The sequence below is a fragment of the Vibrio sp. A11 genome (genome assembly GCF_013048705.1).
Taxonomy (GTDB): domain Bacteria; phylum Pseudomonadota; class Gammaproteobacteria; order Enterobacterales; family Vibrionaceae; genus Vibrio; species Vibrio metschnikovii.
This window is the reverse complement of the sequence record NZ_VHSI01000001.1, coordinates 57,672-173,014: the sequence shown is the minus strand read 5'-3', so window position 1 is coordinate 173,014 and position 115,343 is coordinate 57,672. Positions and strand designations below refer to the sequence as shown.

Annotated in this window: 92 protein-coding genes and 1 riboswitch (2 of these 93 cut by a window edge); of the genes, 37 read left to right on the top strand and 55 right to left on the bottom strand. The window is 43.7% G+C overall.

Annotated features, from left to right (window positions below; translation table 11 throughout):
* Positions 1–1,142 carry the 3' portion of an ATP-binding protein gene (locus FKQ60_RS00710; RefSeq protein WP_170905965.1) on the top strand. Its footprint begins 604 nt before the window's first position, so only the last 1,142 of its 1,746 coding nucleotides appear in the window; its start codon lies beyond the left edge, outside the window; its stop codon occupies positions 1,140–1,142.
* 298 nt (positions 1,143–1,440) lie between these two features.
* Here the strand turns inward: FKQ60_RS00710 and FKQ60_RS00705 are convergent, their stop codons facing one another.
* On the bottom strand, positions 1,441–1,758 hold the full coding sequence (locus FKQ60_RS00705; RefSeq protein WP_158138443.1) for a DUF3634 family protein: 318 nt from the start codon (positions 1,756–1,758) through the stop codon (positions 1,441–1,443).
* Between the two features lie 5 nt (positions 1,759–1,763).
* On the bottom strand, positions 1,764–2,219 hold the full coding sequence (gene matP / locus FKQ60_RS00700) for a macrodomain Ter protein MatP (protein WP_154168209.1): 456 nt from the start codon (positions 2,217–2,219) through the stop codon (positions 1,764–1,766).
* 165 nt (positions 2,220–2,384) lie between these two features.
* On the opposite strand from matP, the gene FKQ60_RS00695 reads away from it, so the two are divergent.
* Both FKQ60_RS00695 and fabA read left to right on the top strand, forming a co-directional pair.
* The gene (locus tag FKQ60_RS00695) at positions 2,385–4,025 is read left to right on the top strand and encodes a Lon protease family protein (protein WP_004395284.1); all 1,641 of its coding nucleotides are present in this window, start codon (positions 2,385–2,387) and stop codon (positions 4,023–4,025) included.
* Between the two features lie 69 nt (positions 4,026–4,094).
* A complete protein-coding gene (fabA, locus tag FKQ60_RS00690) occupies positions 4,095–4,613 on the top strand; it encodes a bifunctional 3-hydroxydecanoyl-ACP dehydratase/trans-2-decenoyl-ACP isomerase (protein ID WP_170905849.1) in 519 nt (172 codons plus the stop codon).
* Positions 4,614–4,781: 168 nt separating this feature from the next.
* Here the strand turns inward: fabA and rmf are convergent, their stop codons facing one another.
* The 13 genes from rmf to FKQ60_RS00625 form a co-directional block, all read right to left on the bottom strand.
* Positions 4,782–4,955 (bottom strand): ribosome modulation factor, encoded by a 174-nt coding sequence (rmf, locus tag FKQ60_RS00685; protein WP_040904313.1) that lies wholly within the window; start codon positions 4,953–4,955, stop codon positions 4,782–4,784.
* 166 nt (positions 4,956–5,121) lie between these two features.
* A complete protein-coding gene (locus FKQ60_RS00680) occupies positions 5,122–6,792 on the bottom strand; it encodes a DUF3466 family protein (protein ID WP_170905964.1) in 1,671 nt (556 codons plus the stop codon).
* Positions 6,793–6,800: 8 nt separating this feature from the next.
* Positions 6,801–8,720: an ABC transporter ATP-binding protein gene (locus tag FKQ60_RS00675; RefSeq protein WP_170905848.1), complete on the bottom strand. Its 1,920-nt coding sequence runs from the start codon at positions 8,718–8,720 to the stop codon at positions 6,801–6,803.
* 100 nt (positions 8,721–8,820) lie between these two features.
* Positions 8,821–10,968 (bottom strand): bifunctional 23S rRNA (guanine(2069)-N(7))-methyltransferase RlmK/23S rRNA (guanine(2445)-N(2))-methyltransferase RlmL, encoded by a 2,148-nt coding sequence (gene rlmKL, locus FKQ60_RS00670; RefSeq protein WP_040904314.1) that lies wholly within the window; start codon positions 10,966–10,968, stop codon positions 8,821–8,823.
* A gap of 657 nt (positions 10,969–11,625) precedes the next feature.
* On the bottom strand, positions 11,626–12,171 hold the full coding sequence (locus tag FKQ60_RS00665) for a cell division protein ZapC (RefSeq protein ID WP_170905847.1): 546 nt from the start codon (positions 12,169–12,171) through the stop codon (positions 11,626–11,628).
* A 166-nt stretch (positions 12,172–12,337) separates the two neighbouring features.
* Positions 12,338–13,348, bottom strand: a complete 1,011-nt coding sequence (gene pyrD, locus FKQ60_RS00660; protein WP_004395290.1) for a quinone-dependent dihydroorotate dehydrogenase — start codon at positions 13,346–13,348, stop codon at positions 12,338–12,340.
* A 71-nt stretch (positions 13,349–13,419) separates the two neighbouring features.
* Positions 13,420–18,261: an NAD-glutamate dehydrogenase gene (locus FKQ60_RS00655; protein ID WP_170905846.1), complete on the bottom strand. Its 4,842-nt coding sequence runs from the start codon at positions 18,259–18,261 to the stop codon at positions 13,420–13,422.
* 184 nt (positions 18,262–18,445) lie between these two features.
* Positions 18,446–18,667 (bottom strand): DUF2835 domain-containing protein, encoded by a 222-nt coding sequence (locus tag FKQ60_RS00650; RefSeq protein ID WP_040904316.1) that lies wholly within the window; start codon positions 18,665–18,667, stop codon positions 18,446–18,448.
* 72 nt (positions 18,668–18,739) lie between these two features.
* Positions 18,740–21,349: an aminopeptidase N gene (gene pepN, locus FKQ60_RS00645; RefSeq protein WP_170905845.1), complete on the bottom strand. Its 2,610-nt coding sequence runs from the start codon at positions 21,347–21,349 to the stop codon at positions 18,740–18,742.
* Between the two features lie 282 nt (positions 21,350–21,631).
* Positions 21,632–22,306 carry a hypothetical protein gene (locus FKQ60_RS00640; RefSeq protein WP_170905844.1) on the bottom strand — a complete coding sequence of 225 codons (675 nt, stop codon included), beginning with the start codon at positions 22,304–22,306 and terminating at the stop codon, positions 21,632–21,634.
* Positions 22,307–22,489: 183 nt separating this feature from the next.
* The gene (prc, locus tag FKQ60_RS00635) at positions 22,490–24,487 is read right to left on the bottom strand and encodes a carboxy terminal-processing peptidase (protein ID WP_158138434.1); all 1,998 of its coding nucleotides are present in this window, start codon (positions 24,485–24,487) and stop codon (positions 22,490–22,492) included.
* Between the two features lie 17 nt (positions 24,488–24,504).
* On the bottom strand, positions 24,505–25,137 hold the full coding sequence (proQ, locus tag FKQ60_RS00630) for an RNA chaperone ProQ (RefSeq protein WP_154168225.1): 633 nt from the start codon (positions 25,135–25,137) through the stop codon (positions 24,505–24,507).
* A gap of 101 nt (positions 25,138–25,238) precedes the next feature.
* A complete protein-coding gene (locus FKQ60_RS00625) occupies positions 25,239–25,712 on the bottom strand; it encodes a GAF domain-containing protein (RefSeq protein WP_154170647.1) in 474 nt (157 codons plus the stop codon).
* 83 nt (positions 25,713–25,795) lie between these two features.
* Between FKQ60_RS00625 and FKQ60_RS00620 the strand changes: the two genes are divergently transcribed.
* The 4 genes from FKQ60_RS00620 (at position 25,796) to rsmF (ending at position 33,054) form a co-directional block, all read left to right on the top strand.
* The gene (locus tag FKQ60_RS00620) at positions 25,796–27,586 is read left to right on the top strand and encodes an ABC transporter ATP-binding protein (RefSeq protein ID WP_158143895.1); all 1,791 of its coding nucleotides are present in this window, start codon (positions 25,796–25,798) and stop codon (positions 27,584–27,586) included.
* Between the two features lie 83 nt (positions 27,587–27,669).
* Positions 27,670–28,929 carry a paraquat-inducible protein A gene (locus FKQ60_RS00615; protein WP_170905963.1) on the top strand — a complete coding sequence of 420 codons (1,260 nt, stop codon included), beginning with the start codon at positions 27,670–27,672 and terminating at the stop codon, positions 28,927–28,929.
* Complete coding sequence (locus tag FKQ60_RS00610; RefSeq protein WP_170905843.1) at positions 28,922–31,561, top strand: MlaD family protein; 2,640 nt, start codon at positions 28,922–28,924, stop codon at positions 31,559–31,561. The genes FKQ60_RS00615 and FKQ60_RS00610 overlap by 8 nt, the downstream gene beginning before the upstream one ends.
* 68 nt (positions 31,562–31,629) lie before the next feature.
* Positions 31,630–33,054 (top strand): 16S rRNA (cytosine(1407)-C(5))-methyltransferase RsmF, encoded by a 1,425-nt coding sequence (gene rsmF, locus FKQ60_RS00605; protein ID WP_154168231.1) that lies wholly within the window; start codon positions 31,630–31,632, stop codon positions 33,052–33,054.
* 242 nt (positions 33,055–33,296) lie between these two features.
* On the opposite strand, the gene FKQ60_RS00600 is transcribed toward rsmF, so the two are convergent.
* The gene (locus tag FKQ60_RS00600) at positions 33,297–34,130 is read right to left on the bottom strand and encodes a S1-like domain-containing RNA-binding protein (RefSeq protein ID WP_154168233.1); all 834 of its coding nucleotides are present in this window, start codon (positions 34,128–34,130) and stop codon (positions 33,297–33,299) included.
* A gap of 103 nt (positions 34,131–34,233) precedes the next feature.
* Here FKQ60_RS00600 and FKQ60_RS00595 point away from each other — a divergent pair, with 103 nt between their 5' ends.
* Positions 34,234–35,583 (top strand): hypothetical protein, encoded by a 1,350-nt coding sequence (locus FKQ60_RS00595; protein ID WP_040904829.1) that lies wholly within the window; start codon positions 34,234–34,236, stop codon positions 35,581–35,583.
* A gap of 19 nt (positions 35,584–35,602) precedes the next feature.
* Here the strand turns inward: FKQ60_RS00595 and FKQ60_RS00590 are convergent, their stop codons facing one another.
* The gene (locus FKQ60_RS00590; protein ID WP_040904318.1) at positions 35,603–36,085 is read right to left on the bottom strand and encodes a DUF4442 domain-containing protein; all 483 of its coding nucleotides are present in this window, start codon (positions 36,083–36,085) and stop codon (positions 35,603–35,605) included.
* A gap of 120 nt (positions 36,086–36,205) precedes the next feature.
* A complete protein-coding gene (locus FKQ60_RS00585; RefSeq protein ID WP_170905842.1) occupies positions 36,206–37,096 on the bottom strand; it encodes a putative PEP-binding protein in 891 nt (296 codons plus the stop codon).
* A 206-nt stretch (positions 37,097–37,302) separates the two neighbouring features.
* Here FKQ60_RS00585 and FKQ60_RS00580 point away from each other — a divergent pair, with 206 nt between their 5' ends.
* Positions 37,303–38,361, top strand: a complete 1,059-nt coding sequence (locus tag FKQ60_RS00580; RefSeq protein WP_154170651.1) for a 3-deoxy-7-phosphoheptulonate synthase — start codon at positions 37,303–37,305, stop codon at positions 38,359–38,361.
* Positions 38,362–38,378: 17 nt separating this feature from the next.
* The gene (locus FKQ60_RS00575) at positions 38,379–38,861 is read left to right on the top strand and encodes a YajQ family cyclic di-GMP-binding protein (protein ID WP_154168237.1); all 483 of its coding nucleotides are present in this window, start codon (positions 38,379–38,381) and stop codon (positions 38,859–38,861) included.
* 60 nt (positions 38,862–38,921) lie between these two features.
* On the opposite strand, the gene FKQ60_RS00570 is transcribed toward FKQ60_RS00575, so the two are convergent.
* Positions 38,922–39,653 carry a chromosome partitioning protein ParA gene (locus tag FKQ60_RS00570; protein ID WP_170904793.1) on the bottom strand — a complete coding sequence of 244 codons (732 nt, stop codon included), beginning with the start codon at positions 39,651–39,653 and terminating at the stop codon, positions 38,922–38,924.
* A 19-nt stretch (positions 39,654–39,672) separates the two neighbouring features.
* Entirely contained in the window at positions 39,673–39,831 is a 159-nt protein-coding gene (locus FKQ60_RS00565; RefSeq protein WP_167363644.1) for a hypothetical protein, read from the bottom strand.
* 448 nt (positions 39,832–40,279) lie between these two features.
* Positions 40,280–40,384: riboswitch (glycine riboswitch) on the top strand.
* 184 nt (positions 40,385–40,568) lie between these two features.
* Between FKQ60_RS00565 and FKQ60_RS00560 the strand changes: the two genes are divergently transcribed.
* A complete protein-coding gene (locus FKQ60_RS00560; protein WP_154168241.1) occupies positions 40,569–41,942 on the top strand; it encodes a sodium:alanine symporter family protein in 1,374 nt (457 codons plus the stop codon).
* 92 nt (positions 41,943–42,034) lie between these two features.
* On the opposite strand, the gene FKQ60_RS00555 is transcribed toward FKQ60_RS00560, so the two are convergent.
* From FKQ60_RS00555 to FKQ60_RS00540, 4 genes are all read right to left on the bottom strand, one after another.
* Positions 42,035–42,670, bottom strand: coding sequence for a LysE family translocator (locus tag FKQ60_RS00555; RefSeq protein ID WP_158138428.1), 636 nt, complete (start codon positions 42,668–42,670; stop codon positions 42,035–42,037).
* Positions 42,671–42,868: 198 nt separating this feature from the next.
* A complete protein-coding gene (locus tag FKQ60_RS00550) occupies positions 42,869–43,879 on the bottom strand; it encodes an ArsA family ATPase (RefSeq protein ID WP_158138427.1) in 1,011 nt (336 codons plus the stop codon).
* Between the two features lie 39 nt (positions 43,880–43,918).
* The gene (locus tag FKQ60_RS00545) at positions 43,919–44,191 is read right to left on the bottom strand and encodes a cory-CC-star protein (RefSeq protein ID WP_040904321.1); all 273 of its coding nucleotides are present in this window, start codon (positions 44,189–44,191) and stop codon (positions 43,919–43,921) included.
* On the bottom strand, positions 44,178–45,863 hold the full coding sequence (locus FKQ60_RS00540) for a carbon starvation protein A (protein ID WP_040904322.1): 1,686 nt from the start codon (positions 45,861–45,863) through the stop codon (positions 44,178–44,180). Before FKQ60_RS00540 ends, FKQ60_RS00545 begins: the two co-directional genes overlap by 14 nt.
* A gap of 555 nt (positions 45,864–46,418) precedes the next feature.
* Here FKQ60_RS00540 and FKQ60_RS00535 point away from each other — a divergent pair.
* Positions 46,419–47,900: a carboxypeptidase M32 gene (locus tag FKQ60_RS00535; RefSeq protein WP_170904794.1), complete on the top strand. Its 1,482-nt coding sequence runs from the start codon at positions 46,419–46,421 to the stop codon at positions 47,898–47,900.
* Between the two features lie 81 nt (positions 47,901–47,981).
* Here FKQ60_RS00535 and FKQ60_RS00530 read toward each other — a convergent pair whose 3' ends face one another.
* Positions 47,982–48,539, bottom strand: a complete 558-nt coding sequence (locus FKQ60_RS00530) for a sugar O-acetyltransferase (protein WP_170904795.1) — start codon at positions 48,537–48,539, stop codon at positions 47,982–47,984.
* A gap of 510 nt (positions 48,540–49,049) precedes the next feature.
* Here FKQ60_RS00530 and FKQ60_RS00525 point away from each other — a divergent pair.
* Positions 49,050–50,369, top strand: coding sequence for an alpha/beta fold hydrolase (locus FKQ60_RS00525; protein ID WP_170904796.1), 1,320 nt, complete (start codon positions 49,050–49,052; stop codon positions 50,367–50,369).
* Positions 50,370–50,470: 101 nt separating this feature from the next.
* Here the strand turns inward: FKQ60_RS00525 and FKQ60_RS00520 are convergent, their stop codons facing one another.
* The gene (locus FKQ60_RS00520) at positions 50,471–51,505 is read right to left on the bottom strand and encodes a cytosolic protein (protein WP_158143905.1); all 1,035 of its coding nucleotides are present in this window, start codon (positions 51,503–51,505) and stop codon (positions 50,471–50,473) included.
* Between the two features lie 60 nt (positions 51,506–51,565).
* Positions 51,566–52,348: a cytosolic protein gene (locus tag FKQ60_RS00515; RefSeq protein ID WP_170904797.1), complete on the bottom strand. Its 783-nt coding sequence runs from the start codon at positions 52,346–52,348 to the stop codon at positions 51,566–51,568.
* A gap of 212 nt (positions 52,349–52,560) precedes the next feature.
* Here FKQ60_RS00515 and FKQ60_RS00510 point away from each other — a divergent pair, with 212 nt between their 5' ends.
* Together FKQ60_RS00510 and FKQ60_RS00505 are read left to right on the top strand one after the other, a co-directional pair.
* A complete protein-coding gene (locus tag FKQ60_RS00510; RefSeq protein ID WP_170904798.1) occupies positions 52,561–52,938 on the top strand; it encodes a hypothetical protein in 378 nt (125 codons plus the stop codon).
* A 52-nt stretch (positions 52,939–52,990) separates the two neighbouring features.
* Positions 52,991–53,674: a DedA family protein gene (locus tag FKQ60_RS00505; protein WP_170904799.1), complete on the top strand. Its 684-nt coding sequence runs from the start codon at positions 52,991–52,993 to the stop codon at positions 53,672–53,674.
* An 86-nt stretch (positions 53,675–53,760) separates the two neighbouring features.
* Here FKQ60_RS00505 and FKQ60_RS00500 read toward each other — a convergent pair whose 3' ends face one another.
* From FKQ60_RS00500 to FKQ60_RS00475, 6 genes are all read right to left on the bottom strand, one after another.
* On the bottom strand, positions 53,761–55,623 hold the full coding sequence (locus tag FKQ60_RS00500) for a potassium transporter Kup (protein ID WP_170904800.1): 1,863 nt from the start codon (positions 55,621–55,623) through the stop codon (positions 53,761–53,763).
* Positions 55,624–55,881: 258 nt separating this feature from the next.
* The gene (gene prpF / locus FKQ60_RS00495) at positions 55,882–57,063 is read right to left on the bottom strand and encodes a 2-methylaconitate cis-trans isomerase PrpF (RefSeq protein ID WP_040904831.1); all 1,182 of its coding nucleotides are present in this window, start codon (positions 57,061–57,063) and stop codon (positions 55,882–55,884) included.
* 50 nt (positions 57,064–57,113) lie between these two features.
* A complete protein-coding gene (acnD, locus tag FKQ60_RS00490) occupies positions 57,114–59,711 on the bottom strand; it encodes a Fe/S-dependent 2-methylisocitrate dehydratase AcnD (RefSeq protein ID WP_004395320.1) in 2,598 nt (865 codons plus the stop codon).
* 51 nt (positions 59,712–59,762) lie between these two features.
* Positions 59,763–60,893: a 2-methylcitrate synthase gene (gene prpC, locus FKQ60_RS00485; RefSeq protein ID WP_004395321.1), complete on the bottom strand. Its 1,131-nt coding sequence runs from the start codon at positions 60,891–60,893 to the stop codon at positions 59,763–59,765.
* Between the two features lie 116 nt (positions 60,894–61,009).
* Positions 61,010–61,909 (bottom strand): methylisocitrate lyase, encoded by a 900-nt coding sequence (prpB, locus tag FKQ60_RS00480; RefSeq protein ID WP_004395322.1) that lies wholly within the window; start codon positions 61,907–61,909, stop codon positions 61,010–61,012.
* Entirely contained in the window at positions 61,906–62,601 is a 696-nt protein-coding gene (locus FKQ60_RS00475) for a GntR family transcriptional regulator (RefSeq protein WP_004395323.1), read from the bottom strand. The genes prpB and FKQ60_RS00475 overlap by 4 nt, the downstream gene beginning before the upstream one ends.
* 414 nt (positions 62,602–63,015) lie before the next feature.
* Here FKQ60_RS00475 and FKQ60_RS00470 point away from each other — a divergent pair, with 414 nt between their 5' ends.
* Together FKQ60_RS00470 and nqrM are read left to right on the top strand one after the other, a co-directional pair.
* Positions 63,016–63,474: a NifB/NifX family molybdenum-iron cluster-binding protein gene (locus tag FKQ60_RS00470; protein WP_040904326.1), complete on the top strand. Its 459-nt coding sequence runs from the start codon at positions 63,016–63,018 to the stop codon at positions 63,472–63,474.
* 30 nt (positions 63,475–63,504) lie between these two features.
* The gene (gene nqrM / locus FKQ60_RS00465) at positions 63,505–63,696 is read left to right on the top strand and encodes a (Na+)-NQR maturation NqrM (RefSeq protein WP_170905841.1); all 192 of its coding nucleotides are present in this window, start codon (positions 63,505–63,507) and stop codon (positions 63,694–63,696) included.
* A 62-nt stretch (positions 63,697–63,758) separates the two neighbouring features.
* On the opposite strand, the gene FKQ60_RS00460 is transcribed toward nqrM, so the two are convergent.
* From FKQ60_RS00460 to FKQ60_RS00450, 3 genes are read right to left on the bottom strand one after another with little or no spacing between them, the layout of a single operon-like run.
* On the bottom strand, positions 63,759–64,232 hold the full coding sequence (locus FKQ60_RS00460) for a response regulator (protein WP_004395326.1): 474 nt from the start codon (positions 64,230–64,232) through the stop codon (positions 63,759–63,761).
* Positions 64,219–65,565 (bottom strand): ATP-binding protein, encoded by a 1,347-nt coding sequence (locus FKQ60_RS00455; protein ID WP_233268206.1) that lies wholly within the window; start codon positions 65,563–65,565, stop codon positions 64,219–64,221. Before FKQ60_RS00455 ends, FKQ60_RS00460 begins: the two co-directional genes overlap by 14 nt.
* Before the next feature lie 6 nt (positions 65,566–65,571).
* Positions 65,572–66,990 (bottom strand): SLC13 family permease, encoded by a 1,419-nt coding sequence (locus FKQ60_RS00450; protein WP_170905962.1) that lies wholly within the window; start codon positions 66,988–66,990, stop codon positions 65,572–65,574.
* Between the two features lie 471 nt (positions 66,991–67,461).
* On the opposite strand from FKQ60_RS00450, the gene FKQ60_RS00445 reads away from it, so the two are divergent.
* The 3 genes from FKQ60_RS00445 to FKQ60_RS00435 all read left to right on the top strand — a co-directional run bounded on the left by FKQ60_RS00445 (position 67,462) and on the right by FKQ60_RS00435 (position 71,792).
* The gene (locus tag FKQ60_RS00445; RefSeq protein WP_170905840.1) at positions 67,462–69,093 is read left to right on the top strand and encodes a methyl-accepting chemotaxis protein; all 1,632 of its coding nucleotides are present in this window, start codon (positions 67,462–67,464) and stop codon (positions 69,091–69,093) included.
* A gap of 259 nt (positions 69,094–69,352) precedes the next feature.
* Complete coding sequence (gene alr, locus FKQ60_RS00440) at positions 69,353–70,576, top strand: alanine racemase (protein WP_004395330.1); 1,224 nt, start codon at positions 69,353–69,355, stop codon at positions 70,574–70,576.
* Between the two features lie 346 nt (positions 70,577–70,922).
* On the top strand, positions 70,923–71,792 hold the full coding sequence (locus FKQ60_RS00435) for a DMT family transporter (protein ID WP_004395331.1): 870 nt from the start codon (positions 70,923–70,925) through the stop codon (positions 71,790–71,792).
* 81 nt (positions 71,793–71,873) lie between these two features.
* Here FKQ60_RS00435 and FKQ60_RS00430 read toward each other — a convergent pair whose 3' ends face one another.
* The 7 genes from FKQ60_RS00430 to FKQ60_RS00400 form a co-directional block, all read right to left on the bottom strand.
* Positions 71,874–72,347 (bottom strand): DUF2947 domain-containing protein, encoded by a 474-nt coding sequence (locus FKQ60_RS00430; protein WP_040904328.1) that lies wholly within the window; start codon positions 72,345–72,347, stop codon positions 71,874–71,876.
* An 82-nt stretch (positions 72,348–72,429) separates the two neighbouring features.
* A complete protein-coding gene (rimJ, locus tag FKQ60_RS00425) occupies positions 72,430–73,017 on the bottom strand; it encodes a ribosomal protein S5-alanine N-acetyltransferase (protein ID WP_040904330.1) in 588 nt (195 codons plus the stop codon).
* Positions 73,017–74,561, bottom strand: a complete 1,545-nt coding sequence (tyrR, locus tag FKQ60_RS00420; protein WP_004395334.1) for a transcriptional regulator TyrR — start codon at positions 74,559–74,561, stop codon at positions 73,017–73,019. The genes rimJ and tyrR overlap by 1 nt, the downstream gene beginning before the upstream one ends.
* Before the next feature lie 147 nt (positions 74,562–74,708).
* Positions 74,709–75,731, bottom strand: a complete 1,023-nt coding sequence (locus FKQ60_RS00415) for a TIGR01620 family protein (RefSeq protein WP_004395335.1) — start codon at positions 75,729–75,731, stop codon at positions 74,709–74,711.
* The gene (locus FKQ60_RS00410; protein WP_161438836.1) at positions 75,728–77,107 is read right to left on the bottom strand and encodes a YcjX family protein; all 1,380 of its coding nucleotides are present in this window, start codon (positions 77,105–77,107) and stop codon (positions 75,728–75,730) included. The genes FKQ60_RS00415 and FKQ60_RS00410 overlap by 4 nt, the downstream gene beginning before the upstream one ends.
* Positions 77,108–77,154: 47 nt before the next feature.
* On the bottom strand, positions 77,155–77,340 hold the full coding sequence (locus tag FKQ60_RS00405; RefSeq protein ID WP_040904331.1) for a hypothetical protein: 186 nt from the start codon (positions 77,338–77,340) through the stop codon (positions 77,155–77,157).
* 207 nt (positions 77,341–77,547) lie between these two features.
* Positions 77,548–79,071, bottom strand: a complete 1,524-nt coding sequence (locus FKQ60_RS00400; protein WP_170905839.1) for a fumarate hydratase — start codon at positions 79,069–79,071, stop codon at positions 77,548–77,550.
* A 194-nt stretch (positions 79,072–79,265) separates the two neighbouring features.
* On the opposite strand from FKQ60_RS00400, the gene pabB reads away from it, so the two are divergent.
* A complete protein-coding gene (gene pabB / locus FKQ60_RS00395; RefSeq protein ID WP_170905961.1) occupies positions 79,266–80,633 on the top strand; it encodes an aminodeoxychorismate synthase component 1 in 1,368 nt (455 codons plus the stop codon).
* 40 nt (positions 80,634–80,673) lie between these two features.
* Here pabB and FKQ60_RS17725 read toward each other — a convergent pair whose 3' ends face one another.
* The gene (locus FKQ60_RS17725) at positions 80,674–80,802 is read right to left on the bottom strand and encodes a hypothetical protein (RefSeq protein ID WP_272870375.1); all 129 of its coding nucleotides are present in this window, start codon (positions 80,800–80,802) and stop codon (positions 80,674–80,676) included.
* Positions 80,803–80,832: 30 nt separating this feature from the next.
* Here FKQ60_RS17725 and FKQ60_RS00390 point away from each other — a divergent pair, with 30 nt between their 5' ends.
* The 6 genes from FKQ60_RS00390 to FKQ60_RS00365 all read left to right on the top strand — a co-directional run bounded on the left by FKQ60_RS00390 (position 80,833) and on the right by FKQ60_RS00365 (position 89,202).
* Entirely contained in the window at positions 80,833–81,432 is a 600-nt protein-coding gene (locus FKQ60_RS00390; RefSeq protein WP_040904333.1) for a CoA pyrophosphatase, read from the top strand.
* A 295-nt stretch (positions 81,433–81,727) separates the two neighbouring features.
* Positions 81,728–82,981, top strand: a complete 1,254-nt coding sequence (locus tag FKQ60_RS00385; protein WP_170905838.1) for an aromatic amino acid transport family protein — start codon at positions 81,728–81,730, stop codon at positions 82,979–82,981.
* A 145-nt stretch (positions 82,982–83,126) separates the two neighbouring features.
* Positions 83,127–84,488 (top strand): L-serine ammonia-lyase, encoded by a 1,362-nt coding sequence (locus FKQ60_RS00380; RefSeq protein ID WP_040904335.1) that lies wholly within the window; start codon positions 83,127–83,129, stop codon positions 84,486–84,488.
* A gap of 177 nt (positions 84,489–84,665) precedes the next feature.
* Positions 84,666–85,853, top strand: a complete 1,188-nt coding sequence (locus tag FKQ60_RS00375; RefSeq protein WP_170905837.1) for an efflux RND transporter periplasmic adaptor subunit — start codon at positions 84,666–84,668, stop codon at positions 85,851–85,853.
* A complete protein-coding gene (locus FKQ60_RS00370; protein ID WP_170905836.1) occupies positions 85,853–87,817 on the top strand; it encodes a MacB family efflux pump subunit in 1,965 nt (654 codons plus the stop codon). Before FKQ60_RS00375 ends, FKQ60_RS00370 begins: the two co-directional genes overlap by 1 nt.
* Positions 87,818–87,819: 2 nt before the next feature.
* Positions 87,820–89,202, top strand: coding sequence for an efflux transporter outer membrane subunit (locus FKQ60_RS00365; RefSeq protein ID WP_170905835.1), 1,383 nt, complete (start codon positions 87,820–87,822; stop codon positions 89,200–89,202).
* 38 nt (positions 89,203–89,240) lie between these two features.
* Here the strand turns inward: FKQ60_RS00365 and queD are convergent, their stop codons facing one another.
* The gene (queD, locus tag FKQ60_RS00360; protein ID WP_004395344.1) at positions 89,241–89,600 is read right to left on the bottom strand and encodes a 6-carboxytetrahydropterin synthase QueD; all 360 of its coding nucleotides are present in this window, start codon (positions 89,598–89,600) and stop codon (positions 89,241–89,243) included.
* Positions 89,601–90,030: 430 nt separating this feature from the next.
* Here queD and asnS point away from each other — a divergent pair, with 430 nt between their 5' ends.
* Together asnS and FKQ60_RS00350 are read left to right on the top strand one after the other, a co-directional pair.
* A complete protein-coding gene (gene asnS / locus FKQ60_RS00355) occupies positions 90,031–91,431 on the top strand; it encodes an asparagine--tRNA ligase (RefSeq protein ID WP_154168294.1) in 1,401 nt (466 codons plus the stop codon).
* Positions 91,432–91,643: 212 nt separating this feature from the next.
* Positions 91,644–92,843: an amino acid aminotransferase gene (locus tag FKQ60_RS00350; RefSeq protein WP_272870374.1), complete on the top strand. Its 1,200-nt coding sequence runs from the start codon at positions 91,644–91,646 to the stop codon at positions 92,841–92,843.
* A gap of 101 nt (positions 92,844–92,944) precedes the next feature.
* Here the strand turns inward: FKQ60_RS00350 and FKQ60_RS00345 are convergent, their stop codons facing one another.
* Positions 92,945–93,565, bottom strand: coding sequence for an Ail and OmpX (locus FKQ60_RS00345; RefSeq protein WP_170905190.1), 621 nt, complete (start codon positions 93,563–93,565; stop codon positions 92,945–92,947).
* 237 nt (positions 93,566–93,802) lie between these two features.
* Here FKQ60_RS00345 and FKQ60_RS00340 point away from each other — a divergent pair, with 237 nt between their 5' ends.
* Positions 93,803–95,692 (top strand): DUF294 nucleotidyltransferase-like domain-containing protein, encoded by a 1,890-nt coding sequence (locus tag FKQ60_RS00340; RefSeq protein ID WP_158138402.1) that lies wholly within the window; start codon positions 93,803–93,805, stop codon positions 95,690–95,692.
* Positions 95,693–95,699: 7 nt separating this feature from the next.
* Positions 95,700–96,416, top strand: a complete 717-nt coding sequence (locus tag FKQ60_RS00335) for a 3'-5' exonuclease (RefSeq protein WP_170905189.1) — start codon at positions 95,700–95,702, stop codon at positions 96,414–96,416.
* Between the two features lie 128 nt (positions 96,417–96,544).
* On the opposite strand, the gene FKQ60_RS00330 is transcribed toward FKQ60_RS00335, so the two are convergent.
* Entirely contained in the window at positions 96,545–98,428 is a 1,884-nt protein-coding gene (locus tag FKQ60_RS00330; RefSeq protein WP_170905188.1) for a methyl-accepting chemotaxis protein, read from the bottom strand.
* 224 nt (positions 98,429–98,652) lie between these two features.
* Entirely contained in the window at positions 98,653–100,227 is a 1,575-nt protein-coding gene (locus FKQ60_RS00325) for a BCCT family transporter (protein ID WP_004395350.1), read from the bottom strand.
* 629 nt (positions 100,228–100,856) lie between these two features.
* Here FKQ60_RS00325 and FKQ60_RS00320 point away from each other — a divergent pair.
* Positions 100,857–101,333, top strand: coding sequence for a MarR family transcriptional regulator (locus tag FKQ60_RS00320; protein WP_004395351.1), 477 nt, complete (start codon positions 100,857–100,859; stop codon positions 101,331–101,333).
* 69 nt (positions 101,334–101,402) lie between these two features.
* On the opposite strand, the gene FKQ60_RS00315 is transcribed toward FKQ60_RS00320, so the two are convergent.
* Positions 101,403–101,789, bottom strand: a complete 387-nt coding sequence (locus FKQ60_RS00315) for a MarR family transcriptional regulator (protein WP_158138399.1) — start codon at positions 101,787–101,789, stop codon at positions 101,403–101,405.
* A 247-nt stretch (positions 101,790–102,036) separates the two neighbouring features.
* Between FKQ60_RS00315 and FKQ60_RS00310 the strand changes: the two genes are divergently transcribed.
* Positions 102,037–102,702 carry a DUF2982 domain-containing protein gene (locus tag FKQ60_RS00310; RefSeq protein WP_170905187.1) on the top strand — a complete coding sequence of 222 codons (666 nt, stop codon included), beginning with the start codon at positions 102,037–102,039 and terminating at the stop codon, positions 102,700–102,702.
* Positions 102,703–102,768: 66 nt separating this feature from the next.
* Here FKQ60_RS00310 and FKQ60_RS00305 read toward each other — a convergent pair whose 3' ends face one another.
* The 5 genes from FKQ60_RS00305 to gyrA form a co-directional block, all read right to left on the bottom strand.
* Positions 102,769–103,425 carry an MBL fold metallo-hydrolase gene (locus FKQ60_RS00305; protein WP_161438151.1) on the bottom strand — a complete coding sequence of 219 codons (657 nt, stop codon included), beginning with the start codon at positions 103,423–103,425 and terminating at the stop codon, positions 102,769–102,771.
* A 109-nt stretch (positions 103,426–103,534) separates the two neighbouring features.
* Positions 103,535–105,073 carry a L,D-transpeptidase family protein gene (locus FKQ60_RS00300; RefSeq protein ID WP_170905186.1) on the bottom strand — a complete coding sequence of 513 codons (1,539 nt, stop codon included), beginning with the start codon at positions 105,071–105,073 and terminating at the stop codon, positions 103,535–103,537.
* 390 nt (positions 105,074–105,463) lie between these two features.
* Positions 105,464–106,111, bottom strand: a complete 648-nt coding sequence (ribA, locus tag FKQ60_RS00295) for a GTP cyclohydrolase II (protein WP_154168307.1) — start codon at positions 106,109–106,111, stop codon at positions 105,464–105,466.
* Between the two features lie 482 nt (positions 106,112–106,593).
* A complete protein-coding gene (locus FKQ60_RS17440) occupies positions 106,594–106,773 on the bottom strand; it encodes a hypothetical protein (protein WP_040904340.1) in 180 nt (59 codons plus the stop codon).
* A 374-nt stretch (positions 106,774–107,147) separates the two neighbouring features.
* A complete protein-coding gene (gene gyrA / locus FKQ60_RS00285; RefSeq protein ID WP_158138395.1) occupies positions 107,148–109,823 on the bottom strand; it encodes a DNA topoisomerase (ATP-hydrolyzing) subunit A in 2,676 nt (891 codons plus the stop codon).
* Between the two features lie 350 nt (positions 109,824–110,173).
* Here gyrA and ubiG point away from each other — a divergent pair, with 350 nt between their 5' ends.
* The 4 genes from ubiG to yfaE all read left to right on the top strand — a co-directional run bounded on the left by ubiG (position 110,174) and on the right by yfaE (position 115,152).
* Positions 110,174–110,881 carry a bifunctional 2-polyprenyl-6-hydroxyphenol methylase/3-demethylubiquinol 3-O-methyltransferase UbiG gene (gene ubiG, locus FKQ60_RS00280; RefSeq protein ID WP_158138394.1) on the top strand — a complete coding sequence of 236 codons (708 nt, stop codon included), beginning with the start codon at positions 110,174–110,176 and terminating at the stop codon, positions 110,879–110,881.
* Positions 110,882–111,381: 500 nt separating this feature from the next.
* Positions 111,382–113,664 (top strand): class 1a ribonucleoside-diphosphate reductase subunit alpha, encoded by a 2,283-nt coding sequence (nrdA, locus tag FKQ60_RS00275; protein WP_170905185.1) that lies wholly within the window; start codon positions 111,382–111,384, stop codon positions 113,662–113,664.
* Positions 113,665–113,740: 76 nt separating this feature from the next.
* The gene (gene nrdB, locus FKQ60_RS00270) at positions 113,741–114,874 is read left to right on the top strand and encodes a class Ia ribonucleoside-diphosphate reductase subunit beta (protein ID WP_004395360.1); all 1,134 of its coding nucleotides are present in this window, start codon (positions 113,741–113,743) and stop codon (positions 114,872–114,874) included.
* Positions 114,874–115,152: a class I ribonucleotide reductase maintenance protein YfaE gene (gene yfaE, locus FKQ60_RS00265; RefSeq protein WP_110167010.1), complete on the top strand. Its 279-nt coding sequence runs from the start codon at positions 114,874–114,876 to the stop codon at positions 115,150–115,152. Before nrdB ends, yfaE begins: the two co-directional genes overlap by 1 nt.
* A gap of 26 nt (positions 115,153–115,178) precedes the next feature.
* Here the strand turns inward: yfaE and FKQ60_RS00260 are convergent, their stop codons facing one another.
* On the bottom strand, positions 115,179–115,343 hold the 3' portion of the coding sequence (locus tag FKQ60_RS00260) for a hypothetical protein (protein ID WP_040904342.1). It continues 102 nt past the right edge of the window; only the last 165 of its 267 coding nucleotides appear in the window; its start codon lies beyond the right edge, outside the window; its stop codon occupies positions 115,179–115,181.

Sequence of the window (115,343 nt, the reverse complement as noted above, 5' to 3'; positions counted from 1 at the left end):
AAGCAGAACATGCTAACCAAGCTAAGTCGCAATTTTTAGCGATGATGAGTCATGAGCTGAGAACGCCGCTCAATGCTGTTTTAGGGTTAATTGATATTTTGCGAGAAGACTCTAATCACTCTCAACTTGAGTTATTAGAACAAATGGAAAATTCAGCAGAACTTCTGTTAGTGATCATCAATGATATTCTTGATTTAAGTCGCATAGAATCAGGGCACTTTAAGTTACATCGTCACTGGGTTCATTTGCACAAGAAGCTTGTTCATGCTTTGTCTTATCATCATAAAGCGTGTGTTGCTAAAGGGATCCGCTTTAATGTTCGAACATCAATTTGTGATCATTATGAATATTGGGTTGATCCTGTACGTTTAATGCAAATACTGTTCAACGTGATTGGTAATGCGATCAAATTCACCGAAGCAGGCTCTGTTGATGTCCGGTTAAGTACCGCAAGAAATGAGTTGGTCATCCATGTCGAAGACACCGGAATTGGAATTGAGCCTGAGCGAATAGAACACTTGTTTTCTCCATTCATTCAAGCCGATAGCTCTATTACTCGTCATTATGGTGGCACAGGGCTTGGCTTAGCGATTACTAAACACCTTGTAGAATTGATGAAAGGAACGATTTCAGTCAGCAGTTCTTTAGGACAAGGCAGCCATTTTACCATCCGTCTTCCCGTCAATTCACGACAAACAAATAGCATTAAGATTGATCCCCTTGAACCTATTTTAAAACAAGCCTCCAGTAGTCAGAGTAGCCAAGGACATATCTTAGTTGTTGAAGATACCAAAACTAACCAAATGGTCATCCAGTTAATCTTATCGCGCATGGGTTACAACGTCACCATGGTGAGTGATGGACAACAAGCCGTATCATTAACAGAAACAGAAACAGAAACTAGCCATGCATTTGATTTGATTCTTATGGATATCTCGATGCCAGTGATGGATGGAATTGAAGCGACGAAAATCTTGCGTAGTAAGAATATCCAGACACCGATCATCGCGCTTACGGCCCATGCAATGCAAGATGATCACGCGACATTTCGACAAGCGGGCATGAATGATGTGGTTTTAAAACCCATTCGTAGCCAAGAATTACAACGCATTATTAAACAGTATTTAAATCCTCAAGAATAATTACCATATTGTTCAATGTGCAAACATGAACCAATATGGTAATTATATACTTTATGGTAAATAGACTTATGTTTAATACAATAAGCAAAAGGAAGAATAGGAGCGCTGTAAGGATAAGTCTCGTGTATCTGCATGTATGTTATTTAACATAATATACATAATGCGCACTTAAGGGTGAGTGTTAAAAGGGAACATTCAATCGTGGATTGACCCTGAACACCCAATTTTCGACTCAGCTTTTTCTCCATTAGCTACTCCTGTGTATTGCCCCGTATTTCGTTATTTCGTGCGTAAAAAGCTATCGACCTTTTTTGGCTTTTGGTCCTGATATCTTAAAGCCTTGATGAGGAAATACATTACGAATCCGTTGTTGAACTTTTTTAGGTACTTGTTTGGAGAAGATAAGTTTCATGCCGGTTCTTTGATGGTAAACCTTCATCTGACCATCAAATGGCGTTGTCTCTGCTATCTCACAGACATTATGTTTAAAAGTAGCTGGGAAATGCCCCTTGCTTGCTACTATGTGCCCTGATTTGAAGGTAACTTTTAAAATTGGTCTATCGACCGCGACTAACCAAAAAATGACGATTGCCGCAATAACAATAACATACAGCATTTCATTTACTCCTCATTGGACAACAACTTATTAAGATCTTCTTTTAAACTGCTCACCGCGCGGCTTGCTTTTTCACTACGTGATGCTTCACTGAGTAGATACTCAATCGCATCTGATAAAGTGCAACCGAGTTCGTTAGCTCTTGAGGATAATTTTTCCCATACGCGATAATCGAGATCAATCGACTTTTTACGAGTGTGCAACTGTTCAGCATTAAAATGCCTTTTGCGCTTAGCACGAATGGCTTGTTTTAACTTGTTTTCTAGCTCGGGAGCCATATGTTGTGCGATCCAATCGAGTACTAAGGTGGGTTCATACTCAATAGATTTGAGCTTTACTATCGCGTTTTCCACTTCACTACGATCAATATGGCAAGTAATTTGCTCACCATCTTTCCATTTTTTTATTAAATACTGCCATTTCCAACCACATTCCAGATTTTCGAGTTGTTGATATTTCATAGTCGGCAAAGTCCATATAAAAGCATAGTGACAGGGTAACCCAACCTTTGCTGAGTTTCAATCATAGCAATAAAAATGCTCTAATGAGTATTCCTGATAACAAAGCTATTCGTAGTCAGGGTTTTTCTATATAATTTCAATCCTTTTAATCACTTCGATGACTCAATGACACAAGATATCTGGCGTTTAGTAACGCCCCAGTATGACGATTTTAATGAACCGCTGGCTCAGTTTGCGCAATTAACGGCGGTGCCGTTTTTCGACACTCAACCAAGACTGTTACAAGCGATTGAACGTTTCATACATATACAGGGTTTTAGCCGAGTTCTGCTGATCAATGCGCCAGATAACTCCATTTATCGTTGTTTGATTCAAGAGCATCTTGAAAATACTCATCGTGTACCAGTAGTCAGAACTGAAACGCTCGACATGACCATGTTATTTGGGCAAGTCACCGCTAAAAATGGTCAAGTTATTGATCAAACTCATGGGTTATTAGCACAAGCGGATAATGGTTATTTGATTATTTCAGCGAATCTCTTGCTTGCTAACCCACTCTGCTGGCCAATGTTAAAAGCGGCGGTACTCGGTGAACCCGTATCCCCTATTAACGTGAGTAAAAAATCGCTGCTGCAGACCCCTATCAATCAATCTTATAACATTAAATTGATTGTTGTCGGTGATCGTCATCAACTCGGTGATATCGATTTTCTCGATTCAGACATTCATGCTGGATTATGTCTGTTTAGTGAAATGGAACTCGACATTAAAATTGAAAATGATCGCATGCTGACCTATTTAGGTTATCTACGTTGGTTAATTCAACGCTATGATTTACCTTTACTTACCGCAGAGGCGATTAAAACAGTGATGACTGCGGGGGCTCGTTATACAGAGGATCAGCATTATGCGCCACTCTGTGTCATGTGGCATCGCTCACTACTCGAAGAGTCTGCTATTGAGTCTCAAGGGCAAACGATTGAACAGCAGCACGTGGAACAGGCTATCCATCAACGTTACTATCGTGCCTCTTATCTTCCAGAACGAGCATTAGATGACATTCTTGATGGGCAAGTGATTATTGAAACACAAGGTGAACATGTTGGACAAGTCAACGGACTTACGGTTATTGATGTTGCTGGCCATCCGACATCTTACGGCGAGCCAGCGCGAATTTCATGTGTGATTCATTTTGGCGATGGTGATATTGCTGATGTTGAACGTAAAGTTGAACTGGGCGGTAATTTACACGCTAAAGGAATGATGATTATGCAAGCCTTTGTCAGCAGTGCTCTTCATCTTGATGTGCCATTACCTTTCTCTGCTTCCGTGGTCTTTGAGCAATCATACAGTGAGGTGGATGGCGATAGTGCTTCGCTGGCCGAATTGTGTTCTTTAGTCAGTGCGTTATCAGAATATCCGATTGATCAACAAATTGCTGTCACTGGCGCGGTTGACCAATTTGGCCGAGTTCAAGCCGTGGGAGGTTTGAATGAAAAAATTGAAGGCTTTTACCGAGTTTGTCAGCATCATGGTTTTACGGGGCAGCAAGGGGTTATCCTTCCTAAAAGTAACTTAAAACATCTCGCCCTGCACTCTCAAGTCGTAGAAAGTATTAAGAACGGTGAGTTTAATATCTGGCCTGTCTCTACGGTGGATGAAGCTATCCCTATTTTGATGAACAAGCCATTTAGAGGCGATGATCAAGAAAGCGTGATCAGCAAAATTGCCGAACGTATTGAATTTTTTGAAAAACATATTCAAACACCCGGAATAGTCGAAAGAATAAAAAATTGGTTTATCTAACACTGATCGGAGTTGTTTAGCGTACATGCGTTCACTAACATGCTTCCTATCTGAAATTGGAGTAGTACTATGCACAATAAACGTGACTCATATAATCGTGAAGATCTTCTAGCCTCAAGCCGTGGTGAACTATTTGGTGAAGGTTATCCTCAACTGCCCGCCCCTAATATGTTGATGATGGATCGTGTGAGTAAAATGTCAGAAACAGAAGGCGATTTTGGAAAAGGACTCATTCTCGCTGAATTGGATATCTCTCCTGATCTTTGGTTTTTTGATTGTCATTTCCCGGGTGACCCGGTTATGCCCGGCTGTTTAGGTCTAGATGCTATGTGGCAATTGGTTGGTTTCTTTCTCGGCTGGGTTGGCGGAAAAGGCAGAGGAAGAGCGTTGGGCGTTGGTGAAGTCAAATTTACCGGACAAATCTTACCAACGGCAAAGAAAGTGACCTATGAGATCCACATGAAGCGAGTCGTCAATCGTAAGTTAGTCATGGGCCTCGCTGATGGTAAAGTCTTCGTTGATGGCAAAGAAATTTACGTTGCCAAAGACTTAAAAGTAGGTCTTTTCCAAGATACGTCAGCTTTTTAAAGCCACTTTTATCTAGGTAGTTTAAGAATGAAGCAGCTCTTATGGCTGTTTTATTCTTAATAAATAAATTAAGTTATAGTGCATTAGATGGATGGTTTATTGTATGGCGTTTATGCAAGATAATAAAAAGCCCCTTTCGGGGCTTAGAACCATGTTGTATGTGGCAAATTATTTGTAGAGACCTGAGTGTTTATCATCTCTGGCGTCACGCCAACCACCTAGCCAATATGAGCGAGCATCTGTTTGTTGATAAGGGCACTCCTCAGGAGAACGTCCGTTCAATCCTGCTTTGTATCCTTGAGATTGCGCTCTTTCCAGGCGATCACGCTTTTGTCTCTTCATAGTGCAGTCCTCATACAGTAACTTGTTTCTAACGTACAACTATTAAAATGATGTGGTGTTTTTATGACCACATCATTAAGAATCGACCAAAAGCGCCCCTTTCTCAAGCAATAAAAAAGGCATAAGTCCAAAATTGTGAACCTATGCCTCGTTTGACAAATTTTAACTATTTACTACGGAACCAAAGTAAGCCGCCAAGAATCAAAGACCACAATCCCAGTCCAGCGCCATTACGCTCTACCACTAGATCATCCATACCTCGAGGAGAGATGTCCTCATGGGTCTTGCCTGCAATTGGCACCAATTTAACCGCGACCGTTTTCTCTTGTCCTTTCCCTGCGCCACATTGGGCATTATGCGCAGTCGAGTCATAACCACCCGTACATTTTAGTGCAGTGGCCGCGATTACACCGGCATCATTAATATCGTTAGCCGCAATAATTCGATATTGGTTATTATTAGAAAACTCACTACCATTGGTTAAATCATCCAATAACCACGCCCGATTGTTGAAAATGGCTTGACGCTCAGGAACACTACCTTGCTCTAAAGTGCCATAAGGATAGATAAACCCTCGCTTACGACGCGGTTTTCCGCCCACTTCACGAGTTTCTTCGGTATCAATCTGACCGACGATTTCATTAAAGTTATTAATGGCCCCCGCTTTGCCTCCTGCTCCAGCAAAAAAGAGACTGCCATTTAAGAAATTGGCTTTAGGATCGTTAATATCTGGAACAACAAATAAGCGATTTGCGTAAGCTCCACTTTCAGCGCGAGATAATTTAGCCTCACCAATCGCAATACCATGCTCATTGACTGCCGTTAATAGCGAATGAGAGTGAATAAAATCACCGCCAGTACCGTTTTCTCGTACGGTTGCTCCAGTAACCGGCTTAGTAATCCAATTGCTTTCTCCCACTTTTACCGAAGAAACGCTGGCTTGCATAAAATTACGGTCATCATAGAAGGTGTTATAACCTACCGCGTAAATATTACCGTCTTTGATCGTAACATCTCGCAGACTACCTTGAGCTAAACGATTATCTCGTTCTGGATTTGTCGTTTGCCAAGGGATTTCCGTTATTGTACCTGAGCTGTCCCAAATTGCGCCTTTGGAGGTATAAAAGTTACCTTGGTTATTTGTTTTTTCGTGAGCGATACTTCCGACCGTGTAAGTTCCATCGGTTTTCCAAGCGCGAGTTTGCAAGCCAGCATCGATATTAATACTAGTATTGGCAACTAATGCTTTCACCGAGTTACGTCGTGAACCAGTAACATAACCGGCCGCAATTTTAATTCCGATAGGCTTTGCATCTGAAGTTAAACTATTGACGACGACATTCTTAGTTTCATCAATGGGGGTCGCTTGACCTTCAACAAAAGCGATAGCGTTTGGCGTTTGATCGCCATTGATTTCTTTCTTCCAAATATTCCAACGAATGTCTGCCCAAGTTTCGCAAATCGCATAGCGTAGTTCCGAACGGCAATAACGCTCAAAATCTCTTGCATCATCTTGTACATAGATAAATCCGTTATCTATCCCAAATGGTGCTTCTTCACGGTAACTGAGACCGTCGATAGCTTGTCCAGCATGGGTGGCGACAAGGCGAGTTTCACCGGCAAGTTTAAACGATGATTCACAATTATTATCGGCAAAACAACCTAATGGCTTATCATCGGCAACATTACCCGGTTGAATCGCGACTCCATAAACACTTTCAAAAGCAAAAGTAGTTTGAGGTTTAACCTCAATCACTTGATACAGTGCCGCTGAGGCTGATGTGGTTGACAGAATCATCGCGCTGATCGCTGTCAGCTTAAACATGTTACTACTTATTGGTTTCATTAACTTTCCTGTTGCATCGCTTCAAGCTCTTCCCAACGCTCAAAAGCTACTTCGAGCGCCTGCTCAGTGGCCGCTAGCTTATCTAATATCGGTTGTGTGTGCTCTACAGGCTGGCTGAAAAAATCAGCGTCATTGATTTGCAGCTGTAGCGTCTCAATCTCAGTTTCAAACTGTTCAAGTTTGGCAGGCAGTTCTTCTAACTCACGCTGCAACTTATAAGATAACTTTTTAAGTTTCGGTTTTACTTCGCTGGCTTTATCTGGTTTATCAACAGCTTTAACTGATTTTATCGGCTCAACATCCGCAAGGCGAGCCTGTAAGACCTGCTGTCGCTGCTGCTGCGCATCATGATATCCGCCAACGAACTCTTCAATAACGCCATTACCCTCAAAAATCCAACTGGTGGTCACGGTATTGTCGACAAACTCACGATCGTGGCTCACCAATAATAATGTACCCTGGTAATTGGCAAGCAAATCTTCTAAAAGTTCCAATGTTTCGATATCTAAATCGTTGGTTGGTTCATCGAGCACCAATAAGTTATTGGGTTTTAGGAAAATCCGCGCCAGTAGTAAGCGGTTTTTCTCACCACCAGATAAGGCTTTCACCGGCGTTCGAGCCCGTTTAGGCGCGAAGAGAAAATCTTGCAGGTAACTTAACGCATGACGTGGTCGCCCTGCAACCATCACCTCTTGTTTACCATCAGCAAGGTTATCAATCACCGATTTCTCAGGATCGAGCAGCTCTCGATATTGATCAAAGTAAGCGACTTCAAGTTTGGTACCACAATGCAAACGGCCACTGTCAGCGGTCAGCTCACCGAGCAACAGCTTTAATAAGGTACTTTTACCACAGCCATTTGGACCAATGAGGGCGATTCTATCGCCACGCATGATATTAAAGCTGAAATCGTTAACAATCGATTTGCCATCAATCGAATAACACAGATTTTCCGCTTCGAAGACAATTTTGCCTGAGCGAGAACCATCATCAATCTTAAGGTTAACCTTGCCCTGCACTTCACGTCGCTGACTGCGTTCTTCACGAAGTTTTTTCAAGGCTCGCACTCGTCCTTCATTACGAGTACGACGTGCTTTAATACCTTGGCGGATCCATACTTCTTCTTGAGCCAATTTTTTATCAAATTCAGCATTTTGCATTTCTTCAACGCGTAATTGATCTTCTTTTTCAACTAAATATTGATCATAGTTACCGGGGAAAGAATTCAACTTGCCGCGATCTAAATCGACAATGCGCGTTGCCATCGATTTGATAAAGGTTCGGTCATGAGAAATAAAAATAATCGAACCACGAAAATCTTTCAAAAAGCCTTCTAACCATTCGATGGTCGTCACATCCAAATGGTTAGTGGGTTCATCAAGCAATAACACATCCGGCTCGCACACTAAGGCGCGAGCTAAAGCGGCTTTACGCTGCCATCCACCGGATAAATCGGTAAGCTTAGTTTGCCCATCCAATTTCAGAGCGGTCAGCACATTATTGATTCTATCTTCAAAGCGCCACGCACCGGTGTGATCCAGTTGCTCTTGAACCGCCGATAATTTTTTAATATTGGCGTCGGTGGGTGAATGCGTGACAAGATCCAAAAGATCTTGGTAGATCCTAAGCTGTTCTCCTGCTTCAGCTAAACCACCGGCAACATAATCATACACTGTGCCTTGTTGATCACGAGGAGGATCTTGCTCTAAACGTGAGACTACCACATCTTGCATGATCTGCATCTTACCGTCATCGAGTAAGATTTCTTTTGCCAACACTTTCATTAATGTTGATTTACCCGCCCCATTACGCCCTACAAGACACACACGTTCGTTTTCCTGCAGTGCAAAATCAGCCTGATCAAGTAAAGGATGATCACCGAACGCCAGCAACCCATTATGAATGGTAATTAATGCCATGTTTTTTCAAACCATTGAGTTAATTGATTAAAACAACAAGGTGAAGTGATGTCTCCACCTTGGTAAGTAAGCTGAACTTTAGTTACATTGTCACTTAAAGTCACACTAAACCTGGTTGTTGCGGTTGATGAGTGATTAACCAACAGTTATGGATTTGCTTATTACGCTCAAAATCCATTGGCAGTGTTTGAGCCGAAATATTTTGCGCCAATAGGCCAAGTTCTTGCAGCGAGTCCATGTCCATTTTGAAATGACGCTTATTATTTGAGAAAACCACCGTGCCACCTGGGCGCAAAATACGCTTAAGATTCTTCATCAACAAGATGTGGTCTCTTTGTACATCAAACGACTGCTCCATTCGTTTCGAATTAGAAAAAGTCGGCGGATCAATAAAGATAAGATCATACTGGCCGTTGGCATTATCTAGCCACTTCAGACAGTCGGCTTGTTCAAATTGGTGCTGTCTTCCCACTTGACCGTTGAGTTTCATGTTCTCTTTTGCCCATTCTAGGTAGGTATTGGACATATCAACGGTGGTTGTCGACTTCGCCCCACCACACGCAGCGTGCACGGTTGCCGAGCCGGTATAAGCAAAGAGATTTAAGAAATCACATCCTTTCGCCATTTGACCTAAACGACGGCGCGTCAGTTTATGATCGAGGAATAAGCCAGTATCGAGGTAATCATGCAGATTGACCAACAATTTGACACCATACTCGTTAACCGCAAAGGTTTGAGATTGTTGAGCCATCTTTTGATATTGAGCACTGCCTTTTTGACGTTCACGGACTTTTAATACGACCTTATTGGCATCAACGCCCGTTACCTGAATCGCAGCTCGAATAATATCCGTCAGACGACGTTTAGCCGTTTCTTCAGGGATGGTTTTCGGTGGCGCGTACTCTTGGATGACCAATTGATCAACATAAACGTCAATCGCAACGTTATATTCAGGTAGATCGGCATCGTAAATACGATAACAATCTAAGCCTTCACGCTTCGCCCATTTAGCAATTTTCGCGAGATTTTTTTTCAAACGATTGGAAAAATCAGGGGCAATCTGCTGCGTCGGAGCTTGCTGCATCCCCTCTAATTGAGCCTGTTCGCGCTCCGCAATCAGATAATTCTTTTGGTGACACGGTAACGCACCGTTATTTAATTTGAACTGTTTTTCTGCTCGCATGCGTAAACAGCTTAATAGCTCATCCGATCCAGAGAAAATGGACGCTTGGCAGCCGCCAAACTCGGTTTTTAATTGAGCGCCGAAAGCGGTATATAAAGCAATAAGACCGGGATGAGTACCTAAACGTTCGCCGTAAGGTGGATTACAAATAATCACCCCCTGAGTAAACTCTGCAGGACGAGTCAACTTCGCAGCATCACCAACGTCAAATTGAATTAAGCTCTCTACACCGGCTCGACGTGCGTTGTCTTTAGCCATTTGTAAAACACGGCTGTCATTATCAAAGCCAAAAAACCTTGCGTCAGTTTTCTTGACGCCCTTTCTCGCTTGCACTGTTGCTTCAGCTTTCACTTCTGCCCACAGCTCTGGTTGAAAATCTTCTAATGCTTCAAAACACCATTTGGCTCTTTTTAAACCTGGGGCAATATTCGCCGCCATCATCGCAGCTTCAATCAATAAGGTACCAGAACCGCACATTGGATCGAGTAAAGGCTTGGTACTTTCCCAGCCACTACGTAATACAATCGCTGCAGCCAATGTTTCTCGCAATGGAGCTCGGCCCGATTCCGGGCGATAACCACGAATATGTAAACCCGCTCCGACCATATCAATACCAAGCAGCGCTTTATCTTTATGTAAACGAACGTGAATTCTTACATCCGGTTGCTCTTTATTGATCGAAGGGCGTGGTAAGTTTTTCTTAGTAAAGCAATCAACAACGGCATCTTTAACCTTCATCGCACCATATTGGCTATTACGAATTTCGCGGTTAGTACCATTAAAATCGACCACAAATTGCTTCGAACTATGGAAATGATTGACCCAGTTAATTGCGCTAGCCGAAAGATATAAGTCCATATCATTTTGGCAAGCAAACTCAGCAACAACACGAACAAATCGAGAAGCTAATCGACTCCATAAACAGCAACGGTAAATCTGTTCATTGGAAGCGGTAAATTTCACCCCGGCCTGAACGGGTTTTACATTGGTGATGCCTAATTGTGTGAGTTCTTCGGCTAATAGATTTTCAAGGCCATTTGAGGTTACTGCTAGATATTGATTCATAGGGTTCTTTAACTGGTAAAAATGGCCTCAGATTATAACTGACATTAAAGGCCATTCCTAAAGTTAAACCGACCATTTTTACAAAAAATCATCGTTATAACTCCCCTAGCACTTTATCGATACCCAAACAACGTGGCGCTGCAGCTTGGCGACAAGCCTCTCATCCAATGAGCATCTTTAAACAATGAGATACGAACACAGCCAACACGATTGCAGCTTAGAAGCCTAAATCGAATAGCTAATTAACCCTTTGGATAGGACGATGGATTGGCTCCAAAACCGGTACAAACTTACTACAAAACTATTGTCGCTGTCTGTTAACACTTCTTATTAGTCTCCTTAATCAAGGTGCAATTCCCTGCGCTAACAAAGAAGTGAGTATTTATTCACAGCAAAACTGGACTATACCAAAGGAAAATAAAAGTTGTAATAAAACACCATTTAACGGTAAAACGGGAATTTTTGACACTCCTAACCTCCGTTTTCAAGGCTTTGCTGTGTCACGTTTCTGGAAATTAATCTCTAAATTTTGCGCAGAATATCGCGCTCTTTCAGTTGATTAACAATGTTCGCTGGGAGTTTTGGCAACATAGAGACAAAAAAAATCGGCAGAACGCCGATAGGAAATAAAACAAAGGAACGAAATGATGAGGGAAACTAACTAACCAAAGCAACTCGCTCTGGCTGAAGGATGTGGTTGGCTATGGACATTCGGTCATGCATCACTTTAATCACTTGACCGAACTCTAACTGTTTCGTCGTACTTAATATAAACGGTTCTAGCTCAATTAATGCACACAAACTCGCACTCTCTCCAACCTCAAGTACGATAAAAAAACCTTGATTGAAGCCATTTACTAAACCCACAATATCACCCTCTTCAGGTTTAGTATTCGTGACTGATTGATAATCAAAAAACCAGCTCTTTGGCTGCACAGGCTTATGGAAACGCTTCGCAGCCACGCAATACAGTGCCAATTCAACCTGACGTGGCTCGGTGAGTTGAAGGCCGCTGATCCGTTCTTTGTACGTTTGGTAATCGGAAGCATCATCGACCGTAAATGAAGGATTCGAGAAAGCGGAATCAACCAACAGATTGCGACTCAGATTAGTGCGAAAGACCATCTCTTGTCCAAGGTCCAGCATCAAATAGCCTTCACTATCTGAATAGTACCAACTCCATTTATCACTGGGCTTTAGCATTATTCCGGCTCTCTATTTGCTGATGATCAAACCAATCAGATAAAAATTTCTTACCTATTAGTGCCATTCTAGGAAGCATGGAATAAAAAAAAAGAGGAAATGAGTTACTCACTTCCTCTTCATGTCACCTTGTCACTTTTTAAAAATCAGAATTTAATTCAATACGTTATAAATTCTTCACAATATCGCTGACCAATTTAGGGCCATGATAAATAAAGCCACTGTACACTTGGACTAACTTAGCACCGGCGAGTAATTTTTCTTTCGCTGCCACATAGCTATCCACTCCTCCAACACCAATGATTGGAATTTGTTCACCGAGCTGTTGATATAATAGTTTTACGACTTCAGTGCTGCGTGATTGCAGTGGACGACCACTCAGTCCCCCTGCCTCATTAGCAAATTTCATTCCTTCCACTAAAGTACGATCTAAAGTGGTATTGGTAGCAATCACCCCGTCGATATTGTGCTTGAGTAAAGATTGGCAAATTTGCTGCAACTCATCATCCGTTAGGTCTGGTGCAATTTTTAAGGTTAGAGGTACGTATTTATTGTGTTGCTCAGCGAGCGCGGTCTGCTTCTGTTTTAAGACGCAGAGTAACTCATCTAAAGCTTCACCATATTGTAACGTTCGTAACCCAGGGGTATTGGGTGAAGAAATATTCACCGCAATATAACCAGCATAGGGATACACCTTCTCCATACAAATTAAATAATCTTCAGCACCCTTTTCAATTGGCGTGTCTTTATTCTTACCAATATTGATCCCAATGATGCCATCATAATTCGCTTGCTTTACCTTCTCCACTAAGTGATCAACACCTAGGTTATTAAACCCCATTCGATTAATGATCCCTTCAGCATGCACTAAACGAAATAAACGAGGTTTATCATTACCTGATTGCGGTCGAGGTGTCACTGTGCCCACTTCAATAAATCCAAAGCCCATCGCGGCAAACGCATCAATGCATTCGCCATTTTTATCAAGGCCAGCGGCTAAACCAACAGGATTTTTAAACGTGAGTCCCATGCATTCGACAGGACGATGAGGAAGGTGTTGACGATAGAAGAGATCAAGCGGTGTACCGGTAAAGCGTTTGAAATTTTGAATGGCGAGATCATGCGCCCTTTCAGCATCCAATTGAAAAAAGCCAGCTCTGGCTAAGCGGTAAAGCATTGTGCCTCCGAAAAAAAAGCCCCGTATAAACGGGGCGTTATTATTGACCTATTTGTCGCACAATTCAATGCTTATTCGGTCGCCACACAATTTAAGTTGAGCAACATCAATTCACGCATCGCAACGGAAAACTTAGCAAACTCATGTACCGAGCCCACTTTAAATTCATTAAGAATGTTTTCCCAACGCTGTAGTGAAACGCTGTTATTGTCCATCCAACGTTGCAGAGCATGAATCACATCCGTAGTCTCTGACCCATTGATCGCATTAAGCACTTGTGCGGTTAATTGGCGTTGCTGCCAGTCGAGATCTTCTCTAAATGCCGCTCTTGCCAATGCCTGCCAGTTATTTTCAACCGCTTGATTATTTATCTGTTTCAAGAACCAATGAATCGATAAACGATCGCCCAGATTAAAATATAATTTAGCGACATGCTCAACTGGAATCGCCTTCTCATGAGAGACAGTAGAGATATCCAGTACTGAGTAAAGGCTGGATAGACGAGCGACATAATGCGCTAAGTCCGAATTGATGCCTTGTTCTATCCAGCTATTCGCCAGCAAATCATGTTCAGCAACTTCATCAGCCACCAGCAAACTATCTAACTGACGAGTAATACTGCGTACGTCCGATTGGTACTGATCAATGAGCGTTTGCACAGACTGTTTTCCAGTGCGATTACGCAGCAACCAACGAGATAGACGACGCAACGTTCGACGAACTTGGAACATCACTTGATATTGAGCACTCGCTGTCGCTTGATTATCCAGTGAACGAACTTGCTGCAATACGCTACCGAGCTCGAAAATTTCACGGGCAGCCGCGTAAGAATGAGCAATATCCGTTACGCTAGCTCCAGTCTCTTCTTGCAAACGCGTCACAAAATTGCAGCCCATTTCATTAACCATTTGGTTAGCTAATGCAGTGGCAATGATTTCTTTACGCAGTGGATGGTTGTGCATCTGTTGCGAATAGTCACCGCGTAACTTTGATGGAAAGTACTGAATCAATTGCTGCGCATGGAACTGATCATTAGCTATCTCATCACAAGCCAACTCCTCTTTTAAGGCCATTTTTCCATAGGCCACCAGCACGGCAAGCTCTGGTCGAGTTAATGCAAAACCTTGCTTCTCTCTTTCTAACAACGTTTCGTCATCAGGAATATGCTCTAAGGCGCGGTCAAGATAACCCGTTTTCTCCATGTGATGAATGAAACGAATTTGCTCTTTAACCACCTCAACGCCCAATTGCTCGGTCACCGAAATAGACTCTGACTGAGTGTAAGCATCTTCAATAACAATTTCACCGACTTCCTCTTCCATGGATTCTAGAATGTGGTTGCGCTGTTTTACGGTTAGATCGCCATTGGCGACTAAACCATTCAAGAAGATCTTAATATTGACTTCATTATCCGAGCAATCTACTCCGCCTACGTTGTCAACGAAATCGGTATTCACTCGACCACCGGTGAGCGCGTACTCTACTCGCCCTTGCTGAGTCATACCTAAGTTACCGCCTTCACCAATAATTTTGGCTTTGACTTCACGACCGTCAATACGCAGTGCGTCATTCGCTCTATCACCGACATCGGCATGCGATTCTTTCGATGATTTGATGTAAGTGCCGATCCCACCATTCCACAAAAGATCAACCTGCATCTTCAGGATCATCTTGATCAGTTCATTCGGGGCGGCTGACGCTTTCTTAGTACCAAGCATTTTTTGAATTTCTGGACTAAGCGCGATTGATTTCGCTTTGCGAGAGAAAATGCCACCACCTTGCGAGATCAAGCTTGGATTGTAATCTTCCCAGCTAGAGCGTGGTAATTGGAACAGACGTTGCCGCTCTTGCCAGCTTGTTTGAGCATCTGGACTTGGATCAATAAAGATATGCAGATGGTTAAAAGCGGCTTGTAAACGAATATGTTGCGATAACAACATACCATTACCAAACACATCGCCCGCCATATCACCGATACCGACCGCGGTAAAATCCGTCGTTTGACAGTTAATACCGAGTTCTCGGAAATGACGTTTAACCGATTCCCAACCACCACGAGCAGTAATACCCATGGCTTTATGGTCATAACCGTTAGAGCCACCAGAGGCAAACGCGTCCCCTAACCAGAATTGGTACTCCGCCGATACCGAGTTTGCTAAATCAGAGAAGGTCGCTGTCCCTTTGTCCGCAGCGACAACCAAATAAGGATCATCTTCATCATGACGAACCACATTACGTGGCGGGACAATTTCACCTTCAATAATGTTATCCGTGACATCTAATAATGCTTGGATAAAGCGCTTGTAACAACGTTGTCCTTCGGCAAAGATTTCATCTCGTCCCGTCAGTAAATGCTGTTTCTTACAAACAAAACCGCCTTTCGCTCCAACGGGAACAATCACGGTATTTTTTACTTGTTGAGCTTTTACTAAGCCTAAAATCTCGGTTCGGAAATCTTCTTGGCGATCAGACCAACGTAAACCACCGCGGGCAACTTTACCACCACGCAGGTGGACCCCTTCCATATCCGGTGCATAGACAAAAATTTCAAAGGCCGGTACGGGAGCTGGGATATCTGGAATTTCCCGTGGTTTTAGCTTAAGAGCCAGCCAAGGTTTCGGTTGTTTCTCTTCATCCATTTGGAAATAGTTCGTACGTAGCGTTGCGCAGATCATTTCCATATAACGGCGAAGAATACGGTCATCATCGAGACTTTCGACATGATCCAATTGCTCGGTTAACTGAGCAATCAGCTCCGCTTGGCCTTTTTGCGAACCTTTAAATTTAGGATCAAAACGACGTACAAACAGATCAACCAACCCTTTCGCTAGGTCGGGATAATGACTTAAGGTATCTTCAATATAGTGTTGGCTGAATGGGAAACCGACTTGACGCATGTAACGTGCATAAGCGCGTAAAATAGAAATCTCACGTCCAGTTAAAGAAGCACCAAGCACTAAGCGGTTAAAACCATCACTCTCTAATTCGCCATGCCAAATGGCTGAAAATGCTTGTTGGAAACGATCGCGTGCTTCACGCAAATCAACTTGCTTCTCGCTCTTATGCAGCATAGAGAAATCTAGAATCCAATAGACTTGGCCATTGGTCTTCGTCACTTCGTATGGCGATTCACCGATGACACGTAAGCCAAGGTTTTCTAACATCGGCATCACATCGGACAGATGAATCGGCTCATCACGATGATACAGTTTTAAGCGCACCGCCTTAGAATCTTTCGCCTCTTCTTGAGGACGATAAAACAGCATGCCGAGTTTGTTATCTTCATTCAGGGCTTCTAATCGTTCAATATCCGCAACCGCTGAGCCTGGCATGACATCTTCTTTATAAGAGCGAGGAAAAGCGCGTTGATACTCTTTGGCTAATGATAAACCTGAACTTTCGCCAAAATTGGCAATAATTGCTTCGGATAAACGATCATCCCAGCTGGTGGATGCTTCCATTAAATTTTGCTCTATCTTCTTAACATCAATATTGGCACTGTTATTTTCTACCCGCACAATATAATGCGTTCTCGCTAGCGGGCTTTCAGAAAAATAGGTGGTGAATTCCACTTCTTGTTCACAACCAAAATACTGCTTTAATAAGCGCTGTGTTTGACGGCGTAGTTCGGTGTTGTAACGCTCTTTAGTAACATAAACCATGCAACTAAAGAAACGGCCAAAGGGGTCTTTGCGAACAAACAGACGGATCAGGTCACGGTCTTGCATCTGCACAACCCCCATCCCCACTTCAAGAAGCTCTTCTTCTTTCGCTTGCAAAAGCTCATCGCGAGGATAGTTCTCTAAAATATTGTGTAATGCTTTATAGGCATAAGAGCCCTCACGATAGCCACTTGCTTTAAGAATACGTTGTACTTTCTCGCGAACCAGTGGAATGCTTTCGACCGTTTGGTTATAAACGGCTGAGGTGTATAAACCCGTGAAACGATGCTCACCAATCACTTTACCATTGGCATCAAATTTCTTAATACCAATGTAATCGGTATACGCAGGGCGATGAATGCGCGACTGTTTGTTGCCTTTAGTCAGGATCAGTAAGAAAGGCTTCTTCGCTTCTAAACGAGCAGAGTCGGAAAACTGTGATAATTTAACACCACGAACCCGTTTCGGATCCGAAAATAAGCCTAATCCTGCATCTGGCGTAGGTCGAAGCTCAGTGTCATCATCATGATTAACCAGATCAAATTCTTTATAACCCATGAAAGTGAAATTATGCGCGCCAAGCCAGCGTAAGAAAACGAGAGTTTCTTGATAATGTTCAGCATCAACCGGAATATGGTTTTTATGCGACTCTAACTCCTCAATCACTTGCTCAAGCTTACTCGCCATTGGCTTCCAATCTTGAACCACCAGAGCCGTATCACTGAGGATTTCCAATAGCTCCTCTTTTAGCGCCGTCATCTCTTCTTTGCTGCTGAGTCTATCCACTTCAATATGAAAGAGTGATTGCAACGCGCCAGCGCCTTGACCAATGCTAAGCACCGCACCGTTATTGTCTCGTTCGATGTGCGTTGGGCCGTTTAGCATTAAGTGCGATGTTAAATCGAGACGACTTAAGGTCATTTTGATTGAATCAACAAGGAAAGGAGTATCGGGTACGACAATTTCAACGATCGTATGAGTCGATTGCCAACCATGTTTACTGACGGTTGGGTTAAATACACGTACCGAACGTTGGTCGGCTTTCTTTTCATTAATATGATGCCAAAGACTGACTACGGCACCGTATAAGTCAGATTCATTACGTTTACTAAGATCGTCTTGCGCAACATTACTAAATAGGTGTTGGCCGAGTTGAGTAACAAGAGGTTGGTGAGCAAGCTCAAGTTTGTCTTGAATTAGCTGGTATACTTTTTCAAGTAGAACCGGCATCAAACTTTCACGCGCGGTCATATGCGACTCCAAATATTAGAATTATAGGCTGGTAGGGTATGCGCTAAGCATAGTTGTAACTTACGGTAATGCGAGGCCTATTGTAGTGCTTTGCTAACCATTCGTTAACGCATTTGGACGCAATTGATAGTGAAATGTTTAATAATGTGACAGGCGTAGCGATTCAAATCACCACAAATTTACCTCAGGACAGCATATCTAACTTTATAAACTTATTGTTTTGGTCAGTTGTTAGACGAAATCGACCTTTTACTCCAATTTGGCTAAGAAATGGGCGAAATTTTGCAGCCGGTAATTGTAAACGTAAGCCATGTTCGGTAGTGACTAGAATGTGGCTGGCTAGCCCAGAATAATGAGCAAGGAAAGTTTGATAAGAGATGTTAAGAGAGAAAAAATAGTAGTTCATAATTGTGCTTTAAATGGTGCTGGAAACGAGGTTCCCTTCCAGCACCCGATCAATGAGTAAATATCGAACAAGTTAGGCTTGTTCAAGCGCTTTGCTGACTTTTTCAAATAAGTCACGCGCAAGATCATCCAGTGACTGTAACGCTTCTAACTGCTGTTTCATTAATGCTTGTCGCTGCTCGTCATAACGTCGAAACTTGAGTAATGGATCAATTAAACGAGAAGCTACTTGAGGATTACTGCTGTTTAACTCACGCAATATCTGCCCCGCAAAGCGATAACCTTCACCACTAAGTGCATGGAAATTAACTGGGTTCATGGTAAAGAATGAACCAATTAAGCTACGAATGCGGTTAGGATTCTTCAAGCTAAAAGCGGTATGTTGCATCGTAGCCTGGATGACACTCAAGGCATCTTCAGCAGGATTCGAACCTTGCAAAGCAAACCACTTATCCATCACCAACCCATCGTGTTGCCATTTCAGACTATAATCAGCCATCAGCGTTTCTCGACAAGCCAATTGAGCACTATTCGCCGCGCTCATTGCGGCAATCGTGTCGGTCATATTATTGGCTTGCTGATACTGACGTTGGACCAAACGGTTGCCTTGCTCAGTGAAAGCCAATAAAGCTAAACAGGTATTGCGTAAAGTACGCTGACCAATCGCCGCATGCTCAATCGAATATTCAGCCTGAGTTAATGAATGATAAGTGGCACTGAGTTCATCTTCTAGCTCAGTGGCTAACATCACTTTCAGTTCATGTAACACTTTGGCAATCGCATCGACATCCACCTGCTTATACCAACCCGATACTTCATTATGATTCGGCAAAGCCAGCATTTCTGCCACAAAGGCTGGCTCTAGCTTATCACTGAGCAACACACCACGAAATGCATCGACAACCGCTTCAGGTAAGGTGGCCTTTTGTTGTTGCTGAACGGATTCGACATTCGCTCGAATGTATTTTGCCAACAGCATCTGCCCAGCATCCCATTGTGCAAAAGCGTTAGTCGCATACCTCATTAAAAAGCTTAACTCTTGATCACGGTAGTCATACTCAAGTTTTACCGGAGCAGAAAACTCACGTAATAAAGATGGGATCGGTTGGCTGGTCACCTTCTCAAAGACAAACGTCTGCTTGGCTTGAGTCACATTGAGTACATTAGAAACGGCCTTTCCATTACACTGTAACGGAATGATTTCACCATTTTCACGATACAGTTCTATATCAAACGGAATGTGCAATGGTAATTTTTCTGGCTGATCATGCGTTGGCTCTGTACTTTGTTCAACCGTTAATGCGTACGTTTGCGCTTGGTCATCATAATGACTCGTCACTTTAAGTAATGGTGTACCCGATTGGCTATACCATAAACGGAATTGAGTTAAATCAATACCGCTTGCCTCTTCCATTGCTAAAACAAAATCTTCACAGGTTGCTGCGGTGCCATCATGGCGTTCAAAATAAAGCTTCATCCCTTGCTGGAACGCTGCTTCACCTAATAAGGTATGCATCATCCGAATCACTTCACTGCCCTTTTCATAGACGGTCAAGGTGTAGAAGTTATTCATTTCTATCACTTTATCCGGACGGATAGGATGAGACATTGGGCTAGCATCTTCCGCAAATTGAGGGCCACGAATAATCCGGACATTATGAATGCGATTCACCGCTCGCGAACCAAGATCAGAAGAGAATTCTTGATCGCGAAATACCGTTAAGCCTTCTTTTAAGCTTAATTGAAACCAGTCACGACAAGTAACTCGGTTACCCGTCCAGTTATGGAAATATTCATGGCCAATCACCGCTTCAATACCAAGATAATCGGTATCGGTCGCCGTCTTCTCATTGGCTAACACAAATTTTGAGTTGAAAATATTTAACCCTTTGTTTTCCATCGCTCCCATATTGAAAAAGTCGACAGCCACGATCATATAAATATCCAGATCGTATTCCAGACCAAACCGCTGCTCATCCCATTTCATCGAATTTTTTAGTGACGTCATCGCATGGCCTGCGCGATCTAAATTGCCTTTATCAACGAAAATTTCCAAATCAACATGACGACCAGAACGAGTGATAAACTGGTCACGCAAGACGTCAAAATCTCCCGCGACCAAAGCAAATAAATACGCTGGTTTAGGATGGGGATCGTGCCACTTGACCCAATGACGACCATTGTCAGCCTCACCTTGAGCAATTTTATTGCCATTACTTAGCAAGTATGGATATAAGGCTTTGTCGGCAATCACGGTACTGGTGTATTTGGCTAAGACATCTGGACGGTCAAGGAAATAAGTAATGCGACGAAACCCTTCCGCTTCACATTGAGTACAGAAAGCGCCACCGGACTTATAGAGTCCCTCTAATGCAGTATTACTTTGAGGATCGATTTCCGTCACAATGGTTAACTCAAACTGCTGAGGTAGTTGAGTTATTTCTAAATGAGCCTCTGACTTGGTAAAGTGTTGCCACTCTTCACCATTAATTTTTAATGATGTTAATACTAGCCCTTCACCATCCAGCAATAGTGTTGAACTGTCAGCCTGTTGCTCAACGTGAGAAACCGCCGTAACGACAGTCGCGTGATCGTGCAAATCAAAGGTTAGATCAATACGATCAATATAATGAGAGGGAGCCTGATAATCTTTACGATACTTGGCTAATGGGCTTGTCGCCATGGTCGGAATCCTTTTTGACGTAAACAGATGAAGAGCAAGGTTGAGAAACCTTGATGTTAATCAACTGATCTTAATCTTGTTTTCACCAATAACAACCCCTAGACCGAAAAAATGAGAGATTTTCGCCCGATGTATCCCAGATACGCGATATGGGATTTTAACGATAAGGTCAAAAATAAAGGTATTAAAACGATAAAGCGTCACGCTGACAGCGCTAAAGAAGCTAAAGAACAAAGAAAATCGTCAATCTGCAATATGATGGAATGATGAAGAAAAAAGCGACTAGCGAATTCGCTTTAATTCGGCATAAAGCATGCCCTGCTCAATGTCTAACGTTAAGCGATTTTGGTTGAGTTGAAAGCGCGTATTATGTTCACCATGGGGGTACAACAGGACCAATTGTTCATCTTCGGTATAAAACACCCCTTGTTGTACGGTTTGATTACCATTTTGGCCCGTTGCACGAAAAAAGAAGATGAAATCGGGTTGTAAAATTAAATCGAGACTTTGTAAATTAAGCAATGATTGATCGCTGCCAGCCAATGAGTCCCCTGACCAAGTCCCCGCTAACGGACTGGTTAGCATCTTGGTAAAAATAACGCCATTAAGCATTAACTGATTATGATTCGCTTGATAAAAATAGTGCTGTGGTGTGTTGCTATCAATACCAAGGATCAAGCTATCTTGATTGAGCGAATATTGCCCTTGCCAGTGATCAATACTGTAGTCTTTCTTTTGTATATCGATTAAAAATGAATAATCCGACTTGAGGGTTAAGCGAACGACGAGAAAGTTTTCTTTCGATGCCTCTGGTGCAGAGTTAAACAAAAACCAATCGCCAAGCAAGAAAGGCACGTCAAACTGAGTCAGATCTTGTCTTGAGTGATAACGCGCTTCTAACTGTGGGCTCGTTGCCGTTAAGCTGAAGCAAGCAATAAATAGTGCAATCCATTTCATCGTGCCCCCTAATGCTTTTATTTTAAGCTTAGGCGGTTTCAATTTATAATGCGAAATTTCGATGAAAATCACATTATAAATTTTTCTTATCTGCACACTTATTTCAAATTAACAACGATAAAACAAACAGTTATAAAAAAGCGAGCCCATTGGCTCGCTTTCACTCTTCAAGATAGATAAAGCTCAAATCTTGAGCATGTCCACCATGATTGATACCGATTCATTCAAATAAGCATCAGGAGTTTCATAGTCTTTGGGAACCTCACTCAAGGCCGCAAAAGGTTCTTTACCAAGGGATGCTTGGCGAAGATTAATTCTATCCAATCGCTGTTTATCCGCTTGTTCCATCTCTTGCTTGCGTTGCTTTTCATTTAAAGACAATAAGTTATCATCTTTTTCTGCTTGATATTTTTCAATATCCTGCAAGATAAAGCCAAACTCTTGATCCGCTAGGATCCGAGTTTGATGACGCTGATCGAGCTTAGCAATCGTCGCACTAAAGTCATGCAATACTTGGTATTTAACCGGATCAATCCGGTCCCAAGGTAGTGCGTTCTCTTCAACACTTTCCCCTGTTTCACTCGCATCAATAGCACTCGGGAAAACGATATCAGGGATCACACCGCGATTTTGGGTACTGCCACCATCAATTCGATAAAACTTCTGAATCGTGTATTGCACATAACCAAGCTCTTGTTCAAATAAATCATAGATATGATTTAAAGAGCGATGCTGCTGAACCGTACCTTTACCAAATGAGTTTTCACCAAGAATAATCGCTCGACCATAGTCTTGCATGGCCGCGGCAAAAATCTCTGACGCAGAAGCACTAAATCGATTAATCAAAACCGTCATTGGACCTTGATAACTGATTTTGCCGTCAGTATCGCTATTAACATTCACTCGGCCATAACTATCGCGTACCTGAACAATAGGACCACTGGTAATAAATAAACCAGAAAGTGCCGTGGCTTCCGTTAATGCGCCACCACCATTATTACGTAAATCGATGATGATACCGTCGACTCCGCTGGCTTTTAGCTCCGTCAGTAACTTATCGGTATCTTGTGCTAAGCCTACATAAAAACTAGGCACTTCAAGGACACCGATTTTTTTGCCGTCTTGTTCAATGACCTTAGACTTCACCGCTCGGTCTTCAAGACGAATTTTATCTCGGACAATAGTGACAATGTGACTTTTTGCGTCATTACCTTCCGGTAATACCTGCAGTTGCACTTTAGTGCCTTTCGGCCCTTTAATTAACTGCACGACATCATCGAGACGCCAGCCAATCACATCAACAATATCGCCTTTCTCTTGACCGACACCGATAATGCGATCCCCTTCACTCAACTGTCGACTGGTCGCCGCAGGGCCACCAACGACTAATGAGCGAATCACCGTATAATCGTCCGTCATCTGTAATACCGCGCCAATCCCTTCAAGAGATAAATTCATCTCCGATTGAAATTGAGCAGCATTGCGAGGAGATAAATAGCTGGTGTGAGGGTCGATCTGCCGAGCAAAGGCATTCATATAGACTTGAAAAACATCTTCGCTATTGGTCTGAGTTAAACGTTTGATCGCATTGTTATAACGTTTAGCCAGCGTTTCTTGAATTTCTGGCCATGTTTTACCCGTTAATTTCAAGTTTAATGCATCAAATTTAACACGCTGACGCCATAGCTCATCGACTTCCGCTTGATCTTTCGGCCATGCGGCTTTGGAGCGATCGCGTTCAATAAACTCGTCGTTATCAAAGGTCATTTCATGGTCAAGGAGCGACAACGCGTATTGGAAACGCTCAAAACGTTTACGCATTGAAAGATTATACAATTCAAATGCTATCTGATTATTGCCTGCTTTTAACTGATCATCTAACTGGGTTGACCAGGGTTTAAAAGCGTCAATATCGGCCTGAGTAAAGAGATTACGATTGTAATCCAACATGCCAACATAACGATCAAAAATAGCTTGAGAAAACGCATCATCTAAAGAGAAGTGTTTATAGTGAGAACGAGTAAAACGTGACGTTACTCGTTTACTGGCGGTTTCATGTTGAGCTTGTGGAGTAAGAAGAGGAAGATCCTCTATCTTGAGATTGGCTTCTATCGCCTGAACAGAAAAAGCTGCCAGCCATAGGCCAGCAGCAATTGATGTTAATTTTGAACGGCATTTCATGCTTAGGAATATCTCCTTTAAGCGCGCAAGTGCTCCGTCTTCACAACCATTTGCAGGCCGTTACCGAGTTGAACACGCACATCTTCCTTATTAATTTCAACGATGGTCGCAGCCATGTTGCCTTTGCCCATGTTCACATTGACTTCTTTGCCAACTTTCATTTCGTCAGCTTGTAACACGCGCGTTTCAACTGGTTTTTTCTCTGTTTTTGCTGTCACATCGGTTGCTTGTGCACGACGTGGTTGAGGTTTTTTCGCTTTTGGCTTGGCTTTATTGGCCTCTTCACGCACTTTCTTCGCTTGCTCTTTACGGCGCGCATCAACGCGAGCTTTGCTTTCTGCTAACGCAGCTTGAGCATGATCGACATGTTGCTGTTCAAGTTCACCACAAGCATTACCATCAAGATCAACACGAACCGCACCAGCTTTAACACCATGCAGATAACGCCATGACGAAGTGTACTGTCTTAGTGCTGCACGAAGTTGAGTTTTGCTTACTTTAGGATCTTCATTAAGACGCTGAGCAAGATCTTGAAAAATACCAATTTTAAGAGGCTTAGCCTCACCTTCTAAAGTAAAGCAGTTAGGGAAACATTCAGCAATATACGCAATCACTTCTTTGCTGTTTTTTAACTTTTCAGTGTTTTCCATGAGGATTCCTGGTTGATGCGGCTGGTCCGCGGGGCATAAATAATAAAATATGTTCGGTATTATAGTGACCTGAGTACGAAAAACCACTGGCAAAGGCGAATTTATGCCTTGTTCGCGTGTGAATTAAGCACCTTTTCTACTTCTGTCATTAAAAATACCAGTCCTTGCTGGTCAATTTCTGAAAAGCGAGCAATTGTTGGGCTATCAATATCTAACACACCAACCAATTGCCCACAGATAGTGAATGGGATCACCAATTCCGAGTTACTTGCTGCATCACAAGCGATATGACCGACAAAAGCATGCACATCATCCACACGTTGTACGGTATTGGTGGCAACCGCCGTCCCACATACTCCACGTCCTACCGGAATACGAACACAAGCGGGTTTACCTTGAAAAGGGCCTAGCACTAATTCATCATTCTGTAAGAGATAAAACCCAACCCAGTTTAGGTCGCTCAGTTCCATATTTAATAAAGCACTTAAGTTCGCTAAGTTAGCCACTAAGTCGGTTTCAGATTCGAGTAAAGCGACGGCTTGCTTCGTTAAACGTTGGTAATCTGCTAAGTTCATATTCATTCCCAATAAAATTAAAGACTTCACTTATTGTTCTTCGTACAATACCTATCAACTAAATAGGATGCATTCTCATTATAATGACCAATAATCATGATACTATTAGCCGTTCTTGGTTGATAACTCAAGTAAAAAAACATCAACGTCCGCTGCTTTATGCCAATTTTATTGCCATCGTTGCGACTTTAATCAGTGTACCTATTCCCTTGTTGATGCCATTGATGGTCGATGAAGTATTACTTAATCAACCCGCTGGTGGTTTAGCCTTAATGGATACTCTCCTGCCTACTGATTGGCAAACACCGACGGGGTATATTCTGTTCACTTTATTACTGGTAGTGCTCATGCGCACTGGCAGCCAACTGCTGAATATTGTACAAAGTCGGCAATTTACGCGGGTATCGAAGACGGTTACCTATCAAATGCGCTGTAAGATGATTGATAAGCTAGGCCGAATCAGCATTCGTCAGTACGAAACGCGCGGTAGTGGCGGAATCAATGCCCATTTAGTGACTGATATTGAAACCATCGATCAATTTATTGGCTCAACATTGAGTAAATTTTTAATCAGTTTACTGACGGTGTTAGGCACAGCCTTAGTGCTACTGTGGCTTGATTGGCGATTAGGGTTATTTATTTTGTTGGTTAACCCAATTGTTATCTATTTCTCTCGCCTACTCGGCAGTCAAGTCAAACATCTCAAAAAACGCGAGAATCAAGCATTTGAGAAATTTCAAAATCGCCTAGTCGAAACCTTGGATGGTATCTATCAGCTTAGAGCCGCCAACAAAGAACGGGAGTTTTTAACTCAACTCAAAATCAATGCCAACGAAGTGCGAGCCAATGCCGATAAATACGCTTGGCAAGCTGAAGCGGCGGGTCGACTCTCGTTTTTACTCTTTCTACTGGGCTTTGAGCTGTTTCGCGCGGTCGCAATGTTAATGGTGCTATTTAGCGACCTGACTATCGGACAAATTTTTGCGGTTTTTGGCTACTTATGGTTTATGTTAGGACCAGTACAAGAGCTGCTGGGCATTCAATTTTCTTGGTATAGCGCGAAGGCAGCACTGACACGAATTAATACCTTATTGCAGCTTGAGGAAGAGTATCGTCCGATCAGTAAAGTCAACCCATTTACTCAACATCAACCCGTAACGGTGACACTCTCACAAGTTAATTTTTCTTATGATGGCGAGAAAAAAGTCCTTGATGGGCTATCTTTATCCATACCCGCGGGTAAAAAAGTCGCTTTAGTTGGAGCCAGTGGTGGCGGGAAATCGACTTTAATTCAATTACTACTCGGAGCATATCGAGCAGATTCAGGTGAAATTTGTTTTAATGGCGAACGGTGTGATGATATTGGTTTTGAGATTATTCGCAGTCAAATTGCGGTGGTATTACAACAACCTATACTTTTCAACGACACTTTAAGGCATAATTTAACCCTCGGTGGTGATTATGATGACGCCTCGCTTTGGCATGCATTAGAAGTCGCGCAACTGCAAGACGTCACCCATCAACTCAGTCAAGGATTAGATACTCCCATTGGCCGTAACGGTATCCGTCTTTCTGGTGGACAGCGCCAACGTCTAGCTATAGCTAGAATGGTATTAAGTGATCCTAAATTGGTTATTTTAGATGAGGCGACGTCCGCGCTCGATACGGCAACCGAAGCGGCACTGCATCGTGCATTGAGTGGATTTTTAAAAGGACGAACTACGCTGATTGTCGCCCATCGTTTATCTGCGGTGAAACAGGCTGATTTGATTTATGTATTAGAAGATGGACGCGTTAGTCAAATTGGTACACATGGAGAGTTACTTGAACAGCAAGGACTTTATCAAACATTATATGGCGCTATTCAGTCATAGTTCCGTTTGGCTTATGGCACTCATTAGCTGCAATTTACGCACCCAATCAGTGACAACGTCACCGAATGCCGAGTAACCCGCTGATGTCTAGCACGCCACTCACTCAACATACATCCAGCACGAATAACCTTCGTTTGTGTCAGGGATGTGAATTGCCCGTTGATGTTGTCGATGTGCCGCGCGGTAAAAGTGCTTATTGCCCTCGCTGCGGAACTCAGCTCTATCGAGGTGGCAGCCCATCGTTATCGGGTAATTTAGCGATTGCCGTCACCTGCTTACTGTTGTTTTTTCCTGCGCATGCCTTTGACTTTTTAACTATCCGCTTAATTGGTGTGATGATCCCTGCATCCTTATCTGGAGGGATTATCGCTCTCGCCAATGAGGGCTATGTGATTCTGGCTTTGCTGGTATTTTTTTGCAGCTCCCTAGCTCCTTTTCTGGTCTTTGCTTCCATCGTTACCGCCCATCTAGCGCTACGTTATCGTTGGTTTATTGGTTTACGCTATTCGGTCTGGGTCATGCAGCAGTTAAAAGCATGGGCAATGATTGATGTCTTTTTGGTCAGCGTTGCGGTTTCAAGCTTTAAATTGAGCGATTACGCGGATATATTTATTGGCCCTGCGCTGTTCAGTTTAGTGCTCTTGCAAATTTTTACTGTGTTATTACTCAGCAGAATTAGCATTCGTCGCTATTGGGAAGCGTGGAAACCCGAACAAGATTACCCTGCTCAAATCGATAAACAAGTCCATTGCCATCATTGCCACTTATCGCAACATGAAAGCACGCACTGCATTCGCTGTCATCACCCGCTTTATCATCGAAAACCTCGTTCAATCGAACGCACTTGGGCCTATGTTATCGCCGCGAGTATTGCCATCATTCCCGCGAACCTACTTCCGATCTCTATATTGATCACCAATGGGCAACGTCTGGAAGATACCATCTTATCGGGTGTCGCCTCGCTGATGAATTCAGGTATGTATGGCATTGCTGCGATTATCTTTGTGGCCAGCATTGTGGTTCCTGTGATGAAGATTTTCGGGCTTGTCTACTTGTTACTGGCCATTCAATATCGACGTAGCCGTTATCATCGGCAGCGAATGAGTATTTTCTATGCGATAAAATGGGTTGGAAAATGGTCAGTTCTCGACTTATTTGTGATTGCCATTATGTTGACCTTGGTCGATCGGGGCCAGTTACTTAATTTTATCCCTGGTGATGGTGCCCTAGCCTTTGGCTTTGTGGTCGTATTAACCATGTTAGCAGCAGAAAGCCTTGATCCCCGTCTATTGTGGGATAATTATCAGCAAGAGACAAAACACAGCGAGTCGTGTAATGAATAAACCAACAATAACGCAAGCGTCTTATTCTCCGCAAATCAAATCCAATAAAGGGATTTCCCCATTGTGGATATTACCGATACTCACTTTATTGCTCGCGGGTTGGCTGGTCGGTAAAGCGATACATGATGCTGGTGAACGTATCCAAATTCATTTTTCTGATGCACAGGGGCTCGTCGCAGGCAGAACCACCATTCGTTATCAGGGTTTAGAAGTCGGTATGGTGCGGGAAATAAAACTTGCTCCCGAATTAGACAGTATCTATGTCGAAGCAGATATCTATCCCGAAGCAACTCAATTGCTTTCCGATGCTACTCGATTTTGGTTAGTGAAACCTACCGCAAGTTTGTCTGGTGTTTCAGGATTGGATGCTTTGGTCTCTGGTAATTATATCGCCTTACATCCAGGTGGCCCTGGGCAAGAAAATCATCCTCAGGTATACCACGCTCTAGAGCGTGCCCCATCCGATTTAGTCTCCAATGGTGGACTACAGATCACTTTGCGGGCCAACGATCTTGGCGGAATTTCTATTGGCTCGCCCATTGTTTATAAAAAAATTCCGATTGGTGAAGTATTTAGTTATCAACTTGCCAAAGATGCACAATCCATCGTGTTACAAGTCTCAATTGAATCTGAATATCGCCATTTGATCACCAAAGACAGTCGCTTTTGGAATGTGAGTGGCATTGGCACCTCATTAGGCTTTGATGGTATCGATGTTCGTTTAGAAAGTTTGAGTGCCCTAATTGGCGGAGCGATTGCTGTTGATTCCCCCGATGGCGGTGAACCCGCAGCTCAATTCAGCGAATTTCGTCTCTACAGAGATCTCAAAACAGCCGGACGCGGGATCCCTATCACGATTACACTGCCTGATGACAGCGGCATTAATGCTTCGGGAGCGCCCATTATGTACCGTGGATTGGAGATAGGACAGATCACCCATCTACAACTGAATGAGGATAAGACACAAATTATTGCTCATGCCGCGATTCAACCGTCATTAAATGAACTACTCACAACAGGCAGCCAGTTCATTTTACAAGAAGCAAAAGTTTCACTATCTGGCTTAGAAAATTTATCGAACTTAATCAAAGGTAATTACCTTACTTTACAACCGGGTGAAGGTGAACGTACTCGACAATTTACAGCGCTAAGAAAAATTGAGTATCAACAATCTCAATCACATACTTTCTCCATTACCCTTACCGCTGAACATGCTTATGGTTTGACGTCAGGGGCTGAGATTTTGTATCGCGGAGTACGAATTGGCATCATCAAAGATGTTCAACTCAGCGCGGATCAAGTCGAGTTTCATGCCGTTATTGAACAACAATACCAATCATTAATTCGTTCCAAAAACCGTTTTTATGTTGATGGTTCAATGCGTGCCGAGCTTGGCCGCGCCGGCATTAATCTCTCACTTCCTCCTGTGAAGCAACTACTGAGTGGGGCTATCAGCTTTATTAGTGAAGGAGAAGAAACCGTACTTGAACGCTATTCTCTGTATGCTAACCCATCACTGGCAGAGCTGGCGGCGTATCAACAATCGGGTTCTCGCGCCTTGCGACTCAGTGCAGATACCTTGCCTCCGGTACAAATTGGTAGCCCGCTACTATTTCGTCATTTACCCGTTGGTCATGTCACCCAATTTAAGTTACAAAAAGAAGGTGTTGAGGTGGAAGTCAGTATTGATAACCAATACCAACATTTAATTAATGAACAAACTGTATTCTGGAATCATTCTGGTATTGAAGTAAATGCCTCTTTAACCGATGGTCTGCGTATCCAAGCGGCACCGTTACAAAGCCTGCTCCAAGGTGGTATTGCCTTTGATACCTTACCCGGTGTAGAAAATAAACTCGATGGGCGTTGGAAGCTTTACGCCAACTATCAACAAGCACAACAGTTTGGTGAAGCCATTACGTTATTGGCAAAGAGCAATGAAGGAGTCAACCGAGGCACTCCAATCAAATATCAAGGCGTACAAGTCGGTGAAGTTATCGCCGTTTCACCGAGTTTTAGTCAATCACAAGTGACTTTTTCTGCTCGTATTCATCCCGAATACGCCCCTTTTATTGCTCGTGCAACGAGCGTGTTTTGGGTAGCCAAAGCCAATGTCAGTTTACAAGGCATCACTAATTTAGAGAATCTTGTCTCACCGAATATCGAAGTCTATCCCGGTCAAGGTGCTAAGCAACATACTTTTCACCTCGCTTCTGCGCCTTACTCACCGAGTGGTGTCAGGTTTACACTCCAAACCGAATACCGTGGTTCAATTAATGTCGGAACTCCTGTCTTTTACCGTGATATTGAAGTTGGCAGAGTGATTGATATCCAACTGGGCGCTCTTGCTGATCGGGTTATCTCAACAATCGATATTAATCCCGACTATGCTTATTTAGTTCGCCGTAATAGCCTATTTTGGAACACGTCGGGCGTAGATGTCTCAATTGGATTGACTGGAGCGAATATCAAGTCAGGAACACTGGAAAGTATAGTTCGCGGTGGGATTACTTTTGCAACGCCAGAACAAAAGCAGCTTGCTCCTCCTGCTCAAGCTGGCCAATCTTTTTATCTTCACTCCAAACCACAAGAAGAATGGAAACGCTGGCGAACAGCGATACCTAGACCTTGAGATAAACTTCAAGTCTGGCCGCGATGTGTATATAATCGCGGCCAGAATCCGCTTATCGAGACACTGTTTTGCATTCCACTGTCGCACTACCCGAAGAGTTCCTCGCTACCATCGCTGAAATATTGCCCTCAACACTCAATCTGAATGACTTTATTGCTGCATGCCAACGACCACTCAGAAAAAGTATTCGTGTTAACACCTTAAAAATATCCGTCGCTGACTTTCAAACCCGAGCCACAGACAAAGGTTGGTACTTAGAACCTATCCCCTGGTGCGAGAGCGGCTTTTGGATTACCGCAGATGAAGAACAAGTTCCTTTGGGCAATACTGCAGAACATATGGCGGGCTTATTCTATATCCAAGAAGCCAGTTCCATGATGCCCGTCTCTGCCCTATTTATGCAATCTGGAGCGCCTTTTGAACATGTATTAGACATGGCCGCCGCACCAGGCTCTAAGACCACACAAATCGCGGCCTTAATGGATAATCAAGGCGTATTAGTCGCTAACGAGTATTCCGCCAGTCGGGTCAAAATTTTACACGCCAATATTGAACGTTGTGGTATTCGTAATAGCGCTCTGACCAATTTCGATGGCCAAATTTTTGGTGGTTGGCTGCCTGAGCAGTTTGATGCCGTATTACTTGATGCTCCCTGCTCAGGAGAAGGCACGGTACGTAAAGATCCTGATGCGATGAAAAACTGGAGCAAAGCTTCGGTAATGAGTATCGCGCAAACTCAGAAATCGTTGATTGAAAGTGCTTTTCAGGCGCTCAAGGTTGGTGGTGTTTTGGTGTATTCAACCTGCACGTTAAGTCGTGAAGAGAACCAAGACGTCTGCTGGCACTTGAAACAGACTTATGGTGACGCGGTCACATTCACCCGTCTTGATCAACTTTTCCCGAGTGCAGAACAGGCCATTACTGAAGAGGGTTTTTTGCATATATTTCCACAAGTTTATGACTGTGAAGGATTTTTTGTCGCCAAAATCACCAAACAGGCATCGGTGAAAACGCCCGCTGTAAAAAAACGCTTGGGCAAATTCCCATTCACTAAAGTCGACCCTGCACAACGCCTTGAGATTGAGCAACAATTATATCATGCACTGAACATTCGCTTACCAGAAGACAGCCAAGTGTGGTCACGGGATAATGACATCTGGCTCTTTCCCTCAGCTTTAGAGCCGTTACTCAGCGAACTCCGTTTTTCTCGGATGGGGATAAAAATTGCTGAGCAACATAAACGGGGCTACCGTTGGCAACATCAAGTCGCTACAACACTGGCAACCGGACAAGAGCCACAATCGGTCGAATTAGATAAGGTTCAAGCTCGTGAGTGGTTTATGGGACGTGATGTCAGGCCAGAAAACCTATCTGGCCAAGGTGAGGTGATTGTTTGTTATCAAGGCGATGTCATCGGTCTAGGGAAATGGGTCGGTAATCGGATCAAAAATGGCTTACCACGAGATTTAGTGCGCGATAAAAATCTATTTTAAAACCAATGAACATTCCACACTGATGATATTAATAGACGGATTTAAAAGCATTGCTGCGCGTTAAGGAATGATAAGTATCAAACAGTGGACACTAGTCTATACTTTATCAATATCCCCATATAATAGCCAAACCAAGGGGATAGCCGTAAATCGCGCTCAACTCCCCTTCTGGCGCGTTTCCCAAGGCCCAAAACCTAACGCTGTTTTGGGCCATTTTTTGAGCTGACAGTACTCAACCTAGCTTAAACAAGACGAATGCCGTCTTTTTCAATCACAATTTTTCCTTGCTTAAATAAACCACCAATGGTTTTTTTAAACGTGCCCTTACTGGTACGGAAAGTGGCAAAGATCTCTTCTGGGGTCGATTTATCACTCAGCGGTAAAAAGCCTTGTTTTTTCTCTAACATGGCTAAGATTTTACTACTTAACTCATCCATTTTTTCGACACCGACTTTTTGAAGAGCCAGATCGATTTTGCCATCAGGACGAATACTTTTGATATAACCTTTGATTTTTTTGCCGATAAACAGTTTTCCGAACACATCCGAGGGAAAAATCATCCCCCAATGCGCTCCGTTAATGATCGCTTTAAAACCAAGCTCTGAACGCTCAGCAATAATCAAATCAACAGGTTGGTTTATCGTATAATGCGCTGGTGTTTTATCTAACCATTTATTAAATTTGGTGGTACCCACAATACGACCCGAGGCTTTATCGGTATAGACATAAACTAAAATTGTCTGCCCCTCGTTAAAACGCGCACGCTGCTCACTGTAGGGGATCAGTAAGTCTTTATCTTTAATGCCCCAATCAACAAAAGCTCCGGTGTTATTCACACCAACGACTTTCATTAATCCCCACTCTCCCACTTGAGCAATCGGTGTCTCCGTTGTCGCTGCTAATTGATTCTCTGAATCAAAGAACAGAAACACATCGATAAATTGCCCCAGTTCGACGCCTTGAGGTGCGTAACGCTTAGGCAGCAAAGTGGTACCGAACTCTCCCGCATCTAAAAAAACGCCGAAATCAGTGATTTTTACCACTTCTAAGCTATTAATTTGGCCAATGTTAATCATGTAAAATTGTCTCACAGCAAATTTGCAGAGATTATACGTGATCTCTGCTATGCTTTCTCGCAATTGTATCGATAAAATTCAGCAATTTTTTCAGGAGCTTTCGTTGATCACGGTAGATAAATATGATGCTGTCACGTTGAGGATTGCCACTCAAATGTCAGGCAGTAAGAAACTGGATTTGGATGTTTATCTTTTTATTCCTGGAGAATTAGGCCTTAGCCCAGAAGTCATTTCAGAGTCGGAGTTTTTTTATAGCTCCATTCATCAAAAGCGCTCCTATTATAGTGATAAAATTCTCCTGCCTCTTGTCCATAGCCGATTAGCACAACGAGGTCGCCTGTCATCAACACAGTATCGGGTAAGCTTGAGTTTGTTTGCTTATCAATATGTGATCGCCTTAGATAGAGCCGTTAATCAGCTCAACGCGACTAGTGACACCGTCACAGCTGATGAGGTCGATACGGTGATCGAGCTATCGCTCGATATTCTAAAACGATTACGCAGAACCATCCCTTACGATGAAAGCCTTAAGCGCTATTATGCCAATATTGATAACTATCTCTCTTGGTATACCGAACAAAAATTTTTATCGATTGTCGCTCATCTCACCCGTGACAGTGACTATAAAACCATTAAAGAACGCCTCATCACCTTAGTTGAAAAAGAACAAGCGCATCGTGCCTTAAACCATTACAACTCAGCCAAAGCGGGAACCGACATGACCCGTCTGAGTAATAAAATGCGTTTATTACGTCGTTTAATTGAACACCCGATCATTCTTAACGAGAAAGTGACTTCTTTGGGTAATAACATCAAACGGATGGTTAAGGGGGTCGCAACGGGGTTAGTCATGGTCGTGGTTACGCTAACCGCGATTGTGGCACGTGACTATTGGGGAGAGATTACCGCTTCATTTATTATTGCGATGTCATTTATTTACGCGCTACGCGAAATTTTTAAAGATGATTTGCGCGACATGATGTGGCGTTGGATCCGTAAAGGCAAACCTAAATGGCGTCGCCGCTACTTTGATCCCAGTACCGGAACTCAAGTTGGACAAAAAGATGAATGGTTGGATTACCAATCGTTATCCCAGTTACCAGAAAAAATTCAAGCTATTCGTAAGAAGCGAATTGTTCAACGTGAAGAACAAATCCTTCATTACCGATCTGAAGTTGAGATGTCAACATCACGCTTTATGAGCGGTTATGAAGAAACCCGTGAAGCGATGATGATCGATTTACGCCCGTTAACACGCTTAATTGATAAAAGCTCGACTCGAATTTATCAGCTTAGCAATGGTCAAGTCAGCCGAGAATCTGTCGAAAAACGTCACTTAATTAACTTGATCATTAAAGAAGACGATCATCAACAGACACCGCGTTATTACCGTTGGAAAATCGTGATTAACCGAAGCAAAATTGTCGACATTGAAGTCATTGAGTTAGATTAAGTCACTCTCTTTACTCTGATTATTTTGATTTCACCGCTTTAACAGACAGCGTTAACCAAAATTCTGCCATTGGCTCATCACCATGCTGTGATGGGCAAGTGGCGACGATTTTGACCTCGTGATTGACGCGTTGACCAGTCGCAATGGTTTCATCCAACATGGCATCAATCGCAGCACCATCAACACAGTGAAAGTGGACATCCCCTTCTGGTCTTTTTAAAAATTCCGCTTTAACGGCTTTAAACGCTAAAGAAATCACTTCCCCACGCTGCTGAGCCTTATGCATGGCCATAAATCCACCAGCTACATCCGCCCCCACGGCAAGTACGCCAAAATACATACTATTCAGATGATTTTTATTCCTCTTTTTCAGCGGAATACGTACTTCAACCGCTTGCTCATTCAACAACAAAATTTTAGGGCGGCAATACCAAATCAGCGGAACTTTAAAAATACCGAAATAATTAAGATAGAAATTAGCTTTAGTCAGAGCAGAAAACATAGTTAAAACTTCCTTGTGATCTCATCAGACCAGTTCACTCGATAGCCAAGAAAATGTCAACGAAATGTTACAGAAAATAAGAAGCCAAGCTATTTTTGCTTGGCTTCTTAAAGATAAGACTCAGTAATAGTAAACCGAGTCTGGCTGAGCAATCTCAGACAAAAAGCGCTGAATTTTAGTCGACACACTCTGCTCACTAACTAATATACTTAACGGCTTAGAGGTTTGATGAACGGCTTTGATCGCCATTTCTGCTAACTGAAACACGGCATCGTTGTCGGTCGGCTGATAACGTTCAACAAGGCTTTCTAGCGTATTATCCATCGCTAAGGTAAACTGGGCAAGGGAGTCCCAATCTAACAGCATCCCATCAAAATAAGCCAATAAACGTTCAGCTAATAGCGCGGCGGAAGGAACTTGGCAAACAAACGACACTTGTAATCCATGTAAACCGCGTGGCAAGCCTTGCTCAGCTAGGCCGTCAATAATTCCAGCGGCATCACTCAGCGAGCGAACAAAAGGCACGACGATTTCAATAGGATGCCCTTTACTGATCAGCCTTTTGATCACGTTGCACTCCAACTCAAATGCATCAGCGTATTCACTGTCCGTTAATCGAGCTACACCTCGCACTCCAAGCGCCGGATTTGGTTCAACTGTGACTTTTTCTCCGCCAAGCAAAGCACGACTCTGTGCACTATCTTCATTACTTAAACAGACACGAACGCTTTGGTGATGGGGTTTAATCGCTTGTTCAATGCGCTCCACTAACGTATCAACAAAATGCTCAGCGATGGACTGGTCGTTTAATAGTGCATTCAGCGAGCTTTTCTCTCGTTCAGATAGCTGAGTCAGATCGGTGACCAAACTAGGATGATAAAAAATGCTATCTGCGATCAACTCTGAAATGACAACAAATAGCGTCGAACTCAATGTTTGTTGGGACCATTGAGGTAAGGTATTCCCTTGCTCAAACGGCTTATTTATTGAAGAGGGTGATACAACACTCATAACGGCTCCATCTGTTCTTGATTGGTATAGGGTGAAAATACCGAGTTCATTGACCAAACACAAGGGCAAGTATCAATATTAATTCATTTAAAGTGAATAAAATATCAAGTTTACAGTTTTCATCACTTGCATTTATGCTAAGTGGTTTATTCTCTGAGTTAAATTCGTTATCTTTAGCGCTTCGCAATAAAAGAATAGGCAATATGATGCCATTAAAAACTGATGAATTAAGAACCCAAGCCCTTGGCCCAATGCCAACGCCGGCTGAATTAAGCCTTGCTCATCCAGTGACCCATGAGGTTGCCGAACGCATTGCTCACTCACGTCAACAAATTGAACAAATCCTATCGGGTCAAGATGACCGCTTATTGGTCATTGTCGGCCCCTGCTCTGTCCATGATACCCATGCCGCACTTGAGTACGCACGCCGATTAAGTGAGATACAAGATCAGTATCGTGACCAACTGTTCATTGTCATGCGTACCTATTTTGAAAAACCACGCACCGTGGTTGGCTGGAAAGGTCTGATCACTGATCCTAATTTAGATGGCTCCTATGCGTTAGAAGCTGGCTTAAACAAAGCACGTCAATTGTTACTCGATATCAATAAACTCGGACTAGCAACGGCAACCGAATTTCTCGACATGATCACGGGGCAATACATTGCAGACCTGATCAGTTGGGGAGCGATTGGTGCGCGTACTACAGAGTCGCAAATTCACCGAGAAATGGCCTCGGCACTTTCTTGCCCTGTCGGTTTTAAAAATGGCACGAATGGCAATGTCAAAATTGCGATTGATGCCATTCGTGCCGCTCATGCCTCACACTACTTTTATTCGCCTGATAAAAATGGGCGCATGACCGTCTATCGCACCAGCGGTAACCCCTACGGACACGTCATTTTACGTGGTGGGGAAAGTGGCCCAAACTTTGATGTAGATTCAATTAATAGCGCTTGCGCTCAACTGGCTGAATTTAATTTACCTGAACGATTAGTGGTTGATTTTAGCCATGCCAATTGTCAAAAACAGCATCGCAAACAGCTTGAAGTTGCTGAAGAGATTGGTCGTCAAATTGAATCCGGTAGCCATAAGGTCGCGGGTATTATGGCTGAAAGTTTTCTTATTGAAGGCAATCAATCCATGTGTGACTTGAATAATTTAACCTATGGCCAGTCGATCACGGATCCTTGTTTAAGCTGGGATGATACCGCAACAATGCTCACTCGCCTTGCGCAAGCGATAACCACTCGACGTACTCAATAAAATAAGGAATTTAAGTTATGCCTTCTTTTGATATTGTTTCAGAAGTTGATACCGTAGAACTGCGTAATGCCGTAGATAACTCTAATCGTGAACTCGCCACACGCTTTGATTTTCGTAATGTCGACGCCAGTTTCGAGCTCAAAGATGAGACAGTAAAATTAGCCGCTGAAGATGATTTTCAACTTAATCAAATGTTGGATATCCTGCGTGGCAATTTAGCCAAGCGCGGTGTTGATGCGCGAGCTATGGAGCTAAAAGACTCCGTCCATTCAGGTAAAAACTGGTACAAGGATATTGTATTTAAGCAAGGGATCGAATCATTACTGGCCAAAAAAGTGGTTAAGATGATCAAAGATGCCAAGCTCAAAGTACAAGCCTCTATTCAAGGCGATAAAATTCGAGTCAGTGGTAAAAAACGCGATGATTTACAGACGGTAATCGCCTTTTTAAAAGAAAGTAACCTAGAACAACCTTTCCAATATAATAACTTTCGCGAATAACAAAAAATCCAGTCTCTATTGCTCTAGAGGCTGGATTTTTCGATGCTTAACCGCGTGGTGCTATAAACCTATTTCCGCTGATAATGATTTAATTTCTTGTAAATCTAGTTGATGAACGCGCAACATTTGTTCTACTTGGCTTAATCTTGAACTCGCCGCATCTTGCTTATCACAAGCATCCGATTTTGCATCCCAAGATTGGCCTTTTAAATAAACATCACACTCTTTTTTCAAGATAGGTAAAGCATCATTCAACTGCTTTTGCTCTTTTTGTAGCTGTTCAACTTCTTGCTTAATCTTTAGCTCTTTTTGAAATAACTCTCGTGAACGTTCAAAAAGTATCGATTGCATGTCCGCTTGACGATGTAATCGTGCATTTTTCTCATCAGCACTTTGTAATGCGTTGTTTTGCTTTGCTAATTGCTGATCCAACGATAAGTTAACTTTTTCTAATTCTGCAATCTGTTGTTCTAATTGATCCAACTGCTCTTGATGTTGTGTTTTTTGCTGCTCAAGATGCTCTTGCAGTTTCACTTGCCACTCTTGCTCTTGTCGCTCTGCCTGCTGAGCCGTTTGTTCATTTAATGCCTTCGCATTTTCTTGTAACGCTTGAACATTGACCTGCAAACCAGCATAAGCGGTTTGCCATTTAGTCTCCGTCACTGACGAACCGACTAATCCCCCTAATGCCAACCCTAATGCTGCCGCTAACCCAATATAGAGGTAACTGCGTTTGTCACGTTGTTCAATGACAACAACATCTTGGTGTTCATCTGCCTTTTTTTGATTCACATTGACTCCCAATTTAGCATCAGCGAATTAATTCAGTGACCACAAGCGAAGCGGTATAAAGAGCAAAAGCCGATAATAAAACAATCACTACCCACTTTTGAAGTTTCTCATTAGTTCCATAACGGATTAAAAGAAAAGCGAGAACAATTAATACCCCAATAAAAATCAATCTGGTCATAGTATGCTCCGGTTTTATTTTGCCTACTTCAATGACATTCGGTAAGACAAGTGTAGCTCTCAAGCCTGTTGCTGCTTGCTATTTTATACCATTTATCGCACCAAATAGGTCAAAGAAAAATGGATTAACCTGCTGTTATGTCAATAATTTAACTGAGTTCACTTTGAAAGTGACGTTTTTTCAAACAGCGCTGATTTTTTACGCTGACTCGTGCACTGCGCTCCCTTGTTGATTCCAGTCATTTACCACTAAATTTGCAGATGACATCACACTTTATTTTGGGTAATATCGCCAAGCAAATTATTGTAACACTAGATAATTGTTCCGTTGAAGGCAGCAGGAGAGTGGTTATTAACTAAATCTTAACACTTAGTTAACTATACCCGCCGAAGAAGTAAATCTTTCAGGTGCTTTATTCTTTTTGAAGAGAAAAGCGAGGACTGTTGTTGGAGGAACCTCTGGAGAGAACCGTTCAATCGGTCGCCGAAGGAGCAAGCTGTGCTGATCATATCAGCACAGTGAAACTCTCAGGCAAAAGGACAGAGGAGTGAAAGGTTCTATGATTCTAAGCCTTATGGCTTTACTCACTTTACGTAAACAACGCTGACAGTGACTTTGTACCACAGGTATCGTGGCACGGTTTTCTTTGTGTGTTGTTTTATCGCGGTGAGTTTGACTGAATATATTATTCAGCCCCTTTCCTCTTCTCCTTATGTTGACACTATTAAGGGGAAATAATGACCAACCTACAAACACTGCTACAAACTATTGACCACTTTATTTGGGGCCCACCACTACTGATCCTACTCGTAGGAACCGGGATCTACTTTACCTTTCGTTTAGGCTTACTGCAGTTTCGTTACCTACCCTCTGCGATAAAAATGGTATTTAGTAAAGAACCCGGCGATAAACAAGGTGATGTATCAAGCTTCGCAGCACTTTGCACCGCGCTTTCCGCTACCATTGGCACTGGAAATATTGTTGGGGTTGCCACTGCCATTAAACTGGGCGGCCCAGGTGCATTATTTTGGATGTGGCTGGCAGCTTTATTTGGTATGGCAACGAAATACGCGGAATGCTTACTCGCGGTGAAATACCGTAAAGTCGATGATAAAGGACAAATGGTCGGCGGACCGATGTATTATCTGCGCGATGGTGTTGGGTCAAACACGTTAGCGATTTTATTTGCGGTTTTTGCCCTAGGCGTTGCCTGTTTTGGTATCGGTACTTTCCCACAAGTTAATGCCATTTTAGACGCGACTCAAATTTCTTTCGGTGTACCCCGAGAGATGTCCGCTGTTGTGCTGACCATCCTAGTCGCTTTTGTCACTGTCGGTGGTATTCAATCCATCGCCAAAGTCGCAGGTAAAGTTGTGCCTATTATGGCGCTTTTTTACGTCGTTGCTTGTTTGAGTGTGATCATCAGTAATGGGGATAAACTACTCGATGCGATTCAATTGGTGTTGGTTTCCGCCTTTACACCAACCGCAGCCAGCGGCGGATTTTTAGGCGCAAGTATCATGTTGGCGATTCAATCGGGTATTGCCCGTGGTGTCTTTTCCAATGAGTCTGGTTTAGGCAGTGCACCGATGGCTGCCGCTGCAGCAAAAACCGACTCTTGTGTGAAACAAGGCCTGATTTCAATGACGGGCACCTTCTTTGATACGATCATCATTTGTACCATGACCGGATTGGCCTTGATTTTGACAGGTGCATGGCAAAGCGATTTTGCGGGCGCAGCGATGACAACCCATGCCTTTGCCACGGGGCTTAATGCCCAGACGCTTGGCCCATTACTGGTTTCTGTAGGGCTGATTTTTTTCGCTTTTACCACGATTTTAGGTTGGAACTATTATGGAGAACGCTGCGTAGTGTTCCTATGGGGAACCAAGGCCGTTCTGCCTTATAAAGTGATTTTTATCGGCTTAGTCGCCTCTGGTGCTTTTCTTCATCTCGATCTGATTTGGATTATTGCCGATATCGTTAACGGATTAATGGCGATTCCTAACCTGATCGGCTTAATCGCTTTACGTCATGTCGTCATCAAAGAGACTAAGCTTTATTTTGAAGCGCAGTTACCAGCCTTAAAAACCATTAAAGCCAAAGCCTAGTTTACTCTTTTTACTGCTACTATTGACTTTAAAAATAAAAAATAAAGGGCTTGAGATATTTCTCAAGCCCTTTTCTATTCGAAAATTGATAGCTATTCAATGTCATCAGTCATTAATTTAAAACCTAATCCGACCAACACCACCCCGGTCGTCCCTTCCATCCAACGCATAAATGCACTATTTTTCAGCAAATTTTTTGCCGAACTCAACGTTCCAGCCAACCCACACTGCCAAAGCATTGCAATCACAAAATGAATCGCAGCCATTAATAACGACTGTAGCAAAGGAGAATATTCAGGATTGATAAACTGCGGCAAAAAAGCCAAGTAAAATACCGCGGTTTTCGGGTTAAGTACGTTAGATAAGAAACCTTCTCGTAGCGAACGGCGGGGATTTAGTTGTGTATGTTGCAGGGTAACAATATCGATCCCGCTCGGTGACTTCATTAAAGTACGTAAACTAGACAAGCCCAGCCAAATCAAATAAGCCGCACCGATCATCTTCATCACCTGAAACAACTCAGCCGATTGAGTTAAAATCGCCGAAATACCGATCGCTGAAAACGTGGCATGGACAAATAGACCAATACAAATACCCAAACTGGTGATACAGCCGTCAGCCATGCCCGCTCGGGACGTATTACGGATCACTAACGCGGTATCTAAACCCGGCGTTAAGGTTAAAATAGTTATCGCAATTAAAAACGCTTCAAAATTCTGAATATACATAATCTCTCACACAAGTCACTGACACCAAATTGCGTAGAGACAGTTTACAAAGAACAGACTAAGCCCTCTTTGCACTGCCTTCCCTAGCGGTTGTTGCGGCTCTGAATGATATAACGATTCAGATCACAAAATCGTTATACCTGAGAGTCAATCACTTGTCTGTAATATTTTTTTACCTTTTGAGCAATTTTCTTTGGCTTAGAAACCAGCTTGGGTAAACTGCGTTCCTAGCGCCATTAATTGGTCGGCCCCCTGAATATCAGTCGCTTGTAAAGGGATTGGATAACGCTTGAGATGGGAAAACTGCTGATCAATTTCCTGTAAATGTTGTTTTTCCTGTTGACGCCGCAAGGCTAAAAATTCGCCATCCGCATGAATCGGTAAAATGCGGTTAATCACAATCCCGGCGACAGGTAACTTTTCATCGGTCAGTGAGCGTACCGCTCGCGTGGTTTCCAAAATTGGCAGTTTTTCTGGGGTTAATACAAATAAAATCGCCGTTTGTGAGCCATCCAAAAACGTTTCTCGCGTTCGCTGTAATAACCGTTGTCGATTAAGTAAAATTTCCGCAATTGCTTTGTGTCGTTCATCAAGACCACTGGTAGCATGCTCTTCTGGACTGCTCAGTGGGTTATCAATATCTTTACCACTATTTGGCGTTAAGTGATCAAGCACCTTGGCAAACTTGTCCGATTGTTGGTTACTTTTCAGCAATCCTTGTGTCCAAGCCGCCATCGCTTCTGGAAGAGCGAGTAAACGTAAAGTGTGGCCGGTGGGCGCGGTATCAAAAATCACTAAATCATAGTGCTGTAGACCATGCTCTAATGTACGTGCAATACACTCCAATAACGCCGCTTCTTGTGCGCCGGGAGATTGCCCCGTTAAACGAATTTGCCGCTCAACGGCACCATAAAGCTCAGGACGAGTAAACCGTTTTAACTGGCGGCTGACTTGCTCAAGATGACGAACCACTTCTTCATCTGGGTCAATTTCTAAACCGTCAAGATTCGGGGCAACTCGGGTGATTTTATCGCCGATCGGTCGGTCAAAGGCATCGGCTAAGCTGTGCGCAGGATCGGTGGAAACCACTAATACTCTCCGACCTCTTTCTGCTGCTAACAAGGCTAACGTTGCTGAAGTGGTGGTTTTGCCTACCCCACCTTTTCCGCCAACTAAAATCACTCGTTGATTATTCAGTAATAACGCCACCGCTCTCTCCTCTCTGTGAATGTCTGGCCGCTTTTGTGTTTAACAACATCTAAATTGATCGAGCGGTGAATGAGCCATCCCCATGCGCAGATGCCAATCATGAAAACGCTCCATTAATAGAGGTTGTAACTCCAGTGTGTAATAACTAGCCGGATTAGGTACCCCCATCATCTCGGAGAAGATCAGCAACATAAACAAATCGTCTTGCTCGCGCTTAGCGCGAGCAATGGCCGAACGATATGGCGCGTTATAAATTTCTTCTGCGTAATGATTAGCGAGCTTAAAACAAGCTCGGATCTTACTCAGTTTCATTCAACACCGCCTCCTTCTTACTTTTAATCAATTTATTCAAGGCGGAAGCGCACTCTAAAGTGATCAAAATGGCAGCAATCAGTACGATAATATCGAGCGTAAATAAGAACCAATCTTGCTTATCGTAAAAGCTTTTCAACTGAATCAATAAACCTAAGGTAGTCATAATTAATAAAAACACTAGCGGTACTAAGGTGTAATACATTGGCCGCCCTAAACGTACTAACATCACCGTAATAACAAGCAAGGTTAATCCTGCCAATAACTGGTTAGTGGTACCAAATAACGGCCAAATCAGTAGACCACCCGAACCATCGCCACCAGCACCAAACGCTAACAAAACACAAGATCCAACCGCTAAGAGCGTCGCGGGCAGTGCTTTTTGCATCCAACTAATGTTATAAATATTCCCCCACTCTTGGAAAATATAGCGCTGCAAACGAAGCCCCGTATCCATCGTTGTCCCTGCAAAAAGAACAACCATTACGGTTAATAACGTTTGTGACAGCGTAGTATCTAACCCCAAACCTTGCTGAAGTATGTTGGCACCACCATTAATAAACGCACCAACGCCGCCTTGACCAAAGCCATGATAAACCGCCTGCCAATCAGCTAAGGTCGCAAAACCTGCCGTTGCCGCAATAATCGCCGCTAACGCTAAAGAGCCTTCACCAATTGCACCAAAGTAACCAACAAAGCGGACATCCGGTTCTTTATCTAACTGTTTAGACGTAGTACCACTCGCCACTAAACCGTGGAAACCAGAAATCGCACCACAAGCAATCGTCACAAACAGCAATGGGATCAGTGATGGCGTTCCCTCTGGTAAATTAGTGTTAAACGCTGGAGCCACCACATCAGGACCGGCGAATAAAACCGCACCGTAAACTAAAAACAAACCAATGAATAATTGAATGCCGTTAATATAATCCCTTGGCTGCAGCAGCATCCAAACCGGTAATAAAGAAGCGATAGCTGCATAGGCAAACAGAATGATGATCCAGCTCTGTGTAGGATTCAATCCCATCAAAGTATCAGGCAAAGAAAGCGGCATCATAGGGCCAACATAAATCATCGCGTACAGAGCAATAACCCCTAATAGCGAGACCATCGCAAGCCCGATATAACGACGATAAATCAACTGACCAATCACCAACGCCACCAAAATCGCTCCCCACACAGGGATAGTAGCACTGGGAAAGCTGATTAACTGACGGGCAATGACCACAGCGAATACCGCATTCACCATCAGTAGTACAAGAAAGATAACGATCATAAATAGACTGCGTGCACGAGGACCGATAATGTCGCCAGTTAACGCACCAACCGATTTTGCCTTATTACGGTTACTGGCCCAAATCGCTCCAGCATCGTGTACCCCAGCAAAGAAAATCGTGCCAAAAACGACCCAGATAAAGGCTGGAACCCAGCCCCAAATCACGGCAATCGCAGGACCAATAATCGGTGCTGCCCCAGCAACCGACGTAAAATGATGCCCCCACAAGACATACTTATTGGTTGGTACATAATCGATACCATCATTCATTTCATGAGCGGGGGTTCGAAAATGCGGGTCGACTTTAAAGATTTTTTCACAAATAAATTTCGAATAAAAAATGTAACCCAGCGCCATGGCACCTAAGCCCATTAGCATCAGGAATATTGCATTCATGTCTACCTCCACTGTAGCGTTCATTATTGTTATGCACGAAAAGATAGTAATACCTTTACATTCACCCCAAAAATAAAAACACAACAAATTTGAACATCTTCGCAACCTATTTGTACTATTAGTGAGCCACTTCTCAGTTAATTTTTTCGCATTAACCTTAAGATCTTCCATGCAGCCTATGCAAAAGTGGATAAAGAAAATAATAGGTATACGCAAACGACTTGAAATTGTAGGTAGGCGGCAAGTGAGTGAATCCCCATGAGCATAGGCAAACGATGTGATTGGGGTGAACGAACGTAGCCAACACCGCAGCAGCTTCAAGTAGGAAGAGTATAACGGGTGCAAATCAAGACTCCATATAGAAGACAGTGACGGATCATCAACTAGGGATAGAAATTTAGCGCGTATCAGGCTCATTAATTGAGCTTAAACAACAACGATTAGCCAGCACAGTCAGAATCCCCTATTCTATCGACTCTGTTTTCTAGTACTGCCAATCAAGGCTCTACGTATTCACCATCGTGAGCCAACGCATCATCGAATAAGGAAATCAACATGGCTTTTACCGCTCTGATTGAACATTTTAAAAAAATTTCTCACTTTCAACATCTCAGCTCGATTTGTGGTTGGGATCAAGCTGCGGTTATGCCCGCGGGCGGAGCTCAAGCTCGCTCCGAAGCGATGGCACAATTATCCGTTCATATTCATCAGTTACTGACTGAGCCACAACTAGCCGAGTGGTTCGCTCGCAGCCAAGAGCAGCTCGAAACCGCACAACAAAAAGCGACTTGGCGAGAAATGCATCGTCAATGGCAACTGGCCAATGCGCTGCCAGAATCTTTGGTTAAAGCGCAATCCCTAGCAGGCTCTCAGTGTGAGCATGCTTGGCGCAGTCAACGTAAAAATAACGACTGGACTGGTTTTGAAAAAAATTGGGCCGAAGTGGTCAAACTGTCTCAAGAAGAAGCGCAAATTCGCTCTGATATCACCGGTCTTAGTCGCTACGATGCCATGCTTGATCTCTATGAACCGGGGACAAACAGCCAAGCGCTGGATAAGGTATTTAATGAAGTAAAAACTTGGTTACCTTCTTTAATTGATCAGGTTCTAGAAAAGCAAAGCCACGAACCGATCATTTTGCCGACGGCTCATTATCCGGCAGACGAGCAAAAAGCCCTTGGTTTAGAGGTAATGAAGCTACTGCAGTTCGACTTTAATCACGGTCGACTGGATCAAAGTACGCACCCATTCTGCGGTGGCGTACCCAGTGATGTACGGATCACCACTCGTTATAACGAAGCCGAGTTTACTCAATCGTTAATGGGTATTGTCCATGAAACCGGTCATGCGCGTTATGAACAAGGCTTGCCAAAAGCCTTTGCTGGTAATCCAGTTGGTCAGGCGCGCTCAATGGGGATTCATGAATCTCAATCGCTATTTTTTGAAATGCAATTGGGCCGCAGCGCACCATTTATCGAACATTTAGCCACTCTAGCTCAGCAACATTTCTCAGCGAATGAAAGTGCCGTGTTCGCCGCTGATAACTTCCAAAAACTCTACACCCGTGTGGAAAAAGGCTTTATTCGCGTTGATGCCGATGAACTTACTTACCCAGCTCACGTTATCTTACGTTATGAGATTGAACGTGATCTAATGAACGGCCACATCAAACACACTGATGTACCAGAGTTATGGAATGAAAAAATGGGCGCTTATCTTGGCCTTTCCACCGCTGGCAACTATCAAAATGGCTGTATGCAAGATATTCACTGGACAGACGGCAGCTTTGGCTATTTCCCTTCCTATACCCTTGGCGCTATGTATGCCGCGCAATTTATGGCCACCATGAAGCACAGTGTTGATGTAGAAGCAGCGATTGCTCGTAAAGATCTCAGCCCGATCTTTACTTGGTTGAGTGACAATATCTGGAGTCAAGGCAGCCAGCTGACGACTGACGAATTGGTGAAACAAGCTACGGGTGAAGTGCTTAACCCAGTACACTTCAAGGCACATTTAGTGTCGCGTTATTTGGGTTAATTAATCAACGTAGCTAACACCGCTGTCGTTTCCGATAGGAAAAAGACAGATCCAAACGGGAGACTTTTCGTCTCCCTGTTTTTATTCTTCAACTTGATTTAATGCCTTGATCCATTTAGCTGGCACACCACCAACCAAGGTATCAGGAGCAACATCTTTGGTCACAACGGCTCCGGCAGCCACCACCGAACGAGCGCCAATCGTCACGCCTTGGCAAATAACAGCATTTCCCCCAATCCAAACATCGTCTTCAATCACAATTGGCGCACATTGAAAGGTCCAACCACGTCGCTGCTGATAATCGAGCGAATGAGTGGGTGTATAGAATTGGCTATTGGGGCCAATTAACACGTTGTTACCAATGATGATCGGCGCATTATCCAACATCGTCACTCCCATATTGATGTAAGTATCGTTACCAATCGAAATGGTTTTCCCGTACTCACAAAAGAACGGCGGGCAAACCACCGTATTGTCACCGACCTGCTTGAATAGTCTCGCGAGATAAGGCTGAGCCGCGGCAAACTGGCGAGAATTTATCTCTTTAAGTAGATCAAATGCTTGGTTTCTTAGCATACTAAATTCAGGGCTATCAGAATCATGCGCTAAACCTAAAGTCATTTTTTCAAATTCATTCATAAGGTAAGGACTCTCTTTCTATCAGGGATAATCCCCGATATAAACGGATCATAAGAACCATGCAAGGACGCCGCCCACACTCTGTGAAGTAATGACCATACTCTGACTCAAGTTATCCCTCACACCTCCGAAATTCGCAAAACGCAAAATAAATTGCACTTTGCAAGGCAAAGTATGAAACCAAGTGATATTAAACCCAAACAAGCACTGATTTTATGGACATTCGCAGCATTAAAAAGTTGGCACGCTAAATGCTTTATACAGATTGATCCTTTTAAGCCGAGGATCACCTAGCCAACTGACGTTGTTAGTGAATAGATTTTGTTCACATTTTTAGCCAGCCGCCCTTTGCGACTGGCTTTTTTATTTTCTGCGTGATTAAGATCAGGCTGACTGCTGCAGACACTTTGAACCGAGCAGTAAACTACTATAACCTTACTGATTACTTTTGTGACCCACGATAAGTGACGGCGTCACTAAAAACATAACCATAATCAACAAGGAATAGTGATGCAGCAACACCTGACTGCTTTTATTGACAATGGAGTACACTACACTCCGCACTCTTTTACCCTGCCCTTAAACTACAACGACCCGAACTCAAGCACTATTACGGTTTTTGCACGGGCGATTCGCTTAGTCTCTGATGGCGAGCAACAAAAACCCTGGTTAGTGTATTTTCAAGGTGGCCCTGGCTTTGCGGCGCCGCGTCCTAATGGCTTATCCGGCTGGTTAAAACGCGCCCTACAAGATCATCAAGTCTTGCTGCTTGATCAACGCGGCACCGGTAATAGCTCGGTGATCTCCCACCAAACCTTATCGACCATGAACGCCAATCAGCAAGCAGAATATTTAAGCCATTTCCGCGCTGATAATATCGTACGCGACGCGGAAGCCATTCGTGAAGCGCTCGGGGTTAAGCAATGGGCGATTTTAGGCCAAAGCTTCGGTGGCTTTTGCTCACTGACTTACTTATCCTTGTTTCCTGATAGTTTATCTCGCGCATATATTACCGGTGGCGTGCCATCGTTAACCGCCCATGCTGATGAAGTCTACCGCGCGACGTTTGCTCGTACTTTAGAAAAAAACCACGCCTTTTTTGCCCAGTTCCCCCAAGCGCAAACCTTATGCCAGCGTATAGCCAACCATCTAATAAAAAACCGTGTCAGCTTGCCTAATGGTCAAGTGTTTACCGTTGAGCAGTTTCAGCAGATCGGCATCAACTTTGGTATGAGTGACAGTTTTCTGCCTACTTATTATCTACTGGAAAACGCCTTGATCACGGTCGATGGGCAAGAGACCTTGAGCTATGAGTTTCTTCATCAGATGCTCATGCAACAAGCATTTCAAACCAACCCTATCTACGCCATTTTGCATGAATCGATTTACTGTCAGCACAGCGCTTCGAATTGGTCCGCACAACGTATTCGCCAAGAGTATCAAGTCTTTGAGTATCAGCCTGATCAGACTTTCTTATTTACCGGAGAGATGGTTTTCCCTTGGATGTTTGAACAATACACCTGCTTAAAACCACTGCAAGCGGCAGCACAGCAGCTAGCCGCCAAAAGTGATTGGCCTGCACTGTATCATCCGCAGGTGCTGGCGCAAAATAAGGTGCCGGTCAGTTGCGCGGTTTACGCTGATGATATGTTTGTTGATATGGATATTAGCCGCGCGACCCTTAAGCAAATTGCCAACTCAACAGCGTGGATCACCAATGAGTATGAACACAACGGACTTCGCGCCGATGGTGAGCGAATTTTAGATAAGTTAATCAATATGGGCGATCAAATCGCAGCAAATATTGACGCTCAAAAACGAATGGCTTGATGGCGGTTTAAGCTTGCCGTTAACTTTCGTGACATCCAGATCATAAAAAGCGCCGTTGGCGCTTTTTTCTGTCAACTAATTGCTATCAACTAACTAGGTATTTAACAAAGCAGTTGCTGCAATTTATATTCAACCATCGGATCGCCGGGGACAATCTGTTGAGCAAATTCTAATAACTGCACCGCATCCTGCGGGTTTTCATGCTGATGCTTAATAGCAATATCCACCAAAGGCTGGATATCAATATTGGTTTGATGCTGTTTAATATGCGCATTTTTCTCAGCCATCAATACATGATGCGCGGTACTGAGTAACCCTAAACGATGCCTAGAATTCGCATTGGCTTTATTCAGACACTGATAATAGTCTTCTTTAAAACGCAACGCTCTGGTTTGATGACGAAACTGAGCGATATCAATATGTTGGTGACGAATAAAATCTACCGCCACCTGTTTGTAAAAGCCAAATTGATTGAGATAATTAGCATGAGTGCCATGCCCCATACCAAATACCCTTAAGTGAGTTAATTGCGGGTAGCGTTTCGCATGCAGTCGGTCGATGTGATTCGTCGGGTCGTAAATGATGTACCCCTTCGCATCCCCTAAATCGAGATCGTGATAATCACCCTGCCAGTCATATTGCTGCGCCAGCTGAGTGCTGGATCTGTCGTCCCAAGGGACAATCTGTTGGTTTTTGGTGCTCACCGGATAAAAAAGCAAAACTTGATTTAGCTTTAGTAAATTAGCGAACGCGCCCACCGCAAAGCCACCACGACTCAGCCCATAGCCTAACCGCGACTTAAACGGGCTCAATAAGGTTGATAATTGCTCTAAAAAGAAAATTAAGTTGCGACTACGAAACCAATTACTTTTCCCTAAATGCTGAAAAGCAATAATGTTGACCTCTTGCTTTTGGGCAAGACGATAGCCCCAAGGCGAAAAATTCGAATCTAAGTCCTGTTCCTGTAAATTCGTTCCTGCTGGTGAGAAGGTAAATAACAAGGGTTTATTTAAATCAACAAATTGATATTTCACAAAAATGTCATCAAGTAAATCCTCACCAGACATCGGTAACTTGGCCTGTTGTTCGTCTTTGGAAAGAGACGCCCATTCATCCAGCCAATACAGTAACTTCATTTATCCTCCATCTAAATTGCATTACGCAATTGTGTTTAAAAATACCGTGTATTTCCCCGCTTATTCGGGCTCTTTCCTCTCGAAAAACCACTGCCGAGCTTGTTGATAACAATCATCAACAGCTATCTTTTGTTGATGGATAAACTGCTCAGCGATATGGTTATAAAAACTTAACTTGTCAGTATCATTTGAACGAATACCATGCCCCATGCCGGATATCGGCACTTGAATTAACTCTGGGTAACGTTGAGCATGCAGGGCATCAATGGGATCGTTAGGGTCGTAAATAATATAGCCTTGGGCTGCGCCAAGATCTTTATCATGGTATTTCCCCTGCCAATCAAATTTTTGGGCAGCTTCAGTACTGACACGTGTATCCCATGGCACTCGCTGTTTATTTTTGGTACTCACAGGGTAAAACAGCAGCACATGATTAAGCTGCAGTAAATTGGCAAACGCCCCAATCGCAAACCCACCCCGGCTTAAACCATAACCTAAGCGCAGGGGAAACCGGACCAGTAATGGCGCAAGTTGCTCAAGGAACTCAATCAAACTCGGGCTTCGAAACCAGTTGGTCATTCCTAGGTGCTGAAAAGCAATCACATTAACCTGTTGCTGCTGAGCGAAATCATAACCCCAAGGAACATAATCAGCATGCAACTCTTGCTGACGAACATCACTGCCCGAAGGTGAAAATAGAAATAGTAATGGCTGGTCGATATCCACCAGCTGGTAACGGACAAATACATCATCAATTAAGTTCGAGCCTGTAAAAGGTAATCTAGCTTGCAACGCCGGATGAGAAAGCGATAAAGCTTCATTAAGCCAATACAGTAACTTCATTACTTTCCCCGACGAAAAATCAAACCGCGCACCTTAGCAAAAATTCAACAGAAATGATAGGTTAAGAGATGATCGTTTGTTGAGGTAGTTGAGTACGCTAACCTCGATGAATGAATTAGGGTTATCTCTTGCTCGGGCGGTTAAAAACGCTTTACAGATATGGCTGACACACCGCATACTCTCGGTAATTTCAAGTTACCCACAATCGTCTTATGATCCAGTCTGCTCTGTTTGCATTGTTTATCGCTCTGGTCAGTTTTCCTGACTGGCTTAACTTAAATGCTATTCAAGAGAAACCGCTGGCGGTATCCACTCAGACTCATCACCACTTGGCTAGCGAACAAGCGCATCCTGAACAATATTCACTCGCGGTGATCGCACGCAGTGAGCCAAACCGCGCAACGCCCATTCGCCTAATCTCTGATGATAATGACGATATCGCGCTAAAGAAAGACGCTCCCTTTTATCTTGCTCTTGCACTGAGTGTCGCGGCGATCATATTGTGGTTTTACTTTAGTCAATCCACGCTGTTTTTTATCCGCAAAGCTCTGCGATTTTCCAACCTCTATTCACGTTTCGCTCACGCTTAGCTTTTTTCAATCAAACCGTTCGTTATTATTTTTTTGATTGAGGAAAGGTATTGTGAATACGCTATTGTCTATTTTTTCTGCCTTATGGCATCAAGATCTGATTGCATTACAGCACATCGATCTTTCGTTATTGTATCTCTGCATCGGGTTATTGATTTTTGTTGAGAGTGCTTTCCTACCTGCTGCGCCTTTACCGTGTGATAGCATCGTTATCTTGTGTGGTAGCCTTGCTGCTGTCGGCATTTTGAATTTATACGCCGTGATTGGCGTACTGATCATCGCCGGATGGTTAGGAGGAGCAATGGCATTTTACCAAGGTCATCAATTGAAAGAATGGCGTATGGTGGCTTCTTGGTTAGGGAAAGTTCCGGCTAAACAATGGGATACAACAGATCGTTTAATTCATAAATACGGCATGCTGGCGATGTTTATGGCGCGTTTCTTACCGGTTGTGCGCTCTTTATTGCCGATGGTCATGGGCCTGAGAAATGCGATATCTCCAACGCGTTTTTTATTGGTTACCCCCTTGAGTGCCATCGCATGGGTTCTTTTTCTGGTCTTTTCAGGTTATGGCGTGTCATTACTGCCTGATAACTTATCGAAAATTGCCAATCATATTTTGATTCTCGCCCCGTTGATGACGTTGTTGATTGGTATCGTAAGCCTACTCATTGGTTGGTCTGTCCGCCGACGTGCTCAGCAAAAAATATCGCCTATTCATCGCGAATCAAATTAATAAGCTTTCATTCTCTATTATCAAAAAAGGCCATGTAAACACAGTTACTTGGCCTTTTACTTTTTTCGTAACCTTAATGACAGAGGTTAAATTTCCCGATAAACGCCCATCTCAATTAATCGATCCGAGGGAATATTCAACCGCTCAGACGTTAGTAATGCATGCTTGCTCAGCAAAATAAATAGCTTGGCCTTAAAGTCATGCCATAAGCCGATTTTTTGTGCTTGGATATGCTCAGCAGAAAGGAAAAAAATCGTTTCATTAGGATGGAGAAATAGCCCTTTTAAAGCACAAGAGTGCATCACTTGGTCTATTTCTAAGGTTTCTTGATATCCCGTATGAATGATCACCTGCCAAAACGTCTCTGACAGTTGGGTTATCTCCGCTCGACGACAGGGATGAACATAAGGCTGCGATTCACTTTGAAAAGTCATCAAGACATTACGCTCATGCAACACCTTATTGTATTTTAAGTTATGGATCAGTGACCGAGGCACATGAACGCTCGAACGAGAAAAATACACAGCGGTACGTTGGGTACGTTGAAAGGTTTCCCCTTCGAGTGATGTGATCATTGCCGGTAACGATAAATCACTCCCGGATTGTTCCAATAAACGCTGTTTCTGTTGCTGCCAGATATACATAATAAGGAATACACCACCACCAAGCACGATTGGTAGCCAGCCACCATGACTAAATTTAGTCGATGTCGAGATCAGTAATAATACGTCCAAAGAGATGAAAATAGCGCCCATGACAATGACGTAACGTAACCGCCAATGCCAGCCATAACGCATCACCACCAAGATTAATAATGAAGAGATGGTCATAATCGCAGTTACCGCAATCCCATAAGCGGCGGCTAAATTTGCCGAGGATTTAAAACTCGCCATCACCATCATCACTGAAGCGAATAGTAATAGATTCGCTGCTGGCACATAAATTTGTCCTTGAGAGTGCGCTGAAGTATGAGTGATTTTTAATGGTGGCAGATAACCATAGTTCATCGCTTGACGAGTCAATGAGAAAATACCAGAGATCACCGCTTGAGAAGCGATGATCGCCGCTAACGTTGCCAAAATAATCAACGGCCACAGTAACGAATGGGGGACTAATCCATAGAAAGTTTGCCTTTCTATGCCTTGTGTTTGAAGTAAATACGCACCTTGCCCAAAGTAGTTAAATAGCAAACTGGGTAAAACAATAGTAAACCAAGCCCATCGAATCGGTGTAATCCCAATATGGCCCATATCGGCGTATAACGCTTCAACGCCAGTCACCGACAGTACGACAACACCGAGTATAATTAAGCTATAAGCGCCGTGAGTAGCAATAAAATGCCAAGCGTAATATGGATTTACTGCAGCCAAAACCTGTGGTTGCTTGATGATAGCGATGAAACCTAAAACGCCCAGTGTGATAAACCAGAGCAACATAATTGGCGCAAAAAAACGGCCAATCAACTCTGTTCCCAATACTTGAATAGCAAATAACGCGCAGATGATCGCTAAGGCAATTGGCAAGACATAAGGCGCTAAGCTGGCTTTAGCCACGGCTATCCCTTCAACCGCAGAGAGCACCGACATCGCTGGTGTAATCACCGCTTCACCAAAAAAGAACCCTGCGGCTAATAAACCCAATAGCAGAACCACGGGTTTGAATGAATGAGGACAATGAGTCTTGGCAATACTCGCTAAGGTTAAGATACCGCCTTCACCATTTTGATCCGCTTGGGTGATGAACAATAAATACTTTACCGACACGATGATAATAAATGCCCAAAAGACTAACGAGAGTATTCCCAATACATTGGTTGGATTAATAATAAGGGGATGATGGCTAAAAAACACTTCTTTCAATGCGTATAAAGGGCTAGTTCCAATATCACCATAAACAATACCGACAGCCAATAGAGCAAGCGAAGACGTACTTTTTTGTGATGGTTTCATTTTCCTATTGCGCTTTCAGCGCATCCTATCTGAATAGAGATCCCCCATACTAATCAGATGGATTTAAAGAAAATGTATAAAACAAGACGAGAGATATATAGAAAATATAAAATTTCAGCGCCAAAGGACATTCAGTTGCAGTCAATGCTCAATGAGTCATGCGACTTATCTTCGCTCAACGGCTCCTTTTGACAATCAAATCAATTGTTGCACTTAGTATGGCCATGGAGATAGCTGAACGCTATCTCCAAAAAATGATTATGGCGCTGGAACTCTCACCGAGCCTTCCATTAATATCCGAGCACTGCGACTCATCACCGCTTTAGTGATCCGCCAAATAGGTTGTGTGTCTTCTTCAATAACGGTCGACTCAATCGTAGCGCCGACCGTTAATAGGCCAGAAGGATGCCCCAAAGTAACTTGACTTCGTTGACCACCTCCCGCGGCTTGGTTGACGAGCGTGCCAGGAACGCAAGCCGCCGCGGCAATCGCAACGGCAGCGGTTCCCATCATCGCATGGTGTAATTTCCCCATTGATAGAGCGCGCACCAGGAGCTCAACTTCAGCACTCTTAATCTGTTTTCCACTAGAGGTGAGATAGGCTTTCGATGGCGCTACAAAAGCAATTTTAGGCGTATGTTGACGCGCTTTAGCTTGTTCTAAATGCTCAATCAAACCCATTTTTAACGCGCCATAAGCACGGATTATTTCTAACTTAGCGAGCATTTCAAGATCGGCGTTGACCACCTCTTGCCCTTCATCGCCTTGATAACCCAGTCGGTGAGCATCAAGAAAAATGGTCGGAATCCCTGCATTAATCAACGTCACTTCAATATCACCAAGACCGGGGATAGATAAGCAGTCACGTAGATTTCCTGTCGGAAATATCGCCTCCTGCCCCTCAGCTGGATCAACAAACTCGACCTGAATTTCAGCCGCAGGAAAAGCAACACCATCGAGCTGAAAATCACCGATTTCTTGAACTTGACCGTTGACGATTGGTACGTGAATGATCAGCGTTTTTTGAATGTTGGTTTGCCATACTTTTACCGCCACCACGCCCTGTTCAGGGATACGAGCAGGGTCAATCAATCCCGCCTCTATCGCAAAAGGACCGACCGCAGCGGAAAGGTTACCGCAATTACCACTCCAATCAATCTGTGGTTGATCGATGGCAACTTGACCAAATAAATAATCAACATCGTGATCCGCTTGCTGACTTTTTGAAATCAATGCCACTTTACTGGTACTGGAACTTCCCCCTCCCATACCATCGATCTGCTTGCCATAGGCATCAGGACTACCAATCACTCTCAATAACAGTCTATCGCGATACTCGCCAGATAATTGGGCATCAATAGGGAGATCGGAGAGCTTAAAAAACACGCCGTTACTGGTGCCACCTCTTAAATAGGTGGCGGGAATTTTTATTTGCCGCACTGAACCAACGGTACTGTCTGAGGTACTAGAAACTATAGAATGAACATTACTCATAACGGCTTCTCTTTAGTTAAAAACTGTTCGGCAAAACGAGGTAATACCCCACCCGCTTGATAAACGTCGAGTTCATCTTCGGTTTCAAGGCGGCAAATCACTGAAACAGAGAAAGAAGACTGATCTCGGCGAGTGATGGTCAACGTGAGTATCGCATTTGGCTGGATCACTCCGCGGACATCAAATAACTCGCTGCCGTCTAAATCAAGGGTTAAACGGTTCATCCCTGTCATAAATTGCAGCGGCAATACCCCCATACCAACTAAATTGGTGCGATGAATGCGCTCAAAGCCTTCGGCAACAATCGCCTCAACGCCAGCTAAACGTACCCCTTTCGCCGCCCAATCACGAGATGAGCCTTGGCCATAATCGGCACCAGCAATAATGATTAACGGTTGTTTACGTTCTAGATAGGTTTCTATTGCTTCCCATAGTCGAGTGACTCGCCCTTCTGGCTCAATCCGCGCTAGCGAGCCTTGTATCACTTCGCCGTTCTCTTTGACCATTTCATTCAATAGTTTGGGGTTAGCAAGCGTGGCGCGTTGCGCTGTTAAATGATCGCCACGATGAGTCGCATAAGAGTTAAAGTCCGCTTCGGGAACGCCCATGCTGGCTAAATACTCTCCGGCGGCACTGCTCGCTAAAATCGCATTCGAGGGAGAAAGGTGATCGGTCGTGACATTGTCACCTAAAATCGCTAACGGACGCATGGCAGTTAAACTCGGCTTGCCAGCTAGCGCACCTTGCCAATAAGGAGGGCGTCGGATATAAGTACTGTGAGGACGCCAATCATAAAGCGGTGATGCTTGCTGAGTCGAATCCTGTAGCTGAAACATTTGAATATACACGTGCTGATATTGCTGCGGCTTAACGCAACTCTCGACCACGGCATCAATCTCTTCATCACTCGGCCAGATATCCGCTAAGTAAATCGGGGTGCCCTGACTGTCCACACCAAGCGCATCTCGCTCAATATCAAAGCGAATGCTGCCAGCAATCGCGTAGGCGACGACCAGCGGTGGTGACGCTAAAAAAGCGTGTTTGGCATGAGGATGAATCCGCCCATCAAAGTTACGATTACCAGATAAGACTGCAGTGGTATAGAGATCACGGGCAAGAATTTCTCGCTCAATGGCCGGATCCAACGCACCGCTCATTCCATTACAGGTTGTACAAGCGTAGCCAACAATCCCAAATCCTAGCGTTTCAAGTTCGGTTAATAAGTTGGCTTCTTCTAAGTACAGTTTGGCGACTTTAGAGCCGGGCGCAAAGGAGCTTTTCACCCAAGGCTGACGTATCAAGCCACGCTGATTGGCTTTTTTAGCAAGTAATCCCGCCGCGACCAAATTGCGCGGATTACTGGTATTGGTGCATGAGGTGATCGCTGCGATGATCACCGCCCCATCAGGTAAGCCGAATTGAGTACTCTCTTGTCTTAGCGTATCGGCGATACCGCGCTCAACCAATTGTGAGGTAGGTAAACAGCGATGGGGTTGAGAAGGCCCAGCCATGGTGCGTTCGACTTGAGAGAGATCAAAGGTTAAGACTCTTTCATACTGCACCTCGAGTAACGCATCAGCCCATAAGCCAGTCTGTTTAGCGTATTGCTCAACTAACGCGATTTGATCTGGTTCGCGGCCCGTGAGCTGAAGATAACGTAGCGTTTGCTGATCGATATAGAACAAACCCGCGCTAGCACCATATTCTGGCGTCATGTTGGCGATGGTGGCGCGATCGCCAATCGTCAGTTGATGGGCTCCTTCACCAAAAAATTCTAAATAGGCTGAGACTACTCGCTGCGTACGCAAAAACTCGGTTAATGCTAATACAATATCGGTCGCGGTAATTCCAGCTTGGCGCTGGCCGATAAGCTTTACCCCGACAATATCCGGTAAACGCATCATCGATGGTCGGCCTAGCATGACGGTTTCCGCTTCTAAGCCGCCAACACCAATGGCAATAACCCCAAGAGCATTAATATGAGGGGTATGGCTATCGGTCCCCACACAAGTATCAGGGAAGGCAACGCCTTGCTTCAGTTGGATGACTGGCGACATTTTTTCTAAATTGATTTGATGCATAATGCCATTACCAGCGGGGATCACGCTGACATTTTTAAACGCGTGTTTGCACCATTCAATGAAATGAAAACGATCTTCATTGCGTCGGTCTTCAATCGCACGATTTTTTACTAAAGCATCGGCGTCAAAACCAGCGTGCTCGACCGCTAACGAATGGTCAACAATCAATTGCGTTTCGACGATGGGGTTGACTTGCGCCGGATCGCCGCCTTGCTCCGCAATCGCATCACGCAGTCCGGCTAAATCAACCAAAGCGGTTTGACCTAAAATATCATGGCACACTACACGCGCAGGATACCAAGGAAAATCCCGATCTTGCTTACGCTCAATCAACTGTGTTAATGCTGACGTAAGTTGCTCACCAGGACAACAGCGCACCAGATTTTCGGCCAGTATCCGCGAGGTATAAGGCAGCCTCTGATACGCATCAGGCTTGATGGCATTAATCGCTGCGCGAGCGTCAAAGTAATTTATCTCGGTTCCGGGTAAGGTTTGTCTAAAACGACTCTTCATTCTCTTTCTTTGATCCTCAATAATCCACCACAGTGAGTGACAACGTCACGATTAGCCACGCTGATCTATCGGAACCCAATCTTGAGGATCGGGCCCAATATAGTCCGCGCTTGGGCGAATAATTCGATTATTAGCCCGCTGTTCAAACACATGTGCAGCCCAACCCGTTAAACGGCTCAGCACAAAAATCGGGGTAAAGAGTTTGGTCGGAATACCCATAAAGTGATAGGCCGAAGCGTGGAAAAAATCGGCATTACAAAATAAGTTTTTTTCGCGCTGCATTACGGCTTCAACTTGTTCAGAAACCGCATAAAGATGGCTATCGCCCACCTGCTCGGATAAGCGCTTAGACCATTGTTTGATCAAGGCGTTACGTGGATCGCATTCACGGTAAATCGCATGCCCAAAGCCCATGATGGTCTGCTTTTCTGCCAACATCCGCAGCAGATGTTGCTCGGCTTCCTCGGCCGTCGTCCACGGCTCTATCATCGCCATTGCTGCTTCATTGGCTCCACCGTGTAGTGGCCCTCGTAATGAACCAATCGCGGCAGTAATACAAGAATGCAGATCAGACAAGGTCGAGGCGCACACGCGAGCGGTAAAGGTTGACGCATTAAACTCATGCTCAGCGTATAAAATTAATGAACAATGCATAACTTGTTTAAACAGCGCACTCGGCGCTTGATCGCTGAGCATTGCCAAAAAATAACCACCGATAGAATCTTCATCGTATTGCTGGGTATCAACCCTGACTCCGTGATGACTGAAACGATACCAATAAGCAATGATGGCAGGAAACAGAGCTAACATTCGCTCGGCGCTGGCTAACTGCTGAGCAAACTCTTGCTCTGGTTCGATATTACCCAGCATCGAACAGCCAGTGCGTAAGACATCCATCGGATGAGCCGTCGCGGGGATCCGCTCTAAGATCTCGGTAAGCGCGGGAGGTAAGCTTCGTAAATCCATTAATCGCGCTTTAAAGCTGTCTAACTCTCGCTGAGTCGGTAAGTGCCCAATCAATAATAAGTGCGCCACTTCTTCAAATTGAGCATGGTTGGCTAAATCGGTAATGTCATAACCGCGGTAGGTCAAACCAGTACCGGTTTTACCCACCGTACACAGTGCCGTACTGCCAGCACTTTGACCACGTAATCCCGCGCCTGCGGATGAAGGACAAGACATAATGATGAACTCCTTTTCGCATTAAGTTTTGTTGATTCAGTATTGGATGTTAAAGCGGCAATCCTCTTGTCGCGATAAACCACCGCGCTGTACTTATCATTCCAGCGTAGAAAAGTTTAAGATTTGCCTTTCGAAAATAGCGTATCCAGCGTTTGCTCATAGGCGTGATAATCCAGATAGTGGTAGAGATCCTGACGGGTTTGCATCGCATCTAATAACGCCTGCTGATGCTCGTTGTCCAATAGGTGGCGGTAAACGGTTTCTGCAGCGTGGTTCATGGCACGAAACGCACTGAGAGGGTACAAGGCCATGGCAACGTTAACTTCCGCCAATTGCGCTTTGCTATACAGTGGGGTTTGGCCGAACTCGGTCATATTGGCAAGAATCGGTACGTTTTTTCCGGTTGCTGATTGTAATGCCAAAGCGAGCTGTTGATATTGATCCAATTCTGTCATCGCTTCGGGAAACAACATATCGGCCCCAGCCTCAACATAAGCAATCGCTCTTTCAATGGCTTTGTCCATCCCTTCGTTGGCCAGTGCATCGGTACGCGCCATGATCACAAAATCACTATCATGACGAGCATCGACCGCAGCTTTGAGTCGGTCAACCATCTCTTGTTGGCTAACAATGGCTTTATTTGGACGATGACCACAACGTTTTTGAGCCACTTGATCTTCCAAATGAACCGCCGCCGCCCCTGCTTTTTCCATTAGCTTTATCGTTCGAGCAATCGAAAACGCGCCGCCAAATCCGGTATCAATATCCACTAACAAGGGTAAATCACAGGCATTCGTGATCCGCTCGACATCGATCAGTACGTCATTTAATGCTGTGATGCCAAGATCCGGCAATCCATAGGATGCATTCGCGACGCCTGCACCGGATAGATAAATAGCCTGATGGCCGATCTGTTTAGCCATCATCGCGCAATACGCATTAATCGTACCGACAATGGGTAAAGGTTGCTGCAGGTGAAGGGCAAGCTTAAATTTAGCTCCCGGACTGATGCTCATAAACACTCCTTAGTATGGCTGTCGAGCTGGATTTGCTGTTCAATTAAACGCCGGCTGTAAGTAATATGTCTACGCATCAACATCTCCGCCAACTCTTCATCACGGTGACGTATCGCCTGCAGAATAAATTTATGCTCTTCAAGGGCGGCAATCGGTCGAGAATGAGAACGAGGCGATTGATATCGATACATACGCAGCAAATGGTAAAGCTCATCGCACAGCAAACGAATCAATTGTGGGTTACGACTGGCTTGAATGATTCGATAGTGAAAGTCAAAATCACCGTATTGATGAAAATAGCCCGCCCCATCGACTTGTTCGATATGACGAGAATGCGTGATAAGTAGTTGCTCTAAGCTAGACAATTCGTCTTCGGTAATATGACGCGCCGCTAAACGAGCCGCCATTCCTTCCAACGCTTCTCTTACGCCGTACAGATCCACCAGCTTTTCTTGACAAAGCTTAATCACTCTGGCCCCAACATGAGGAATACGCTCGATTAAACCTAAGCCTTCAATCCGCATCAGCGCTTCACGTAAAGGCCCTCGACTAACCTGAAAATGTTTAGCTAACTCAGGCTCAGAGATTTTACTTCCAGGAGCAATGTCGCCAGAGACAATCGCCTCTATCAAAAACTCAGTTAAACTTTCCGATTTAGTATGTTCTTTTTCGTTATCTACGTGTTTATTCACTTGGCTCTTCTACCTTGCATCAGTCATTACGCTGAGATCATCAAGCTTATGGGTGGTTAATACGAACAACCTCAACTTGCTGATACCGCTTACCATAAACAAGCAATTGTCGACAATCAAGTAAATCGGCGACAATTTAGACTAAGGTCGCACAAAAAACATCGCAATAACAATCAAAAAATCGAATAAAAACCGCTTATTTTCAGGGAAAGTTAAACATTAGTGATTGTGGCGTTATATTGTCGATTTATCCCAATGAAACATTGTCGACAATCAATGCGTCATACTTAAAGATGAACCCACGATTTCTTAGAGCAGCAAACAGGGAAAATACAAAAAATAATTGGCATATGCTAATTACTAGCGCACAATATTCACTTCTCACTCTTCTCTCACCACAATAGGAATATTGATATGATCTATGCCATTCCCAGCCAAGGTCAAAAACTCAGTCCCCATTTTTCCAAAGCATCCGAATTTTTATTGATTAACTCTGTGACCGAGCAGCAAAGTGTTGTCATCACTGAACCTCATGACCCAGCTCAACGCTGCGCTCAAAAAGCGGCGCTGCTTGAGCTGTTACGGCAACATAAAGTCGATGCTGTAATCGTAAAAAATATTGGTCAGGCGATGCTATCGACGCTATTTAAGCTAGGTATCAAAGTCTTCGCCTATCCAGCTCGCCGCTCATTGGCTCAGCTAACTCTTACTGAACTTCAGGAAATCACCGATCTGGCTTACGCTCGTCCTTCGATTCATAAAAATCAGAAATCCTGCCAAACAAAGCAAGGTTGTCATTCTTCGCAGGCAAGGACTAAACTCAACCCAACAACGTTAAAAAAGTTACAGCGTATTTTTACGATTCACCGCTAACCCATACGAAGAACAAAAGGAGTCATAAACATGGTGTACTTGATCGCTTTTGGTGTTTTTCTATTGATGGTGCTCTTAATGAGCATTGGCGTGATGGCTCGGCGAAAACCGATTCAAGGTAGTTGTGGCGGTCTAGCAAAGGTTGAGATTGATAAAGTCTGTAATTGTAAGACACCGTGTAAAGATCACACTAAATCGACTCAAACCGACGAGCTGAAATAGCAAAAATAGCAAAAATAGCAAACTCAGCGTGAGCTAATCATCACGCTGAGTTGAGGTTAAATTTAGCGTACGCGAGTTAGCACCACGTTTTGATCCAACTCTTGATGCCACTGCGTGTAATCCAACCCTTTGTCAAAAATAAATTCTGTCACTAGTTGTCTAACACAGGCGATCAACGCTTCTGCACTCCATGGTTTATCAAAATAACGGTTGATGCCTGCGGTGTTTATCGCATTAATCGTATCAGAGTGGGTCGCTTGTCCAGTGAGTAAGACCTTTTTCGTGCCGATAAAACGAGGATCTTGTGTGATCTCGCTGAGTAGTTCAATCCCCGTTTTTCCTGGCATCACATGATCGGAAATAATCAGAGCAATAAACTCACCTTCAGCGTCTAATTCGTCCATCAGTTGCAGTACTTCATCTGCTGATTCACAATCTTCTATCTGCAACCAACTCGCTAACGGTTGCAAGTCTTGCAACACCGCACTGAGCACTTCCCTTTGGTCATCGACACAAATAATATTAAGCTTCTCCATATCCATCCTCGACTGGTAGTTTTATCCTGAAAATCGTTTTCTCATGATTGCTTTTGACAACCGTAGTTCCGCCATAACTGGTCACGATACGCTTCACAATCGCCAACCCTAACCCAAGACCAAACGACAACCCCTCTTTTTTAGTGGTAAAACTGGGCTGAAATATTCTCCGCCGTGTGGCTTCATCAATTTCTGGCCCATTATTGGCAATGGTGATCAAAATGCGTTGTTTATCATAACGAGTATGGATATCTATTTCCGGATGCTCGGTTTGGAGCATCGCATCACAAGCATTTTTAATGATATTCACCCATACTTGTACCCATTCGGTCTGCGACCCCTTTAAGATTGGTAATCCGCCGGGACGCATCCGCACCGAGACTCGACGTAAATCACTTTGCAATAATGCTAATGCCCGATTTAGTGTGTCATTCAGATCCAACTGCTCATCAAAATGGATCTCGCTACGCCCTAATTGTTTAACCGATTTAACGATCCCAACCACATGTTTCGAGGCAACACGTAAATCGTGTAAATCACGCCCCATTTGCCAATAGCGAATCGCTAAATGTGGATTGGCCAGCCAATGAGCGGACAGTGTCTCCTCCGGTACTGCCCGAGCTAATTCACGAGCGAGATTTTTCGGCAATTGATAGCGCTGCGCAAAGTGTGCGCCACGTTCGCGCGCTTCACTCGACGACACTTTTTGCCCATACAGCAAACCAAAATCAAAAAACTGACTGGCTTCGGGATGCACTTCATGCAACAACTCGATAAATAAGCTTTCTAACCGTTCTGTTTTACTGCTTACCACGCCAATTGCGTTGTTCAATTCATGAGAAATACCAGCGGCTAACTGACCTAAGGTCGTCATTTGTTCCGCCATATGTAACCGCTCAAGCGCCTTTTCTTTGGCAACCGCTTCTTGCATTGCGCGTCGTTGACGACGCGAAAGCTCAGCCACAATCACGGGCATAAACTGGGTACTCAGCGGACCGAACTGTTGTGGCTCAATCACTGGCGTATGTCGGTCAATCCAACCGAGCTCAACATCAGTTTGCGCAATCACTGTGGAAGACGCTATCCAATGACCAGAAAAAAAACTGTGTACACCGATAAAGGCACCCGCTGAGGCCGAAAAAATCGGAATCGCCTTCCCCTCTTTTTCTCTAAATTGACCGAGTAGCTCACCTGATTTTACGTAATAGAGGCGATCGTTATAGCCATTTTGCTTAAGAATTATCGAGCCACTGGGTAAACAGATGCAGCGCTGAGCATGAGTAAAATAACGCTCAACTAATACCTGCATCTGTGGATCCATGTTTTCCAGCATCATTAATTAACCAATGTGTCCAATAAAGTGTAAAAACCAAATCATCACAAAACTCATCAACACACCAACAATACCAAGGATAACGCCAACTCGTGCCATTTGATGACTTTGTACATGACCGGTCGCATGAGCGAGAGCATTAGGCGGAGTACTGATCGGCAGTGACATCCCTAGCGAAGCTGCAAAAGTAACGACGAGAATTAAAGTTAACTCACCGCCCAATGGGGTAAGCGATACCATAGAGGTACCCAATGCCGCCATAATTGGCATCAATAAGTTTGCTGTCGCGGTGTGCGACATAAAATTCGCCATCAATAAACATAAGAACGCCGCACCAAATAACACGACATAAGGCGAGTAATGATCAAAAGGAATGCTATTAACCACTAATTCCGCTAATCCTGTTTTATCAAGCGCTAAACCCAGCGCTATACCACCAGAGACTAACCACAACACATCCCAGGAGATTTTTTTCAAATCTTCTTTATTGATGATCCCTGTCACCGAGAACACCGCAACCGGAATTAACGCCACGGTATAAGAGTCCATGCCATGCGTCGATCCCATTAACCATAATAAAATGGTCAGTGTGAAGGTGAGATAAACCACCATCGCTTTCGGCGTTTTAAGAAATTTACCTTTAATACTTAATTCAATGGTTTTTTGTTCTGCTCGATACATAAATCCAATCAGCACCCAAGCCAGCGCCATTAATACGATCACAAAAGGCACACCAAAAGCCATCCATTCACCAAACGTGATTAAGTTATCGCCCACCAAATATTTTAAGGCGATTGCGTTCGGCGGCGTTCCAATGGGTGTACCAATACCACCTATATTAGCGGCAACCGGAATCGATAAGGCGAAAGCAATTCTGCCCGGATCCTTCGGGCCAAAAACGGCGATAACCGGCGTTAAAATCGAGAGCATCATGGCGGTGGTTGCGGTATTGGACATAAACATTGAGAAAATACCGGTGATCAACATCAAACCTAACATCACAAATTTAGGATTTTGACCGAAAGGCTTGAGTAATACCCTGGCCAAGTTGACGTCTAAACGGTACTTAGTCGCCGCCATGGCTAAGAAAAACCCGCCGAGAAATAACATAATGATCGGACTAGCAAAAGTCGCCATGATGTCACTATGTTTTAATAACCCACCAAATTCCGGAAGATGCTGGTTACTTTTAAATAGCCACAAGCCTTTATCCGATAACATCAGTAGTTCTAAAACAATGATCACCACTGAAGTGGCATAAATCGGGATCGGTTCAAATACCCACAATAAGGCCGCTAACAGGAAAATCGCAATCACTCGCTGTTGAATAATGGTCAGCCCCTCAAAAGGAAAAGCAGAGAGGGGTAAAAGGAGGATCAATAAGGGAATCGCTAACGGGACAATGTACTTAATATAGGGGCGTATCATAGTTACTCTTCCTGAGACAATGTGCATAAAAACGACGAATAATGGCCAGATCGCTTATCCACGACCCGTTGATAACTTTTGTTAGTTAATAACTCTTGTAAGTTAATAACTATTACAAATAGTTACAGTTCGAAGCCACCATGAATTATGCCTATACCTGAAAGAAATACTTAGGGGTAGATCAACGAATATCTATTAGTTTCAATCACTAGCGCGGAAAATCAGCAAAACCTCGTCCTGATCTCATCTTGTGAGGAAAAATTTTTTAGTCACCAGCTCTCTTTTTGATGATTTATTGACTATTTTTATAACTAGCAACACAGGTAATAAAAATAGTGATAAAATACACGATTAATTGAACCAAAGTCACAGATTATGGATATCTAACAAATCATCGTTGGATAATAAGTGCGCAAGGGAGTTGTGTTTGGTGCCAATCCAATCCACCCAATGTAAGGTAGCTTATTCATGTTTTTAAAAAATATGTCGATTAGCAAAAAATTAGCCAGCGGATTTGGGCTCATTGCTCTTATCAACATTTTATTTGCTTGGTTTTTACATACAGAACACCGTGAGATTAAAAATCAACTCATTAACTTTACCGAAGACACCTTCCCCGCTTTTGAAGCGGTCGATAATATTGGTGATAAACTGTCTTATTGGCGTCGCACTCAATTTGCTTCATTACTTTCTAGCGATCGCAGCGATATTACCAATCGACTCAATCAAAGCCGTCAATTTCAACAAGAAATCGAGGCGGAGTTAAAGAAATACGGGCAAGATATTTGGCCCGGTGAAGAAGAACGTATCTTCAGTCAACTGATGCGTCATTGGCAAAGCTACAATCAAACCATGGTTGAATTCAATCAGGCATTAGCAGCCAACGAGCAGATTAAAGCCTTGGATATTTTAAACCGTTCTAATCAAGATTTTCGTCAAATTGAAGCCAATATAGAAAAACTCGGCGCTATCCTTAATCAGGCTATGGACGGCAATAAAGACTACATCCTTAAAGCCGTCAATCGGATTGATGTGAGTTCGAGTATCATCAATATCGCGATCTTAGTTATTATGGCGCTGGTTACCTATTTTATAACGCAGATCATTTGCGGGCCATTAAAGTTAGTGGTCGCACAATCGAATGCAATTGCCAAAGGTGATTTATCACAAAAACTCAATCGACAAGCGATTGGCAATGACGAGCTCGGTGAGTTGGCCGATGCCTCGATGGTTATGCAAAACAATCTTCGCCAATTAATTGAAGAGACCATTTCAGCAGTGACCCAACTGAGCAGCGCAGTAGAAGAGATGTCACAAATTTCCTCTCAAGCAGCTCAAGGCATGCAAGAGCAGCAAGATCAAATCACACAAGTAGCGACTGCGATGAATGAGATGAAGGCGGCTGTCGCTGATGTTGCCAGTAATACCGAAAACTCGGCGCAAGAAATTGATACCACCAATAAACAAGTTCAAGAAGGCGCGCGCGACAATAAACTGATGGTTAACGCTATCGGCCAAGTCGCAGAAATCATTACTCAAACGGGTCAAACGGTTTCTGAACTTGAACAACAATCCAATCAAATCAATATGATTGTCGATGTTATTCGTGGTATTGCCGATCAAACCAACTTACTTGCACTCAATGCAGCCATTGAAGCGGCCCGCGCTGGTGAATCTGGTCGAGGCTTTGCCGTGGTGGCCGATGAGGTTCGAACTCTTGCCGGACGTACACAAGATTCGACAGGTGAAATTACCTCTATTATCGAAAAACTGCAAAACATGGCCAAACAGGCCAAAGAAGGTACTGATCGCTCATGTTCAAGTATTGATAATTGCGTTGAGCAAGGTAACCATTCACAACAACTCATGCACTCTATCGAGCAATCTATTGCTCAAGTGGCCGATATGGGGGCGCAAATTGCCAGCGCTTGTAGCCAACAAGACTCGGTGGCCGATGAGTTAACGCGTAATATAGAAAATATTCACCACGCCTCTCAAGAAGTGGCTCAAGGTGCCAATCAAACTGCACAAGCGTGTACCGAATTGGCACAACTATCAGTATCATTACAAAATTCGATGATGCGTTTCAAACTTCAGTAAAATACGTTATTCTAACAACCGTTTAGAATACTCTATAAAACGCCTACTCTCTAAACAGACAGTAGGCGTTTGTGTTGTTGGGGCGTCGTTTATCTTCGCGGACTTCCCTTCCGTTTGTTTTTTCAAACGCCCATCACAGATTAAACGCCTATTCTAACGCCTTATCAAAACACCCTGAGATTCTCGCTATACTGATTGTCATATAAAGTTAAGCGAAATTCGATTTTTAAATTTTATGCCCCCCCGATTTGGAGACATTATGCATTTTAAAGCTACGCTACTTTCTATCGCTTTGGCGAGCACCTTACCTTCTTTTCTCAGCCATTCTGCTCCATTAGCGCTTGATACTACCGTCCCTTCTGCTGAGCAAATCGCGCAATCCAATGCTTGGCTCGAAATCAACCTAGGTCAATTTAAAACCAATATTGAACAGTTTAAATCTCACATTAACCCAAGCAGTAAAATTTGTGCAGTGATGAAAGCTGACGCTTATGGTAATGGCATCCGTGGTTTAATGCCGACGGTCATCGAACAAGGCATTCCTTGTGTCGCCATCACCAGTAACGCTGAAGCCCGCGCGGTACGCGAAAGTGGCTTTCAAGGTCAACTGATGCGTGTTCGTTCTGCAACCATTAACGAAATTGCCGCTGTCGCCGAGTTGAACATTGAAGAGTTGATCGGCACCAAACAACAAGCGATGGATCTTGCTCAATTAGGTCAGCGTTTAGGTACGCCTATCAAAGCGCATTTAGCGTTAAATGATGGTGGTATGGGCCGTAATGGCGTTGATATGAGCCATGAAAAAGGGAAACAGGAAGCGCTCAGCATTACTCAGCAAAAAGGCTTACAAATTGTTGGGATCATGACACATTTCCCCAATTATAATCCGGATGATATTCGTGCCAAATTAGCCACCTTTAACCAACATGCTAATTGGCTGGTTGAGCAAGGGCCATTGAAACGCGAAGAGGTTCAGTTTCACGTTGCTAACTCATATACGGCGCTCAATGTACCCGAAGCTCAATTGGACATGGTTCGCCCTGGTGGCGTGTTGTATGGCGATTTACCAACCAATCCAGAATACCTCCCTATTGTCTCATTTAAAACTCGCATCGCGTCACTGCATCACCTACCAACAGGCAAAACCGTAGGTTATGACAGCACTCATATCACCGACAGTGACACCGTATTGGCCAATTTGCCAGTGGGTTATTCTGATGGCTATCCACGAAAAATGGGCAATAAAGCGCAAGTGCTGATCAATGGTCAGTGGGCAAACGTAGTCGGAGTTACCTCAATGAATACCACCATGGTTGACGTCTCTACTATTAAAGGCGTTAAACCTGGACAAGAGGTAGTACTGTTTGGAGCTCAAGGCAAAAAACAAATCAGTGTCGACGATATTGAAACGCATAGCGATATTATCTTCCCTGAGCTTTACACCATATGGGGCACGGCTAATCCGCGTTTTTACGTTAAGTAGTGGAGTTAAACCTATCTTATCTACTTGTCAGGCCAGTGAGTCTTTGAGGCGTTGATCCTTTTCTAGATTCACTCAACTACCAGTCCCCTTATTTCTATCGATAAGGGGACGATTACGCTCAGCGACCATGATGAAACTTACCAACAAATGTTGTTTAGGCGTTTGTAGCAAAAGAAAATTCATATCCTGTTACCATTGCCATTTGTTTTATTTCAGGCAGAATAACCCTTCTTTAGGCTGACCTCGATCGCCTCACGCTATCCTAGCGAATTCCAGCAATAACGGACTGTCTGTCCAATATATCGCTGGGAACCTTTTAGATTACCCACTTCAAGTAAAAGAGTATATGACCCAGAAATCACCCGTTCTTTTTGCGGTAGGTTGCCTACTGATCGCAATGATGGCTATACAATCAGGCTCCTCAATCGCTAAACAACTGTTTCCTATCGTCGGTCCTGGTGGAACGGTTGCCCTGCGCGTGAGTATCTCTGCTTGTATTTTATTGCTCATTTTTCGCCCGTGGCGATTATCGTTAAGCCTTGCGCAGTGGCGATCGATGATCATCTACGGGGCAAGTTTAGGCGGAATGCAAATCTTATTTTACTTTGCTATCGAACGTATTCCATTAGGGATTGGTGTCGCTTTAGAATTTACCGGCCCACTACTCCTCGCGCTATTTTCTTCAAAACGTAAGCTCGATTTGGTTTGGGTTGCTTTGGCGATATCTGGTATGGCGTTGTTACTGCCCGATATGCGGGGAGTTGATGCCCTCGATCCCATTGGAGTTGCGCTCGCATTGGCTGCTGGCGGTTGCTGGGCTGGGTATATTTGGTTTGGGCAACGAGCTGGTACGGTTGGTTCCGGTGGCATGACAGTCGCTATCGGTATGACCGTCGCGGCGCTGTTTATTTTCCCGATTGGCGCTTATAGCGCATCATCCACGATCTTTACTTGGTCAATACTACCGATGGCGATTACCGTCGCGATTCTATCTAGTGCATTGCCTTACAGTTTGGAAATGATGGCGTTAAACCGCCTATCTACCCAGCATTTCAGTGTACTAATGAGTCTAGAACCCGCCGTCGCCGCCATGGCAGGATTTATGATTTTAGATGAAAGATTAGCGCTGTCACAATGGTTCGCTATCGGTATGATCATCAGTGCATCAATGGGCAGCACCTTAAGTGCTCAACGTAGGAAGACTGTCACTTCGTAACCTCTCAACAAAGAGAGAGTGTATTTATTTTGTTAATACACTCTCCCCTTTTTTTGAAACTCAAAACGAACTCAACAGAGTCTACAAACGCTGACCAATTTTTACTGAGCCGTTGGTTTGAAACCATAATGCTTGCGCACGACGGCGGCCTATTAAAATCGGACCATCGTCGTAGAATAAAAAGTTCTTCCAATGGTTTTTAAACACCGACCATTTGGTTTCAATCACATTGTATTTCTCATAACAAAAATAAACCGTTACATCATCTTGCCAATCAATGTGTTCCAGTATCGCTGCTGGTAAAGCAGGATCATCACTTTCCCATGCTTCCATCCATGAGATGTCTTGCTGCCAACTCGCGGCTTTCTTGGGCCAGTCTTGCGAGCTAAAACGCTCAGCATCTGGACTTTGCGCACTGATGTTTTCTTTCCAAAACTGAGCTGAGCGTGACGGGCTCATCGGTTTTATCTGTGCTTGATCACTCTCGGACACGGGCATTGATTGATGCGTGAAAATCCATTTTCTTGAATACTGTTCCAAAGGCAAATACGACATGAGATGTCCTTAGACGTTAAACCAGCGCATGCTGGTAATAAATAAAATGAGATACCTAAATAAACGGCGAATGAAAAGTGACTTATCGATTGATTGAAGTACTGGCTTGCCAGTTTGGATTAATCAACGAAACCAGCACATGATCCTGCCATTGACCATTAATTAATAAATAATCTTTGGCCAACCCTTCTCGGATAAAGCCAACTCGCTCAAGTACCGCAGCACTGCGATGATTCGTTGGCATATAAGCCGCCATAATACGATGCATGTTTTGTTGTTTAAACAAAGATTCACAGGCCATATGAAGTGCCCGAGTCATAATATAACGCCCTTGGGCAGACTCGGCTAACGAGTAGCCAACGTGACAAGCATAAAAGGGAAAACGCGTGACGTTACTGAACGAAATCGTGCCAACAATTTGTTGACTATTCACCTCAATGATTAAGCAATAGTATCCGAGAGCTAAACGATGCAACTCTTCCAGTTTGATTAATCTCTGCTGCCAACCGGTAACTTCAAAAAAAGCCGCTTCGCGTTGAGGCTCCCACGGTTTTAAATAATCACGATTAGTCACAAAATAATCAGCCAGTGCTTTAGCATCCGCTAATTGAGCACTGCGTACAAGAATCTCCCCATCACTGACCAACATCGCTGTTGTTCCCTTAGCCATTAACGTTTCCTAATCCCATAATCACGTAACTTATTGGCTATTGAGGTATGTGAAACATTCAAACGTTTAGCGAGTTTTCGACTGGATGGAAACGACTGGTAAAGCTTGTCTAAAATTTGTGATTCATAGTCTTTCATAATGTCATCAAGCGAGCCATCAAGGTTTACCGTCGATAAGCTCAAGCCGCTACTGTCTACCGCTGGCAAATGAAAATAATCGACCTGCAATTGTTCGCCATCCATTTCTGTCAACGCACGCAACACCATATTGTCTAACTGGCGTATGTTACCTGGCCATGGATATTGCATTAACTGATCCACTAAACCTTCGGCGTATTGCGGCTTCACCATGCCTAATTTATGGCTGTGTTTGGTTACAAAGAGCTCCAAAAGCGGTTGAATATCGCTAGGACGCTCGCGTAGTGCTGGAATACGCAAGGTTAATACATTCAGTCGATAGAAAAGATCTTCCCGGAACGTGCCTGAATCAGCCAATTCGGCCAAATTATGACGAGTAGAGGCAATCACGCGGACATCGATATGAATTTCATGCTCTTCGCCAACTCGACGAAAGGTTCCGTCTTGTAAGAAGCGCAACAATTTGATCTGTAGATGAGGGCTCATTTCGCCAATTTCATCTAAAAATACCGTGCCACCGTTCGCTTGTTCAAAAATCCCTTTATGCCCTTGTTGATGATTAAAAGAGCCCGGAGCATGCCCAAAAAGCTCGGTTTCTGCGACATCATCGGGCATAGAGGCACAGCTTAACACTAAAAAGGGAGCGGTAGAGCGGTGAGAACGGTGATGACAAGCTCGAGCGAGCATCTCTTTTCCGGTCCCCGTTTCACCTTCAATTAATAACGGCTGATCGAGCATAGCTAATTTTTTAGCATGATTTATCAATGCCTTATGGCGATTAGATACACCAACAAAATGCTCAAAACCTAATGAATTGTGTATCGATAATCGATCGTGGCCGTGTACTGTGGTGACCTTAGAACGTAAGATCATCATCGAGCTCGCCAACGTGGCATCATGGGCTGAATTACCAATATAAACTGGCATTAGCTCCATGGTATAGTCTAGCCCGTCAATCACAACCGCTTCACGAATCGGCGCTTTACTGCCATCGACCCAACGTGAAAAATTAAACAGCGGTAACACTTGAGAAATGGGCGTTCCGATCACTTCCTCACTGGGCTTATTCAAGAGTGCTAAGGCACTTTGATTGGCCATATCGACAAAGCCTTTTAGATCAATCGCTAATACGGCATCGGGTAGATTATTGAGCAAGGAAATCAGTTCAGTATTATGACGTTCCATCGGCATAAACTGAATTTTACGAACATCTTTGACGCCAGAAATACGGCGAATTTCCGCCATTAATTCACTGAAAGTATCAAAATCAATATCTGGGCAATTAAGATAAATAATGCCTATCACATCAATTTCGATACCTCGCAAATCGATTTTTTTTGAAGCGAGGATCTCAAGAAGCTCTCGGGTTAAGCCGAGTCTATCTTCACAAATGACTTCTAGACGCACTGAATGTTATCCTAAGCAGAAAGTGTCACGAAAAGTTGACAGTAGTTTCTATCAACCTCAGCACAGCGTCAAGTGATTCTCGTTAAATCCTCTGGCTTGCCCCAATACTTTCTGTAACCAAGCCAACAATGCGCTTCATAAAGCGAATTATTGGCTTACCAAAGCAGTAATTTTTGCCACGATTTGTTTACGTATTGCACTCAACTTAACCACTCGATTCTTTTGCCACGGTAATGGCCTAAGTAGCGAAATGGCTTTTAGACCTAAACGAGCGGTCAGTAGCCCAACTCCGAGCCCTTGACCTGCACGAGCAGAGAGTTTTTTAGTCAGATCCATCGATAACAGATCCATGCTAGCATCAATGGCCAATTCACTCGCTCCTGCAACCGCCATGTTGACTAATACGGCTTTAAATAGCTGTAAACGAGACCAATAACCAAGCTCAATGCCGTACACGTCTGCTAAACGATCAATCATCGTAAAATTACGCCAAGCGATCAATAACATATCCACTAAGGCTAAAGGACTGATCGCTACCAATACGGCGGCTTCAGTGGCATAGCGTGAGACGATTTGAGTGGCCTGTTTATCTTGTTCATTGACCACCATCGCATCATATAACTCGATGATTTCAGCATCGCTGTGGCTATTATCAATACTCTTCAACCAGCGTTGATAAGCACTACTATGCAAGTTAGTGTGACTTTTATTGGCTAGCATCGTACAAAAAACTTGTCCTTGCCCTAGCCCATCTTGCTGGATCAATTGCTCGGCTTGCTCTTGCACAGAAAAATGCTGACGTAAGCGACGCAGTGTCCACAGCTCCTTCCCTAAACGCCCAATACCCAAGCTCGCTAAGAGCGTCAACAAAATAACCCAAGCCAGATCAAGCCAGTTAGCCGATTGGATCGCGGTATAAATACTCTCTATTGCTTGCCAACCGAGTAAGGTAGAAAAAGCAATCAATAGACTCACTACCATCCATTTTTTCTTCCGCTTAGGACGAATGACTTGTTCAAGCTGGCTCTCTAATTCGGTTTCCGGCGCTATGCTTGACTCGGTAATAAACCGCTGCTGATCATTAAAGGTCGCAGATGCAGCGATGACTGGTTCAGGCTCGGTTTGCTTGAGTGGTTGATTAAAAATTTGCTGATTTTTTAAATCCGTCATGTCAATTTATCCCCAATCAAGATCTCTAATGCTTTATCCATCCGAATGTGCTGACAAGGTTGATCGTCGAGACTCGGCATAGGACGAAAAGCAATAAACTTAAACTGATGATGCTGCCAATAGTCAGGATGAGGTAGTTTTTTCGGGACATCTCCGGGGTATAGAGTGATCGGTTGCCCTTGTACATCGATCCCTTGAATAGCCGAAATTTTTTGATGATGACTCTCAACATAGCCCGATTGAGTCGCTCGAATCGACGCAAGACTGATACAACGCATCTCAATATTTTCGTAAGCGGCATGTTGCCAAGCCGGATGAATCATCTGCTGCAGCAATGACACCATATTCGGATGCTGATCAGGCGTCACATGATCGGCTTTGGTGGCCGCAAAAAGCACTTTATCAATCTTCGGTGAAAATAAACGGCTGAGTAAGCCACTGCGACCATAACGAAAACTGTGCATAATCTGTTCTAGTGCACAACGCATATCCAAAAACGCTTCATGACCAGCATTTAAAGGCGATAAACAATCGACCAAAACAATTTGCCGATCAAACGTAGCAAAGTGTTGTTTATAAAACGCCTTAACGACCTTATTTTGATACTCTTGATAGCGCGAGAGCAGTAATCCTAACATCGAGTTTTTTGCAGGTTTATTTTGTGGATCAACATGACGACAAGGAAAAAACTGCAACACCGGCGCTCCCGCAAGTTCTCCTGGTAATACAAAACGTCCCGGTTGAACCCAATGCAAACCATGCAACTTGCATTGATGAAGATAATCAGTATAAAGCGCAGCAATCTCGGCCAATTGCGCTTCATTCGCTTCTTGTTCAAGATCAAGCTTATCTATCGCGTTTAACCAAGGTTTCGCTAACTCTGCACGTTGACCATGTAACGCATTAAACTGCTGAGCCGACCAAGTATAAAAATCCAAATTTAACAGTGGTAAATCCAACAACCATTCACCAGGGTAATCAATAATATCCAGATACAAGGTTGCCGTGCTGCCCAGTAATTTTTTACTGCGTTTATGCGGGCGATATTTAATCGCTAAACGAATTTCACTGACATCGCGGGTAGGTACTGGCCAGTTTGGCGGATCAGCATGAAGCTGCTCCATCGCCTGATCGTAACTGAAACGAGGCACCATAAGATTACGTTGTGGGATACGCTTAGCACCAATAATCCGTTTATCACGCGCCGCGGCTAACAAAGGTAACTGATCATGCGTGGCCGTATGCAGCAGTTGATTCACTAACGAACTAATGAACGCAGTTTTACCTGCTCGCGATAAACCAGTGACCGCAAGACGAACATGGGCGTCTAAACCTCGGTGCAGAAGTGCACTCATCTCTTGACTGATTCGCTGCATAGCTTGTGGGTTCCCTCAGTAAATGTTGCCATTTTAGATCAAGATAATTAATCGTCTTCAATCAGTTTGTAAATGACAAATAAGCTTATTTGTAGCAAAACAAACAGAACACAACTAGTAATAACATATTTACTGTAAAAAATAGAAAGACCATGAAAAATCAGGTCATAACTTAATAACGCGGCTAATACGATAGCAACGACGATTTGTAGCAATCGAATAAAACGTGGCATGGTTTCTCCTCTGAAACTCTATTAACAATACTGGTTATCGGTTATTTCTCATCCTGAACTACTTTTTAAATCGCACTGATAGTCCGTTTGTCAATGGCGATTGTTCCTCGATAGTCACAACAAGATATGCATAGACCAGATAAAGAAAAGGTGTAGCGTTATGCTACACCTAATAGTCACTTGAGCTCAATTTGCTCACACATTTATTTAGCTCTGCTGAGTAGCTTCAGCAATTTTGACTCGCCAAGTATCCGGACCAATCTGATGAGCGTTGGCTCCGGTCGAATCCACTGCAACCGTGACTGGCATATCTTCCACTTCAAACTCATAGATAGCTTCCATACCGAGATCTTCAAAAGCGACAACGCGCGCTTTCTTAATCGCTTTAGCAACAAGATACGCCGCGCCGCCAACGGCCATTAAATAGACTGCTTTATTTTTCTTTATCGATTCAACGGTCGCTGGGCCACGTTCGGCTTTACCAATCATGCCCATCACGCCCACCTCTTCAAGCATCATATCGGTAAATTTATCCATGCGAGTTGAGGTTGTCGGTCCCGCAGGCCCTACGACTTCATCGCCAACCGCATCAACAGGGCCAACGTAGTAGATGAATTTATCTCTTAAATCAACGCCTTCAGGAAGTTTCTCTCCGTTTTGTAACATGGTTTGTAGGCGTTTATGCGCCGCATCACGTCCGGTTAAAATTTTACCCGACAGCAATACGGTTTCACCGGTTTTCCATTGCTGAGTCTCTTCACGAGTCACCGTATCTAAATTCACTCGACGGGTATTCGCGCCCGCTTCCCAAGTAATTTGTGGCCAATCTTCAAGCTTAGGTGGGGTGAGTTCTGCAGGGCCACTGCCATCTAATGTAAAATGCACATGGCGAGTTGCCGCGCAGTTAGGGATCAAACACACTGGCTTAGAAGCCGCGTGGGTCGGTGCCGATTTAATTTTCACATCAACCACCGTAGTTAAACCGCCTAACCCTTGAGCACCGATACCGAGTTTATTGACTCGATTGAAGATATCTAAACGTAGCTCTTCTTCAGCATTTTGTGGGCCACGCGCAATAAGATCTTGAATATCAATATGTTCCATCAAAGATTCTTTGGCCAGCACTGCCGCTTTTTCTGCCGTGCCACCAATACCAATGCCGAGCATACCTGGTGGGCACCAGCCGGCTCCCATGGTCGGTAACGTTTTTTCCACCCACTCTGCAATATCATCAGAAGGGTTAAGCATTGCCATTTTGGTTTTGTTTTCACTGCCGCCCCCTTTGGCGGCAATTTGGATTTCTACTTTATCACCGGGGACCATATTAATGTGCACTACGGCAGGGGTATTGTCCTTGGTATTGATCCGTTTGCCCGCAGGATCCATCAGTACCGACGCTCGTAAAGGGTTATCTGGGTTGGTGTAAGCTTGACGAACCCCCTCATCCACCATCTGCTGTACGGTCATATCGGTAGAATCCCATTGCACAGCCATACCGATATTAACGAAACAAGTGACGATACCGGTATCTTGACAAATAGGACGGTGACCCTCTGCTGACATACGCGAGTTAATTAAGATTTGCGCAATCGCATCTTTAGCGGCTTGGCTCTCTTCACGATGGTAGGCTTGTTCTAGCGCTTGGACAAAATCAAGGGGATGGTAGTAAGAGATGTATTGTAATGCGTCAGCGACACTGCTGATCACATCTTGTTGGCGAATTACCGTCATTGCATGCCTCATTATTGTTATGTGTTCACTAGCTGAAACCGAAAGCACAAGGTAAAGTCAGTAAAGCCAAAGGGCAACAAACGACTGAATTAAGCGCTACGATCAAGAAACAGCTTTCTTTCAGGCTTTTATGATACTCTTGCTTTCCTCTATGTGCTACGCAGTGAAGTGACCCATTGTCACAAATTACACAAATGAACGTTGAAGAAAAAAAACTTATTCAAGTGCAGCCCATCACTTACCAAACCGATCTCGCTCAACAGTTTTTTAATCGCATTGAGCAGCGACCATGGGCAATGCTACTTCGCTCTGCTTCGACCCAACATATCGATAGCCGATTTGATATTTTGGTCGCCAATCCCATTGCGACCCTAGTCACTGTCGGTAACGATACCACCATTCAGCAACCGAGTGGTGTGACATCATCACAACAAGACCCTTTTACGCTGCTAGCCGAGCTGCAAGAACGCTATTTACCCGCTGAGGTTTATCACAGTGAGTTGCCTTTTGTCGGCGGCGCGCTGGGCTATTTCGGCTATGATTTAGGGCGTCGGATAGAACCATTAGCAGAACAAGCACAACACGACATTGCTATGCCAGATATGGCGATTGGTCTTTATGAATGGGCATTGATCGTCGATCACCAACAACAAACTGCTTGCTGGGCTGGCATCAATATTGAGCAAGCTCAGGCTTGGTTTGCCTCGTTCGAGCCTCTCTCTCAGCCGCTATTTCAGCTCACCAGTGCTTGGTCATCGAACATGACCGCCCAACAATATCAGCAGAAATTCAATCAAATCGAAGCGTACTTACTTTCCGGTGATTGCTATCAAATTAATCTAGCGCAACGCTTTAGCGCGGATTATCAAGGTAGTGAATGGCTTGCCTATCAACGGCTAGAACAGAGCAATCTTGCGCCCTTTTCTGCTTTCATTCGCTTAGAACAAGGCGCGATTCTTAGTGTCTCTCCTGAGCGTTTTTTGCAAGTGAATCAACGAGTGATTGAAACTAAACCGATTAAAGGCACTCGACCACGCCATCAAGATCCTCAACAAGATAAAGCACAAGCTAATGAGCTCGCGCAAGCCGCCAAAGATCAAGCTGAGAATTTAATGATTGTCGATCTGCTGCGTAATGATATTGGTCGTGTCGCTAAACCAGGTAGTGTTCATGTACCTAAGCTCTTTGAAATCGAGAGTTTCCCTGCAGTGCACCATTTGGTCAGCACGATTCGCGCCCAACTTGATGAGCAATATCAAGCGACGGACTTACTGCGTGCAAGCTTTCCCGGTGGATCGATTACTGGCGCGCCAAAAGTCCGAGCGATGCAGATTATTGAAGAATTGGAACCACATCGACGCAGCGCTTATTGCGGTTCAATTGGTTATATCAGCCGTCATGGCAAAATGGATACCAGTATTACCATCCGGACTTTGGTGGCGCATCAACACAAAATTTACGCTTGGGCCGGTGGTGGTATCGTCGCCGACAGTCAATGGCAAGCCGAATATCAAGAAACGTTAGATAAACTCAGCCGTATTCTGCCAATTCTTGAACAATAGGCTAAATTTATAAGAGATATCAAACGACTTGGGGTTGCAGCTAAGCGGCCAATCCATCGATTACTCTCAGCATTGAACTACGCTGTGATTCGGACGCTAACACGACTATCGCTTCAAGTCGTAAACGAACATGATGATTAAGCAAACCGATGAGGGCGGATGATTCCATCGGACACCTTTTACCTAAGGAGAACGAGGCATGATCAGTAAACAACAACTGATGCAAGATTTTTTACTCAAAACCCCCGTTGGTTACCATGCCCAGTCACTCAACCGTGCAGCTCACTTACAGTCAGCCTCATTAAGAAAGGCCTCGGTATTGGTCGGGTTTGTCGAACGGCCACAAGGGCTCAGTGTTGTTTTAACTAAACGCGCCGCCCATCTTAAGCATCATCCTGGACAAATTAGCTTCCCAGGTGGAAAATATGAAGCGAGCGATGGCACACTTTATCAAACGGCCAAAAGAGAAGCGCATGAAGAGATCGGATTAGAAGCCAAATACATTAAGATCCTCGGTCAATTGCCTGAGCTTGTGACCATCAGCCAGTTTGCGGTGACACCAGTGATTGCATTCATTGATCCCCGTTATGAAATGTCAATTGATACTAACGAAGTCGAAGAAGTCTTCGAGGTTCCAGCCGCTTATCTTTTCGATCAAAAACATTTACTCAGTAATACCTTTTTAATAAAAAACTCCCTGCATAAAGTCTTCGCCTTACCATATAAACATCATTTTATATGGGGTATGACAGCACAAATCATCCAAGCACTGCAAAAACACATTAATAGTGATAGATAGCCTTTGAAATGATTAATTTACGTACACCTCATATTATCACTGACCTATTTTTACTCAAAAAAGCAATCGTTTGCCTTGCTGATTTATCATAAAATGACACCTTCAAATAACCTTAACCAACCCAACCATTAACAATTCCCACATGTGGCACAGTTTTTTCGTGATCAATCAGGGGTTTTTGACATATCATTCAACAAGCGCAAACAATTCATGATTTAGATCTATTTTTTATTGTAAAAAAACCTGCAAAATTGCGCTCGACTTATTTCCTGTTCCCAAAATGAGTAAATTAAACATGAATACAACCACAACGGTTACATCAGCCACACAATCCACTGGCAAGTGGACCTATAAAGATTTTGTATGGTCGCTTTCCCTTTTTGGTACCGCCGTCGGTGCTGGCGTTCTTTTTCTGCCAATCAAAGCTGGTGCGGGTGGCTTTTGGCCGCTTGTCATTCTTGCGCTTATCGCAGCACCAATGACTTGGTTTGCCCATAAAGGTCTCGCTCGCTTTGTTCTTTCTGCAAGTAACACTGACTCTGACATCACCGATACCGTCGAAGAACACTTTGGTAAAACTGGCGCCAACCTTATCACTTTTGCTTACTTTTTCGCCATCTACCCTATTGTTCTGATTTACGGCGTCGGGATTACTAATACCGTCGACTCTTTCCTCGTTCACCAATTTGGTATGGAATCCATTCCTCGCTGGTTACTCTCTGGCGCGTTAATTTCATTAATGACCGCTGGCGTTGTTTTTGGTAAAGAGTTAATGCTCAAAGCCACTTCAGCGATGGTTTATCCTCTGGTATTTATTCTACTGGCTTTATCTGTGTTCCTTATTCCTGATTGGAACACTTCCATGATCGAAACCTCTCCAGATTGGTCTACCGTTCCACTGATTGTCTGGTTAGCTATTCCTATCATCGTGTTCTCTTTTAACCACAGTCCAATCATCAGCCAATTTACTAAATCACAACGTCAAGAGCACGGTGAGCATGCGGTCGTGAAAACCGATATGATCACTGCTGGCGCAGCAATGATGTTAATGGGATTTGTGATGTTTTTCGTCTTCTCAGTCGTGTTGTCTTTAACACCTGAGCAGTTAACCTTGGCACAAGAGCAAAACATCAGTGTGCTTTCATACATAGCCAATGTGCATGAATCACCACTGATTTCTTATCTTGGTCCTATCGTGGCACTTGCGGCGATCACTTCAAGCTACTTTGGTCACTTCTTAGGTGCTCATGAAGGTTTAGTGGGATTGGTAAAATCACGCAGTCAAATGTCTGTTGGTAAAATCGATAAAATCTCGCTCGTGTTCATCGTGCTGACCACTTGGATTGTTGCAATCGTTAACCCAAGCATCCTAGGTATGATAGAAACCATGGGCGCACCAATGATTGCTGCTATCCTATTCATTTTACCGGTTTTTGCGATGCAGAAAGTGCCAGCGATGGCCAAGTTTAAAACTAAACTACCCGTACAAATATTCACAGTTATTTGTGGTTTTGCCGCGATTAGTTCTGTAATCTACGGCGCTCTTTAATCTCTACATCCGCGTATGAGTGAAAAGATACCTGAAGCTTGAAGAGTAGCGTGATCAACCACGCGGTAACCTCAAACTAGACAGGTAAAATATAACAATAAAAGCCTCCCTTCACTAAGGGGGGCTTACTTTTGAGGCAATCAATATGATTAGTGTATTTGATATCTATAAAATTGGTGTCGGACCGTCGAGCTCACACACGGTTGGCCCAATGAAAGCGGGTAAACAATTTATTGATGATTTACGAGCAATGGGAAAGTTGCGTGACATCACTAAAATCACCGTGGATGTTTATGGATCATTATCACTGACAGGGAAAGGTCACCACACGGATATCGCCATTATTATGGGCTTAGCGGGTAATACCCCAGAAAAAGTCGATATCGATGCGATTCCAAGCTTTATTGCTCGCGTTACTGAAACGGAGCGCCTTCCTGTTGGCATGCACTGCCATACCGTTGATTTTCCTCGTGAAGGCGGCATGAATTTTCATAAAAGTAATTTGTCATTACATGAAAATGGCATGCAAATTCACGCTTGGGTTGATGATAATCCTGTCTACTCAAAAACCTACTACTCTATTGGTGGCGGGTTTATTGTCGATGAAGAAAATTTTGGTAAAGAGATTGAATCTCCTGTCCAAGTTCCCTATCCATTCACGAGTGCCGAACAACTTCTTGCTCAATGCCAAGAGCATGGCCTTTCTATCAGCACTTTAGTGATGGCTAATGAGAAAACCCTTCATTCAGACGAAGAGGTTCGTACTTATTTTGCCAATATCTGGCGCACCATGCGTGAGTGTATGGAACGTGGTCTCAATACTGAAGGCATTTTGCCGGGTCCTTTGCGTGTTCCGCGCCGTGCCGCTGCACTACGCCAACAATTATTAACCTCTGAAAAAACCACCAATGATCCGATGGCGGTCGTCGATTGGGTTAATATGTACGCCTTTGCCGTTAATGAAGAAAACGCAGCAGGCGGTCGCGTGGTAACAGCACCAACTAATGGGGCTTGTGGCATTATTCCAGCGGTATTAGCGTACTATGACAAATTTATCCAAACCGTAACCGAGAAAGATTACATTCGTTACTTTGCGACCTCAGGCGCTATTGGTGGTTTGTACAAACGTAATGCTTCTATCTCTGGAGCTGAAGTGGGTTGTCAAGGTGAAGTGGGCGTAGCATGCTCAATGGCAGCAGCTGGTTTAGCTGAGCTCCTCGGGGGCAGTCCTGAGCAAGTGTGTATGGCCGCAGAGATTGCTATGGAGCATAACCTAGGTCTTACCTGCGACCCGGTTGCAGGGCAAGTTCAAGTACCTTGTATCGAACGTAACGGGATTGCTGCCGTGAAAGCGATTAACTCCACTCGTATGGCGATGCGTCGTTCATCGGCTCCCCGTGTCTCTTTAGACAAAGTGATCGAAACAATGCTTGAAACAGGTAAAGATATGAATGCTAAATATCGCGAAACCTCCCAAGGTGGATTAGCGATTAAAGTGATCTGCTAATCTTCCTCAACGATTGATCTTCCCAAGCCTGATACTTATGCATCAGGCTTTTTATTTTCCCTTTCTCCATCTTTACTTAGCTTTACTTAGCTTTACCGAACCGCCGCTTGTTTTATCTCCAGATAACGTTATAAATGGTGATAATCATTCTCTTTTATATGCTGGTTCATTTTTACCATGTCATTCTCTATTACTAAAAAAACGACGCTTACGTTTTTGATCGTCATTCTTATTCTTATCGCAGTGGGTTATATCTTGTACCCCAAAAAAAATGCGACAACCTACGTTACCGACACCGTTCAGCGCGGTAACATCGAAGAAACCGTACTTGCTACCGGAATGCTACAAGCTTCAAAGCTAGTGGCGGTTGGCGCGCAGGTATCAGGTCAAATTGAGACACTGGCGGTCAATTTAGGGGACCCTATTCGACAAGGTGATTTAGTGGCTCAAATCGACAACCTGACCCAACAGAATAAACTCAAAGAAGCCCAAGCATCATTGAACAGTTTAAATGCCCAATACCAAGCCAAACAGGCATTGATTCGTCAAGCTCAAGCTGAGTTTAACCGACAAAAAGCCATGCTGGCAGAAAACGCTAGCTCACAAGCGGATTACGAAGCCGCTCAGACATCGCTTGCTGTGTATATTGCAGAACTTAAACAACTCAAAGCTCAGCAAGAACAAGCAAAAATTAGCGTAGATAGCGCCAACCTCGACCTCAATTACACCACCATCCGAGCGCCAATGGATGGGACGGTGGTTTACAGTGCCGTTGAAGAAGGCCAAACCGTCAATGCCAATCAAACTACCCCGACAATTATTGAGCTAGCAGTACTCGATACCATGACCGTAAAAGCTCAAATATCCGAAGCCGACATCATTAAAGTCATTCCGGGATTACCGATCTATTTCACTATTCTAGGTCAACCGAATAAACGTTATTCCAGTACATTGCGTGCTATTGAACCCGGCCCAACATTAATGACTGGCAATGACAGTAACCTTTCTATCAGTAATGATGAGGCCATTTACTATCATGGTTTGTTTGATATTGATAACCCGGATGGGCTATTACGCATCGGTATGACGGCTCAAGTCACCATTGTTTTACACCGCTCAGAAAACGCACTATTGATCCCCGCTCAAGTGCTGATCAGACAGCCAGGACCAAAGCCTCGCTACCAAGTTCCTGTATTAGAAAATGACCAAGCCGTATTTCGTGATGTCAAAATCGGCCTCAATAATAAAGTCAATGTGGAAATTCTTGAGGGACTTAATGAAGGCGACACACTGATTTTAGGCATGCCAAATACACTCAATAACAACACGAGCCGTCGTATGAGCCCACCGGGGATGCGTTTCTAATGTCAGAAGCTTTATTAAACATAGTCAATGTTTCCCGCCACTTTACTTCTGGCGATGAGACGCTCACTGTCTTAAAAGAGATCGATCTAACTATCGAACGAGGTGAAATGGTTGCCATAGTTGGCGCTTCTGGTTCAGGTAAATCGACTTTAATGAATATCTTAGGTTGCTTAGATACACCAAGTTGTGGTGAATATTGGGTGAATGGACAAAACACCTCACAACTGAATTCTGATCAACTGGCTGAGCTACGCCGTGAATATTTCGGCTTTATCTTTCAACGCTACCACCTATTAGGGGATTTAGACGCCTTAGGAAATGTCGAAATCCCAGCTATTTATGCTGGTTACGATAAACAGACTCGCCATGAACGAGCACGCAAACTGCTTGAACGATTAGGACTAGCCGATCGACTGGATCATAAGCCCAACCAACTAAGCGGCGGTCAACAACAACGTGTTTCTGTGGCTCGAGCCCTCGTTAATGGCGGCGATGTCATTCTTGCCGATGAACCGACGGGCGCACTGGACAGTAAAAGTGGTTCAGAAATGATGCAACTGCTGCAAGAGCTACATAGCCTTGGGCACACCATCATTATCGTCACCCACGATATGCATGTAGCTCAGTATGCCGATCGCATTATAGAGATCAAAGATGGTGAAATTCTCAGTGATCGTATCAACCACTCGACCAGTGACACGGCACTTCAGCCACATGCCCATCATACTCCGCCATTCAAAGCCTCAACTCTCGGTCGTAACCAAAAGTGGCTCGACAATTGTTGGGAAGCGTTAAAAATGGCACTGTTAGCCATGTCAAACCATCGATTAAGAACCTTCTTGACTATGCTCGGCATCATCATTGGAATTGCTTCGGTAGTTTCCGTTGTAGCGCTCGGTAATGGCTCACAAAAGTCGATTTTAGAGAGCATTGCCGCCATGGGCACCAATACGATTGATATTATGCCCGGATCTGGCTTTGGCGATCGGCGTTCAGGGCGAATTCGAACGTTAACCGCAGAAGATGCCCAAGCGCTGCAATCACTGCCGTTTATTGATAGCGTCACCCCTACCGTCAATAGTTCCGCCACCATCAAATTTAGTAATCAATCGGTCACCGCTTCCATACAAGGAGTTGGGCCTGATTTTTTCCGAGTCCGTGGCTATGAACTCGCCAAAGGGCAATATTGGGATCAAACCAGTGTGGATAACTTGGCCCAAGAAGCTGTCATCGATCACAATACATTAACGGCTCTTTTTGCTGATGAGAATCCCATCGGTAAAGTCATTTTTGCAGGTAAGCTCCCCATCCGAATTATTGGCGTGACTGCGGCGAAAGAGAGTGCATTTGGCAATAACGACGCTCTCAATATATGGGTTCCTTACAGTACGATTAATGCACGAATGATGCGTCAAAGCCACCTTAACCGAATCACTGTACGCCTTGATGATAACATTCCTAGTGATGCGGCAGAGCAAGCGATTATCTCTTTGTTAACCATGCGTCATGGTACTAAAGATTTCTTTACGATTAATACCGACACCATTCAACAAAATATTCAAAAAACAACAGCGACCATGACCTTACTCATCTCCGCCATCGCCGTTATTTCATTAATTGTCGGGGGGATTGGCGTAATGAATATTATGCTGGTTTCGGTCACTGAACGTACCCGAGAAATCGGCGTTCGTATGGCGGTTGGTGCAAGGCAGAACGATATTTTGCGTCAGTTTCTTATCGAAGCTGTACTTGTTTGTTTGTGTGGTGGGATCGTCGGAATTGCCCTCGCCTATTTAATCGGCGTCGGTTTTTCCTCATTCGGTAGTAGTTTTACCTTGATCTATTCTACCGCTTCAATCGTCTCTGCCTTTTTGTGCTCAACATTAATCGGTGTTCTATTTGGCTATCTTCCTGCGAAAAATGCCGCTCAGCTAAATCCGATTGATGCGCTTGCCCGGGAGTAAACATGTTACCTGCAACTCAATATTCCAGCTTAGCTTTATCCATGTTGCTACTGCTTGGCTGTTCCGCTCACTATGATCTTGTAGAGCCTTCTGTTTTTATTGCCACTGACTGGCACACACCTCAACAAGAAACCAATACGGTGTGGGAAAGCCAGTGGTGGAAAAACTTTCAAGATCCTAAGCTTGATCTGTTAGTTGAGCGCGTCCTGTCCACCAACCACGATCTTGCATTGGCGACGCTCACTTTAAAACAGGCTCGCTTAAACGCGAATTTAGACAGAGATCAACAGATTCCCGATCTCGCCGCTGGGGTATCCGGTAACCGTTCAAAGGATCTCAATCATGGCGACACGTCTAACAACTATCAGGCTAGAATCAGCGTCAGTTATGAAGTGGATTTATGGGGTAAGCTTTCAGCGACAATAGATGAAAGTCAGTGGAAAGCCCTCGCGACGCAACAAGAACGAGAAGCAACCGCTCAAAGTTTAGTGGCAACCACCGCTCAACTCTATTGGCAAATCGGCTATTTAAAACAACGAATTCGTTTAAGTCAGCAAGATATTGACAACGCTATCCAAAACTTCAATCTTGCTCAAAGTCAATATACTCATGGCGCAACCTCACGCTTGACCGTATTAGAAACCAAACGCTCACTGGCTGGATTGGAAGCGGCACACCGTGATTATCAACAACAATATCGACAAGCCAGTAATGCCTTAGCTATTTTGTTTGAGCAAGATCCTGAACAAGCCGCTATTGAAATTGATCAACAACCCGCTCAAGCCTTGCCTGCTATTTCTGCAGGAATACCCGCGGAAGTTTTGGCACGTAGACCCGATGTCAAACAAGCCTTGTATCAACTTCAAGCTTTTCTGGCTGCCAAGGAGAGTACTCGCCGCAGCTATTTTCCTGCGCTCACACTAACTGGAGCTCTGGGTGGGTCATCGACGGAACTAAAAAAACTATTGAGCGATCCTATCGGTACTTTAGGCGCTGACTTAACTTTGCCATTTTTAAATTGGAATGAAATGCAGCTAAAGCGAGATATCGCACAAGTACAGTATGAATCGGCCATCATCAACTACCGTAAAACCTTGTATGCCGCTTTTCAGGATGTGGATAATGCCTTATCCGCCCGAGAAAATTATCAGTACCAAGCTGAAAAATTAGTTCAGCAATGGCAAAGCGCCGCTGAAGTAATGCGTATCTATCAAAGCCAATATCAGCATGGTGCTATAGAAATTAAGACGCTATTGGATGCCCAAGAAAACGAACGTAATGCTCGAGCCGCTTTACTGGAAAACGACTATCATCAACGAGTAACCTTAAGCACCCTTTATCGAAGCCTAGGGGGGCAGACGATCCTTATAGAGGAAGAGAGTTAGACCCTTTAGCCAAGCTAACAGCATAGCTTGGCTAGAAATCATCCCGTATAGACACACCCGGCGGTACAGGTTTCTTTAATTTCGACCTTGCTGAGTAGCGGTAAGCTTGGTTTAAGTTGTTGCCAGATCCATTTTGCTAACACTTCGCTGGTCGGATTTTCTAATCCTTCAATGTCATTTAAATAGTAGTGATCCAAACGATCATAAATCGGTTGAAACGCCGCTTTGATCTCCGCAAAGTCAATCAACCAACCGGTATGAGCGTCCACTTCTCCAGCGACATAAAGACGAACTAAAAAAGAGTGTCCATGTAAACGACCACATTTGTGCCCTTCAGGCACATGAGGTAAATGATGGGCAGCTTCAAACATGAACTCTTTATAAATTTCGGTTTTCATCGTACAACTCAAGCTTAAAAAAAGAGCCGCCATACTACGGAATCTTGTTAAATGAAACAAGCCAAATCCAGTCAAGCATACCAACCAAAGGCGAGTATTATCCCCTAAACGGCTTGCTTAAATCGTAAATCATCATCAGTTTTACGGTAAGAATACGCCATTTATTCCATCAATTTAGCTTTTCGAATAAGAAATCAACAATCAGAGCATATTAAAGGTTGATGCGGACAAATTGACAGGTAATATGTGCCATTGAATTTGTAAAATTTTAGCCAACTCAATGTTTCGCTTTTTTCAATCAACTTGTTCAAATATGGTAACGGTATCTGTCTAAAAGACGCTAATAACTCACACGTTATCGTTATTTCAAGTCGTTAGGGAAGCAACACTTTTGAGTTGAGTTTTTACCTCAATGGAGACGATATTAACCATGACTTACGCGCCTGTAAAAGACGTATTAAGCGGCAAGCTTGCAGTAAACAGTGAAGTTACTGTTCGCGGCTGGATCCGCACACGTCGTGATTCCAAAGCTGGAATCTCTTTCCTTGCCTTATATGACGGCTCTTGTTTCGACCCGATTCAGGCCGTGGTCCCGAATTCACTCAATAATTATCAAGACGAAGTTCTCAAACTCACCACCGGATGTTCTGTAGAAATTACAGGCACGGTTGTTGAGTCTCCTGCCAGTGGTCAAGATTTCGAATTAGCGGCGACTGAACTGAAGGTTGTCGGCTGGGTAGAAGATGCGGAAACCTATCCGATGGCTAAAACTCGTCACTCTATTGAGTATTTACGTGAAGTTGCTCACCTTCGCCCACGCACCAACGTGATTGGTGCTGTTGCTCGTGTACGTAACTGCTTGTCTCAAGCGATCCACCGTTTTTATCATGAACAGGGCTATTTCTGGGTTTCTGCCCCGCTGATCACCGCTTCCGATGCTGAAGGCGCGGGTGAGATGTTCCGTGTTTCGACTCTAGATTTCGCTAACCTGCCTCGCCAAGAAAACGGTGAGATTGACTTTAACGAAGACTTCTTCGGTAAAGAGACATTCTTAACCGTATCAGGCCAGTTAAACGCTGAAGCTTACGCTTGCGCACTGAGCAAAGTGTATACTTTTGGCCCAACCTTCCGCGCAGAAAACTCCAATACTAGCCGTCACTTAGCTGAATTTTGGATGGTAGAGCCTGAAGTTGCCTTTGCTGATTTGCACGATGTGGCTCAATTAGCTGAAGATATGCTCAAGTACGTGTTTAATGCCGTACTGACTGAACGTCGTGATGACCTTGAATTCTTTGCTTCTCGCATTGATAAAGACGCGATTACTCGTTTGGAGCAATTCGTTCAATCGGACTTTGCACAAGTTGACTATACCGATGCGATTCAAATTCTGCTTGATTCTGGTCGCAAGTTTGAATTTGATGTGGAATGGGGTATCGACCTGTCTTCAGAACATGAGCGTTATCTTGCTGAAGAGCACTTCAAAGCACCGGTGATCGTTAAAAACTATCCAAAAGACATCAAAGCCTTTTATATGCGTCTTAACGACGACGGTAAAACCGTTGCCGCTATGGACGTATTAGCGCCGGGAATTGGTGAAATCATCGGTGGTTCACAGCGTGAAGAGCGTCTAGATGTTCTCGATGCGCGCATGATTGAAATGGGCATCGACCCTGAACACATGAGCTGGTACCGTGACTTACGCCGCTATGGCACCGTTCCTCATGCAGGATTTGGTCTTGGTTTTGAGCGTTTGGTCTCTTATGTGACCGGTATGGGTAACGTACGTGATGTGATTCCATTCCCACGTACACCACGCAGTGCCAACTTCTAAATTTACTTTTCACCAAAAACCTTCGCTTCGCGGAGGTTTTTTTTCATTTTCCTTAGCGTGATGGTTGTCACTCTTCAATCAGAAAGGTATAAATACTGACAATCAATCTTCTCTCCGCACACGACTTGGCGCTATTGGTAAGCCGCCACAGTGAATGCTGCTAGCATCACGGCAAAGTCAAACACGAAGAGTATCACCTTAACTTTACATGGATGGACATTATGTTTGAAAAAGTTGTCGCAGCACCTGCTGACCCTATTCTTGGTTTAACTGAAGAGTTTAAAAGCGATCCTCGGACAGACAAAATCAACTTAGGCGTCGGTATTTATAAAAACGAAGCTGGTCAAACGCCTGTCTTGGCGACGGTAAAGAAAGCCGAAGCTGCGCTGCTTGAATCGGAGAAAACCAAATCTTATTTAACCATTGAAGGCACGGCTGAATATGGCCTAGCGGTACAGAAATTATTGTTTGGTGAGCAAGCCGACATCATTAATACTCAACGTGCTAAAACCGCTCAAGCGCCTGGTGGTACAGGTGCGCTTCGCGTCGCGGGTGAGTTTATCAAACGTCAGCTTGGTGATGTCAAAGTCTGGATCAGTAACCCAACATGGGCCAACCACCATGGCGTATTTGGTGCAGCAGGACTTGAAACTACTGAATACACTTATTACAACGCCGAGAAAAAAGATAAAGATTTTCCAGCGATGCTTGCCGACCTTGAGCAAGCGTCTGCGGGTGATGTGGTTTTACTGCACGGCTGCTGCCATAACCCAACAGGGATTGATCCTACGTTAGAAGAGTGGGAAATTTTGGCTAAATTGGTGGCAGAAAAAGGCTTACTTCCACTGTTTGATTTTGCTTACCAAGGTTTTGCTAAAGGAGTCGAAGAGGATGCCGCTGGGCTGCGTATTTTTGCTCAATACAATCCTGAAATTTTAGTCGCCTCTTCATTTTCAAAAAATTTCGGTTTGTATAACGAGCGCGTCGGTGCGTTTACCTTAGTCGCCGCCTCAGCCGATGTGGCTAATACGGCGTTCTCACAAGTCAAAGCGATTATTCGCTCCATTTACTCGAACCCACCAGCCCATGGTGCCGCCGTAGTCACCTACATACTGCAAAACCCTGCCCTGCGCGCTGAATGGGAAGCAGAAGTCGCCGAGATGCGTGAACGGATTCAAGAAATGCGTGAACTGTTCGTTACTCGTTTACAAGAAATCGGCGTTAATGCAGATTTTAGCTTTATCGAACGCCAAAATGGCATGTTCTCTTTCTCTGGCTTAAATAAGCAGCAGGTTCAGAGACTGAAAGAAGAATTTGGTATTTATATTGTTGGCTCAGGTCGGATCAGTGTTGCTGGGATGACGAAAAACAACATGTCTCCTCTATGTGAAGGAATTAAAGTCGTTTTATAAATGGCTTATCTACCGACAGGTTGAGCAAACACAGCGATGAATATAAAGCCAAGCAGAAACAACCTCTGCTTGGCTTTTTTAATTGACATCGACATATAACGTTAATAATGAATTCGCATCGTTATGCCAACTTCATTGATATTTTGCAATTCACCATCTCGATAAGTGACAAGCCCACCTAACGCTAAGCGCTTACTCAACTGATAATCGGTTCTTAATGTAAACACGTATTCATCTTGCCAGTGATTATAATTTGCTTCGGCAAATAAACTTGCCTCCCAGTCGGGACGAATGAGGTAACGTAGCCCAATATCCGCACCAAAAACAGAGCGAGTTTCATTATCGACCGTATAATCACTGCTGATCCTTAACATCCCCACTCGGGCATGACTAACCAGATCAAGCTTGTCGATTATTGACCAATGATAGCCAGCCCCAAATCGTAAACGGTATTGTTCGATCGTCTCGTCATTAGGATGATAAAAGCGAGCACTGTAATCGGAGATCAACAATACGCGTCGCTCGGCAAGTTGATGACTCACTCCTATCGACAGTGCTGTCGTATTATCACTTTTTCCAGCGGCGTATAAACCACTCATGGTTCCCGACGTCAGCTCTGCACTAAAAAAATCATACTTCAACCGCTGTTCAACGTGAGAATTTTCCGCGTGTGCTAGCGGAAAAATCGACATCGCTATTATCAATACACTGGTTTTGTTCATCGCCATACCTATTTTCTTTATCTGGTCTTAGAATAACGGATAATCGATAAAAAAAGAGTAAGCGCTGCCTCAAATCTGCGCTGAGCCACAAAATCGTGTAGACTAGATCATTAATTAAAGAGATAGGGACTGCGAATATTGCCGATCTCGCCTTATAAATACACACCTCATCTCAAGCATATTGTGATACCAACATGGTCCAGATTAAGGATTATTTTTGGCTAAAGGAGTCCATTGATGGAAGCAGAATTAATCGAAATTAAAAACTTTCTTGCCCAATACCCGCCTTTTAATGAGCTTCCTGAATCAGCGCTTAATGAAGCCGTTCACCAAGTAGAGATTGCTTATTATCGCCAAGACACCCCAATCATTCACGCTGGCGACCATATTCAAGATTTATATATTGTCCGCAGTGGTGTAGTCGAAATTTATCGTCGTAAAGGAGAATTATATAACCGACTCTCCGAAGGTGGCTTATTTGGACAAATGGGGTTGCTCACCAATAATAAAGTGCGTTTTCCCGTTACCGCGATTGAAGACACACTCATTTATTGCATGCCGGAAGCTATATTTCAAAAGTTATACGATGAATACGATACCTTTGCGGATTATGTTGAAGTTCAAGATAATGCACGCTTACGACAAACCGTATCTAATACCCAAGAACAAAATGATTTAACGACCTCTAAAGTCAAACATTTGCTGACTCGTGAGGCCCCTTTCGTCTATAACGATGCCAGCATTCAGCAAGCTGCCATCAAAATGTCAGAAGAGAACGTCTCTTCGTTACTGATCATCGATCCCAGCATTATGAAAGACAACGAAGACGACAGCAGTCCAGTCGTTGGCATCCTTACTGATCGCGATCTTTGTCGAAGAGTGATTGCCACCGGATTAGACTTCAGCCACTCAGTGACAGAAGTCATGACTAGCGAAGTAATCGCCTTGGATCATAATGCTTATGTCTATGAAGCCATGCTATTCATGTTACGTTACAACGTGCATCATCTACCGGTGCTAAAAGAAAATAATCCGATCGGTATCGTCGATATTACCGATATCGTTCGTCATGAATCCCACAACTCATTGTTATTAGTCAGTACGATTTTCCATCAAAATAGCATTGACGATTTAGCGAATTTAGCCAAACAGGTCAAACATGCTTTCGTGCGCCTCGTTAATGAAGACGCGAACTCACATATGGTCGGCACAGCCATGTCAACGATTGGTCGTAGCTTCAAGCAACGACTATTAGAGCTGGCTGAAGAGAAGTTTGGCCCTCCGCCCGTCCCCTACTGCTTTTTAGCACTGGGGTCAATGGGACGCGATGAACAACTGATTGTCACTGATCAAGACAATGCTCTGCTGCTGGATGACAGTTATGATGAAGCCTTGCACGGCCAATATTTTGCCGACTTAGCTCAGTTTGTCTGTGATGGGCTCGATCAATGCGGTTATACCTATTGTACTGGCGAGATCATGGCGACCAACCCGATGTGGCGAATGACTCGTCAACAATGGGAAGCCTGTTTTGCCGATTGGATTGATAATCCCAACCCGAAAGCTTTACTGAATGCCTCAATTTTCTTTGACTTAGATGGGGTTTATGGCCGTCTGAAATGGGCAGAGCAACTGAATGGCTTTATTGTCCGCCGCGCCAGACGTAATAACCGCTTTTTAGCGTGCTTGGCCCGCAATGCCTTAAACCGTACTCCACCGCTCGGTTTTTTCAAAAACTTCGTCATGGAAAAAGATGGCCGCCACAATAACTCAATGAATTTAAAACGTCGCGGTACCGCTCCATTGGCGGATTTAATTCGCGTTCATGCTCTGGCAGTCGGCTCTCGAGCGAAAAACTCGTTCGAACGACTCGATGATGTCATCGATGCGGGCATCTTACCCAAAGGACGAGGGCAAGATCTGCGAGATGCCTTAGAGTTTATTTCGATGGTACGTATTCGCCATCAAGCTCTGGATGTAGAAAATAATAATGAACCCGATAACAACATTGAGCCAGAAAATCTCTCTGAATTTGAACGACGTAATTTAAAAGATGCCTTTCAAATTTTGAGTAACGGACAAAACTTCCTTAAATATCGTTATCAAGCAAGCAGCAATTTTAAATAAGGTGAGCATGAAAGGACTATTTCAAGCGCCAAGTATCAATTGGCTTTATAAATATCGAGCGAAACAAAAGCTTGCCCAATCCCCTTTGCTGCAACGTTTTTATCAAGCGGAACTGGCTGATGGCAATTCGCCGTTAGGTGAGATTGAGTTTGTCGCAATGGATTTTGAAACCACCGGGCTTGATGAAAATAAAGATGAAATTATCACCATCGGCTTAGTACCCTTCACTTTACAGCGCGTCTATCTTAAGCGAGCGCAGCACTGGATCGTTCGTCCTCGACAAAAATTAGACGAGGGCTCGGTGATCATTCACGGCATCACGCACAGTGATATTATGCACGCCCCTGATTTAAGTGAGGTGTTCGAAGCGTTATTAACCGCACTGGAAGGGAAAATCGTTGTGGCCCACTACCATAAAATTGAGCGTGAGTTTTTGGATCAAGCCTTTAAACGGCGAATAAATGAAGGCATTGAGTTTCCAATTATCGATACCATGCAACTCGAAGCGGAGATTCAAAAACGCCTCACCGCAGGGATTTGGAATAAACTGCGCGGTAAGAAACCGCAATCACTGCGTTTAGGGCAAGCCCGACAACGCTATGGTTTACCGGCTTATAATCCTCATCACGCCCTGACGGATGCGATTGCTACAGCAGAACTGATGCAGGCGCAAATCGCCCATCATTATTCACCAGATGATCGGCTTAAACATTTTTGGTTATAGCTTTTCACTGAAGTCGTTATCACTAGTCTCAAGGATCAACATAGGGAGCTTTCGCTCCCTATTATTTATCATAAACAAACTATCGCGAATGACTTAAGTTTATCAGCTCATCTGTTATCAATTAAAACTTATAACTTAAAGCGACGGATCTCTTGGTCAAGCTGATAAGAAAGTTGTGATAGCTCCGCCGCTTGAGCTGCAGCTTCATGGGCTTCTTCAGCGAGATCGTTCGAGACATCGCGAATGCCTACCGTGTTGCGCGTAATCTCAGAGGTGACGGATGCCTGCTCTTCAGCGGCTGAGGCAATCTGAGTTGCCATATCACTGATACGCTCAACCGCATGATGAATTTGCATTAAGCTCGCGGCTGCAGAGTGCGCATCATCAACACTCGTATCGGCTAACATTCGGCTATCATTCATGATCCCGACCGCTTTGCCTGTCGTGCCTTGCAGCATTTCAATCATGGTTTGAATTTCTTTGGTTGAGGCGTGAGTACGTTGACTCAGTACCCGCACTTCATCCGCAACCACCGCAAAGCCGCGACCTTGTTCTCCAGCACGAGCCGCTTCGATCGCCGCATTCAATGCCAATAGATTGGTCTGTTCTGCAATGCCTTGAATGGTTGAAAGAATAGTACTGATCTGATTACCATGCTCTTCCAGCTCTTGAATGACGCCTGTTGCTACCTGCACTTCTTTCGCTAAAGAAAGAATAGAGTTCTGCGTTTGCGACACTTGCTTAGAGCCATCGACACAAGCGGTTACCGCCTCGGATGAGTTTTGCGCAGTATGCTCAGAGTTGTTAGCAATCTCCTGGGTCGCAGCGGCCATTTCATTGATCGCTGTGGCGACCATATTGATTTCATCTTGCTGCATGCGAATACGTGCACTACGTTCTTCAGCATGCGCGGCGGTCATATGCGATTGTGATGAAAGTGACGCAGAAACCTCACTCAATTTACTGACCATGGTATGCATATTGCCAACAAAAATATTGAAATTATTCGCTAATTGCCCCACTTCATCGTCACTACGTGGCTCTAAGCGTTGCGTTAAATCACCATCTCCGGTTGCGATTTCTTCTAATGCTTTAGAAACTCGTAATAAATCTCTGAATAAAAAGCTGACTAACCAAGAGACGATCAACACCACAATCAAGGTGATGAAAATCGCTGTGATCAACAAGCCGGTGAGCAATTGAGTATGTGCTGCGAATTCGGTATTTTTATCCATCTGCACAGCAAATACCCATGGCGTATCCGCGACTCTATCGAAGTAAAACAAGCTCTCTTGACCGTTATGGTTCAGTGTCATTAGCTGACGGCTATTGGCGGCTTGCTGAATAGCATTCATGGTTAATGCGCTATCGAGCGAACTGACAGGCTTTAAAAGCAATCGTTTGTCTGGATGTGCCAGAAAATAGCCGTCTTGGGTATCAATCAGCATCGTGTAAGCATTATCACCCGCGTCGATACTCAACACATCACTGATTAATTGATCAATCAATACATCAGCACCGACCACACCACGTAACTGACCATTGTGACGAATAGGTTCAGCAATAGTCACTAATAAAGCATTAGTGATCGCATCTTGATATGCCGTGGTAATAATTTGCTTACCCGCATTCGCGGCATCGCGATACCAAAGACGAGTACGAGGGTCATAATCAGCTCGGTTGCGCTCTGGATGGGAGCGATACATTTCACCGTTAACAGTACCAAAGAAAATATCGTCAAATCCGCCCGCTTTACGCGCCTGTTGTAAAAAAGGCACCACATCAGGTTGTACGGTATAGTCATTAAAAGCGGTGGAAATATCTTTTCGGATCGAAATCCAATCAGAAATACCTTTCGATGCCGTTTCAGAAATGGCTTGTGCACGGGCAAGTACACCACGACTGGTTTGTTGTTTGAGTTGATCGGCTGACAACCAAGTTAATGCGGCCGCCATCACGACGACCGCTGACAGGCTGGTGCCAATAAGCTTTTGTTTTAGGGTTAATTTCATAGTGAATTATCGCTGATAAAAGGAACAGTTGGGCGGCAAATAATAGCGAGGTTTATAAGCGTTTGCACGCATTATGTAAAAATAAACACCGTTGCAATAACTATCTGCTTTTAATCACATTACCGTCAAATTAGTGACAAATGTCATCATTCCAACATTATTCGTCTATCAACAAAAAAAGCTGGCTCAGCCAGCTTTTTTAAACCTCTATGTATCCACTTGACTTACTTTTTCAGCTCTGTACGCATGCCCATCACCAAACTAACGCACATCAGTAATAAGACAAAAGTAAAGGGTAAAGCCGTCGAAATCGCACCAGCTTGCAAAGCTTGAACGGCCTGCGCACCACCGATCCACAGTAAGGCTATGGCAATCGCCCCTTCCATGATTGCCCAGAAAATTCGCTGTAACACTGGCGCATCCATTTTACCGCCAGACGTAATGCTATCAATAACCAATGAACCAGAATCAGATGAAGTAATGAAAAACACCAACACTAACACTACCGCGATAATCGAGAGTAAAGTCCCCAGTGGTAATACATCAAACATTTGGAACATGGCTAATGACACATCCGTTAAACCTTTTTGACCTAATTCGCCAACACCGCCTATCACCTGCTCAATCGCTAATCCACCAAATACAGACATCCAGATCACAGTGACGGCTGTTGGAATCAGTAACACTGCGGTAATAAACTCACGAACCGTCCGCCCCTTTGATACCCGAGCAATAAACATACCGACAAATGGTGACCATGAGATCCACCATGCCCAATAGAAAACGGTCCAACCTTGGAACCACGCTTCATCTTCACGTCCATGAGGGTTACTTAATGGAATGATATTTTCAATGTACGACATCAATGTGGTTGGAATCGACGCAAAAGTGACCGCATAACCAATCAGAGCAACTAACGCGACAAGTAATAAGGCTACAATCATGTTGATATTAGAGATCACTTTGACCCCGCCATCAATTCCACGAATGACCGAAATCGTCGCTAATGCGGTTACCACTAGGATAACAATGATTTGTAATCCTATTCCTGCATCAAGACCAAACACGTGATGAATACCACTTGCGGCTTGTTGAGCCCCTAAACCTAGCGAAGTAGCAAGGCCAAATAACGTCGCTAATACCGCTAAAATATCAACCAGATGCCCTGGCCATCCCCACGTTTTATCACCGAGAATAGGATAAAAAATAGAACGAATAGATAAAGGCAACCCTTTGTTATAACAGAAAAATGCCAGCGATAAGGCAACAACAGCATAAATCGCCCAAGGATGGAGTCCCCAATGATACATGGTCGCGCCTAAAGCTAATCTTGCCGCTTCTGGTGTACCGGCCTCTACACCTAATGGTGTTTCATACCATCCCGTAAAATAAGCAACTGGTTCCGCGACACTCCAAAACATCAAACCAATGCCCATGCCGGCGGCAAAGAGCATCGATAACCATGAGATCACCGAGTAATCAGCCACCGCATCTTTACCACCCAAGCGAATTTTACCAAATGGTGATACAATCAAAGCCAAACAAAAAATCACAAAAAGGTTACCCGACCAAATGAATAACCAATCAAATGAGCCAATAATTTTCCATTTAACCCCGTCTAGTGCATTCTTAGCGGTATCAGCATCCACCAACAGAGTGGCGAGTAAAAATAAACCAATTAATCCCGCACTGATGCCAAATACAGGGTTATGAACATCAAACCCCCACTTCTGCACATTATCCTGACCGACTGTATAGTCGGTACTGTCAATGCTGTACTTGTCTATTCCTTTTGTCATTGATCTTCTCTTTTTGGTAACGACAGACAAAATTCAGTAACCATGACAACGAAATAAATTCACAGACTTACCATTAAAATATATTTCGTACTCATAACTAAAGAATTCATTTAAGGGGCGATATATTACAGAAAATTAGATTAAAATCCACAAAACAAAGTTATTGAGGATAAAAATCGACCATTTTACAGTAAATTATCGCTAAAAGTTACAAGCCACCACCACAATTTAGTTCGAGCTCAAACATTTAATGGGCATTGGTTTACTGGTAAGTAATGTGTGCTATTCACGAAATCGTTCACTCAAATACCTATTGTATCCATGGCATTTCAATCCATCGTTTCGAGACTTGTGAGATTTTGGAGGTATCCTCGCCTGCCCAAATAATGGCGATTACAGTTAGGCAGCAGGTGAGTGATAAATTTGCTCAGCGAGAGGCAGAGCTTGACTAAGCAATCCGCAGATAAATCTTCCTCATCAGTATAGAGAAAGGACCGGATTGGCGATGGACGAACGTTACTCACACTACGGTAGCTTGCAGTAGGAAGACGATTTCTCTACTTTTCAATTATCCCCAACTAAGGTATGGTCCGATCCAATTGGTCTCTTGTTTGTTGTAGGTAAATATTGTGGAAAAACACGAAGAGGTGTTGGTTGCGATTCGTCAAATTATCCGAGCCATCGATTTGCATTCAAAAAAATTAAGCAAATACGCAGGGTTGACGGGACCGCAGTTGATTTTGATGCGTTCAATTGAAGAGTTGGGGGAAGTTACCATTCGTCAATTGTCAAAACATACTAACATGAGTCAAGCAACAGCCACGACCATCCTAGACCGCTTAGAGCGGAATCAATACGTACAACGTGTTAGAAGTAGCACCGATAAACGTAAAGTCCATGCCCATTTAACAGAAACTGGCCGAGAACTCTTGGCTCGCGCACCACAGCCGCTACAAGACAGTTTTGTGGAACAATTTCAGCATTTGGCCGATTGGGAGCAAAGTTTATTACTCTCATCGGTTCAACGTTTATCTGCAATGATGAATGCAGAAAAGATGGATGTCGCACCGATGCTGGAAATTGGCAGCATCACCAAAATTGAGTAAGTTTGACAATCAGTACCGTTCTACAACTGCCGCCTGAGTGACAAGAGCAGTTGTAGAATCTTTAATTATTTACAGCGCTTTATAAATAACCTTGTTGCCCGCCTGGGACTCTCTGGTAATTAATTCAACTTCAAGTAGTTTCTTTAATGCCCCTGTCGCCCAAGACGCCGCTTTACTCTCTTCTTGTCCTGCCGCCAAACCAATCCCTTTAGGATTAATACCTTCCGCATTCGCGACAACAATATCAAATACTTGTTGCTGCTTAGGGGTTAACACGATCTCTGCACGTGTTGTTGGTGAAACGGGTTCACTTGATGGGTGTGCCGTTTTCTTTGCAACGACAGGATTAACGGCTACAGGCTTGGCTGTTTTTGGTGCTGAGGTAATGTTTGCTACCATCGCTATGATGCGTTTTTGCAGTTTTGCCTGCACTTTACGCTTATGAGCAAGTCTCATCGAGTATCTCTCCATTTCACTGCACAAGATGCAGTGGTGAAAATTTGAAGCGCGTTTTATAGCAAAATTCATCGACCTTTTGTAGGGTATCGCTCAAGTTCAGACAACAAAAACGAGATTTAAACCATAAGCGACTAGAATTTAAACAGTAAATCATTATTTGCTGTTTACGATTTCAGTGAGGATCAGTGATCATTGTCAACGAACATTGAGTATTAATCATAAAGTATTTGCATGCGAGGTCGGTATGCCAACAATCCACTTATCTAATTATCAATTTGATCGACATTCACCTTACGTCAAAATCGGTTTATTGATCGTGTTGTTGATCATTACTGCTTTGATTCGCTTATCGAACAGTTGGCAACAAGCGTCAGTTTCGGTGATGTGTGTGTTGATTTTATGTGGTGTTGGTTATTGGCTAGCACGTAAAAGTTGGGTTGGTTTTACTCTCACCGCCAGTCACTTACAGCAACATTTTTACTATGGTGGATGGGTAGTGAAATGGCAAAATATCAGTCAAATTGGAATATGCACCCATCAACAAGAGGGTTGGCATCAGCCGCTGCCATGGATAGGTGTTCGTTTAAAAAATTATAGCCCTTTTTTAGACGGGATTTGCCCAAGAATTGCTCGAGAAATGTTATTTAACCAACGAGCTTTACTGTATTTAGGCATGAAGCAGCATGATAAAAGCCTGCTTTTTGAAGACATCGTATTAGACTCTACCCCCTATACGGATCCACAAGGCAAAGTATACACTGGCCTAATGGCGATGCTCGCTAACCGTATGCAGCATCAACGTAATTTTTATGGCTTTGATGTCTTCATCTCGGAGAATGATCTTGACCGTTCTGCTGATGAATTTATTGGTCTGGCTCGACGCTATCTCGCCGCAGCCAAACCAGAATAAGAAAAGTTTGGTTTAGAGACCACCGAACCTTCCCTACTTGTCATAGTAAACGTAATATCTATTCTGCTAGTAAAGCGGCATTTCATCGGCTACAAAGGGATTACTCGCACGTTCACGACCAAACGTTGACGTCGGTCCGTGGCCAGGAATAAACGTCACGTGATTGCCCAATGGCCACAATTTGTTCTTAATAGAATCAATTAAGGTGTTGAAATCGCCCTGTGGGAAATCCGTCCGTCCAATACTGCCATTGAAAAGCACATCGCCTACAAACGCTAAGCTGGCTTCTTCACTAAATAAAACCACATGACCTGGGGTATGGCCTGGCGTATGCAAGACAGTAAGTGTCTGGTTGCCAAACGTGACGGTATCACCTTCATCTAACCATTGATGAGGCTCAAAGGCTTCTGTCAGCGGAAAACCAAACATTTGACTCTGCCCTTCTAAGCCCTGCAACCAAAAGTTATCGGCTTTATGAGGACCAATAATGTCAACATTACCCAACAATGTAGCGAGAGGCTGTGTTCCCCCGACATGATCCAAATGACCATGAGTCAGAACCAGTTTAACTACCTGAACACCTAGTTGATCAATCAACATTTTCAGTTGTTTTACATCACCACCGGGATCAACAACGATACCTTGCATGGTTTCATCGCACCATACAATCGAACAATTTTGCGCAAACGGAGTAACGGGGACAATTTGATACTTCAAAGACATGAGAAAACCTGAACAACCAGCAAAAAATTATCACCAACTATGACATTCTCACTACGTTTTGACAAGTCGCGCTCGCGACTCACATCACTTGACGTGATAAGGAGAGTCGCTAATGAGTCACTAGCTTATCGAGACGATAGATATCTTCTCTAAAATGCAATTGTCCTGCGTCATACCATGCTGTTTGATAAATGATCTGCACTGGTATGCGCTGTCTTAATGGGATTGCTTGGTTCACTGAGCTACTTTGCGGAGCAAATTGTTGAGAGTCTAACCCCTGTTTAGTTAACAACATATTGGCAAATTGATCGGCATGTTCAACCCGAATACAACCCGAGCTAAACGCTCTTGAGTCACGCTCAAATAAGTATTTACTTGGAGTATCATGCAAAAAGATCGCTCGGCGATTCGGAGTGTTAAATTTATATAATCCCAGAGCATTATGATAGCCCGCTCTTTGACGCATACGATAGGGGAATGCCTCTAATGAGATATTTTCCCAATCTATCGATGTCGGATCTAGAGTCTGCGTCGCTCCCCAACGCGGTAGAATCTCTAGATTCTGACGATCTAAATAACGAAGATCTCGCTTCGCTATCGGTAAAATATCTTCCACCATGATTTTATAGGGAATATTCCAAGTGGGATTAACAATTAAAGAATCCAAACGAGTCGTCATGACTGGCGTCGGTCGTGAAATGCGTCCGACCACCACCTTTGATTGAAAGACGTTTTCCCCCGCATGCCAATATTTCAATTCAAAACTCGGTACATTAACCACAATGGATGTGTTACTGGTTGGCCATAAACGCATTCGCTCAGCATTCAAGGCAATCAGACCCAAACGTTCTTCAACGGAGAGATTAAGCCATTTTAATGTCTGCGGACCAATCACACCGTCAGCGGTTAGTCCATGTAACTGCTGAAAATGCTTTATGGGTTCGATTAATGAATTATCGTACCAAGAGACATCATCACGAATCACTGTGACATCAATATTGACCAGAGCTAAACGCTGGATCAAGGTAGGACGGTCGTCCAACTTATCGCCCGGCCGTTTCAGACCCGCTTGTCGATAAAGCGGTAATGGTGTCGCTTTGAGCGCAGATAAAAAACCGTGAGCATAAACCAATTGATGATAAGCGGGATCTTGTGGTGCATGCTGCAAAACTAAATCAGCCATCGCTGGCGTACCAGCGGCAACAGACAGAGCTAACCGTGAAGATGCACTCGGCAAAGGCAAAGCGTAGTTAAGTTTACCGTTAAAAAACCAATCAATCCCTTGTTGAGTGGCTAATTGAGCATAACTAAGATAGCCGATAATGGTGTCTGTCGCTAAAACATCATATTGAACCCATGCTTGTTGTTCACTCAAGGCTCGTAATTGCTTATAGCGTTTTGAAAATAACGGACTAATATTCGCTTGATGGATCAGCGCAAGTTGCTGCTCAAAATAGACTCGACTCAACTCATCTCGCCAAATTAATTGATACTGATTACGCTGATAGAGTTTCTCGACTTGTTGAGGATAATGTAACGCATACTCACTTTGTCCTTTGAGATCAGGAAGTTGAACCACTGGCGTATTGGCAAAAAGTGGCAAACTAATCCAAAGCAAAACAATGGCCATCAATGAGTAACGCTTCATATTTTTAGTGCTCCCTTGGCTAACCGGTAGCATTGGTTAATTTAGGATAGGTGAGCATAGACGATACCCATCACTAAACCGTCCAACCGATGTTGGAGTAAGTATGGCAAATATTCCCCGCTTTACCCACTCTTTATCCAAATTGATCTCGATGGCTAAGCCAAACGTTTATCGGCTGCTCTTGAGCAAGTAGCGCGTTATCTTGATAGGCTATCGACAGGAAAAATCTGCAACGTACAAACGACAAACCCCATCATTTCAAATCAAGAAATGATGGGGTTTGGGCATAAAATTTTAATGAGCAGTCATAGAAAATATCACGTAGATGACGCCGATGGAGAAACACACATCGATATCGCAGAGACTTCTTACACTGAAAAAGATAACCGCTTATAACTTCAAATGATGTTTACCATGTGAGACTTTCGCTTTTAAATAGTCTTCATTACCATTTTTAATGTGTGCAGCTGTATTAACGACACTGATAATTTCAATACCGTGCTCTTGTAATTCTCTTATTTTCTTAGGGTTATTCGTTACTAAACGAATCTTAGTCACCCCAAGTGCTTTTAGCATTTGCGCAGCTTCGGTAAAATCGCGCAAATCATCACCAAAGCCAAGATGATTATTGGCTTGATATGTATCCATGCCTTGGCTTTGTAAGCGATAAGCATCAATCTTATTATACAAGCCGATTCCACGACCTTCTTGACGCAAATAGAGAATGATACCGCCATATTCGCCCATCTTAGTAATGGTCTCTTCAAGTTGCTCCCCACAGTCACACCTTGAAGAATGGAAAACATCGCCAGTTAGACACTCAGAATGCATTCTAACTAATGGAATAGGTTGTGTTTTATCTGCCGCTTGAAAGATAACGGCTACGTGTTCTTTATCCGATTGTAAACCTCGGAATGAAAGAATCTCAGCATCAATATTACTTTTCAAGCCAACTTTAAAGTCGACTCTGGCTCTCACTTCCGCCATATCTTTACTCACTTGAATTCGTTCTGACTGCACGCTAGTTATGGTATGCATAAGGTTACTCTTATCTGATGATTTTTACTATGGAGACTAATACCCCATTTTTCAACGAAAAGATCACAATAAGCTCAAATTGTTATATTATAACAATTCATTAAGATCGCAACAAAAGAGTGAAGAGCTTATACCCAAACGACTTGAAGTTGTAGGTAGGCGGCAAGTGAGTGAATCCCCATGAGCATAGGCAAACGATGTGATTGGGATGAACGAACGTAGCTAACACCGCTGCAGCTTCAAGTCGGAAGGGGATAGATAGTGAGGCTTGTGGCCAACATTGCAGCATAAAGAATATGCGAACCTATCCAGACTAGACTGGCGTCAATCAAGCAGAAAAAGTGTGGCACTTAAGAAGTCGTAAGAAAAGATGGTCAAAAAAAAGAATAGCTAAATGATAAAATAGATAGACGATGCTCTGTTCAATCAAAAATGATGATATCATCGAGATCCATTCATTAGTCGATGTTACCATTTTTGAATTAATGACTTTGCGAGCGCTTCCAAACCGCTAATTCAACCCAAATTTGCTCTAGCTCTTTTAATTCTTCTTCAGTTAACAACGATAAGGTCGTGGTTTGCTGGGGCAAAGCATAAGACTGAAACGCGCTAATTTGCGCATAAAAATCTTTTTTTAATTGCGAGATTATGGCGTAGTCCACGGCAAATATCCTATGGTGATTTGATTATAATTTACTCTAAAAATAATATCACTTCCTGTTAATATCTAGCAAGAATATTTTAGAATTGCAATAATAATCACACTATTTATTTATATTAGCCAATAAAGCGTTTTGAATCTAAGACGATCACCAATACGTTGACTATATAATAAAAGGGATCATTGAGAGTGAGTGAAGAGTAAAATCATGACAGGAAATGATCGCTCAATTATATCGATCGTTCTTAATGATCCTATTATGATCTTAATATCTGCACTTCTTTTAACCATAAAAAAGACCGAGTATTTAATCTCGGTCTTTTATTCGTAATATTCACCACTGCTTATTTATTAAAGCGGTGTGAATATGACAACTTATTCAGTAGGATCCGTATTTACATCCGTTGAATCAGTGTCGATCACCGTTGACGTTGACTCCACCGATGACTGATCTTCAGAAGAAACATCATCATCTTGTGGCAAATCTGCCTCATCAAGCTCTTCAATACGTTGCAGGCCAACCACTTTCTCACCTTCTGAAGTACGGATAAGCGTGACACCTTGGGTATTACGCCCTACCTGACTCACTTCAGAAACACGAGTGCGAACCAAAGTTGCTGCATTGGTAATCATCATGAATTCATCGCCTTCATCGGCTTGCACCGCTCCGACAACTTTACCATTACGTTCTGAAACTTTGATTGACACAACGCCCTGTGTCGCACGGCTCTTCGCTGGGTATTCAGAAAGCTGAGTTCGTTTACCGTAACCATTTTCAGTCACGGTTAAGATGTCACCATCGGTTTTTGGCACAATTAAAGATACGACTTGATCGCCTTCAACCAGCTTCATACCACGAACACCAGATGCAGTACGTCCCATTGGGCGAACCCCACCTTTCACATTACCTTCATCATCAACAATCGGTTTTTCGTTAAAACGAACCACCTTGCCTGATTTTGAGAACAACATGATATCGCTTTCACCGTCGGTAATTTCAACCCCGATCAACGAATCATCATCACGTAAGTTAACAGCGATCAAACCATTAGCACGAACATTAGAGAATTGATCAAGTGAGGTCTTCTTAACCGTACCATCACCGGTTGCCATAAAGATAAATTTATCTTCACTGAATTCCGTTACCGGTAAAATAGCGGTGATACGCTCGTTTTCTTCAAGTGGCAATAAGTTAACAATCGGCTTACCACGTGCGGTGCGGCTAGCCAGTGGTAATTGATACACTTTCAGACGGTAGGTCTTACCGCGAGTTGAGAAACATAAGATATTATCGTGCGTATTGGCTACCAATAAACGCTCAATATAATCTTCATCTTTCATTCGTGTCGCACTCTTACCTTTACCACCACGACGCTGCGCTTCGTAATCGGTCAATACCTGATACTTAACATAGCCTTCATGTGACAAAGTAACGACAACATCTTCACGAGCAATCAGCTCTTCCATATCGATATCGTGGCTAGCGGCAGTAATTTCGGTACGACGTGCATCACCAAAATTATCACGAGCCATTTCTAACTCTTCACGGATCACTTCCATCAAGCGTTCTGTATTCGACAAAATATGGATTAGCTCGGCAATTTCATCCAATAACGCTTTGTACTCATCAAGAATTTTGCCGTGCTCTAGACCCGTTAAACGGTGTAGACGCAAGTCAAGAATCGCCTGAGCTTGTTGCTCAGTTAAGAAATATTGACCATCACGAATGCCGTATTGCGGCTCTAACCACTCCGGACGCGCGGCATCAGTACCAGCACGCTCAAGCATAGCGGCAACATGGCCTAAATCCCAACCACGAGAAACAAGACCCATTTTTGCTTCAGCCGGTGTCGGGGCTTTACGAATCAGATCGATGATCTCATCGATATTGGCCAACGCGAGTGATAAACCTTCAAGAATATGAGCTCTTTCACGCGCTTTACGTAGTTCAAAAATGGTGCGGCGAGTAACCACTTCACGGCGGTGGTTAACAAAACACTTCAACATCTCTTTTAAGTTGAACAGTTTTGGTTGACCATTATCAAGTGCCACCATGTTAATGCCGAACGTCGTTTGCAATTGAGTATTGGCATAAAGATTATTTAATACCACTTCCGCCACGGCATCGCGACGACACTCAATTACAATACGCATACCGTCTTTATCAGACTCATCACGTAATGCGCTAATCCCTTCGACTTTTTTCTCTTTTACTAAATCGGCAATTTTCTCAATCAAGCGCGCTTTATTCACTTGATAAGGAATTTCACTAACGATGATCGTCTCTTTGCCATTTTTCTCGGTTTCAATTTCCGCTTTTGAACGCATGTAGACTTTGCCGCGCCCCGTTTTATAGGCGTCAACAATGCCCTTACGACCACTGATCAGAGCAGCAGTTGGGAAATCTGGACCTGGGATATACTCCATCAGCTCATCAATAGTAATATCTTCATTACTAATGTAAGCCAAACAGCCATTGATCACTTCAGTCAAGTTATGAGGCGGGATATTGGTTGCCATACCGACCGCAATACCAGACGAGCCATTCACCAATAAGTTAGGAATTTTTGTCGGCATGACAGCAGGAATTTGCTCTGTACCATCATAGTTAGGTACAAAATCAACCGTTTCTTTATCTAAATCGGCCAAAAGCTCGTGAGCAATTTTCGACATCCGAACTTCGGTATATCGCATCGCTGCCGCTGAGTCACCGTCAATCGAACCAAAGTTACCTTGGCCATCGACCAACATATAACGCAGAGAAAAAGGTTGCGCCATACGTACAATTGTATCGTAAACCGCACTATCACCATGTGGGTGATATTTACCAATGACGTCCCCTACTACACGAGCCGATTTTTTGTAGGGTTTATTCCAATCGTTACCCAAGACACTCATCGCGAACAACACGCGACGATGCACTGGTTTTAGACCATCACGCACATCTGGAAGAGCACGACCAACGATGACTGACATCGCATAGTCTAAGTATGAACTTCGTAGCTCATCTTCAATGTTTACGGGTGTGATCTCTTTAGCTAGATCGCTCATAGAGCCATTATCCCTCTATAGTTTGATCGGATTATTCAAACCACACTCAGTTTTGCTCGACAACGAGCCTTGGTTTAACTGTTTTGTTGGCCGAATAATATTGATACTTATAAGGTTGAAAAATATAACACAAGTTGACCCACTTCGGCATCACTTTCCCTGCCCTTTTATCAGGTTGTGACCGTGGTTAAGTATCAACTGCCGAGAAATCACACATTCGTCTTATATCTAACTGATAAGTGGTTACTTTTCCATCAACTCTCTTTGGGTTAAAGATAACGGCTGGTGTGTATTGCTCAGCGGGTTATAATGAGCGCTTATTCGTGTGGAAAACATAGGCAATCAGAAGTATGACCAAAGCACAAAATGTCGATCCAAATGAAATTCAAAAATTTGCCGATATGGCATCACGTTGGTGGGATTTAAACGGCGAATTTAAACCATTGCATCAAATTAATCCGTTACGTCTTAATTACGTGCTGGATAATGCTAATGGTTTATTTGATAAAACCGTACTGGATGTTGGCTGTGGCGGGGGGATCTTAGCCGAAAGTATGGCTCGAGAAGGCGCAATCGTGACTGGCCTTGATATGGGCAAAGAACCATTGGAAGTGGCTCGCTTACACGCGCTTGAAACAGGCACAACGCTGACTTATCTACAAAGTACCGTCGAAGATCACGCCCAGCAATATCCGCATCATTATGATGTGGTCACCTGTATGGAAATGCTCGAACACGTACCCGACCCTCTCTCCGTGGTCAAAGCCTGTGCTCGTTTGGTGAAACCCGGCGGCCATGTGTTTTTTTCTACCTTAAACCGCAATATTAAATCTTATCTATTTGCGATTGTCGGTGCTGAGCAACTGCTCAAGATTGTGCCGAAAGGAACCCATGACCACAGCAAGTTTATTCGCCCTTCTGAGCTGTTACGTATGATTGATCAAACTGCGTTACAAGAACAAGGCATCACTGGTTTGCATTACAATCCCCTTACTGATCGTTACCGTTTGGGAAAAAATGTGGATGTGAATTACATCATTCATACCCGAGTGCTCTAAAATAACCGCTCTCTTTGCTCATCGATAGCAAAGAGCATTGGCAACCATAAGTAGAACGAACAACGGGTCTTGTGCATCATGACCAGCACATTTATCGTGTCAATTGGTGCTTGACAAGACCTTAGTAAACCTTTGACTCGGGTCTCAATCTTTACTGAAAAAATTACTGAAAGATCAAGTCATTTTTTTTTAAGCTTGGTTAGTAAAAAAGCAATCTGCAAAGGCAGATTTTTTACCATTAAATCTACCCTTTGATTGTCGGTAAGTAGCTACTAACTGAATTTTTTTATTTCTCAGGTTATCCACAATATGTGCAAGTTCTGTAACTTGCATTCATGACCAGATAGCACTATCTTGTAACCCGAACACTGATACACCCCTATATATAGTGTTTCTCACCACTGGCTGTAGGGCGATTTTTATCACAAAGCCAACGTTTGATTTACAATAATTACACCAAAACATGGCTTTTATCAGTTTTGTTAGGGAAATAAAGCAGAATGAACCAACAACTTACTGTCACCAAGCGTGATGGCCGCAAAGAAAATATCGATTTAGATAAAATTCATCGCGTAATCGAATGGGCCGCTGAAGGTCTGGATAACGTCTCCGTTTCACAAGTAGAACTGCGCGCTCACATCCAGTTTTATGACGGGATCACCACCTCTGATATCCATGAAACGATCATCAAGTCTTCCGCTGATTTGATTTCTGAAGAGACACCAGATTACCAATATCTTGCAGCAAGGCTCGCGGTATTCCATCTACGCAAAAAAGCCTATGGTCAATATGAGCCACCCGCACTCTATGATCACGTTTCTGCAATGGTCGCAAAAGGTAAGTATGATAGTCACTTACTTGAAGATTATAGCGCCGAAGAATTTGCGCTGATGGATACGTTTATTGATCATCGACGCGATTTAGATTTTTCTTACGCCGCCGTCAAACAGCTGGAAGGCAAATACTTCGTACAGAACCGAGTCACTGGACAAATTTACGAAAGTGCACAATTTTTGTATCTGTTAGTGGCCGCTTGTTTATTCGCCAAGTATCCCAAAGCAACACGTCTTGATTTTGTTAAACGTTTTTACGATGCGACGTCGACCTTTAAAATATCACTCCCAACACCGATTATGTCGGGTGTGCGCACCCCTACGCGTCAGTTCAGCTCATGCGTGTTGATTGAATGTGGTGATAGCTTAGACTCGATTAATGCAACGGCAAGCTCGATTGTCCGTTACGTCTCACAACGTGCAGGGATCGGCATTAATGCTGGACGCATTCGCGCATTAGGCTCTGAAATTCGTGGCGGTGAAGCATTCCATACGGGTTGTATTCCATTTTACAAGTATTTCCAAACGGCGGTGAAATGCTGCTCACAAGGTGGCGTTCGTGGCGGTGCAGCAACGGTATTCTATCCTTTGTGGCACGGTGAAGCAGAATCCTTATTAGTTCTGAAAAATAACCGTGGTGTCGAGGAAAACCGTGTTCGTCATATGGACTATGGCGTTCAGCTCAATAAACTGATGTACAGACGCTTAGTAGAAGGCGGCAATATTACCCTCTTTTCACCGTCTGATGTCCCTGGCTTATATGACGCATTCTTCCAAGATCAAGATGAATTTGAACGTCTGTACGTTAACTATGAAAATGACCCTAGTATCAAAAAACGTACCGTCAAAGCGTTAGAGATCTTCTCGCTGTTAATGCAAGAGCGTGCCTCAACAGGTCGGATCTACATTCAAAACGTGGACCACTGTAATACTCACAGTCCATTTGATGCTAGCGTCGCACCAGTACGTCAATCGAATCTGTGTTTAGAGATTGCTCTACCTACCAAACCACTGACGAATGTCGAAGACGATAGCGGTGAGATTGCACTCTGTACTCTGTCTGCCTTTAACTTAGGTGCAATAGAAAAACTCGATGATTTCGAAGAGTTAGCTGAATTGGTGGTGCGTGCATTAGATGCTCTACTCGATTATCAGGATTACCCTCTTCCAGCGGCTCGTAAGTCAACCATGAACCGCCGTACGTTAGGCGTAGGTGTTATTAACTACGCTTACTACTTGGCAAAACACGGTGTGAAATATTCCGATGGTAGCGCGAACGGATTAACGCATCGTACCTTTGAAGCGATGCAATATTATCTGCTCAAAGCCTCGGTGTTATTAGCGAAGGAGCAAGGCCGTTGCCCTGCATTTAACGAGACTAACTACGCCAAAGGTCTGCTACCGATCGACACGTACAAAAAAGATCTTGATGCATTATGTGATGAACCATTGCATTACGATTGGGATAGCTTACGTACTGAGATCATGGAGTTTGGTTTACGTAACTCAACGTTGACCGCTTTAATGCCGTCTGAAACGTCATCGCAAATTTCTAACGCGACCAATGGTATTGAACCACCACGTGGCTATGTATCGGTCAAAGCGTCTAAAGATGGCATTCTTAAGCAAGTCGTTCCTGAGTTCATCAAGCTTAAAGAGAATTACGAGTTGTTATGGAATATTGGCTCTAATGATGGTTACCTGCATTTAGTCGGTATTATGCAGAAGTTCGTTGATCAAGCGATTTCAGCGAACACCAATTATGATCCAAGCCAGTACGATTCTGGTAAAGTTCCGATGAAAAAATTGCTCCAAGATCTGCTCACTGCGTATAAGTATGGCGTAAAAACGCTTTACTATCATAACACGCGTGATGGCGCTAAAGATGATCAAAAAGATGCTGTGCAAGCACAAGATGATGACTGCGCTGGCGGCGGATGTAAGATCTAAGCAACTTTTTTGAATATTATTCACTGATAATTTGTATGCCCCTTGCAGAGTAAGGGGCTAAACGGATGAAACCACTATGGCTTACAGCACTTTTACTCAGAAAAAAAATGACCAACTGAAAGAACCTATGTTTCTTGGTCAACCAGTCAACGTTGCTCGTTATGACCAGCAAAAATATGAAATTTTCGAAAAACTGATCGAAAAACAATTAAGCTTTTTCTGGCGACCAGAAGAAGTCGATGTATCGAGCGACCGAATCGACTATGGTAAATTACCTGATCATGAAAAGCATATTTTTATCTCTAATTTAAAATATCAAACTCTGCTCGATTCTATTCAAGGACGCAGCCCGAACGTTGCGCTACTTCCTTTAGTCTCATTACCTGAGCTTGAAACGTGGATTGAAACGTGGTCATTCTCTGAAACGATTCACTCTCGCTCTTACACACATATTATTCGTAATATCATCAATGATCCTGCGGTTGTATTTGATGATATTGTTGAAAATGAGCATATCCTTAAGCGTGCAAAAGACATCGCCCATTACTACGATGACTTAATCCAAGCGACGAATGATTATCATCGTTTTGGTGAAGGGAAACACCAGCTTAATGATGAAACGATTAATGTTAGTTTGACTGAGTTAAAGAAGAAGCTTTATCTCTGCTTGATGTCGGTTAATGCGCTAGAGGCGATTCGTTTTTACGTTAGTTTTGCCTGTTCGTTTGCGTTTGCCGAACGTGAACTGATGGAAGGGAATGCGAAAATCATTAAATTGATTGCTCGTGATGAGGCATTACATCTGACCGGTACACAGCATATGATTAATCTGCTTCGTAACGGATTGGATGATTTCACCTTCTTGCAAATCGCTGAAGAATGTAAGCAGCAATGTTTTGATTTGTTCAAAGAAGCAGCTGAACAAGAAAAAGAGTGGGCAGCGTATTTATTTAAAGATGGATCGATGATTGGTCTAAACCGCGACATCTTATGCCAATACGTTGAATACATTACGAATATCCGCATGCAAGCCGTCGGCCTAGAGCCAGCTTATCCAAAAGCAACCAGTAATCCGATCCCTTGGATTAATGCGTGGTTATCTTCTGATAATGTTCAAGTTGCCCCACAAGAAGCGGAGATAAGTTCGTACTTAGTCGGTCAAATTGATAATGAAGTCAATGCTGATGACTTTGAGGATTTCCAACTGTAATGGCCAGTATCAAAATCAACAATACCGTAACCATTGAGTCTAATTCCTCTAATACGCTGCTAGAAAGCATGGAACAAGCGAGGTTAGAGCCAGAATATAATTGCCGAGACGGGCACTGTGGCGCGTGCCGCTGCACCCTTGTTTCCGGTGAAGTGGAATATGTTGGTTTTGCGATGGCTTATACGCAAGGTAATGAAATTCTACCCTGTATCTGCAAAGCAAAAAGCGCACTTGAGCTGGTTGGGGTGAATTATCGCCCAAAAGCCAAGCGCGCTTAACTTCTCGTGTTTATCTAAAGCCAGCACTATGCGCTGGCTTTAATACCAAATAACAGTCTATCGACCGTACTTCCTGATACCGATTTTTGCGCAATCTCCCTTCCCCCATCATCAAATAGAGACAATTGATAACCGTATTGATTTGGTGAGCAATCCTCTCTATTCGGTTCTTCTATTGGGGTATGCAGCCA

Excerpts from the sequence above, each read along its gene's own strand:
- FKQ60_RS00410 (WP_161438836.1), bottom strand. The coding sequence starts at position 77,107 with ATGCAGCGAATCAGTCAAGAGATGAGTGCACTTCTGCACCGAGGTTTA.
- FKQ60_RS00600 (WP_154168233.1), bottom strand. The coding sequence starts at position 34,130 with ATGATTAACATTGGCCAAATTAATAGCTTAGAAGTGGTAAAAATCACT.
- FKQ60_RS00535 (WP_170904794.1), top strand. The coding sequence starts at position 46,419 with ATGGCTTTTACCGCTCTGATTGAACATTTTAAAAAAATTTCTCACTTT.
- gyrA (WP_158138395.1), bottom strand. The coding sequence starts at position 109,823 with ATGAGCGATCTAGCTAAAGAGATCACACCCGTAAACATTGAAGATGAG.
- fabA (WP_170905849.1), top strand. The coding sequence starts at position 4,095 with ATGCACAATAAACGTGACTCATATAATCGTGAAGATCTTCTAGCCTCA.
- pabB (WP_170905961.1), top strand. The coding sequence starts at position 79,266 with ATGAACGTTGAAGAAAAAAAACTTATTCAAGTGCAGCCCATCACTTAC.
- prpB (WP_004395322.1), bottom strand. The coding sequence starts at position 61,909 with ATGAGCATCAGTCCGGGAGCTAAATTTAAGCTTGCCCTTCACCTGCAG.
- FKQ60_RS00590 (WP_040904318.1), bottom strand. The coding sequence starts at position 36,085 with ATGTTTTCTGCTCTGACTAAAGCTAATTTCTATCTTAATTATTTCGGT.
- FKQ60_RS00435 (WP_004395331.1), top strand. The coding sequence starts at position 70,923 with ATGACCCAGAAATCACCCGTTCTTTTTGCGGTAGGTTGCCTACTGATC.
- FKQ60_RS00365 (WP_170905835.1), top strand. The coding sequence starts at position 87,820 with ATGTTACCTGCAACTCAATATTCCAGCTTAGCTTTATCCATGTTGCTA.
- FKQ60_RS00380 (WP_040904335.1), top strand. The coding sequence starts at position 83,127 with ATGATTAGTGTATTTGATATCTATAAAATTGGTGTCGGACCGTCGAGC.
- FKQ60_RS00555 (WP_158138428.1), bottom strand. The coding sequence starts at position 42,670 with ATGTATATTCAGAATTTTGAAGCGTTTTTAATTGCGATAACTATTTTA.
- FKQ60_RS00510 (WP_170904798.1), top strand. The coding sequence starts at position 52,561 with ATGATCCAGTCTGCTCTGTTTGCATTGTTTATCGCTCTGGTCAGTTTT.
- FKQ60_RS00675 (WP_170905848.1), bottom strand. The coding sequence starts at position 8,720 with ATGGCATTAATTACCATTCATAATGGGTTGCTGGCGTTCGGTGATCAT.
- FKQ60_RS00560 (WP_154168241.1), top strand. The coding sequence starts at position 40,569 with ATGACCAACCTACAAACACTGCTACAAACTATTGACCACTTTATTTGG.
- FKQ60_RS00695 (WP_004395284.1), top strand. The coding sequence starts at position 2,385 with ATGACACAAGATATCTGGCGTTTAGTAACGCCCCAGTATGACGATTTT.
- FKQ60_RS00655 (WP_170905846.1), bottom strand. The coding sequence starts at position 18,261 with ATGACCGCGCGTGAAAGTTTGATGCCGGTTCTACTTGAAAAAGTATAC.
- rimJ (WP_040904330.1), bottom strand. The coding sequence starts at position 73,017 with ATGGCTAAGGGAACAACAGCGATGTTGGTCAGTGATGGGGAGATTCTT.
- rlmKL (WP_040904314.1), bottom strand. The coding sequence starts at position 10,968 with ATGAATCAATATCTAGCAGTAACCTCAAATGGCCTTGAAAATCTATTA.
- rmf (WP_040904313.1), bottom strand. The coding sequence starts at position 4,955 with ATGAAGAGACAAAAGCGTGATCGCCTGGAAAGAGCGCAATCTCAAGGA.
- FKQ60_RS00325 (WP_004395350.1), bottom strand. The coding sequence starts at position 100,227 with ATGACAAAAGGAATAGACAAGTACAGCATTGACAGTACCGACTATACA.
- FKQ60_RS00625 (WP_154170647.1), bottom strand. The coding sequence starts at position 25,712 with ATGAACTTAGCAGATTACCAACGTTTAACGAAGCAAGCCGTCGCTTTA.
- nrdA (WP_170905185.1), top strand. The coding sequence starts at position 111,382 with ATGAACCAACAACTTACTGTCACCAAGCGTGATGGCCGCAAAGAAAAT.
- FKQ60_RS00470 (WP_040904326.1), top strand. The coding sequence starts at position 63,016 with ATGATCTATGCCATTCCCAGCCAAGGTCAAAAACTCAGTCCCCATTTT.
- FKQ60_RS00610 (WP_170905843.1), top strand. The coding sequence starts at position 28,922 with ATGAATAAACCAACAATAACGCAAGCGTCTTATTCTCCGCAAATCAAA.
- nrdB (WP_004395360.1), top strand. The coding sequence starts at position 113,741 with ATGGCTTACAGCACTTTTACTCAGAAAAAAAATGACCAACTGAAAGAA.
- FKQ60_RS00585 (WP_170905842.1), bottom strand. The coding sequence starts at position 37,096 with ATGAGTGTTGTATCACCCTCTTCAATAAATAAGCCGTTTGAGCAAGGG.
- FKQ60_RS00315 (WP_158138399.1), bottom strand. The coding sequence starts at position 101,789 with ATGAGACTTGCTCATAAGCGTAAAGTGCAGGCAAAACTGCAAAAACGC.
- FKQ60_RS00310 (WP_170905187.1), top strand. The coding sequence starts at position 102,037 with ATGCCAACAATCCACTTATCTAATTATCAATTTGATCGACATTCACCT.
- FKQ60_RS00305 (WP_161438151.1), bottom strand. The coding sequence starts at position 103,425 with ATGTCTTTGAAGTATCAAATTGTCCCCGTTACTCCGTTTGCGCAAAAT.
- FKQ60_RS00385 (WP_170905838.1), top strand. The coding sequence starts at position 81,728 with ATGAATACAACCACAACGGTTACATCAGCCACACAATCCACTGGCAAG.
- FKQ60_RS00375 (WP_170905837.1), top strand. The coding sequence starts at position 84,666 with ATGTCATTCTCTATTACTAAAAAAACGACGCTTACGTTTTTGATCGTC.
- FKQ60_RS00640 (WP_170905844.1), bottom strand. The coding sequence starts at position 22,306 with ATGAAATGGATTGCACTATTTATTGCTTGCTTCAGCTTAACGGCAACG.
- FKQ60_RS00520 (WP_158143905.1), bottom strand. The coding sequence starts at position 51,505 with ATGAAGTTACTGTATTGGCTGGATGAATGGGCGTCTCTTTCCAAAGAC.
- asnS (WP_154168294.1), top strand. The coding sequence starts at position 90,031 with ATGACTTACGCGCCTGTAAAAGACGTATTAAGCGGCAAGCTTGCAGTA.
- FKQ60_RS00545 (WP_040904321.1), bottom strand. The coding sequence starts at position 44,191 with ATGAAACTGAGTAAGATCCGAGCTTGTTTTAAGCTCGCTAATCATTAC.
- FKQ60_RS00400 (WP_170905839.1), bottom strand. The coding sequence starts at position 79,071 with ATGACGGTAATTCGCCAACAAGATGTGATCAGCAGTGTCGCTGACGCA.
- ribA (WP_154168307.1), bottom strand. The coding sequence starts at position 106,111 with ATGCATACCATAACTAGCGTGCAGTCAGAACGAATTCAAGTGAGTAAA.
- proQ (WP_154168225.1), bottom strand. The coding sequence starts at position 25,137 with ATGGAAAACACTGAAAAGTTAAAAAACAGCAAAGAAGTGATTGCGTAT.
- alr (WP_004395330.1), top strand. The coding sequence starts at position 69,353 with ATGCATTTTAAAGCTACGCTACTTTCTATCGCTTTGGCGAGCACCTTA.
- matP (WP_154168209.1), bottom strand. The coding sequence starts at position 2,219 with ATGAAATATCAACAACTCGAAAATCTGGAATGTGGTTGGAAATGGCAG.
- FKQ60_RS00330 (WP_170905188.1), bottom strand. The coding sequence starts at position 98,428 with ATGAAATTAACCCTAAAACAAAAGCTTATTGGCACCAGCCTGTCAGCG.
- FKQ60_RS00430 (WP_040904328.1), bottom strand. The coding sequence starts at position 72,347 with ATGTCGTATTTGCCTTTGGAACAGTATTCAAGAAAATGGATTTTCACG.
- FKQ60_RS00580 (WP_154170651.1), top strand. The coding sequence starts at position 37,303 with ATGCCATTAAAAACTGATGAATTAAGAACCCAAGCCCTTGGCCCAATG.
- FKQ60_RS00620 (WP_158143895.1), top strand. The coding sequence starts at position 25,796 with ATGACCAATAATCATGATACTATTAGCCGTTCTTGGTTGATAACTCAA.
- pyrD (WP_004395290.1), bottom strand. The coding sequence starts at position 13,348 with ATGCTTTACCGCTTAGCCAGAGCTGGCTTTTTTCAATTGGATGCTGAA.
- FKQ60_RS00565 (WP_167363644.1), bottom strand. The coding sequence starts at position 39,831 with ATGACCAGATTGATTTTTATTGGGGTATTAATTGTTCTCGCTTTTCTT.
- ubiG (WP_158138394.1), top strand. The coding sequence starts at position 110,174 with ATGACCAAAGCACAAAATGTCGATCCAAATGAAATTCAAAAATTTGCC.
- acnD (WP_004395320.1), bottom strand. The coding sequence starts at position 59,711 with ATGAAGAGTCGTTTTAGACAAACCTTACCCGGAACCGAGATAAATTAC.
- FKQ60_RS00530 (WP_170904795.1), bottom strand. The coding sequence starts at position 48,539 with ATGAATGAATTTGAAAAAATGACTTTAGGTTTAGCGCATGATTCTGAT.
- FKQ60_RS00500 (WP_170904800.1), bottom strand. The coding sequence starts at position 55,623 with ATGAAACCATCACAAAAAAGTACGTCTTCGCTTGCTCTATTGGCTGTC.
- FKQ60_RS00525 (WP_170904796.1), top strand. The coding sequence starts at position 49,050 with ATGCAGCAACACCTGACTGCTTTTATTGACAATGGAGTACACTACACT.
- FKQ60_RS00345 (WP_170905190.1), bottom strand. The coding sequence starts at position 93,565 with ATGAACAAAACCAGTGTATTGATAATAGCGATGTCGATTTTTCCGCTA.
- FKQ60_RS17725 (WP_272870375.1), bottom strand. The coding sequence starts at position 80,802 with ATGGAATCATCCGCCCTCATCGGTTTGCTTAATCATCATGTTCGTTTA.
- yfaE (WP_110167010.1), top strand. The coding sequence starts at position 114,874 with ATGGCCAGTATCAAAATCAACAATACCGTAACCATTGAGTCTAATTCC.
- FKQ60_RS00415 (WP_004395335.1), bottom strand. The coding sequence starts at position 75,731 with ATGACGGATTTAAAAAATCAGCAAATTTTTAATCAACCACTCAAGCAA.
- FKQ60_RS00340 (WP_158138402.1), top strand. The coding sequence starts at position 93,803 with ATGGAAGCAGAATTAATCGAAATTAAAAACTTTCTTGCCCAATACCCG.
- FKQ60_RS00335 (WP_170905189.1), top strand. The coding sequence starts at position 95,700 with ATGAAAGGACTATTTCAAGCGCCAAGTATCAATTGGCTTTATAAATAT.
- prpC (WP_004395321.1), bottom strand. The coding sequence starts at position 60,893 with ATGTCTTGTCCTTCATCCGCAGGCGCGGGATTACGTGGTCAAAGTGCT.
- FKQ60_RS00350 (WP_272870374.1), top strand. The coding sequence starts at position 91,644 with ATGGACATTATGTTTGAAAAAGTTGTCGCAGCACCTGCTGACCCTATT.
- pepN (WP_170905845.1), bottom strand. The coding sequence starts at position 21,349 with ATGGCGACAAGCCCATTAGCCAAGTATCGTAAAGATTATCAGGCTCCC.
- FKQ60_RS00540 (WP_040904322.1), bottom strand. The coding sequence starts at position 45,863 with ATGAATGCAATATTCCTGATGCTAATGGGCTTAGGTGCCATGGCGCTG.
- FKQ60_RS00705 (WP_158138443.1), bottom strand. The coding sequence starts at position 1,758 with ATGCTGTATGTTATTGTTATTGCGGCAATCGTCATTTTTTGGTTAGTC.
- FKQ60_RS00390 (WP_040904333.1), top strand. The coding sequence starts at position 80,833 with ATGATCAGTAAACAACAACTGATGCAAGATTTTTTACTCAAAACCCCC.
- FKQ60_RS00575 (WP_154168237.1), top strand. The coding sequence starts at position 38,379 with ATGCCTTCTTTTGATATTGTTTCAGAAGTTGATACCGTAGAACTGCGT.
- FKQ60_RS00650 (WP_040904316.1), bottom strand. The coding sequence starts at position 18,667 with ATGAACTACTATTTTTTCTCTCTTAACATCTCTTATCAAACTTTCCTT.
- FKQ60_RS00455 (WP_233268206.1), bottom strand. The coding sequence starts at position 65,565 with ATGCTGGAAAACATGGATCCACAGATGCAGGTATTAGTTGAGCGTTAT.
- FKQ60_RS00300 (WP_170905186.1), bottom strand. The coding sequence starts at position 105,073 with ATGAAGCGTTACTCATTGATGGCCATTGTTTTGCTTTGGATTAGTTTG.
- FKQ60_RS00460 (WP_004395326.1), bottom strand. The coding sequence starts at position 64,232 with ATGGAGAAGCTTAATATTATTTGTGTCGATGACCAAAGGGAAGTGCTC.
- FKQ60_RS00445 (WP_170905840.1), top strand. The coding sequence starts at position 67,462 with ATGTTTTTAAAAAATATGTCGATTAGCAAAAAATTAGCCAGCGGATTT.
- prc (WP_158138434.1), bottom strand. The coding sequence starts at position 24,487 with ATGAAATGCCGTTCAAAATTAACATCAATTGCTGCTGGCCTATGGCTG.
- FKQ60_RS00370 (WP_170905836.1), top strand. The coding sequence starts at position 85,853 with ATGTCAGAAGCTTTATTAAACATAGTCAATGTTTCCCGCCACTTTACT.
- nqrM (WP_170905841.1), top strand. The coding sequence starts at position 63,505 with ATGGTGTACTTGATCGCTTTTGGTGTTTTTCTATTGATGGTGCTCTTA.
- queD (WP_004395344.1), bottom strand. The coding sequence starts at position 89,600 with ATGAAAACCGAAATTTATAAAGAGTTCATGTTTGAAGCTGCCCATCAT.
- FKQ60_RS00515 (WP_170904797.1), bottom strand. The coding sequence starts at position 52,348 with ATGAAGTTACTGTATTGGCTTAATGAAGCTTTATCGCTTTCTCATCCG.
- FKQ60_RS00665 (WP_170905847.1), bottom strand. The coding sequence starts at position 12,171 with ATGCTAAAGCCCAGTGATAAATGGAGTTGGTACTATTCAGATAGTGAA.
- FKQ60_RS00405 (WP_040904331.1), bottom strand. The coding sequence starts at position 77,340 with ATGCCACGTTTTATTCGATTGCTACAAATCGTCGTTGCTATCGTATTA.
- FKQ60_RS00615 (WP_170905963.1), top strand. The coding sequence starts at position 27,670 with ATGTCTAGCACGCCACTCACTCAACATACATCCAGCACGAATAACCTT.